This is a genomic window from Kribbella qitaiheensis, from assembly GCF_042657745.1.
Lineage (GTDB): Bacteria > Actinomycetota > Actinomycetes > Propionibacteriales > Kribbellaceae > Kribbella > Kribbella qitaiheensis.
This window is the reverse complement of record NZ_JBHSKE010000007.1, coordinates 55,391-163,570: the sequence shown is the minus strand read 5'-3', so window position 1 is coordinate 163,570 and position 108,180 is coordinate 55,391. Positions and strand designations below refer to the sequence as shown.

119 protein-coding genes (2 of these 119 only partly in view) are annotated in these 108,180 nt (G+C 67.8%); 66 read left to right on the top strand and 53 right to left on the bottom strand.

All coding sequences use genetic code 11. The annotated features are described in order from the left end of the window. Positions 1-265, bottom strand: partial view of a hypothetical protein gene (locus ACFPJ1_RS08575; RefSeq protein ID WP_380102703.1) — the start only. It extends 737 nt beyond the left edge of the window; the window shows 265 of its 1,002 coding nt (coding positions 1-265); it begins with the start codon at positions 263-265; its stop codon lies beyond the left edge, outside the window. Between the two features lie 308 nt (positions 266-573). On the opposite strand from ACFPJ1_RS08575, the gene ACFPJ1_RS08570 reads away from it, so the two are divergent. The 3 genes from ACFPJ1_RS08570 to ACFPJ1_RS08560 all read left to right on the top strand — a co-directional run bounded on the left by ACFPJ1_RS08570 (position 574) and on the right by ACFPJ1_RS08560 (position 3,158). Further along, a complete protein-coding gene (locus tag ACFPJ1_RS08570) occupies positions 574-1,821 on the top strand; it encodes an MFS transporter (RefSeq protein ID WP_380102701.1) in 1,248 nt (415 codons plus the stop codon). After that, positions 1,818-2,294 carry a winged helix-turn-helix transcriptional regulator gene (locus ACFPJ1_RS08565; RefSeq protein WP_380102699.1) on the top strand — a complete coding sequence of 159 codons (477 nt, stop codon included), beginning with the start codon at positions 1,818-1,820 and terminating at the stop codon, positions 2,292-2,294. Before ACFPJ1_RS08570 ends, ACFPJ1_RS08565 begins: the two co-directional genes overlap by 4 nt. A gap of 99 nt (positions 2,295-2,393) precedes the next feature. Next, on the top strand, positions 2,394-3,158 hold the full coding sequence (locus ACFPJ1_RS08560) for an ANTAR domain-containing protein (RefSeq protein ID WP_380102697.1): 765 nt from the start codon (positions 2,394-2,396) through the stop codon (positions 3,156-3,158). A 33-nt stretch (positions 3,159-3,191) separates the two neighbouring features. On the opposite strand, the gene ACFPJ1_RS08555 is transcribed toward ACFPJ1_RS08560, so the two are convergent. Then, positions 3,192-3,794, bottom strand: a complete 603-nt coding sequence (locus ACFPJ1_RS08555) for a GNAT family N-acetyltransferase (RefSeq protein ID WP_380102695.1) — start codon at positions 3,792-3,794, stop codon at positions 3,192-3,194. 254 nt (positions 3,795-4,048) lie between these two features. Between ACFPJ1_RS08555 and ACFPJ1_RS08550 the strand changes: the two genes are divergently transcribed. From ACFPJ1_RS08550 to ACFPJ1_RS08505, 10 genes are all read left to right on the top strand, one after another. Next, the gene (locus ACFPJ1_RS08550) at positions 4,049-4,396 is read left to right on the top strand and encodes a hypothetical protein (RefSeq protein ID WP_380102693.1); all 348 of its coding nucleotides are present in this window, start codon (positions 4,049-4,051) and stop codon (positions 4,394-4,396) included. Positions 4,397-4,597: 201 nt separating this feature from the next. Beyond that, positions 4,598-5,962 carry a mycothione reductase gene (locus tag ACFPJ1_RS08545; RefSeq protein ID WP_380102691.1) on the top strand — a complete coding sequence of 455 codons (1,365 nt, stop codon included), beginning with the start codon at positions 4,598-4,600 and terminating at the stop codon, positions 5,960-5,962. A 358-nt stretch (positions 5,963-6,320) separates the two neighbouring features. After that, complete coding sequence (locus tag ACFPJ1_RS08540; RefSeq protein WP_380102689.1) at positions 6,321-7,058, top strand: hypothetical protein; 738 nt, start codon at positions 6,321-6,323, stop codon at positions 7,056-7,058. Between the two features lies 1 nt (position 7,059). Beyond that, positions 7,060-7,482 (top strand): phage holin family protein, encoded by a 423-nt coding sequence (locus tag ACFPJ1_RS08535; RefSeq protein ID WP_380102687.1) that lies wholly within the window; start codon positions 7,060-7,062, stop codon positions 7,480-7,482. Beyond that, positions 7,461-8,123: a DUF3618 domain-containing protein gene (locus tag ACFPJ1_RS08530; RefSeq protein ID WP_380102685.1), complete on the top strand. Its 663-nt coding sequence runs from the start codon at positions 7,461-7,463 to the stop codon at positions 8,121-8,123. Before ACFPJ1_RS08535 ends, ACFPJ1_RS08530 begins: the two co-directional genes overlap by 22 nt. Continuing rightward, a complete protein-coding gene (locus ACFPJ1_RS08525; protein ID WP_380102683.1) occupies positions 8,123-9,073 on the top strand; it encodes a YihY/virulence factor BrkB family protein in 951 nt (316 codons plus the stop codon). Before ACFPJ1_RS08530 ends, ACFPJ1_RS08525 begins: the two co-directional genes overlap by 1 nt. A gap of 165 nt (positions 9,074-9,238) precedes the next feature. Next, positions 9,239-9,802: a sigma-70 family RNA polymerase sigma factor gene (locus ACFPJ1_RS08520; protein WP_380102680.1), complete on the top strand. Its 564-nt coding sequence runs from the start codon at positions 9,239-9,241 to the stop codon at positions 9,800-9,802. A gap of 171 nt (positions 9,803-9,973) precedes the next feature. After that, positions 9,974-10,189 carry a hypothetical protein gene (locus ACFPJ1_RS08515; RefSeq protein ID WP_380102678.1) on the top strand — a complete coding sequence of 72 codons (216 nt, stop codon included), beginning with the start codon at positions 9,974-9,976 and terminating at the stop codon, positions 10,187-10,189. After that, entirely contained in the window at positions 10,189-10,923 is a 735-nt protein-coding gene (locus tag ACFPJ1_RS08510; RefSeq protein ID WP_380102676.1) for a YoaK family protein, read from the top strand. Before ACFPJ1_RS08515 ends, ACFPJ1_RS08510 begins: the two co-directional genes overlap by 1 nt. 127 nt (positions 10,924-11,050) lie before the next feature. Beyond that, the gene (locus tag ACFPJ1_RS08505; protein ID WP_380102674.1) at positions 11,051-13,060 is read left to right on the top strand and encodes a sensor histidine kinase; all 2,010 of its coding nucleotides are present in this window, start codon (positions 11,051-11,053) and stop codon (positions 13,058-13,060) included. Here ACFPJ1_RS08505 and ACFPJ1_RS08500 read toward each other — a convergent pair. Continuing rightward, positions 13,010-14,494, bottom strand: a complete 1,485-nt coding sequence (locus ACFPJ1_RS08500; protein WP_380102671.1) for an MFS transporter — start codon at positions 14,492-14,494, stop codon at positions 13,010-13,012. The two genes, ACFPJ1_RS08505 and ACFPJ1_RS08500, sit on opposite strands and share 51 nt — an antisense overlap. A 180-nt stretch (positions 14,495-14,674) precedes the next feature. On the opposite strand from ACFPJ1_RS08500, the gene ACFPJ1_RS08495 reads away from it, so the two are divergent. Further along, the gene (locus tag ACFPJ1_RS08495; protein ID WP_380102669.1) at positions 14,675-15,376 is read left to right on the top strand and encodes a response regulator; all 702 of its coding nucleotides are present in this window, start codon (positions 14,675-14,677) and stop codon (positions 15,374-15,376) included. A gap of 15 nt (positions 15,377-15,391) precedes the next feature. Here ACFPJ1_RS08495 and ACFPJ1_RS08490 read toward each other — a convergent pair whose 3' ends face one another. Next, entirely contained in the window at positions 15,392-15,760 is a 369-nt protein-coding gene (locus ACFPJ1_RS08490; RefSeq protein WP_380102667.1) for a response regulator, read from the bottom strand. Between the two features lie 275 nt (positions 15,761-16,035). On the opposite strand from ACFPJ1_RS08490, the gene ACFPJ1_RS08485 reads away from it, so the two are divergent. After that, positions 16,036-16,296 carry a WhiB family transcriptional regulator gene (locus ACFPJ1_RS08485; protein WP_380102665.1) on the top strand — a complete coding sequence of 87 codons (261 nt, stop codon included), beginning with the start codon at positions 16,036-16,038 and terminating at the stop codon, positions 16,294-16,296. A 40-nt stretch (positions 16,297-16,336) separates the two neighbouring features. Here the strand turns inward: ACFPJ1_RS08485 and ACFPJ1_RS08480 are convergent, their stop codons facing one another. Continuing rightward, on the bottom strand, positions 16,337-16,834 hold the full coding sequence (locus ACFPJ1_RS08480; RefSeq protein WP_380102663.1) for an aldehyde dehydrogenase family protein: 498 nt from the start codon (positions 16,832-16,834) through the stop codon (positions 16,337-16,339). A gap of 219 nt (positions 16,835-17,053) precedes the next feature. On the opposite strand from ACFPJ1_RS08480, the gene ACFPJ1_RS08475 reads away from it, so the two are divergent. Genes ACFPJ1_RS08475 through ACFPJ1_RS08465 form a run of 3 tightly spaced genes read left to right on the top strand, consistent with a single transcriptional unit; the run spans position 17,054 to position 20,228 of the window. Then, complete coding sequence (locus ACFPJ1_RS08475; RefSeq protein WP_380102661.1) at positions 17,054-18,166, top strand: sugar ABC transporter substrate-binding protein; 1,113 nt, start codon at positions 17,054-17,056, stop codon at positions 18,164-18,166. Beyond that, positions 18,163-18,948, top strand: a complete 786-nt coding sequence (locus tag ACFPJ1_RS08470) for an ATP-binding cassette domain-containing protein (protein ID WP_380102659.1) — start codon at positions 18,163-18,165, stop codon at positions 18,946-18,948. Before ACFPJ1_RS08475 ends, ACFPJ1_RS08470 begins: the two co-directional genes overlap by 4 nt. Continuing rightward, on the top strand, positions 18,945-20,228 hold the full coding sequence (locus ACFPJ1_RS08465; protein WP_380102657.1) for a sugar ABC transporter permease: 1,284 nt from the start codon (positions 18,945-18,947) through the stop codon (positions 20,226-20,228). Before ACFPJ1_RS08470 ends, ACFPJ1_RS08465 begins: the two co-directional genes overlap by 4 nt. 10 nt (positions 20,229-20,238) lie before the next feature. On the opposite strand, the gene ACFPJ1_RS08460 is transcribed toward ACFPJ1_RS08465, so the two are convergent. From ACFPJ1_RS08460 to ACFPJ1_RS08445, 4 genes are all read right to left on the bottom strand, one after another. After that, positions 20,239-21,630: a CHASE3 domain-containing protein gene (locus ACFPJ1_RS08460; RefSeq protein ID WP_380102655.1), complete on the bottom strand. Its 1,392-nt coding sequence runs from the start codon at positions 21,628-21,630 to the stop codon at positions 20,239-20,241. A gap of 46 nt (positions 21,631-21,676) precedes the next feature. Further along, entirely contained in the window at positions 21,677-22,048 is a 372-nt protein-coding gene (locus ACFPJ1_RS08455) for a response regulator transcription factor (RefSeq protein WP_380102653.1), read from the bottom strand. Positions 22,049-22,112: 64 nt separating this feature from the next. After that, complete coding sequence (locus ACFPJ1_RS08450; RefSeq protein ID WP_380102651.1) at positions 22,113-22,670, bottom strand: signal peptidase II; 558 nt, start codon at positions 22,668-22,670, stop codon at positions 22,113-22,115. A 35-nt stretch (positions 22,671-22,705) separates the two neighbouring features. Then, positions 22,706-23,692: a serine/threonine-protein kinase gene (locus ACFPJ1_RS08445; protein ID WP_380102649.1), complete on the bottom strand. Its 987-nt coding sequence runs from the start codon at positions 23,690-23,692 to the stop codon at positions 22,706-22,708. 180 nt (positions 23,693-23,872) lie between these two features. Between ACFPJ1_RS08445 and ACFPJ1_RS08440 the strand changes: the two genes are divergently transcribed. The 7 genes from ACFPJ1_RS08440 (at position 23,873) to ACFPJ1_RS08410 (ending at position 29,680) form a co-directional block, all read left to right on the top strand. Beyond that, positions 23,873-24,430 (top strand): hypothetical protein, encoded by a 558-nt coding sequence (locus ACFPJ1_RS08440; protein WP_380102647.1) that lies wholly within the window; start codon positions 23,873-23,875, stop codon positions 24,428-24,430. 83 nt (positions 24,431-24,513) lie between these two features. Beyond that, entirely contained in the window at positions 24,514-25,056 is a 543-nt protein-coding gene (locus ACFPJ1_RS08435; protein ID WP_380102645.1) for a sigma-70 family RNA polymerase sigma factor, read from the top strand. A 160-nt stretch (positions 25,057-25,216) separates the two neighbouring features. Beyond that, a complete protein-coding gene (locus ACFPJ1_RS08430) occupies positions 25,217-26,101 on the top strand; it encodes a helix-turn-helix transcriptional regulator (protein ID WP_380102643.1) in 885 nt (294 codons plus the stop codon). Positions 26,102-26,209: 108 nt separating this feature from the next. Then, positions 26,210-27,316, top strand: a complete 1,107-nt coding sequence (locus ACFPJ1_RS08425) for a TIGR03118 family protein (protein WP_380102641.1) — start codon at positions 26,210-26,212, stop codon at positions 27,314-27,316. A gap of 69 nt (positions 27,317-27,385) precedes the next feature. Then, positions 27,386-28,822: a GMC family oxidoreductase gene (locus ACFPJ1_RS08420; RefSeq protein ID WP_380102639.1), complete on the top strand. Its 1,437-nt coding sequence runs from the start codon at positions 27,386-27,388 to the stop codon at positions 28,820-28,822. Next, positions 28,819-29,010 (top strand): hypothetical protein, encoded by a 192-nt coding sequence (locus ACFPJ1_RS08415; protein WP_380102637.1) that lies wholly within the window; start codon positions 28,819-28,821, stop codon positions 29,008-29,010. Before ACFPJ1_RS08420 ends, ACFPJ1_RS08415 begins: the two co-directional genes overlap by 4 nt. Before the next feature lies 1 nt (position 29,011). Then, positions 29,012-29,680, top strand: coding sequence for a CatB-related O-acetyltransferase (locus ACFPJ1_RS08410; protein WP_380102635.1), 669 nt, complete (start codon positions 29,012-29,014; stop codon positions 29,678-29,680). A gap of 130 nt (positions 29,681-29,810) precedes the next feature. Here ACFPJ1_RS08410 and ACFPJ1_RS08405 read toward each other — a convergent pair whose 3' ends face one another. The 3 genes from ACFPJ1_RS08405 to ACFPJ1_RS08395 form a co-directional block, all read right to left on the bottom strand. After that, positions 29,811-31,295, bottom strand: coding sequence for an alkaline phosphatase family protein (locus tag ACFPJ1_RS08405; RefSeq protein WP_380102633.1), 1,485 nt, complete (start codon positions 31,293-31,295; stop codon positions 29,811-29,813). A 201-nt stretch (positions 31,296-31,496) separates the two neighbouring features. Then, positions 31,497-32,168 carry a hypothetical protein gene (locus ACFPJ1_RS08400; protein ID WP_380102631.1) on the bottom strand — a complete coding sequence of 224 codons (672 nt, stop codon included), beginning with the start codon at positions 32,166-32,168 and terminating at the stop codon, positions 31,497-31,499. Positions 32,169-32,333: 165 nt separating this feature from the next. After that, the gene (locus tag ACFPJ1_RS08395; protein WP_380102629.1) at positions 32,334-32,525 is read right to left on the bottom strand and encodes a hypothetical protein; all 192 of its coding nucleotides are present in this window, start codon (positions 32,523-32,525) and stop codon (positions 32,334-32,336) included. Between the two features lie 230 nt (positions 32,526-32,755). On the opposite strand from ACFPJ1_RS08395, the gene rox reads away from it, so the two are divergent. Then, a complete protein-coding gene (gene rox / locus ACFPJ1_RS08390) occupies positions 32,756-34,183 on the top strand; it encodes a rifampin monooxygenase (RefSeq protein WP_380102627.1) in 1,428 nt (475 codons plus the stop codon). On the opposite strand, the gene ACFPJ1_RS08385 is transcribed toward rox, so the two are convergent. The 3 genes from ACFPJ1_RS08385 to ACFPJ1_RS08375 form a co-directional block, all read right to left on the bottom strand. Then, complete coding sequence (locus tag ACFPJ1_RS08385; RefSeq protein ID WP_380102625.1) at positions 34,151-35,404, bottom strand: MFS transporter; 1,254 nt, start codon at positions 35,402-35,404, stop codon at positions 34,151-34,153. The two genes, rox and ACFPJ1_RS08385, sit on opposite strands and share 33 nt — an antisense overlap. Next, entirely contained in the window at positions 35,401-36,666 is a 1,266-nt protein-coding gene (locus tag ACFPJ1_RS08380) for an ATP-grasp domain-containing protein (RefSeq protein WP_380102623.1), read from the bottom strand. Before ACFPJ1_RS08380 ends, ACFPJ1_RS08385 begins: the two co-directional genes overlap by 4 nt. A gap of 189 nt (positions 36,667-36,855) precedes the next feature. Next, positions 36,856-37,569 carry an alpha/beta fold hydrolase gene (locus ACFPJ1_RS08375; protein ID WP_380102621.1) on the bottom strand — a complete coding sequence of 238 codons (714 nt, stop codon included), beginning with the start codon at positions 37,567-37,569 and terminating at the stop codon, positions 36,856-36,858. A gap of 177 nt (positions 37,570-37,746) precedes the next feature. Here ACFPJ1_RS08375 and ACFPJ1_RS08370 point away from each other — a divergent pair, with 177 nt between their 5' ends. Then, positions 37,747-38,454 carry an alpha/beta fold hydrolase gene (locus ACFPJ1_RS08370; protein WP_380102619.1) on the top strand — a complete coding sequence of 236 codons (708 nt, stop codon included), beginning with the start codon at positions 37,747-37,749 and terminating at the stop codon, positions 38,452-38,454. Positions 38,455-38,593: 139 nt separating this feature from the next. On the opposite strand, the gene ACFPJ1_RS08365 is transcribed toward ACFPJ1_RS08370, so the two are convergent. Further along, positions 38,594-39,343 (bottom strand): DUF899 family protein, encoded by a 750-nt coding sequence (locus tag ACFPJ1_RS08365; RefSeq protein WP_380102617.1) that lies wholly within the window; start codon positions 39,341-39,343, stop codon positions 38,594-38,596. 155 nt (positions 39,344-39,498) lie between these two features. Between ACFPJ1_RS08365 and ACFPJ1_RS08360 the strand changes: the two genes are divergently transcribed. From ACFPJ1_RS08360 to ACFPJ1_RS08335, 6 genes are all read left to right on the top strand, one after another. Further along, the gene (locus tag ACFPJ1_RS08360; protein ID WP_380102615.1) at positions 39,499-40,422 is read left to right on the top strand and encodes an RNA polymerase subunit sigma-70; all 924 of its coding nucleotides are present in this window, start codon (positions 39,499-39,501) and stop codon (positions 40,420-40,422) included. Positions 40,423-40,746: 324 nt separating this feature from the next. Then, the gene (locus ACFPJ1_RS08355; RefSeq protein ID WP_380102613.1) at positions 40,747-41,310 is read left to right on the top strand and encodes a hypothetical protein; all 564 of its coding nucleotides are present in this window, start codon (positions 40,747-40,749) and stop codon (positions 41,308-41,310) included. Positions 41,311-41,472: 162 nt separating this feature from the next. Then, entirely contained in the window at positions 41,473-41,850 is a 378-nt protein-coding gene (locus ACFPJ1_RS08350) for a YciI family protein (RefSeq protein WP_380102611.1), read from the top strand. 95 nt (positions 41,851-41,945) lie between these two features. Further along, complete coding sequence (locus ACFPJ1_RS08345) at positions 41,946-42,386, top strand: MarR family winged helix-turn-helix transcriptional regulator (protein WP_380102609.1); 441 nt, start codon at positions 41,946-41,948, stop codon at positions 42,384-42,386. A 26-nt stretch (positions 42,387-42,412) separates the two neighbouring features. Next, positions 42,413-42,892, top strand: coding sequence for a universal stress protein (locus ACFPJ1_RS08340; RefSeq protein ID WP_380102607.1), 480 nt, complete (start codon positions 42,413-42,415; stop codon positions 42,890-42,892). A gap of 17 nt (positions 42,893-42,909) precedes the next feature. Further along, complete coding sequence (locus ACFPJ1_RS08335; RefSeq protein ID WP_380102605.1) at positions 42,910-44,649, top strand: MFS transporter; 1,740 nt, start codon at positions 42,910-42,912, stop codon at positions 44,647-44,649. 89 nt (positions 44,650-44,738) lie between these two features. Here ACFPJ1_RS08335 and ACFPJ1_RS08330 read toward each other — a convergent pair whose 3' ends face one another. The 3 genes from ACFPJ1_RS08330 to ACFPJ1_RS08320 are packed head-to-tail and all read right to left on the bottom strand — an operon-like array spanning position 44,739 to position 46,518. Next, positions 44,739-45,611, bottom strand: a complete 873-nt coding sequence (locus ACFPJ1_RS08330) for an enoyl-CoA hydratase/isomerase family protein (protein WP_380102603.1) — start codon at positions 45,609-45,611, stop codon at positions 44,739-44,741. Between the two features lie 38 nt (positions 45,612-45,649). Beyond that, positions 45,650-46,300, bottom strand: a complete 651-nt coding sequence (locus ACFPJ1_RS08325) for a 3-hydroxyacyl-CoA dehydrogenase (RefSeq protein ID WP_380102928.1) — start codon at positions 46,298-46,300, stop codon at positions 45,650-45,652. Next, positions 46,249-46,518, bottom strand: coding sequence for a 3-hydroxyacyl-CoA dehydrogenase NAD-binding domain-containing protein (locus ACFPJ1_RS08320; protein WP_380102926.1), 270 nt, complete (start codon positions 46,516-46,518; stop codon positions 46,249-46,251). The genes ACFPJ1_RS08325 and ACFPJ1_RS08320 overlap by 52 nt, the downstream gene beginning before the upstream one ends. Before the next feature lie 235 nt (positions 46,519-46,753). Here ACFPJ1_RS08320 and ACFPJ1_RS08315 point away from each other — a divergent pair, with 235 nt between their 5' ends. The 3 genes from ACFPJ1_RS08315 (at position 46,754) to ACFPJ1_RS08305 (ending at position 48,817) form a co-directional block, all read left to right on the top strand. Next, entirely contained in the window at positions 46,754-47,362 is a 609-nt protein-coding gene (locus ACFPJ1_RS08315) for a DJ-1/PfpI family protein (protein ID WP_380102601.1), read from the top strand. Between the two features lie 178 nt (positions 47,363-47,540). Further along, positions 47,541-48,014, top strand: coding sequence for a hypothetical protein (locus ACFPJ1_RS08310; RefSeq protein WP_380102599.1), 474 nt, complete (start codon positions 47,541-47,543; stop codon positions 48,012-48,014). A gap of 5 nt (positions 48,015-48,019) precedes the next feature. Beyond that, positions 48,020-48,817: an alpha/beta fold hydrolase gene (locus ACFPJ1_RS08305; protein ID WP_380102597.1), complete on the top strand. Its 798-nt coding sequence runs from the start codon at positions 48,020-48,022 to the stop codon at positions 48,815-48,817. 54 nt (positions 48,818-48,871) lie between these two features. Here ACFPJ1_RS08305 and ACFPJ1_RS08300 read toward each other — a convergent pair whose 3' ends face one another. The 4 genes from ACFPJ1_RS08300 to ACFPJ1_RS08285 all read right to left on the bottom strand — a co-directional run bounded on the left by ACFPJ1_RS08300 (position 48,872) and on the right by ACFPJ1_RS08285 (position 53,558). After that, positions 48,872-49,264, bottom strand: coding sequence for a VOC family protein (locus ACFPJ1_RS08300; RefSeq protein ID WP_380102595.1), 393 nt, complete (start codon positions 49,262-49,264; stop codon positions 48,872-48,874). A gap of 34 nt (positions 49,265-49,298) precedes the next feature. Next, complete coding sequence (locus tag ACFPJ1_RS08295) at positions 49,299-49,664, bottom strand: VOC family protein (protein WP_380102593.1); 366 nt, start codon at positions 49,662-49,664, stop codon at positions 49,299-49,301. Between the two features lie 83 nt (positions 49,665-49,747). Next, entirely contained in the window at positions 49,748-52,474 is a 2,727-nt protein-coding gene (locus tag ACFPJ1_RS08290; protein WP_380102591.1) for an ATP-binding protein, read from the bottom strand. Positions 52,475-52,637: 163 nt separating this feature from the next. Further along, positions 52,638-53,558 carry an NADP-dependent oxidoreductase gene (locus tag ACFPJ1_RS08285; protein WP_380102589.1) on the bottom strand — a complete coding sequence of 307 codons (921 nt, stop codon included), beginning with the start codon at positions 53,556-53,558 and terminating at the stop codon, positions 52,638-52,640. A gap of 176 nt (positions 53,559-53,734) precedes the next feature. On the opposite strand from ACFPJ1_RS08285, the gene ACFPJ1_RS08280 reads away from it, so the two are divergent. Both ACFPJ1_RS08280 and ACFPJ1_RS08275 read left to right on the top strand, forming a co-directional pair. Then, a complete protein-coding gene (locus ACFPJ1_RS08280; protein ID WP_380102587.1) occupies positions 53,735-54,361 on the top strand; it encodes an HD domain-containing protein in 627 nt (208 codons plus the stop codon). A 141-nt stretch (positions 54,362-54,502) separates the two neighbouring features. After that, complete coding sequence (locus tag ACFPJ1_RS08275; protein ID WP_380102585.1) at positions 54,503-55,087, top strand: dihydrofolate reductase family protein; 585 nt, start codon at positions 54,503-54,505, stop codon at positions 55,085-55,087. Between the two features lie 15 nt (positions 55,088-55,102). On the opposite strand, the gene ACFPJ1_RS08270 is transcribed toward ACFPJ1_RS08275, so the two are convergent. The 3 genes from ACFPJ1_RS08270 to ACFPJ1_RS08260 all read right to left on the bottom strand — a co-directional run bounded on the left by ACFPJ1_RS08270 (position 55,103) and on the right by ACFPJ1_RS08260 (position 58,331). Then, a complete protein-coding gene (locus tag ACFPJ1_RS08270) occupies positions 55,103-56,353 on the bottom strand; it encodes an MFS transporter (RefSeq protein WP_380102582.1) in 1,251 nt (416 codons plus the stop codon). Between the two features lie 107 nt (positions 56,354-56,460). Then, positions 56,461-57,180: a response regulator gene (locus tag ACFPJ1_RS08265; RefSeq protein WP_380102580.1), complete on the bottom strand. Its 720-nt coding sequence runs from the start codon at positions 57,178-57,180 to the stop codon at positions 56,461-56,463. Continuing rightward, positions 57,177-58,331, bottom strand: coding sequence for a sensor histidine kinase (locus ACFPJ1_RS08260; protein ID WP_380102578.1), 1,155 nt, complete (start codon positions 58,329-58,331; stop codon positions 57,177-57,179). Before ACFPJ1_RS08260 ends, ACFPJ1_RS08265 begins: the two co-directional genes overlap by 4 nt. A 170-nt stretch (positions 58,332-58,501) precedes the next feature. Here ACFPJ1_RS08260 and ACFPJ1_RS08255 point away from each other — a divergent pair, with 170 nt between their 5' ends. After that, positions 58,502-59,185, top strand: coding sequence for a hypothetical protein (locus tag ACFPJ1_RS08255; protein ID WP_380102576.1), 684 nt, complete (start codon positions 58,502-58,504; stop codon positions 59,183-59,185). A 273-nt stretch (positions 59,186-59,458) separates the two neighbouring features. After that, complete coding sequence (locus tag ACFPJ1_RS08250) at positions 59,459-60,853, top strand: sensor histidine kinase (protein WP_380102574.1); 1,395 nt, start codon at positions 59,459-59,461, stop codon at positions 60,851-60,853. Here ACFPJ1_RS08250 and ACFPJ1_RS08245 read toward each other — a convergent pair. The 3 genes from ACFPJ1_RS08245 to ACFPJ1_RS08235 form a co-directional block, all read right to left on the bottom strand. Further along, positions 60,816-61,511 carry a phosphatase PAP2 family protein gene (locus tag ACFPJ1_RS08245; protein ID WP_380102572.1) on the bottom strand — a complete coding sequence of 232 codons (696 nt, stop codon included), beginning with the start codon at positions 61,509-61,511 and terminating at the stop codon, positions 60,816-60,818. The two genes, ACFPJ1_RS08250 and ACFPJ1_RS08245, sit on opposite strands and share 38 nt — an antisense overlap. Then, the gene (locus ACFPJ1_RS08240; protein ID WP_380102570.1) at positions 61,512-62,189 is read right to left on the bottom strand and encodes a response regulator transcription factor; all 678 of its coding nucleotides are present in this window, start codon (positions 62,187-62,189) and stop codon (positions 61,512-61,514) included. Between the two features lie 61 nt (positions 62,190-62,250). Next, positions 62,251-63,060, bottom strand: coding sequence for a PIG-L deacetylase family protein (locus tag ACFPJ1_RS08235; RefSeq protein ID WP_380102568.1), 810 nt, complete (start codon positions 63,058-63,060; stop codon positions 62,251-62,253). Between the two features lie 110 nt (positions 63,061-63,170). Between ACFPJ1_RS08235 and ACFPJ1_RS08230 the strand changes: the two genes are divergently transcribed. The 6 genes from ACFPJ1_RS08230 to ACFPJ1_RS08205 all read left to right on the top strand — a co-directional run bounded on the left by ACFPJ1_RS08230 (position 63,171) and on the right by ACFPJ1_RS08205 (position 71,741). Further along, positions 63,171-64,175, top strand: coding sequence for a lysylphosphatidylglycerol synthase domain-containing protein (locus tag ACFPJ1_RS08230; RefSeq protein WP_380102566.1), 1,005 nt, complete (start codon positions 63,171-63,173; stop codon positions 64,173-64,175). After that, on the top strand, positions 64,172-65,275 hold the full coding sequence (locus tag ACFPJ1_RS08225) for a glycosyltransferase family 4 protein (protein ID WP_380102564.1): 1,104 nt from the start codon (positions 64,172-64,174) through the stop codon (positions 65,273-65,275). Before ACFPJ1_RS08230 ends, ACFPJ1_RS08225 begins: the two co-directional genes overlap by 4 nt. Further along, complete coding sequence (locus ACFPJ1_RS08220; RefSeq protein ID WP_380102562.1) at positions 65,272-65,871, top strand: DedA family protein; 600 nt, start codon at positions 65,272-65,274, stop codon at positions 65,869-65,871. The genes ACFPJ1_RS08225 and ACFPJ1_RS08220 overlap by 4 nt, the downstream gene beginning before the upstream one ends. Continuing rightward, positions 65,868-67,241, top strand: coding sequence for an FAD-binding protein (locus ACFPJ1_RS08215; RefSeq protein WP_380102560.1), 1,374 nt, complete (start codon positions 65,868-65,870; stop codon positions 67,239-67,241). Before ACFPJ1_RS08220 ends, ACFPJ1_RS08215 begins: the two co-directional genes overlap by 4 nt. 301 nt (positions 67,242-67,542) lie before the next feature. Continuing rightward, positions 67,543-68,454: an EamA family transporter gene (locus tag ACFPJ1_RS08210; RefSeq protein ID WP_380102558.1), complete on the top strand. Its 912-nt coding sequence runs from the start codon at positions 67,543-67,545 to the stop codon at positions 68,452-68,454. A 185-nt stretch (positions 68,455-68,639) separates the two neighbouring features. Further along, entirely contained in the window at positions 68,640-71,741 is a 3,102-nt protein-coding gene (locus ACFPJ1_RS08205) for a tyrosinase family protein (protein ID WP_380102556.1), read from the top strand. Between the two features lie 17 nt (positions 71,742-71,758). On the opposite strand, the gene ACFPJ1_RS08200 is transcribed toward ACFPJ1_RS08205, so the two are convergent. After that, a complete protein-coding gene (locus ACFPJ1_RS08200) occupies positions 71,759-73,066 on the bottom strand; it encodes a sensor histidine kinase (RefSeq protein WP_380102554.1) in 1,308 nt (435 codons plus the stop codon). A 12-nt stretch (positions 73,067-73,078) separates the two neighbouring features. Continuing rightward, positions 73,079-73,756 carry a response regulator transcription factor gene (locus ACFPJ1_RS08195; RefSeq protein WP_380102552.1) on the bottom strand — a complete coding sequence of 226 codons (678 nt, stop codon included), beginning with the start codon at positions 73,754-73,756 and terminating at the stop codon, positions 73,079-73,081. Positions 73,757-73,855: 99 nt separating this feature from the next. Here ACFPJ1_RS08195 and ACFPJ1_RS08190 point away from each other — a divergent pair, with 99 nt between their 5' ends. The 3 genes from ACFPJ1_RS08190 to ACFPJ1_RS08180 are packed head-to-tail and all read left to right on the top strand — an operon-like array spanning position 73,856 to position 75,860. Next, positions 73,856-74,587, top strand: a complete 732-nt coding sequence (locus tag ACFPJ1_RS08190; protein ID WP_380102550.1) for an ABC transporter ATP-binding protein — start codon at positions 73,856-73,858, stop codon at positions 74,585-74,587. Further along, on the top strand, positions 74,584-75,384 hold the full coding sequence (locus ACFPJ1_RS08185; protein WP_380102548.1) for an ABC transporter permease: 801 nt from the start codon (positions 74,584-74,586) through the stop codon (positions 75,382-75,384). Before ACFPJ1_RS08190 ends, ACFPJ1_RS08185 begins: the two co-directional genes overlap by 4 nt. Next, positions 75,381-75,860, top strand: a complete 480-nt coding sequence (locus ACFPJ1_RS08180) for a hypothetical protein (RefSeq protein ID WP_380102546.1) — start codon at positions 75,381-75,383, stop codon at positions 75,858-75,860. The genes ACFPJ1_RS08185 and ACFPJ1_RS08180 overlap by 4 nt, the downstream gene beginning before the upstream one ends. Positions 75,861-76,070: 210 nt before the next feature. Here ACFPJ1_RS08180 and ACFPJ1_RS08175 read toward each other — a convergent pair whose 3' ends face one another. The 6 genes from ACFPJ1_RS08175 to ACFPJ1_RS08150 form a co-directional block, all read right to left on the bottom strand. Continuing rightward, positions 76,071-76,976: a GTP-binding protein LepA gene (locus ACFPJ1_RS08175; protein ID WP_380102544.1), complete on the bottom strand. Its 906-nt coding sequence runs from the start codon at positions 76,974-76,976 to the stop codon at positions 76,071-76,073. Positions 76,977-77,132: 156 nt separating this feature from the next. Beyond that, positions 77,133-77,900 (bottom strand): nucleotidyltransferase domain-containing protein, encoded by a 768-nt coding sequence (locus ACFPJ1_RS08170; RefSeq protein WP_380102542.1) that lies wholly within the window; start codon positions 77,898-77,900, stop codon positions 77,133-77,135. A 121-nt stretch (positions 77,901-78,021) separates the two neighbouring features. After that, on the bottom strand, positions 78,022-78,741 hold the full coding sequence (locus ACFPJ1_RS08165; protein WP_380102540.1) for an alpha/beta hydrolase: 720 nt from the start codon (positions 78,739-78,741) through the stop codon (positions 78,022-78,024). Positions 78,742-79,077: 336 nt separating this feature from the next. Further along, a complete protein-coding gene (locus tag ACFPJ1_RS08160; protein WP_380102537.1) occupies positions 79,078-79,368 on the bottom strand; it encodes a hypothetical protein in 291 nt (96 codons plus the stop codon). A gap of 104 nt (positions 79,369-79,472) precedes the next feature. Further along, positions 79,473-80,036 carry a cysteine dioxygenase gene (locus ACFPJ1_RS08155; protein ID WP_380102534.1) on the bottom strand — a complete coding sequence of 188 codons (564 nt, stop codon included), beginning with the start codon at positions 80,034-80,036 and terminating at the stop codon, positions 79,473-79,475. Positions 80,037-80,243: 207 nt separating this feature from the next. Next, positions 80,244-80,930, bottom strand: a complete 687-nt coding sequence (locus tag ACFPJ1_RS08150) for a hypothetical protein (protein ID WP_380102532.1) — start codon at positions 80,928-80,930, stop codon at positions 80,244-80,246. A 132-nt stretch (positions 80,931-81,062) separates the two neighbouring features. On the opposite strand from ACFPJ1_RS08150, the gene ACFPJ1_RS08145 reads away from it, so the two are divergent. Continuing rightward, the gene (locus ACFPJ1_RS08145) at positions 81,063-81,332 is read left to right on the top strand and encodes a hypothetical protein (RefSeq protein ID WP_380102530.1); all 270 of its coding nucleotides are present in this window, start codon (positions 81,063-81,065) and stop codon (positions 81,330-81,332) included. Positions 81,333-81,343: 11 nt separating this feature from the next. On the opposite strand, the gene ACFPJ1_RS08140 is transcribed toward ACFPJ1_RS08145, so the two are convergent. Both ACFPJ1_RS08140 and ACFPJ1_RS08135 read right to left on the bottom strand, forming a co-directional pair. Further along, positions 81,344-81,535, bottom strand: a complete 192-nt coding sequence (locus ACFPJ1_RS08140; protein WP_380102528.1) for a hypothetical protein — start codon at positions 81,533-81,535, stop codon at positions 81,344-81,346. 56 nt (positions 81,536-81,591) lie between these two features. Continuing rightward, positions 81,592-81,783, bottom strand: coding sequence for a hypothetical protein (locus ACFPJ1_RS08135; RefSeq protein WP_380102526.1), 192 nt, complete (start codon positions 81,781-81,783; stop codon positions 81,592-81,594). Between the two features lie 172 nt (positions 81,784-81,955). Between ACFPJ1_RS08135 and ACFPJ1_RS08130 the strand changes: the two genes are divergently transcribed. From ACFPJ1_RS08130 to ACFPJ1_RS08115, 4 genes are all read left to right on the top strand, one after another. Continuing rightward, positions 81,956-83,125 carry a sensor histidine kinase gene (locus tag ACFPJ1_RS08130; protein ID WP_380102524.1) on the top strand — a complete coding sequence of 390 codons (1,170 nt, stop codon included), beginning with the start codon at positions 81,956-81,958 and terminating at the stop codon, positions 83,123-83,125. Beyond that, positions 83,122-83,790 carry a response regulator gene (locus ACFPJ1_RS08125; RefSeq protein WP_380102522.1) on the top strand — a complete coding sequence of 223 codons (669 nt, stop codon included), beginning with the start codon at positions 83,122-83,124 and terminating at the stop codon, positions 83,788-83,790. Before ACFPJ1_RS08130 ends, ACFPJ1_RS08125 begins: the two co-directional genes overlap by 4 nt. 219 nt (positions 83,791-84,009) lie before the next feature. Then, on the top strand, positions 84,010-84,927 hold the full coding sequence (locus ACFPJ1_RS08120; protein ID WP_380102520.1) for an ABC transporter ATP-binding protein: 918 nt from the start codon (positions 84,010-84,012) through the stop codon (positions 84,925-84,927). Next, positions 84,924-85,721, top strand: coding sequence for an ABC transporter permease (locus ACFPJ1_RS08115; protein WP_380102518.1), 798 nt, complete (start codon positions 84,924-84,926; stop codon positions 85,719-85,721). The genes ACFPJ1_RS08120 and ACFPJ1_RS08115 overlap by 4 nt, the downstream gene beginning before the upstream one ends. A gap of 250 nt (positions 85,722-85,971) precedes the next feature. Here ACFPJ1_RS08115 and ACFPJ1_RS08110 read toward each other — a convergent pair whose 3' ends face one another. Together ACFPJ1_RS08110 and ACFPJ1_RS08105 are read right to left on the bottom strand one after the other, a co-directional pair. Next, positions 85,972-86,760, bottom strand: coding sequence for an XdhC family protein (locus tag ACFPJ1_RS08110; protein WP_380102516.1), 789 nt, complete (start codon positions 86,758-86,760; stop codon positions 85,972-85,974). Next, positions 86,757-87,071 carry an XdhC family protein gene (locus ACFPJ1_RS08105; protein ID WP_380102514.1) on the bottom strand — a complete coding sequence of 105 codons (315 nt, stop codon included), beginning with the start codon at positions 87,069-87,071 and terminating at the stop codon, positions 86,757-86,759. Before ACFPJ1_RS08105 ends, ACFPJ1_RS08110 begins: the two co-directional genes overlap by 4 nt. 171 nt (positions 87,072-87,242) lie before the next feature. Here ACFPJ1_RS08105 and ACFPJ1_RS08100 point away from each other — a divergent pair, with 171 nt between their 5' ends. Genes ACFPJ1_RS08100 through ACFPJ1_RS08065 form a run of 8 tightly spaced genes read left to right on the top strand, consistent with a single transcriptional unit; the run spans position 87,243 to position 95,343 of the window. Then, positions 87,243-88,136: an FAD binding domain-containing protein gene (locus ACFPJ1_RS08100; protein WP_380102512.1), complete on the top strand. Its 894-nt coding sequence runs from the start codon at positions 87,243-87,245 to the stop codon at positions 88,134-88,136. 2 nt (positions 88,137-88,138) lie between these two features. After that, positions 88,139-88,696 carry a (2Fe-2S)-binding protein gene (locus ACFPJ1_RS08095; RefSeq protein WP_380102510.1) on the top strand — a complete coding sequence of 186 codons (558 nt, stop codon included), beginning with the start codon at positions 88,139-88,141 and terminating at the stop codon, positions 88,694-88,696. Beyond that, on the top strand, positions 88,693-91,086 hold the full coding sequence (locus tag ACFPJ1_RS08090) for an aerobic carbon-monoxide dehydrogenase large subunit (protein ID WP_380102508.1): 2,394 nt from the start codon (positions 88,693-88,695) through the stop codon (positions 91,084-91,086). Before ACFPJ1_RS08095 ends, ACFPJ1_RS08090 begins: the two co-directional genes overlap by 4 nt. 7 nt (positions 91,087-91,093) lie before the next feature. After that, positions 91,094-91,981: an XdhC family protein gene (locus tag ACFPJ1_RS08085; protein WP_380102506.1), complete on the top strand. Its 888-nt coding sequence runs from the start codon at positions 91,094-91,096 to the stop codon at positions 91,979-91,981. A gap of 6 nt (positions 91,982-91,987) precedes the next feature. Then, positions 91,988-92,575, top strand: a complete 588-nt coding sequence (locus ACFPJ1_RS08080; RefSeq protein WP_380102504.1) for a nucleotidyltransferase family protein — start codon at positions 91,988-91,990, stop codon at positions 92,573-92,575. Further along, positions 92,572-93,462, top strand: coding sequence for an AAA family ATPase (locus ACFPJ1_RS08075; RefSeq protein WP_380102501.1), 891 nt, complete (start codon positions 92,572-92,574; stop codon positions 93,460-93,462). Before ACFPJ1_RS08080 ends, ACFPJ1_RS08075 begins: the two co-directional genes overlap by 4 nt. Further along, positions 93,459-94,163 (top strand): SRPBCC family protein, encoded by a 705-nt coding sequence (locus ACFPJ1_RS08070; protein ID WP_380102499.1) that lies wholly within the window; start codon positions 93,459-93,461, stop codon positions 94,161-94,163. Before ACFPJ1_RS08075 ends, ACFPJ1_RS08070 begins: the two co-directional genes overlap by 4 nt. 40 nt (positions 94,164-94,203) lie before the next feature. Beyond that, positions 94,204-95,343 carry a vWA domain-containing protein gene (locus ACFPJ1_RS08065; RefSeq protein ID WP_380102497.1) on the top strand — a complete coding sequence of 380 codons (1,140 nt, stop codon included), beginning with the start codon at positions 94,204-94,206 and terminating at the stop codon, positions 95,341-95,343. Here the strand turns inward: ACFPJ1_RS08065 and ACFPJ1_RS08060 are convergent. From ACFPJ1_RS08060 to ACFPJ1_RS08030, 7 genes are all read right to left on the bottom strand, one after another. After that, positions 95,327-96,325, bottom strand: coding sequence for a LysR family transcriptional regulator (locus tag ACFPJ1_RS08060; protein ID WP_380102494.1), 999 nt, complete (start codon positions 96,323-96,325; stop codon positions 95,327-95,329). The two genes, ACFPJ1_RS08065 and ACFPJ1_RS08060, sit on opposite strands and share 17 nt — an antisense overlap. A gap of 611 nt (positions 96,326-96,936) precedes the next feature. Then, on the bottom strand, positions 96,937-97,158 hold the full coding sequence (locus tag ACFPJ1_RS08055; RefSeq protein ID WP_380102492.1) for a hypothetical protein: 222 nt from the start codon (positions 97,156-97,158) through the stop codon (positions 96,937-96,939). Continuing rightward, positions 97,155-97,334: a hypothetical protein gene (locus ACFPJ1_RS08050; RefSeq protein WP_380102490.1), complete on the bottom strand. Its 180-nt coding sequence runs from the start codon at positions 97,332-97,334 to the stop codon at positions 97,155-97,157. Before ACFPJ1_RS08050 ends, ACFPJ1_RS08055 begins: the two co-directional genes overlap by 4 nt. 18 nt (positions 97,335-97,352) lie before the next feature. Beyond that, positions 97,353-98,108 carry a hypothetical protein gene (locus ACFPJ1_RS08045; RefSeq protein ID WP_380102488.1) on the bottom strand — a complete coding sequence of 252 codons (756 nt, stop codon included), beginning with the start codon at positions 98,106-98,108 and terminating at the stop codon, positions 97,353-97,355. Positions 98,109-98,473: 365 nt separating this feature from the next. Beyond that, positions 98,474-98,677, bottom strand: coding sequence for an ANTAR domain-containing protein (locus tag ACFPJ1_RS08040; RefSeq protein ID WP_380102486.1), 204 nt, complete (start codon positions 98,675-98,677; stop codon positions 98,474-98,476). A gap of 13 nt (positions 98,678-98,690) precedes the next feature. Beyond that, positions 98,691-98,987 (bottom strand): hypothetical protein, encoded by a 297-nt coding sequence (locus tag ACFPJ1_RS08035; RefSeq protein ID WP_380102484.1) that lies wholly within the window; start codon positions 98,985-98,987, stop codon positions 98,691-98,693. A gap of 347 nt (positions 98,988-99,334) precedes the next feature. Then, entirely contained in the window at positions 99,335-100,831 is a 1,497-nt protein-coding gene (locus tag ACFPJ1_RS08030) for a hypothetical protein (RefSeq protein WP_380102482.1), read from the bottom strand. 70 nt (positions 100,832-100,901) lie between these two features. Here ACFPJ1_RS08030 and ACFPJ1_RS08025 point away from each other — a divergent pair, with 70 nt between their 5' ends. Then, entirely contained in the window at positions 100,902-101,090 is a 189-nt protein-coding gene (locus ACFPJ1_RS08025) for a hypothetical protein (protein WP_380102480.1), read from the top strand. A gap of 412 nt (positions 101,091-101,502) precedes the next feature. Here ACFPJ1_RS08025 and ACFPJ1_RS08020 read toward each other — a convergent pair whose 3' ends face one another. Next, a complete protein-coding gene (locus tag ACFPJ1_RS08020; protein WP_380102478.1) occupies positions 101,503-102,438 on the bottom strand; it encodes an alkylmercury lyase family protein in 936 nt (311 codons plus the stop codon). Continuing rightward, positions 102,435-102,842, bottom strand: coding sequence for a MerR family transcriptional regulator (locus tag ACFPJ1_RS08015; protein WP_380102477.1), 408 nt, complete (start codon positions 102,840-102,842; stop codon positions 102,435-102,437). Before ACFPJ1_RS08015 ends, ACFPJ1_RS08020 begins: the two co-directional genes overlap by 4 nt. Positions 102,843-103,016: 174 nt before the next feature. On the opposite strand from ACFPJ1_RS08015, the gene ACFPJ1_RS08010 reads away from it, so the two are divergent. Next, positions 103,017-103,538, top strand: coding sequence for a hypothetical protein (locus ACFPJ1_RS08010; RefSeq protein WP_380102475.1), 522 nt, complete (start codon positions 103,017-103,019; stop codon positions 103,536-103,538). 49 nt (positions 103,539-103,587) lie between these two features. Here ACFPJ1_RS08010 and ACFPJ1_RS08005 read toward each other — a convergent pair whose 3' ends face one another. Continuing rightward, complete coding sequence (locus ACFPJ1_RS08005) at positions 103,588-104,343, bottom strand: GbsR/MarR family transcriptional regulator (RefSeq protein ID WP_380102473.1); 756 nt, start codon at positions 104,341-104,343, stop codon at positions 103,588-103,590. A gap of 224 nt (positions 104,344-104,567) precedes the next feature. Here ACFPJ1_RS08005 and ACFPJ1_RS08000 point away from each other — a divergent pair, with 224 nt between their 5' ends. After that, the gene (locus tag ACFPJ1_RS08000) at positions 104,568-105,239 is read left to right on the top strand and encodes a DUF4097 family beta strand repeat-containing protein (protein WP_380102471.1); all 672 of its coding nucleotides are present in this window, start codon (positions 104,568-104,570) and stop codon (positions 105,237-105,239) included. Between the two features lie 92 nt (positions 105,240-105,331). On the opposite strand, the gene ACFPJ1_RS07995 is transcribed toward ACFPJ1_RS08000, so the two are convergent. Then, complete coding sequence (locus ACFPJ1_RS07995) at positions 105,332-106,969, bottom strand: alpha/beta fold hydrolase (RefSeq protein ID WP_380102469.1); 1,638 nt, start codon at positions 106,967-106,969, stop codon at positions 105,332-105,334. Between the two features lie 112 nt (positions 106,970-107,081). After that, the gene (locus tag ACFPJ1_RS07990; RefSeq protein ID WP_380102467.1) at positions 107,082-107,321 is read right to left on the bottom strand and encodes a hypothetical protein; all 240 of its coding nucleotides are present in this window, start codon (positions 107,319-107,321) and stop codon (positions 107,082-107,084) included. Between the two features lie 227 nt (positions 107,322-107,548). On the opposite strand from ACFPJ1_RS07990, the gene ACFPJ1_RS07985 reads away from it, so the two are divergent. Further along, positions 107,549-108,180: the 5' portion of a lysylphosphatidylglycerol synthase transmembrane domain-containing protein gene (locus tag ACFPJ1_RS07985; protein ID WP_380102465.1), read on the top strand. The gene runs 403 nt beyond the window's last position; 632 of the gene's 1,035 nt are visible here — the first part of the coding sequence; its start codon is at positions 107,549-107,551; its stop codon lies off the right edge, out of view.

Genomic DNA, 108,180 nt, shown 5'->3' with positions numbered 1-108,180 from the left:
CGTTGGCGGCCGCAGTACCGGCGGCGGTGAGGGTGACCGCGACTGCGAGGGCGGCGACGAGAGGACGGCGCCACAGCGCGGGGGATCGGCGAGGCACCGCTCGGCCTGACGGTGCTGCTGTGTCGCCCGATGCGTCGTGCTCGCGTGCCACGGCGAGCGTACTGAGGCACTGCTCGCAGCCGGCGACGTGCTCGCGGTCGGAGTCGGCGACCCCGGCCGGCTCGTCGACCAGTCGGCGGAGCACACCTTCCGTCGGATGACGCATGAACCCTCAACTCCAATCGCGGGACGACCTCGTGGACTGGGCACTGGCCCCGATGCCGCCGAGCGACGGCCGAGCGACCCCAGCCCCCTTGGATCGAAGATCACTCATAATCGATCGAATGTCAATCGATACCCATCGACTTGGTCCAGCCTTCCTCCAGGCGGCCGGCGGCCTGGCTCGAAGGGGCGGCGACCGTCGTGAGCAGGGTCACACGGAGACCTGGATTGCATTGAGCTACTCAGATGTTCTGGATTGCATCGAGCAACCCAGGAGGCCGGCCTGTACGGCCCCCGGAACGGAATCACCGCATGACGATCGCCGAACTGTCCGCCATCGCGACGCGTCGCACGCCCCGCACTCTGAGCCGCCGGGCCAGCTTCTGGACGGCGGCCGCCGTCGCCGGCCTCAGCCTGTGGACGAGCGCAGCCCCCACTACTACCTATCCGCTGTACGCGCGGACCTGGCATCTGACGCCGACGGCGACGACCGCGATCTTCGCTGTCTACCCGATCGTCCTGGTCGTGTTCCTGCTGGTCTTCGGTCAGCTGTCCGACTACATCGGCCGCCGCGCGACGATGCTGTACGGCGTGGGCGCCCTGCTGGCCGGCGTCCTCCTGTTCGCGATCGCGCCCTCCGTGGGCTGGGTGTACGCCGGGCGCGCGCTGATGGGCGCGGGCGTCGGTCTGGCGCTCACCGCGGCGACGGCCGCGGCGGTCGAGTTCAGCGCCCGCGGCAAGGCGGCGCGGGCCTCGTCCACCACGACCGCCGCGACGGCAGCCGGACTGGCGCTGGCGACGATCGTCGGCGGCGGCCTGATCGAGTACGCGCCGGCACCGCGGCACCTGGACTTCTGGGTCCTGCTGGGCGTGATCGCGGCTGTGGTCCCGTTCCTCTGGATGATGCCGCGACACACCAAGGACGAGTCCCAGGGTCCCTGGCGGCCGCGCCCGATCAGGGTCCCGAAGGGCATCCGTCTCCTGTACGCCGCGTCCGCGCTCGCGGTGACCACGTCGTACGCGTTCGGCTCGGTCTTCCTGGCGCTCGGCGCCGAACTCGGACGTGACCTGATCGGCTCGACGAACATCTTCGTGATCGGTCTGGTGCTCGCGATCCTCTCGGCGATGGGTGGCCTGACCGCGATCGCCACCCGGAGCGTCCCGGCAGGCCGCCAGGTCCAGATCGGCACCGGCACCGTGCTGGCGGCTCTCGCAATGCTGGAGGTGTCGGCCACGGCCCACTCGCTGCCGCTGTTCATCGTCACCAGCCTGCTCGGCGGCGTCAGCTACGGTTTGCTCTTCTCCGGCGGACTCGGCCTCATCACGACGCACGCCCCGGCTCACCATCGCGGTGGCACCGTCGCCGCTGTCTACCTGGTGGCGTACATCGGCCAAGGCGCGGTCGCGCTCACACTCGGACTGATCGCTACGGCGTCCGGCCTGAGCACCGCGTTGCTGCTGGGGCTGCTGGCGATCGGAGTACTCGCGCTCCTCACCTTCGCGGTGGCGCGGCTACTCGCAGTACGGGGCAGCGGTAGCGTGGTGGAGGAGGTTCGATGAGCACTGGTACCGACACCCGGCCGACCTGCTCGATCGCTCGCGCGCTGGAACTGGTCGGCGATCGGTGGGCCCTGCTGATCCTGCGCGAGGCGCACCGCGGTACCACCCGGTTCGCCGACTTCCGCGACGTGCTCGGCATCGCGCCGAACATCCTCGCGAACCGGCTTGCCGCGCTGGTGGAGGCAGGGGTGCTGGAGAAGCGCGAGTACCGGGCCGAGGGTGAGCGCACCCGCTCGTCGTACCACCTCACACCGGCCGGCGCGGACCTGAAGATCGTGCTCGCGGCCCTGCAGCAGTGGGGCGATGTGTACGTGCCGCGCGACGAGGGCCCGACAGTACTGCGGCGCAACACCGGGACCGGCGGACTCGTCACGGTCGGCTTCCTCGACGAGAACGGCGAGCCGGTACCGGCCGAGGACGTCGCGTTCGACCCCGTCCCCGGCGGCCCCGCCGACCGCCGCATCTGGCGCTGACCCACGCTCCGGTTTGGAGCCGGGGTACGGGGGGTATTTGCGGCCCGTCCATCGAGGTCTGGTCTGGTTCGGCCGGAGAGGGAGCAAGAGGTAGCCGGGATGACTCAGGACATCATGGAGCTAAGCCGGGAGTTGGCGGAGGTCACCCGGCTGATCGACGGCGACGATGTCCCGGCCACCCTCGACCGGTTCGTCCAGCGGGTGGTCCGGATGGTGCCGGCCTGCGACGAAGCGGCGATCGCTGTGCTGTCCGAGGCTAGGCCCGAGCTGATCAGCAGCCATCGCATCGCGGCGGATCCACTCGTGGAGGAGTCCCGCAGCGAGCTCGCCAAGGAGTTGTTGCGCCATGGCGGCCCCCTGCATGACGTGCTCACCTACGCGGAGCCCCACCACCTCAGCGATGCGGCTGCTGATCCGCGCTGGCCGAGCTTCTCTGCCGCGATGGTGAAGGCCGGAATCTGTAGTTGCTTGTTGTTGCCCCTCCCCTCGAGCCGAGGGTCAGCCGGCGCGTTCGCCCTCTTCTCCTCCGAAGTCGGCGCCTTCGAGGACACGACGTACGACGTCGTCCTGCTGTTCACGTTGCATGCCGGGGTGGCTTTCGACAATGCTCAGCTGTTCCATCACGCGAAGGCCCTGGTCGGGCAGTTGCAGACGGCGCTGGAGACCCGGGAGCTGATCGGCCAGGCCACAGGTCTGTTGATGCACAAGTACGGCCTCGGGCCGGAGGTCGCCTTCCAGGTACTGAAGCGCGGCTCGCAGAACGCCAATGTCAAGATCCGGGAAGTGGCCGCGCAGTTCATCGCGGCCCAGGAGCGGGGAGGCCTGCCCGAAGCGCTCAGCAAGTACGGCCTGGCACTCCACTGAGTGGCTCCGCCGTGCTTGGCAGCCCGGGGCGGGTCAAGCCGGGTCGACGGTGCGGGTGACGACCCAGCGGTGCGGGGAGATCGGTCGCGTCCGGGTGAAGCCGTGGTTCTCGAAGGCGGCCATCGGTCCGGTGTGGAGGAACGATCCCGAGACCGCGCGGTCGTCGGTCTCCTCGGGGTAGCCCTCGACTGTGCCGCCGCCGTGGCGGGCGATCTCGGCCAGCGCTCCGCCGAGTGCGGCAGCCGCGACCCCGCTGCGGCGCAGGCCTTTGCCGGTGAAGAAGCACGTGATGCGCCAGTCCGGCAGGGTGGTGAGACTCTTCTCGTACAGGCGCCGGCTCTTGACCTCCGGCAACTCCTCGGGGGATCCGAACTGGCACCAGCCCAGACATTCGTCGCCGGCCAGCACCAGCGCGTTGTGCGTGCGGCCCTCGGCGACGCGCTGCTCCTTCTCCGCCCGGTTCTCCGCTGCGGTGCGCCCCTTGCCCAGCTTGACGTGGAAGCCCATGCACCAGCAGCCGCCCCACACACCGTTGTTCGCCTCGACCAACCGGGCGAACGCGGGCCAGGTCTCCACGTCCAGGGGCCGAACGACGAGCTCGGCGGTCGTCTTGTCTGTCGCTTTCGAGTCGCTCACGAACACCTCCTGAGCACGCCTGCTGTGCCCTGGGTCGACAGTGGAGATCATGCCACGCTCTCTTGCCGTGGCGAGCGTCTGACCGATCAGCTGCGCATGATCACGGGTACCAGGCGCGTAGGTGCGCCTCGGCCACGGACGGTTCGAGCCTGGCGGCATTGTGGGTTGTGGCAGCACCATGGCTACAGTCGAAGCCCAGTCCGGGTATCGAATGCCCAGACCGGGTCCGAGCTGGACGGCAGGGAGTGGGAGCGGTGAGCCAGAGCGGTGGTGACCCAGCGGAGCGGCCAGGCGAGATTGTGCTCTCCACCGCCGGGGAAACCGTGACGGTGACTGTGGCGGGAACCATCGACGTCCGGCTGGTGGTGGCGCTGCGCAAGGTGCTCCACGAGGCCAGCAGTCTGGCGCCGGACACGTTGCGGCTGCATCTGCTGGTCTCTGTCGACGGCGCCGAACTACTCGCGCGGGTCGTTCGCGAGACGCAGAGCCGCTTCCAGGCCAGTTGGCGCCGCTTCCTGGTCGCGGCATCCGATCCCGCGGTCGTCAGGTTGCTGGCAGGCGCGAGGATCGACGCGGAGTGCAAGCCAGGCCTGTCCATGTGATCTGCGCCGATCCCGGCGTGATTTCTACCCGTCTGGAGCTCGAATCGCAGCCCATCCGGAGTAACAATGGTCTTGTGGTCGACTGCGCGTGAGTAGAGCCACTCCCCCCCAGGCTCCCCGCGTGGCCGGCCACCTTGCGATGTCGGGTCGCCCGATGTCGTCGCAATGATCGTTGCCATCGACATTCCTAGACTGCTGAGCATGCGGCATCACGATATGGTGGTCATCGGGGCAGGTTCGGGGAACATGGTCGTCGACGACTCGTTCGCCGGTCTGGATGTGGCGATCGTGGAGGAAGACGCCTTCGGTGGCACCTGTCTGAACGTGGGCTGCATCCCGTCGAAGATGCTGGCGTACCCGGCCGAGGTCGCCGAGGTCGTTCGTGGGGCAGGGGCATTCGGCGTCGATGCCACCTTGCGCGGGATGCGCTGGACCGACGTACGGGATCGGGTGTTCGACCGGGTCGACGCCGAGTCAGCGGAGGGGCGCGCGGGTCGGGAGGACAGCGATTTCGTCACCGTGTACTCCGGGCACGCGCGCTTCATCGGCCCTCGCAGCCTGCAGATCGAGCTGGGCGCGGAGTCGGTCGCGGTGGAGGCCGATCAGATCGTGATCGCGGCCGGCGGGCGGCCGATGGTCCCACCGCCGGTGCTGGAATCGGGGCTGCCGTTCGAGACGTCGGACTCGATCATGCGGATCGATGCTCCGCCGCGTCGGTTGGCCGTGCTGGGTGGCGGCTACATCGCCGCGGAGTTGGCCGAGGTGTTCGCCGCGGCCGGGAGCGAGGTGGTCATCATCGAGCAGGCCGAGCAGTTGCTGGGTCCGCAGGACGAGAGCATCGCCGGAGAGTTCACCGAGTTGGCCCGGCATCGGTTCGAGCTGCACCTGGGGCGCGAACTCACCCGGCTCGAAGGCGTCGCCGGGGCGCTTCGGCTGGTGCTGGATGACGGGACCACCCTCGCGGCGGACACGCTGTTGGTCGCGGTCGGCCGGACCCCGAACAGCGACCGGCTCGACCTTGGCGCCGCGGACATCAGCACGTACGACGACGGGCGCATCGTGGTCGACGAATACCAGCGGACGGATGTCGAGGGTGTCTTCGCGCTGGGCGACATCTGCGCGCCGTACCAGCTGAAGCACGTCGCGAACCGGCAGGCCGAGGTGGTGGCGCACAACCTGCTGCACCCCGACGACCTGATCGCGACGGACCTCGACGTCGTACCGGCGGCCGTCTTCACCAACCCGCAGATCGCGGCCGTCGGCGCCACCGAGCAGGAGTGCCGCGAGGACGGCCGTGACTACGTCGTCGGCACCACCCGGTACGCCGATCTCGCGTACGGGTGGGCGATGGAGGATGGCACCGGGTTCTGCAAAGTCCTGGCTGAGCAGGGGAGCGGCAGGTTGCTCGGGGCACATCTGATGGGTCCGCAAGCGGCGACGTTGATCCAGCCGCTGGTGCTCGCGATGACGCTCGGGATCGACGCGCGAACGCTCGCCAAGCGGCCTTACTGGATTCATCCCGCGCTCACCGAGGTGGTCAGCAACGCCCTCCTCGCACTCGACTGACCCGCACAGCACCCGGTACCCGGACCGATTCCGGCTGACGCGGAACTTGTGCAGCGGGCGAAACTCCTTGCGGTACTGGGTTTCCGGCTGTTCGGACCGGCGAAGAAATGTGTTCGTGTGGCCGGTTTCGGGCTGGGTACCGGCAGCTCAGTTCGGCAGTGGTACGGAAGAGTGCCATTCGCGACGTCAGGTTGCGAGGTAAGAGCTATGCGCTCTTTCCCTGACGAACTTCCCGCTCATCGACTCCGCGAGTAGCGGCAACGTTCGCGAGCAGCTCGCGAACCCTCGTCACCCGGGCGACGGCACCCATGATCGATGGCTACCGAGTCCCGTCAACCCTTCTGGAAGGAACCCTCAGATGACATCCACGACGAATCACAGGGATACCGGCAGTCCACCCGGACCGCAGCACAGCGCTGGGAACGGTGTGACCGGTACGGCCCGGGAAGAAGCCGGGCAGCTGAAGGAGACGTCTGCAGATGCGGCTCGTCAGGTCGCCGGAACCGTGAAGGAGAAGGCCTCCGACGTGACGTCGGACGTTCGTCTGCAGACCCAGCGACTGGCTGGTCAGACGCGCGACCAGTTGGTGGAGCAGGCGAGTCAGCAGAAGGATCGGGCCACGCAGAGCCTGCGCTCGGTGGGCGACGAGTTGCGGGGGATGGCCGAGCACGGTGAGTCCGGCTTGGGCGCCCAGTTGGCGCAGCACGGTGCGAAGTTCACCGACCAGGCCGCCGACTACCTGCAGCAGCACGAGCCGGGAGATCTTCTGGACGAGGTTCGCGGCTACGCCCGGCGCAAGCCGGGCACGTTCCTGTTGGTTGCAGTTGCTGCGGGCGTCGTGGCGGGCCGCCTAACGCGTGCACTGGCCGCAGGCGGCACCGAGGCGCCGAGCGGTACCACGAACGGACGTAGTACGGCTGGGGAGTCGGTCGCCTATCCGGTCTCCGACGAGTACCTCGTGCCGCCGCCGTCGTCACTGGACGCGCCGGGCTCGACCGCGCCGCCGATGCCCCCGCAGATGCCCACGCCGGTGGCGCCGGATCCCAACCCGGGAACGCCGGTGACGCCGACGTTCGGGCCTGGATCGGAGCGCTGAGATGGCGATCGACGGATCGCTACCTGGTAGCAGACCGGACCAGCTGTCGATGGACGAGTCGGTCGGTCAACTGGTGTCCAAGCTGACCACCGACCTGGGGGAGCTGACCCGCCAAGAGCTGGCGTTGGCGAAGGCCGAGCTCCAGACGGAAGCGAAGAAGGCCGGCAAGGGCGCGGGCATGCTCGGCGGTGCCGCACTCGCCGGCTGGATGGTGGCTCTGTTCCTCTCGTTCACGGTGATGTGGGCGCTGGACGAAGCCATGGACCTCATCTGGGCAGCACTCATCGTCGCCGCCATCTGGGCGATCGTCGCGGCCGTGCTCGCGATGACGGGGCGCAAGGAGCTCCAGGACGTCAACCCCAAACCCGACCAGACGGTCGAATCACTCAAGGAGGATGCGAAATGGCTGACCCGGAAGAGCTGAAGCGGGACATCGAGGAGACCAGGCGGAACGTCGGCCGTGACGTGGATGCCCTGACGGAGAAGGTCAGCCCGAGCCGCGTCGTCGGCCGGCGGGTCGATCGGGCCCGAGGCGGTGTCCACCGGCTGAAGGATCGCGTGATGGGTTCCGCGGAGTCCGTGGGTAGCTCGGTCACCGACACGGCGGGCTCGTCGAAGACCTCGGTGCAGGACACGGCCGGGTCGGCGATGTCGTCGGTACAGGACGCGGGCAGCAAGGTCGGCGAGGCTGTCAGTTCAGCACCCGACGTCGCTCGCGCCCGAACCCGCGGTACGCCGCTCGCGGCCGGGCTGATCGCCTTTGCCGCGGGCTGGATCGCGGCCGCGGCCCTTCCCGCGTCGACCCGGGAGCGTGACCTCGCGCAGGAGACCAAGGACAAGGCGATGGATGCCGCCGGTCCGGTGAAGGAGCAGGCGACCCAGGTGATGCAGGAGGTCAAGGACAACCTCCAGGAGCCGGCGATGGAAGCCGTCGACCACGTCAAGCAGTCGGCCTCCCACGCGGCCACCGAGGTGGGCGACGAAGGCCGGTCGGCGGCGCACCAGGTCGTCGATGAGACCAGGAGCTCGGCGGACAACGTCCGGCAGGCGGGTTCGTCCAGCTGATGAGCGGGGAGCGGCGGCACGCGGTACCGGGAGTGGATGCGGACAAGCCGACGGAGATTCCGGCGTCGGGCTGGTGGCAAGTCACCAGGCGGGCCTGGTCGGAGGCTAAGGCCGACCAGGTCCCGCTCCTGGCGGCCGGCGTCGCGTTCTTCGGTTTCGTGTCGTTGTTCCCCGCCATCGTCGCGGCGGTGCTGACCTACGGCCTGGTCGCGGATCCGGCTCAGATCCGCAGCCAGGCCCAGGACCTGACCGAGGCCATGCCGGCCTCGGGGCGCGACCTGCTGCTCCAGCAGCTCGACGCCCTGACGTCGGCGCCGCGGCAGAGCTTGGGGATCGGCGTGGCCATCGCCGTGCTGGCCGCGCTCTGGAGCGCGTCCGGCGGCGTCGGGTATCTGCTGACCGCGGTGAACCTGGCGTACGACGAAGAGGAGACGCGTGGGTTCGTCGGTCGGAAGGGGCTCGCGCTCGGGATGACTCTCGGAGCGATCGTCTTCGTCCTGCTCGCGATCGGCCTGTTCGCGGCGGGCGCGGCGATCGGCGGCGACCTGCCGACGCCGCTCCGGATCCTTCTCGAGGCCCTCCGACTGGTCCTCGCGGTGGTCCTGATCACGGTGGCGCTCGCGGTCGTCTACCGACTCGGGCCCGATCGGAACGCGCCGCGGATGCGCTGGGTGTCCATCGGCGCGGTTGTCGCCACGATCATCTGGCTCATCGCTTCGATCGGGTTCTCCCTCTACGTCGAGACGTTCGGCAACTACGCCAAGACCTACGGCAGCCTGGCCGCCGTGGTGGTCCTGATGCTGTGGCTCTGGCTGACCGCGTACGCCGTACTGCTCGGCGCCGAGGTCAACGCGGAGGCCGAGCAGCAGACCGCGCGCGACACCACCAAGGGCGAGCCCCGTCCCCTCGGCCAACGGAACGCCGTGAAGGCCGACTCCATCCCCGACTGAGTTGTTCCCGAAACTCGGCGTCACGTCCCGCGCCGCCCTCCGGGACGCCCTGGCCGAGCATCCGGCTGACCCTGCTAGCAGGTAGGCCGGAATTCCGGTCAGCGGGACTGCGCACTGGGGGCTTGCCTCGACGACAGCGCCGCCCCTCCCGGCGATGCTCGTGCAGTGAGATCATCCTGCAGCCCCGAAGACCTCAAGGGCCGCTTCGAAGTCGAGGCGGTGCCGCTCCGTCCGCGCCTGTACGTCGCGGCGCTGCGACTGACGGGCAATCGCGCCGACGCGGAGGATCTGCTGCAGGAGACGTACCTCCGCGCGTACCGCGGCTTCCACCGCTTCCAGCCCGGCACGAATGTAGCCGGCTGGATGTACCGGATCCTCCGGAACACCTTCATCCAGGGGTATCGCAAGCGTCAGCGCGAACTGCCGACCGTTCCTGAGGACTGGGACCGGAAGACCAACGGCGCCGTGCGCAACTTCGAGGCGTCCGCCGAAGCCGCCGTGATCGACTCGATCCCCGACGGGCGGCTGCAGGAGGCGCTGTCGGCGCTGCCCGAACGGTACCGGCGGGTGGTCCTCCTCTTCGACGTCGACGGCTATGCCTACAAGGAGATCGCCGACATCGTCGGCATCCCCCTCGGGACTGTGATGTCGCGGCTGCATCGTGGCCGGAAGGCGCTCAGGGAGCGGATCGCGCCCCCAGCGGCAGACGGTCAACCCCTTGCCGCCTGAGAGCCGTCGGCGCGCCGTGCGGTACCTGCCAGCCGGTACGGCGAATTCCGGCTCTCGTGACGTGAGGAAGACCGCTGACGGGGGCGATAGCCGGTCGATTCGCAGGCAGCCTGAAGAGAACAGAAGCCCGGTCATCCTGGACGCGGGCGAGGCGTGAGGAGGCTGAGCGGTATGGAGCGCGCAGATTGGCTGGACGGTGCTTTCACTTCAACTGAGGCCCGATTCCTCATGGTCACGGCGATCACGCACCACCAGATCAGCTCGCCGAACTGGGGCGAGCGCGAGGTCCTGAAGTTGCACGCCGAGCTCGCGGAGATCGAGCTTGCCGCCCTGCGGCTGGTCGCCGCCCTCGGAGTGATGGCCGGGCCGAGCCAGCCGGCAACCTGATGCCTGGCATCCTTCGTGAAGCCTGGCGTACCGCGGTGCCGGACATGGCCGACCGGCACGGGCCGCTACCGCCGCTGATGCTGCTGCTCACCGTGGTGACCGGACTGATCGACGCCTTCAGCTATCTGGTTCTCGGCCATGTCTTCGTCGCCAACATGACCGGCAACGTGGTGTTCGCCGGCTTCGCGATCGCGGGAGCCGGCGGCTTCGCGCTCGCCCCGAATGTGGTGGCGCTGGTCGCGTTCGCCGCAGGTGCATTCCTCAGCGCTCGAGTCATCCGCACCGTCTGGTCGCACCGCGCGCGCGTCCTCCACCTGGCTCTTGGTCTGCAGATCCTCCTGGTCGCCATCGCCTTCCTGGTCGCCGAGGTGTCCGGGTCTCCGGTGGAAGCCGGCACCCGCTATACGCTGCTCACCCTGCTCGGACTCGGTATGGGCGTGCAGAATGCAGCAGCCCGGGCACTGGCGGTGCCCGATCTCACCACAACTGTGCTGACCCTCACCATCACCGGTACTGCGGCCGACAGCCGGCTGGCAGGCGGTGCCGGGTCGAGAGCCGGGCGGCGTCTGCTGTCGATCGCGGCCATGTTCGTGGGCGGCCTCATCGGCGCGCTGCTCGTCCGGAACGCCCGGGTGTCGCTGCCCCTCCTCCTCGCCGCTGTGCTGCTCGCCGCTGCCTACGCGATCACCAAGCGGCTCACCCGATCCAGTGCTCCTTGGACTCTGCCGCTGTGAGCTCCGCCTGCAGGCCCGCACTGCTGGACGGCTAGAAGCGCTGGCGGCACAATCGACGTAGTTTCAGCAGCCGGGACGACGTCAGCGGCAACCGAGGCCGTCGGCGCTCGGCGAGGGAAGCGATCAGATGGCCCGGAGCCGGGCGAGCTCGCCCATCGTTCGCTGGTCGGGCAGGCTGCTCGTCAGCGTGGCGATGGTCGCTGCGGTGACCGGCCTCGTCGCGCTCCTCAAGCCGCACGTCCCCACGCTGAGTCTGTTGGTGCTCTACCTGCTCGCTGTGCTGCCGGTTGCTGTCTTCTGGGGTGTGCGGCTGGCGGCGGTCACCTCGGTCGTCAGCATCGCGGTCTTCGCGTTCCTCCTGCCGCCGACCGGCTCGATCCTGCTCACCGACTCCCGCAACGCGGTGGCGCTGGGAGTCTTCCTGGTGACGGCGGTCGTCGTCTCGGAGCTGGCGGCGCGCTCCCGGCGCTCGGCGGTCGAGTCGGCACGCTTGACCAACGAGCAGTCGGCGCTGCGGCGGGTCGCGACACTGGTCGCACAGTCGGTCCCCTCCTCAGCGGTCTTCGAGGCAGTCACCCGCGAGGTCGGCTTGCTCTCCGGCGCCGATCTCGCCCGGATGGAGCGCTACGAACCGGACGGAACCGTCACCGGAGTCGCCGGGTGGAGCCGGGGGGAAGGTCAGCTGGCCGTCGGGACGCAGTTCGACCTCGCCGGGCTGAGTGTTGCCCGCGACGTACGGCGGACCGGGGGTCCGGTCCGGCTCGAGAGTTTCGCCGGCGCGACCGGGACGATCGCCGTCGAGGCGCGTGCGCTGGGGATCCGCGCGTCGGTCGGTTGCCCCATCGTGGTGGCCGGACGGTTGTGGGGGGTGATCGCCGCCTCGACCAAGAACGATGCTCCGTTCCCCCCGAACACGGAGTTGCAGATCGCGAGCTTCACCGAGCTCGTCGCCACTGCCGTCGAGAACGCCGAGTCCCGTGCCGAGCTTCGCCGCCTGGCCGACGAGCAGGCCGCCCTGCGACGGGTGGCGACCCTCGTCGCCGGCGGAGCCGCACCGGATCTCGTGTTCGCCGCGGTCGCCCAGGAGCTCGGTCAGCTGACCAGCGCCGACGTCACCGGCATCTACCGGTTCGAGTCCGATGGCACGGCGACCACGATGGGCAAGCACGGCTTGTCCGAGGACCAGCTGCCCGTCGGCGCACGGCGGATGTTGGAGGAGCCCGCGGCGATCGCGTCGGTCCAGGCGACGGGCGAGCCCGCGCGGTACGACGTGGACGACGATATGCTCCACAGCTTCCCCGAGTTCCTCCGTGAGTGGCGCGTCAGGTCGGTGGTCGCCAGTCCGATCATCGTCGAGGGCCGCTGCTGGGGTGGGATCAGCGTCGCGTCGCGGCAGGGTCCCTTCCCCGCCGCCACGGGCCGACGGCTGGTCGAGTTCACCGAGATCGCCGCTACCGCGATAGCGAACACGGAGAGCCGTGCACAGCTCGTGGCGTCCCGTGGGCGGGTGGTCGCCGCCGGAGACGAGATGCGGCGCAGGCTGGAGCGGGACCTGCATGACGGAGCGCAACAACGGCTGGTGTCGCTGGCGCTCGAACTCCGCTTCGCCGGGGAAACCGTGCCCCCCGAACTGCCGGCGCTTCGGACCGTCTTCGCTCAGGCGGCCGAGGACCTCACCGAGGTGCTGGACGAACTGCGCGAGATCTCCCGTGGCCTGCACCCTGCGATCCTGGCCGAGGGTGGCCTCGGCCCCGCGATGCGGACACTGGCCCGCCGCTCGCCCGTCGAGGTGGACCTGAAGGTCGAGACCGAGTCCCGGTATCCGGCGCCGGTGGAGGTGGCGACGTACTACGTCGTCTCCGAGGCGCTCACCAACACGAGCAAGCACGCCGCCGCATCACGTGCGGAGGTCATCCTCGAGGAGCGAGCCGACAACCTGTGGCTGCGCATCCGCGACGACGGCGTCGGCGGCGCGGAACCGCAAGGCGGTTCGGGCCTCGTCGGTCTGCACGACAGGGTCGAGGCTCTCGGCGGCTCGATCGACGTCGTCAGCCCCGTCGGCCACGGCACGGTGATCGAGGTCCGTCTACCCATCGAGCGGCCGGTGCCGGATCAGGTCGATGGTGGCTATCAGTAGGGCTACGAGCATGAGGGCGGTCGCGGACAGCAGCGCGTCGGACACTGCCGCCGGATAGTCATGGGCCGAGCTCATGAGCACCCGGTAGAAGATCGTGGCCAGTACTGCGGTACCGATCGCCCCGCCGATCCGTTGGGCGGTCTGCAGCGCGCCGCCGGCCGCGCCGGCCATCCGTACGGGCACGTACTGCAAGGTGAGCGTGATGTTGGGCGAGGTGACCAGCCCGCCACCGAGTCCGGCGACGAGCAGGGGCCCGGCGACCACCAACGCCGCGTCATCACCTCCGACATGCCGCAGCAGCAGTGCCGTGGCCACCAGCCCCGCGACTGTCGCGATCAGGCCCAGCACGGTCAGTACGCGACCGAACCTCGAGACCAGGCGGCCGGCGATCGCCGCGGAACCCGCGACCCCGATCGCAAACGGGGTCACTGCCAGGCCGGAACGCAGCGGTGAGTAGCCGAGCCCGTCCTGGTAGAACAGCGCGAGCACCAGCCAGATGCCGGTGAAGCCGATGAAGTAGACCAGGCCGATGATCGTGCCGGCGGCAAAGCCGGAGGTGTGCGCCAGCCGGGGGTCGAGCACTGGCTCCCCGCCACGGCGTGCGGTTCGGAGCTCCCACCAGCCGAAGGTGGCGAGCAACAGCACGGCCACTACGAGCAGCCACCAGTCCTGGCCCAGACCGCTCCTCTCCGCGTTCACCGCGGGGAGCAGCAGACAAAGCACTCCACCGCCGAGCAGGAGGGAGCCGATCAGGTCCAGGTGGGTGTCGCGGCGGCCGGCTGTCGAACTGTTCGGTATCAGCCGTGCGGCGAGCACCAGGGTGACCAGCCCGATCGGCACGTTGACGTAGAACACCCAGCGCCAGGCGTCGGGCCCGCCGATCAGGGTGATGATCAGACCGCCGACCACGGGGCCGGTTGCGGTGGCCAGTCCGATCGTGGCGCCGAGGATGCCGAACGCCTTGCCCCGTTCGGCTCCCTGGAAGAGTTCCTGGATCAAGCCGGAGTTCTGCGGCACCAGCATGCCGCCGGCGATGCCTTGCAGCAGCCGCGCGGCGATCAGCAGGCCGATGGTCGGGGCCGCACCGGTCAGCGCGCTGGCGACGACGAATGCTGTCAGGGCGATCAGGAACATCCGGCGACGGCCCAGAATGTCGCCGAGCCGGCCGGCCGGTACCAGCGCCAGCCCGAAGGTGAGCGCATAGCCGGAGACCACCCACTGCGCGGTGCCGGCCGACACGCCGAGGCCTCGCTCGATGGACGGCAGGGCCACGTTCACGATGCTGACATCCAGCAGCGCCATGAAAGCGGCGAGCTGGCTGACTCCCAGCGTCCGCCAGCGCCGCGGATAGCCGGCCAGGTCTGATGGTGGGCCCGACTCGGCCGATCCGGCCGGCCGCGCGGAACCCCGTCGGCCCTGGTTTGTTGTGGTCACCTGGCGTGCTCCCTACGTCGCGCGGCCGCTCAGCCGGAGTACTGGTCGACCCGGCCGCGACGTGTTCTGTCCACTTGCAACGGTCCCGTTCCGGTGGCCGGTTTTCGTCGTGGCCAGCCACCATCCGGGATTCCTGCTGCCTGGAATGCAGCCGGCCTGACGTCGGCGATAGCCTGTGGCATGGCGACTCAGCCGTCCGACCACAGCGCCGAGAGCTCCGACAGCGGTGCGCCCAGGGCTCGGGTCCTCCTCGCGGAGGACGACGTGCTGCTTCGGGAGGGGCTCGCCAGCCTGCTCGAGCGGTCGGGATTCGAGGTCGTGGGGCAGACCGGCGACAGTGCGTGGATCCTTCCACTGGTCCGCGAGCTGACACCGGATCTGGTCATGGTCGACATCAGGATGCCGCCGACGAACACGACCGAGGGACTGGACGCCGCCCGGGAGATCCGCACGGAGTTTCCGGCGACCGGCATCCTGGTGCTGTCGGCTCACGCCGAGGTCGAGCACGCGATGGAACTGCTGGCCACCGGTCAGCGGATCGGCTATCTGCTGAAGAGCCGTGTGACGGACGTCGGCGAGTTCATCGAGACGCTGGAGCGGATCGTCAAGGGTGGTTCGGTGATGGATCCCGCGCTGGTCCAGGAACTGGTGAGCGCCCGCCGGCGCAACGACCCGCTCGCGGAGCTCAGTCCGCGGGAGCGCGAAGTACTGGCGCTGATGGCAGAGGGAAAGTCCAACGCCGGCATCGCGCGTCGGCTCTGGGTGACCGAGGGCACCGTTGAGAAGCACGTGCGGCACATCCTCGCCAAGCTGAGCCTCCCGGAGACCGACGACGATCATCGCCGGGTGCTCGCGGTAGTGACCTTCCTCGAGAGCCGCTGACGGAACGAGGCGCCGTCACGCCGACGAGCCGAGCAGGTCACGGACGGCACCGGCGGACAGCCTGGTCTTGGGGAGGAAGCCGGCGGCCGGGCTCGCCGCGATCAGCTCGGCGTAGTCCTCCTCGGCGTGGGTGGAGATCAGGATCACCGTCGACGGGGCCAGGCCGGCCTCGCGGGTCAGCCGCCGTACGACGTCGAAGCCGCTCTGCTCGCCGAGGTTGATGTCGACCAGCGTGACGTCCGGCCCGGCCTCCGCGGCGTACCGGATCGCATCGGCACCATTCGTCGCCACGGCCACGACCAGGAGACCCTCGCGCTCCAGCAGACCGCGCGCGGCCGCCAGGAAGCGAGGGCTGTCATCGACGATCATGCAACGCAGCGCCATGACTACAGCGTGGGACGCGTCCGACCTCCGGGCATTCCTGCTACCGGGATCATCGCCCGCCGGCCGACCGAGTTTCCCGCTGTCGGGTAGCAGCCGTTCTAGCTGGCGGCAAGCTCCTGGGGAGACCGGCTGGGCGGCTGTTGCAGCTAGCAGGTAGTCGCGGGTACCTGCTGGCGCTCCGTGGGAACGGGCGCTGGCCGCGATGGCACCGAATCCTTCCGAGGCGACGCTGAGAGCTGAGGTCAGGGATACCAGGTCCTGGAGGTGTGGGCGCGATGGATTGGCTGTTCCGGGGTGCGTGTACGGACGAGGACCCTGAGCTGTTCTTCCCGATCGGTACCAGTTCACCCGCGCTGCGGCAGATCGAGATCGCCAAGGAAGTGTGCCGCCGCTGTGACGTGGTCGAAGCCTGCCTCGAGTGGGCGCTGCGAAGCGGCCAGGACGCCGGAGTCTGGGGCGGCAGGTCCGAGACCGAGCGCCGGCTGCTGCGACGCAGGATGTCCCGCTCATTGACCCGGCGGAGTCACGGCCCCTGACCTGAACCGTCAGACGACCAGGGCCCGCCAGGCGAACGAGCTAGCGGATGGCGATGGCGACACTCTTCACGCGCGGCGCGGCCGCCCTCCTTGCCCACGCCGCTGATGCCGATCCCGCCGAAGGGTCGGTGCACGGCCAGGTTCGGGCTCCGTTGATCAGCACCTCCCCGGCCTCCAGCTCGGCCGCGATCCGGTTCGCCCGGGTCAGATCCTTGGTCTGGATGTAGGACTCGGCCGCCAACGCCGCGAGGCCCGATCCGGATCGAGCCGGGCGCCCGTTCTCCGCAGTACCCACCCGAACGATCTCGTCGCCGTGCTGCTCCATCAGCTCGGCCAGCTTCAACAGCAGTTCCAGCCGGCGGGTGGGGGCCGTGCGCCGCCACCCGTCGAACGCCGCATGTGCATGCTCGACGGCATCGTCAACCCCGGCGGCGTCCGCCAGCGGGACCGTCGCGTCGACCTCGCCGGTCACTCGACCTTCGTGCTCGTGTCCCCGCCGTTGCGATGAGAGATCTCCCGAAGCTCTGACATTGCGCACTTCCCCTTCCGATCGGCGACGGACTGAGTTGACGTCTTGGACCTACTTTACAAACTTGGCAGAATCTGTCAACCACGATTCCAAGGGTGCGGGTGCACCGAACAGCGATGGGAGCCGGCGTTGCAGTTTCCGGGTACTGCGGGATCCCCGCTAGTGGGTAGGGAGAATGGACGCCTGCCAGGATGATCCGCGGCCCGGATCGGCCGAGTCTTGGGCACTATGAAGGCTAACTTGCACCTACTCCGTACGGCCTTGGCGCTGACGGGAGTTGCCGCCGCGATGGCCGGCCTGACCGCCTGTGGCAACAACAACTCCTCGTCCTCCTCGGGCAGCAGCGCCCCGCCGGCGAACACGAAAGTCGGCATCCTGCTGCCCGACACGGCGACCTCGCCGCGCTGGGTCTCGGCCGACCCCAGCGAACTCCGCAAGCAGTGCGCGGCGAACAAGCTCACCTGCTACATCGACAACGCCAACGGCAGCGCGACCACCCAGCAGTCCCAGGCGCAGGCCCTCATCAATGCCGGTGTCGGCGTCCTGCTGGTCGTGAACCTGGACTCGGGCTCCGGCAAGGCGATCGAGTCGCTCGCCCAGCAGCACAACGTCGTCACGATCGACTACGACCGGCTGACCGCCGGCGGCAGCGCGTCGTACTACGTGTCCTACGACAACGTGAAGGTCGGCGAGGACCAGGGCACGGCGCTGACCCAGGCCCCGGAGGTGAAGGGCAAGCCCGCGGTCAACTACGTCGAGATCGACGGCGCGCCGACCGACAACAACGCGCTCCAGTTCGCGCAGGGCTACAACTCCGTGCTCTCGAAGCAGCCCGGCTGGACGAAGCTCGCCGACCAAACCGGCAACTGGGACGCCGCCACCGCGCAGACCGTGTTCACCACGATGCTGGGCCAGCACCCGAACATCAACGCAGTGATGGTTGCCAACGACACCATGGCGCAGTCAGTGATCAACGTGCTCAAGGCCCAGGGCCTCGCGGGCAAGGTCGCCGTCTCCGGGCAGGACGCCACCGCCGGTGGACTCGACAACGTCATGGCCGGTACGCAGGCCTTCACCATCTACAAGCCGGTCGCCGGTGAGGCGGACGTGGCCGTCAAGCTGGCCGCGCAGATCCTGTCGGGTCAGAAGCCGACCGCGCCGACGACGGTCAAGGACCCGACGACCGGCCGCGAGGTCCCGGCGTACCTGGCCGACCCGACCGTCATCACCAAGGCGAACGTCGCCCTACCCGTGACCGATGGCTACGTGACCGCCAAGGCTGTCTGCCCCACCGCCGCGCTCGTGCAGCTGTGCTCGGCCAACGGAATCAAGATGCCATGACCTCCGATCCCACCCTGGAACTGCGGGGCGTCGACAAGTCGTTCGGTCCGGTCCACGTGTTGTCGTCGGTGAACTTCACCGCGAACGCCGGGGAGGTGACCGCCCTGGTCGGAGACAACGGGGCTGGGAAGTCGACCCTGGTCAAATGCATCGGCGGCATCCATCAGATCGACGCGGGGGAGATGATCTTCGACGGCACCCCCCGCGCCGTCGCCGGACCACGGGAAGCCGCACTGCTCGGGGTCGAGATCGTCTACCAGGACCTCGCGCTGGCCGACAACCTGGACATCGTCCAGAACATGTTCCTCGGCCGCGAGGAGGTCACCCGGCTGCGCACACTCAACGAGAACTCGATGGAGAAGCTGGCGCGACACGCGCTGGACACGCTGTCCGTCCGCACCGTCCGATCGGTACGCCAGCGCGTGGCGAGCCTGTCCGGCGGCCAGCGCCAGACCGTGGCGATCGCCAAGTCGGTGCTCTGGCAGTCGAAGATCGTCATCCTGGACGAGCCGACCGCGGCACTCGGCGTCGTCCAGACCGAGCAGGTTCTCGAGCTGGTCCGCCGGCTGGCCGAGCAGGGAGTCGCCGTGATCCTGGTGTCGCACAACATGAATGACGTGATGAAGGTGTCCGACTCGATCGGCGTACTCTACCTGGGCCGGATGGCGGACCAGGTCAGACGCAAGGACGTGACCCAGACGCAGGTGGTCGAGCTGATGACGTCGGGCCGCTCGGGTGACCTTGGACTGTCGCCCGAAGAATCGACCGGAGCCGCGGTATGAGCGCGCAGACCGACGACCTCGTCAAGCAGGACCAGCCTGGGCCGGACGCGCCGAGCGAGGGACTGGGCGCGCTGGGCGCCTACATCAAGGACTATTTCGGCCGCGTGCGCGGCGGCGAGCTCGGCTCCATCCCCGCTCTGGTCGGCCTTGTCGTCATCACCGCCGTCTTCTCCCTGGTGCATCAGGGCTTCCTGAGCGCCTACAACCTCGAGGCGCTGGTGATCCAGGCGGCGCCGATCATCGTGATGGCGATGGGCCTGGTCTTCGTGCTGCTGCTCGGAGAGATCGACCTGTCCGCCGGCACGACCGGTGGGCTGTGCTCGGCCATCACCGCTGTGCTGATTCTGCGGCACGGGGCGTCGTGGTGGCTGGCGCTGATCGTCGGTCTGGTCGTCGGCCTGCTCATCGGCTTCGGCATGGGCTGGCTGCGCGCCCGGATCGGCATCCCGTCGTTCGTCATCACGCTGGCGACCTTCCTGGCGTTCCAGGGCGTCACCCTGATCCTCATCGGCGGCCAGGGGTCGGTGATCCTTCCCGACAACTCGCCGCTGATCAAGCTGGAGAACAGCTTCGTGCCGCTCTGGCTCGGGTGGGTCCTGCTGGTGCTGTTCGTGGTCGGATACGCCGCGATCAAGATCAACGACGCGCTCGGGCGCCGGCGTTCCGGACTCTCCCGGCCGCCATTCACCGTGATCGCGGCGAAGGTCGCCGTACTGGCCGTCCTCGGCGCGGTGTTCACGTACGAGATGGGGGTCAACCGCAACCTGTCCACCAACGCGTTCTTCAACAACAAGGCGCAGGGCATGCCGTGGGTCGTCGTGCTGCTGGTGATCCTGTTCGCGGTGTGGAACTTCGTCCTCACCCGCACGCGGTACGGACGGCACGTGTATGCCGTCGGCGGTAACGACGAGGCGTCGCGGCGCGCGGGCGTTGTCGTGTCCCGGATCCGGATCTCGGTGTTCGTGATCTGCTCCGGCATGGCGGCCGTCTCCGGCATCATCGCGGCCTCGTTGCTGCAGTCGGTTCAGTCGAACGCCGGCGCGGGCAACACCCTGTTGCTGGCCGTCGGTGCGGCGGTCATCGGCGGCACCTCACTGTTCGGTGGGCACGGCCGGATCATCGACGCCGTTCTCGGCGGCTTGGTCGTGGCGGTCATCATCAACGGCATGAGCGACCTGATCCAGGGCGCGAACTCGGCCGGCTACGAGTGGGTCGTCACCGGCGCCGTACTACTGATCGCCGCGGGCTTCGACGCGGTCGTACGCCGCTCGCGGGCGTGAGCGGCGACGATCATGCCGAACGCAGCTGGTCGTCATGAGGGTCGAGCGGAAGGCCGACGAGCAGCGTGGTCCCCACGCCGACCGGGCTGGTTACCGAGATCGTGCCATCGAGCGCCTCGACTCGGTCCACCAACCCGGTCAGGCCTGACCCGCGATCGGGCGCCGCACCGCCAGAGCCGTTGTCGCGTACTGACACACACAGGCGACCCTCGCTGACCCGGGCGTCGATCCACACCGCCGACGCGCCGGCGTGCTTGGCGGTGTTGGCAAGCGCCTCGGACACGACGTAGTACGCGCAGACCTCGACCGGCCCGGCCAGCCTGGCCGGTACATCCACGGCCACCTCCGCCGGGATCGGACTGCGGCGAGCCAGCGCCTTGAGGGCGGGACCGAGGCCGCCCTCGGTGAGGATCGCCGGGTGGATGCCCCGGGACAGCTCTCGCAGCTCGTCGAGCGCGGTGGTGAGCTCGTCCGCGGCGTTGGCGAGTTGGGCGCGTACCTCTGGCTGCTCAGGCGGCACAACCGCCTCGCCCGCCCGGAGTTGGAGCGCAAGCGACACGAGCCGTTGCTGGGTGCCGTCGTGCAGGTCGCGCTCGATGCGCTGGCGGGCCCGATCGGCGGCCGCGACGATCCGGACCCGCGACCTGGCCAGCTCCCGTAGTCCTTGTTCGACTGCCGCGGCCATGGTGTTGAAGCTGCGTTGCAGTACTCCGATCTCGCCCACGCCACGGTCGGGCACCCGGGCGCCCAGATCGCCGGCGGCGAGTCGCCCGGCCATGGCGGCGGTACGGCGTACCGGACGGAGGATTCTCCAGTTCAGGTACCAGGTGAAGAGCGCCACCAGCAGGACCGAGCCGGTCAGGCCCGCGGCCGCAGCGACGATCGCGCGGCGGGCCACGTCGTCCGCCTTGTCCTGCCGGGCAATGGCCAGTTGATCCTCGACCGCGAGCAGCTGATCGAATTGTGTTCGCATCGCGGCGACCCGGCGCTCGTCCTCCTCGGTCGCCGCGACGACGTCGACCGACGTCCTGTCCTGCTGGGCGGCGGCGATCAGGGGTTCGGAGTAGTCCTTCAGGTAGGAGGCACCGGCCTGGGCGAGATTCTCAGCCCGGCTGTGCTGCTCGGCATTGCCCGCGACGAGTCGCTCCAGCGTGGTGGCCTGCTGTGGGAACGCCGTACGCGCCTGCAGCCACGGCTGCAGGTACTGGTCAGAGCCGGTGAGCAGGAACCCGCGCTGGCCGGTCTCCAGGTCGACGACAAGCCGCTCCAGCCGGTTGGCGGCCACCAGCACGTCTTCGGACTGCTGCGCCCGGTGCTCCATCTCCCGCAGGTCAGCCACCGACGAGAGCAGTACGGCGAACGTGGCGCCGATGGTGACGGCGAGCAGGCCGCTCGCGATCATGGTGCGAAGGGTCAGGCCACCCCTCTTCCGGTCGTGCTCAGATTCCTCAGGGTCCGCTGACACCATCGAGCTTCCCTCGGATGGCGGCGCCGGACAAGGCCGTCTTCGGAAGGAACCCGATCGCCGGGCTGGCGGCGATCAGGTCGGCGTAATCCTCCTCGGAGTGGATGGAGATCAGGATGATCGGAGCCGGAGCCCCGCCGGCCTGCTCCGCCAGGCGCCTGGCCAGCCTCAACCCGCTCTCGCCGCCGAGGTCGATGTCGACCAGCGTCACGTCCGGCCGCAGTTCGGCCGCGAGGCTCAGCGCCTGCGCACCGGTCGACGCCGTACCGACCACTGAGATGCCGTCACGTTCCAGCACCGTCCGCGCGACCTCGAGGAAGCGGGTGCTGTCGTCGACGATCAGGCAGCGAAGCATGCCGTCAGCCTTTCAAGGCGGTACGCCGTCCGCATTCCGGCTAGCAGGCACTTGTGACGATCGGTCAGGTCGACCGCACCGGAGTCCGAGCACGACCTGCCTGGGTGTTCGACGTCTCACGCTCCGCACGGAGTCGGCCGTACGCCTCCCGTCCCCGCAGATAGCCGGTCGATGAGATGAGCAGGAGCGTCGCACCGACGATGAAGACGTCCGCGAGGTTGTAGCGGTAGTGGCCGAAAGCAATGAAGTCGACCGCGCCGCGAACGCTACCGGGAGCAGTCCAGAGGTGCAGGCCCAACCGGTCGAGCTGGTTGCTGCCCCATCCGCCGATCAGCAGAGCGGCGGAGACGAGTACGACGGCCGGACGGCGGCGGCGGACCAGTACGCAGTACGCGGTGGCCAGCACCCCCGGGCCGAGCAGGTCGAGGAATGCGCCTCCGAGTGGGTCCGCGTACCAGCGGCCGACCACCTGTCCGGCGATCATGTCGCTCCCGGGATTGATGATCGGCCTGGGAACATGTCGCCAGCCCCACCACTTGGTCGCCTGGTCGATCAGTACCACCATCATCAGCAAGGCCATCACGATCCACCGCTGTCTGGACTCGTTCCTGGGTTTCAACACACTCACAACCGTGCCGCCCAGGCTCGTGCCCGACCTCAATGCCAGCGGCCATCCTGTGTACCGGGTGGCTGGAATTCCGGGCGCTGGAGTTCGAGCAGGGCGGCACGTGCCGCGTCCGCGGTGAGCCGGTCCGCGGGCTCCTTGGCGAGCAGCCCGGAGATGACCGGCCCCAGCCGGCCGGCGCGCGGCGACGGCCGCGGCGGGTCCTCGGCAACGGCGGTCAGCGTCGCGAAGACGTCGGTCTTGGCGAAAGGAGCTCTGCCCTCGAGGACGGCATACAGCGTCGCGCCGAGCGAGAAGAGGTCGGACGCCGGCGCGGGCTGGTCGCCACGCAGCTGCTCGGGTGAGATGAAAGCGGGGCTGCCTTCGAGCACTTGGCGGGGGAAGTCGAGTTCCGCGTCCTTCAGGCAGGCGATGCCGAAGTCGGTCAGCACCACCCGGCCGTCATCACACAGCTGCACGTTGGCGGGTTTGACATCGCGGTGGACGATACCCGCTTGGTGTACGGCCGTCAGCGCGTCGAGCAGCCGTAGCGCGAGGTCGATCACCCGGTCTATCGACTGCGGTCCCTCGCTCGCGACCGTCTCTGCGAGCGTCCGGCCCGACAGCGGCTCCATCACGATCCAGGGGAGGCTGTCCTCTCGCACGACGTCATGGATTCTGACCACTCCGCGATGGTTGACCTGCGCGGCCGCGCGGGCCTCGTAGAGCGCGCGCGCCCGGGCCGCCCTGGTGGCATCCTCCGACTCTGCGTCGGTCGCGAGGTATTGCTTGAGAGCGACCGGTCGGCGCAACAGCTCGTCCTCCGCCAGCCAGACCCTGCCCATGCCGCCGCGCCCCAGGAGTGACCGGAGCCTGAATCGCCCTGCGATGAGTCGTCCGGACGGGTTCGCCGCCTCTCCGGACCGGCCGGAGGTCCTGACGGCCGGCGCGACCGGAATCGTGCTCTCCGTCAGGTTGGCAAGACGATGCGCCTGGCTGACACCAGAGATCCGACCGGGATGTTCAGCGAGCGCCTTCATACCGCTAACCCTTCGCGCACCGAGGCATCGTGTCGTCCCGGCGGCCGCCCATCGTCGGTACCTGCTGGCAGGAACTCGCAGTGGGTGTCAGCCGCAATCCTGCTCCGATTCCTGAACGCGGCCGTCCGAACGGACGTATGAAGGGTATCGAAAGGTCAACAGCTCAAGGAGAAACTTCGCATGAAGCGCATCGCCTTGGTGATCGGTACGGCTGTGGTCGGACTGTCCACCCTGACAGCCTGCGGAGGTGGCGCCAGTGCCACGCCGGCCCCCCAGAACACTCCCGCGCAAAGCACTCCCGCGCAAAGCACTCCCAGCCAGTCCACGCCGGCCACCGGCGCGGCCAAGCTGTCCACAGCCACCGTCGGGAACTTCGGCAAGATCGTTGTCGACGGCACCGGTCGCACGCTGTACGTCTATGACCTGGACACCGCGAACCCCTCGAAATCGAACTGCGACGGCTCGTGTGCGACGTTGTGGCCACCGCTGCCGGCGGGCGCCGGTACGCCCCAGGTGAGCGGAATCGCCGCCTCGCTGGTGGGCACCGTGACACGTTCGGACGGTTCCAAGCAGGTGACTCTCGCCGGGTCGCCGCTCTACTACTACGCCAACGACGCCAAGGCCGGTGACGCGAACGGCCAAGCCGTCGGCGGGACCTGGTGGGTCATCGGTGCGAACGGCAAGAAGATCACCACCCAGGCATCTTCGATGAACTCTTCGGGCAACTCCGGCTCCTGATTCGACCCCGTGCGGCTGAGCAGGCTGCCTTGGGATCGCCGATGAAACGATCAAGCGCGGCAACCGACGCCCGGAGACCAGCGGTGGTTGAACCGGCCCGCCGCCCGGACCGGGCCGAGGCGCTGGTCCGCCGGCTCTACGCGGAGCACGGACCCAGCGTGCTGAATTACGCCACCCGGCTGACGGGCGATCGTAGCGCGGCCGAGGACGTCGTACAGGAAACTCTGTTCCGGGCCTGGAAACATGCTGACCGCCTGGTCAAGGGCAACGGCTCCGTCCGAGGCTGGCTACTGACTGTGGCGCGGAACATCGTCGCCGATCGGGCCCGGGCGCGAGCCATCCGCCCGGCGGAGGTCGCGGAGCTGGATGAACGCAGCTCCGTCGACGCGGACCACTCCGAGTTGGTGGTGAACACGATGTTGGTCATCGACGCGCTGGACCAGGTGTCCGCCGAACACCGCGAGGTCCTGGTGGAGCTGTACTACCAGGGCCGTTCCGTCACCGAAGCCGCGCGCCAACTCGGCGTACCGCCCGGCACGGTGAAATCCAGGTCGCACTACGCCCTGCGCGCCCTCCGCGCCGCGATCGGTGGACGCGAAGGGATGTTCGGACCCGAGGCAGCCTGATGATCGCCATGGGAGGTAGAGGGTGCTGACCACTATGTCAGCGGCCGGTGCGAGGGAAGCGCTGAGGAGACTGAGCCGAAGCGGCCTCGATCCGCAGAGTTACCTGAACGAGGTGTCGGCCATCATTCGTCGCACGGTTCCCCACGACGTGTCCGGGTGGATGACCTTGGATCCGGACACGCTGCTGTCCAGTGGCACGCTCATGGGCCAGAAGTCGCCCGACCTCGATCGAGCCTTGTGGCGCAACGAATTGCTGCAGGACGGCGAGGTGCACAAGCTGGCTGAGCTCGCGCTGCGGCCGTCGCCCGTCGCCGCGTTGAGCGAGCTCGATGCCGCGACCACGGAGGAGAGTCCACGGGTTCAGCAGATCCTTCGCCCGGCCGGGATCGGCGACGGACTGCGGGTCATGTTGCGCGCCGGCGGATCGACCTGGGGTCACGGCGCGATCTACCGGGAGCTCGGTGCTCGCGACTTCGACTCCCGCGAGCGGACGTTCCTGGCGGCGATCGCCGATGACATCGCCGAGGGCTTGCGGCGTAGCCTGTGCCGCCGACCAGAACCCGGCGCCGCGGTACTCGTCCCGGGGGTAGTGGCCTTCGACGCGCAGGGCCGGGTCGTCTCGGAAACCGCCGAGGCGAGCCGGGTGATGGCGCTGATGCCGGGTGATGCCGGCTCGAGCCTTTATGCCGTAGCGATCGGGGCCGGCCTACGCAACCGCGCATCGGCACGCGTGCGCCTGACCGACGGCCGCTGGCTGCTGGCCCAGGGCGGGCGAATGCATGGCGCCCCGAACGACGCTGCGTGGGTGGCGGTCACGCTGGTGCAGGCCCCGCGATCGGACCTCACGTCGCTGCTGCTCCGCCTGCACACACTCAGCGCACGTCAGCGCGAGGTGGCCGAACTGCTCATCAGCGGCCCTCGAACCGACGAGATCGCCGCGCGGCTTCACATCTCGCACCACACTCTGCACGACCACGTCAAAGCGATCTTCGCCAAGCTCGGAGTCCAGGGCCGCGCCGAGCTGATGGCACTGGTCTCGGACTGATTCTGCGGGTGGTTCCCCCAGTCGGGGGATTCACCGAGCCGGCCCAACGATTGAGAATTCAATCAACCGGCAACTATCTGGCCGGCAACCCGAAGGAGAAACAGCACGATGTTCGCAAAGCGTCTACCCGCAGTGGTTCTCGCCGCCGCTGCCATGACCTCGGCCGCGATGGTCGCGACCGGACCCGCCATCGCCGCGCCGTACCAGCACTCCCACCAAGCGATGCCGGTCCACGGTGTCACCCAGACGAACCTGGTGTCCGACCAGCCGGGGAAGGCCAAACTCACCGACCCCAATCTGGTGAACCCCTGGGGCATGTCTCGGGGCCCGGACACGCCCGTTTGGGTATCGGACACCAACAAGGGCGTCGCGACGTTGTACTCCGGCGCGGTCAAGGGGACTCCGGTCGTGGCCGCACCGGCGGGCAAGCAACTGGTCGTCAAGGTGCCCGGGGGCCCAGTCACCGGCCAGACCTTCAACAGCGCGTCGTCCGGCTTCGTTGTGCCGGGCACCAAAGCGACGGCCAACTTCCTCTTCGCCACCGTCGGCGGAACCATCGCCGCCTGGAACGGCGCGGCCGGTACTCAGGCCGTAACGGTCGCCACCACTCCCGGAGCCATCTACACCGGCCTCACCGAGGTCTCGAGCCCGTTCGGTCCGCTCCTGCTGGCCGCCAACTTCCACAACAACAGCATCGACGTCTTCAACTCCTCGTTCCACAAGATCAACGTGGGAAGCATGTTCCGTGACCGGTCCCTGCCGCGCGGCTACGCACCCTTCAACGTCCAGGTCCTCCGCAACTCTGTCTACGTCACCTTCGCCAAGCAGGACGCCGACAAGCAGGACACCGCGGACGGCGCTGGTCGCGGCTTCGTCGACCGGTTCACGACCATCGGGACGCATGAGCAGCGGGTCGCCTCGGCCGGCGCCCTGAACTCGCCGTGGGGGCTCGAGATCGCGCCACCGAAGTTCGGCAAGTTCTCCAACGACCTGCTCGTCGGCAACTTCGGCGACGGGACGATCCACGCCTACAACCCGCACACCGGCCGGTTCCTGGGCACTCTCACCGACACCAGGGGTCACGTGATCAAGATCGAGCGGCTGTGGAGCCTGCTGACCGGTGACGCTGTCGCCGGTGGGCCGAACGCGGTCTGGTTCAGCTCCGGGCCTGACAACGAGCAGCACGGCCTGCTGGGCATCCTGACCGCCCGCTGACCAACCCGCTGGTCCCCCGCGGTGAGGGCTGCCCGGGGGACCAGCGACCCGGAACCATGAGGAGTTGCAATGCCGAGTTACGAGTACGTGGTGGTGGGCGGTGGTACTGCGGGCTGCGTGCTGGCGGCGCGTTTGTCGGAGTACGGCGTACGGGTGTTGCTGCTCGAGGCGGGTAGCGCGCGTCCGCTGGAGTCGATGGCGATCCCGCCGGCCTGGCCCAGCCTGATGGGATCCACGGCCGACTGGGCTGATCAGACCGTGCCGCAGCGCGTGACCGGTGCGTGCGTGCCCTGGCCGCGCGGCCGCGGGCTGGGCGGGTCCTCGTCCATCAAGCGAAGCGAACACACCGAAGGTCGCGATCCTGCGCTGCGCGGCACTGGTGGTCCGCTCATGCCTTGGCCTGCTGTCCAGCGGCATCCCATCGCAGAAGCCGGTCTGGAGGCAGCGGGACAAGCCGGTCATCCCATCGCGCGGGACATCAGCGGCGGCCTGGAGGAGGGCTTCGGATTCTGCGACCTGAGCATCGTTGACGGCAGGCGCCAGAGCGCGGCGGATGCCTATCTCACCCCGGTCCTGAGCCGGCCGAACCTGGATGTGGTCACCGACGCGCTGGTACATCGGGTGCTGCTGGACGGCGATCGGTGCACAGGCGTGGAGTATCACGTAGGCGCAGAGACGTTCGTCGCTCGCTGTACGGCGGAGGTCGTACTCGCGGCGGGCACCATCGGTACGCCGCAACTGCTGATGCTGTCCGGGATCGGGCCGGCGGATCACCTGAAAGACCTCGGTATCGAGGTCGTCGAGGACCTGCCCGGCGTCGGCGCGAACCTGCACGACCATCCGATGTGCGGTGTGGTCTACCAATCCGCGCAGCCGGTGCCGCCCGGGGTCAACAACCACGGCGAGGTCCAGGGCCTGCTGAGCACTGGTATCGGCGGGCACGGCCCAGATGTCCAGCTCATGTTCGTGGACGTTCCGCTGCGCGCGGACTCGTTGCCAGGCCCCGACTTCGGTCACGGCTACACCATCGCGGTTTCGCTGATGGCGCCGTACAGTCGCGGTTCCCTCCGCCTGGCCGGCAACAGGCCTGACGCACACCCGGTGATTGATCCCGCGTACTACACCGACCCTCGTGACATCGACATCGTGGCGGCGGGACTGCGCATCGCGCGCGAGATCGGCGCCGCGCCGGCCCTGGCCCCGTGGTGCGGCGGGGAAGCGCTGCCGGGACCGGAGGTGCGAGCGAAGGGAGACCTGCGGAGCTACATCAGGACCAACCTCCGAAGCTACTCGCACTACGCCGGAACCTGCGCCATCGGGACCGTGGTCGACACCAGCCTCCAAGTCAACGGAGTCAGCAACCTGAGGGTCGCCGACGCGTCGGTGATGCCCGCACCGATCTCCGCCAACACCAACGCGACTGTCTACGCGATTGCTGAGCGAGCAGCGCAACTCATCCGTTCGCAACCAGCGACGGATGGTCTACAAGGGAGCCGAACAACATGAGGAAACGTCTGTGGGTCGTCGTCGGTGCCGTGGTGGCACTGCTGGGACTTCTCTTCACCCTGCAGGGCGCCGACGTCATCGGCGGCAGCGCGATGAGTGGCACCACCTTCTGGGCGGTGGCCGGTCCGATCATCATCGTGATCGGACTGGTGATGGCCGCGGCAGGAGCCAGGAGAAGGGGCCGGTGAGATGACCACGGTCCCTGACCCGGCGAGAATCCGCTGGCCGGCGATGATCGACGACCAGGCAGGGAACATGGTCTTCCTGAAGCCGTTGGTCACCTCGGCGAAGATCGAGGTCGGAGAGTTCACCTACTACAACGACACGGACGATCCGACTCTCTTCGGGACCAGGAACGTGCTCTACACAGCCGGTCCCGAGAAGCTGATCATCGGCAGGTTCTGCGCCGTTGCCATGGGCGCCAAATTCCTGCTGTCGTCCGCGAACCACCCGATGATGGGGTCGACAGCCTTTCCGTTCTTCATCTTCGGTGGAACCTGGTTCGAGAAGACCGCGGAGATTCTCCCCAGGATCCGCAGCCGCGGCAACACTGTCATCGGCAACGACGTATGGATCGGCCGCGACGCCGTCGTCATGCCCGGCGTTACCATCGGCGACGGCGCGATCATCGCGGTGGGAGCGATGGTCGTCGCGGATGTCGCCCCCTACACCACGGTCGGAGGCAATCCAGCGCGGCCTTTGAAGAAGCGGTACTCCGACGAGGACATCGACCGGTTGCTGCGCATCGCCTGGTGGAACTGGCCCGTCGACGTCATCACCGAACACGTCCGTACCATCTGGACAGGCACGCCCGCCGAACTCGAGCAGGCAGCCAAGAGCGCGGGCCTGATGACCTGACAGCAACAGTCCGTTGACAGAGGCAAGCACCTCGGCGGCCAGTAGGGCGGACTCCCGGCGGGTTGTGCCTCCCGGCATGGCAGCCGGGAGGCAGCAACAGGTCAATCTCGGCGTGGGCGGCGGGGTCAGCTCAGCCGACGTGCCGTCGGTGGCCCGGCTCCTGGCGGGGGACGCTCTGATCGCTGCCCGGGATGGTGGGCAGCGGCAGTTGCGAAGCCTCGTACTGCGCCAGGTTGTACTGTCCGGTGGTTTCAGGCAGGGACGGCGCGTGCTTAGCATCGCCGAACCGGAACGCGCCGGTCAGGTCGCTGACCGTCTCGCGGCGCCAGTCGCTGATGTTGGTCTCCTTCACGCCGGTGATCCGTTCCAGCAAGCGCAGCTGCGAGGTGTGGTCGGAGGTCTCGGAGAAGACGTAGCCGCCGGTCGTCCACGGCGAGACGATGATGCACGGCACCCGGAAGCCCAACCCGATGGGCAGGCCGCCGCCGACCTCGCCGGTGTTGGACGTCTTGAACACGAACTCGTCGGGCGTGCCGGGCTTGGGAAGAGGCGGCCGCACGTGGTCGAACATGCCGTCGTTCTCGTCGTAGGACAGGATGAAGACCGTCTTGGCCCAGACCTCGGGGTTGGCCGCGATGGCGTCGATCTTGCCGGCGACGAAGGTCGCACCGGCGGCGGGCAGCGCGGCCGGGTGCTCATCGAAGCCGGACGGCGGGAGGATCCAGCTCACCGTGGGCAGCTGGTCGTTCATCGCGTCGTACTCGAACTGACCCAGTGGCTGGGTGGCGACGCCGTTGTCGTAGATCGGGTCGCCCGGCTGGGCGCTGCCGAACGCCTTCCACTTGCTGATCGCCGCGGCGCCGGTGAGACCTCCCGGCTGACGGTAGATCTTCCAGCTGACGCCCGCCTTCTGCAGTCGCTCGGGGTACGTCGTCCAGCTGAACTGGTTCGCCGGGCCGCCGGTGGTCAGCGATGGTCCGCCGGCCAGGCCGTTCGGGTCCAGGGTGCCTGACATCCACATGTGCCGGTTCGGGCCGGTCGGCCCGAGGACCGAGCAGTGGTAGCCGTCCAGGACGGTGAACGCGTCGGCGAGGGCGAACTGGAAGGGGATGTCCTCGCGGGTGAAGTACCCCATCGTGTACTGGCCGTCGATGGGGCCGTCGGCAGCCATGTGCGCCGGTACCCAGTTGTCCATCTTCCCGTCGTTCAAAGCCTGGTGCTGTACCGCCCATGCGTGGCTCATCGACGGGATCGCCTGAGCCGCGGTGATCTTCGTGTTGAGCCGGTAGGGCAGCAGGTAGCCGTCCGGGTTGGACGGGTCGGGCTGGTAGAAGACGTTCCTGCCGTTGGGCAACCGCTGCGCGTGAGGGTCATCGAAACCCCGCACACCGGACAGGGTCCCGTAGTAGTGATCGAAGCTGCGGTTCTCCTGCATAAGCATGACGACGTGCTTGATGTCCTTCAGCCCGCCGTGCTTCGGGGGCGGCGAGGCAAGAGCCGTGCGTACGTTGGGAGGCAGCGCGAGCGATGCCGCAGCCAGGCTGGCCGCTGCTGCGCCGGAGCCGAGCAGCCGGCGGCGGCTCATGCCGGTGGGCGCGTCGGGGGAGTCGTTCATCGGGGGCCTCACTTCCACGTGCTGATGCGCCGACCATTCGGCGCTTTGCCACCTTGGGACCCCGATGTAGCCCGCCGCCGATTCTTCGATGACCACCGAACGAACGCCCGGCGACCAGCAATCGGCGACGACAAGCCCGCAGATTCGGCAGGGTGGCCCAGGCCGCAGCACCCGTTTCGTGAGTTGGGGGCGTGCCTGTTCTCAGTTGGGTGAGGTTGTGGCGATGCCGGCGGCGTCGACCCATTCGTGGGCCGCGCCTTTGATGACCAGGTATTTGATGATGTCTTTTCCGTCGGTCAGTACTGCGACCGCGCGCCAGCCGATTTCGTCGGCTCCAGCCAGCGCCGTATGGCGCACAGAGAAGGCTTCTGGCAGCGTCACCAGTTGGGTCGAGGGTGTCGCCGTTGCCGTCGGAGCTGCGGCGGATACCTGGGCCGTTTGGATCATCGCCTCGGCTATCCGGGCGCGGGCCTCGATCGTTGCCACCGCGGCGATCGACCGGCCGCGGACGTCGGAGCCCAGCAGGTACGCGATTCCGAGCACGGCGGCCGCGGTGACGATGCCGGCCGCCAAGAGGACGGCCCGCTGGGTGTCGGGTTGCTGGCCGTCCCACCAGACCGCAACCCGCCCCCAGGCCACGGCGACACCTGCGGCCAGGCCTGTCGCCCACCACTTGCTGGCGGCGGTTGCACCGGCCTCGATCAGCGCGACGCTCGCCGGCGGCCCCTTGAAGGTGGCGCCGAAACTGTCTGCCTGCTTGTTGTCCTCTGCCGTCCCGAGAAGGTTCACCCCGCGCAGGAGCGCGGCGGTCGGATCCAGAATGTCCTGGCCGGTGGCCGAGACGGCCTTCGCCGGGATCTGCACGTCACCCATCATTTCCCCCTGCTCATGAAGCCGGCCGACGGGCGCTCCACCCGCGAAACACCGTCCGGCAGAGTCTCAATATGAGCCACAAACCACCCGCTGCCAAGACCGACGAAACCGGTTACTCGGCGTCGGTCTCGAGGTTGTGGATCAGCGCCGGACCTTCGGCCAGTGCTACATCAACACACCGGACCCGGCCAGCACCGGCAGGATCACCCAGCGGACGGCCGTCTCGAGAGCCGGGCTGAGGTCGCCCGGCAGGTACACGTAGGCGACCAGTGCCACCCCGGCCACCAGATGGGCCAGGCGCTGCCGATCACGGATCTTCTTCCCACCGCCGGTCCGGCGGGCTGTGGTGGCGGTCATACACCCTCCACAGCGGACATAAGTAGAGGCAAGGAGGTTACTCACTCCTTGCCACATCCAAGATATAGCGCACCTGGGGGCTTGCGGCAAGACCCGGGTCATGCAGCAGAATCTCCAGCCGAAGCCAGAACCTGCGGAAAAGCAGGGATTCGCGAAGGCGCCGGTGTGCGCGCCGCCGGTCTGCGCGGAGCAGCTGGCCGTAATACAACCTTGTCGAATCGGGGGTTTTCATGATTGACGTGATCGTTGCCGGTGGCGGACCGACCGGCATGATGCTGGCGAGCGAGTTGCGGCTGCACGGCGTACACGTGCTTGTGGTGGAGAAGGACGCGGAGCCGACCGAGGTTGTCCGCTCGCTCGGCCTGCACGCGCGCAGCGTAGAGGTGATGGACCAGCGCGGTATGCTGGAGCGATTCCTTGCCCTCGGCAAGCAGTACCCGGTCGGTGGCTTCTTCGCCGGTATTCCCAAACCGTCGCCGGAGCGACTGGACACCGCACATCCGTACACCCTGGGCATCCCACAGACCACCACCGACCGCCTGCTGACCGAGCACGCGATCGAGGTCGGCGTCGAGCTCCGGCGCGGCTGCGAGCTGGTCGGGCTGAGCCAGGACGAGGACGGGGTGACCGTCGAACTGGCCGACGGTACGGAGCTGCGCTCGCGCTACCTCGTCGGCTGTGACGGCGGCCGCAGTACGGTGCGCAAGCTGCTCGGCATCGCCTTCCCCGGCGAGCCAGCCAGGGTCGAGGCACTCCTGGGCGAGATGACGCTGACCGCGTCGCTGGAGACCATCACCGAGGTGAATACCGAGGTCCGCAAGACCCAGCTGATGTTCGGCGCCGGGCCGCTGGGCGACGGGGTGTATCGCGTCGTCGTACCGGCCGCCGGGCTGGCCGAGAACCCCCGAGTCCCACCGACCTTCGAGGAGTTCAAGCGGCAGCTGCAGGTGACCGCCGGCACCGACCTCGGCGCGCACTCACCGCGTTGGCTCTCCCGCTTCGGCGACGCGACTCGGCTGGCCGAGCGCTACCGGGCCGGCCGGGTGCTGCTGGCCGGCGACGCCGCCCACATCCACCCGCCGACCGGCGGGCAGGGGCTCAACCTCGGCATCCAGGATTCGTTCAACCTGGGCTGGAAACTGGCCGCCGAGCTCAACGGCTGGGCACCGGAAGGGCTGCTGGACAGCTACCACACCGAACGGCGCCCGGTGGCCGCCGACGTGCTGGACCTCACCCGCGCTCAGATGACGCTGATGTCCCTCGAGCCGGGTCCGCAGGCAGTGCGCCGCCTGGTGTCGGAACTGATGGACTTCGAGGACGCGAACCGGTACCTGACCGAGAAGATCATCGCGATCGGGATCCGCTACGACTTCGGCGAGGGGCATGAACTGCTCGGCCGGCGACTGCGGGATGTCGAACTGAAGCGGGGACGCCTCTACGAGCTGATGCACGAAGGCCGCGGGCTGCTGCTCGACCAGACCGGCGGGCTCTCGGTGGCGGGCTGGGCGGATCGGGTCGACCACGTCGTCGACGTCAGCGAAGAACTGGACCTGCCCGCGGCACTGCTGCGCCCCGACGGCCACGTGGCATGGGTCGGCGAAGACCAGGAGGATCTCCTCAGCCACCTACCGAAGTGGTTCGGCGCCGCCGCGAGCTAAGCCCGCCGCGCGGCGGCGCGGCAGACAGAGTTGCGCGGCCAGCAGCCCGGCCGCGCCGACGAGGGCCCACAGCGCCCACGGGCCGATCGCGTACACGGCGCCGCCGATGAGCGGTCCGGCGCCTGTACCGATCGTGTACGCCGCGCCGTACAACCCCTGGTAGCGCCCGGCCATCCGCGGCGGAGTCAGACCTCCCAGGTAGGCCATGGCGACAGAGCTGGACATCATCTCGCCGAGCGTCCAGATCAGCACCGTCGCCGACAGCAGGACCATGCCGTTCATGAACCCGGTCAGCGCGAGACCGGCACCGATCAGCAGGTTGCCGATAGCAAGTACGTACTCCGGCCGGTACCGCGAGACCGCCCCGGTGGTCGGCAGCTCCAGCACCAGCACCACCAGACCGTTGAGCCCGATCAGGAGACCGAAGTCGCGCGCGCTCAGACCCACCTCACTGACGTGCAGGGGCAGGCCGACGGTGGACTGGATGTAGACGAACTCGCCGACCGCGGTCATCAGCAGGAATCGCACCAGGGCGCGGTCGGCGAGCGCCTGCCGGTACCCGACCGTCCGGTCCGCCTGCATGTCCGCGTCGTCCTGGTCGGTCCGCGGCTGGGGCGCATCCCGCAGCAGCACCGCCACGACCACGCCGAACAGCAGGCACGCGGCGGCATTGCCCAGGAAGAGCGCCACATAGGAGGTGCTGGCCAGCACACCGCCGATGACGCCGCCCAGGGCACCGCCGATGTTCAACGCGAACCGGAACACCGCGAAGGCGGCGAGCCGTTGCTGGTTGGTCGTCACGGAGTCGAGCAGCACCGCGGCCGCGGCCGGCCGGTAGATCTGCGACGTCACGCCGATGAGACCGACCACCGCGACGAGGATCGGGAACGATCCGAGGGACGGCACGATCGCCGTCAGCCCGGCGGTGGGTACAGCCGACGCCACGATGGTCCATCGCCGGCCGATCTTGTCAGCGAGGTAGCCACCGACGGCGTTGCCGAGCACGTTGCCCAGACCGGACGCGCCCAGCACCAACCCCGCGGCACCGGCGGAATAGCCGCGCCCGGTCAGGTAGAGCACGATGAACACGGGCAGGAAGTTGCCGACCCGGTTGACCAGGATGCCGAGGCTGACGATCCATACCCGGCCGGGCAGGCTCCGCAAGGCGTCGCGGAATCGCGGCTCGTCGACGCCTGACCGGTCCGGCGGCGCGGTGCTCACGAGACGGGTTCGGTGCGCACGTGGATCGCCGCGGCCAGCCGCCTGCCGTTGGCGATCGCTTCGGCGGCCGTGGCGCCGCGGGCGATGACATGACCGACCTTGTCCTCGTTCCAGGTCAGCGGCGGTACGAAGTCACCCGGCTCCACGTCCACCTGGACGTCGACGTACGCCGGGTCCGCGCGTACGGCGTCGACGCCGGTCACCTGGACGACCCGTCCGGGCTCCGGCGTGAGGAACCGGACGGCCGCTCCGCTCCGAGGCTCGGGCGACTTGGTCAGCGACTCCACCACGCCGAACCTGGCGCCCAGTGCGTAGCGCTCCATGTCGACGCCGTACGCGATCTCGGCCAGTTCGTTGATCCGGTCACCGCCGACGCGGTTGTGCGACTCGACGATCCGCGGGCCGCGCGACGTCAGCTTGACCTCGGTGTGCCCTGGGCCGTTGCGCAGCCCCACCGCGTCGAGGAAGTCTGCCACCAACCGTTTGACCTCGTGCAGCGTCTCGGCCGAGCAGCGGCTGGGCTGCGAATGTCCGATCTCGACGAAACCGCCGTCGCCAATCTCCTTGTCGGTCACCGCGACGACCACATGCCGGCCGTCGAAGCTCAGGGTCTCCACGCTGATCTCCGGGCCGTCCAGGAACTCCTCCATGAGGAACTCGTCGAAGGAATCGGCATCGGACAGGTCGCCGATCGCCCAATGCCCGTCGTCGAGGGACCGGTACCGTTCGGCAACGACCTCCACGTCGGCTCGGTCGCGGACGCGGAAGACCCCCAGGCTGCCCGATTCGCGGATCGGCTTGACGATGATCGGGAGCCCATGCGCCTCAACGAACTCCCGAACGTCCTGTGCCGAACGGCCGACCGCGGAGGCCACCGGGCTGATGCCCTTCGCGGCCAGGTGCCGGCGCATCCGCCACTTGTCCAGCAGCAGTTCCACGGTGGCGACGGACTCGCCGCCGAGGCCGAGCGCCTCGTTGACCCGCGCCGTCGGCATCAGCCCGAGCTCGGACAGCGACACGGCCGCCTGGAACGGGTACGCCTCGTGCAACGCCCGGACCAGCGGCAGGAGCCGGTCGACGTCGCCGTAGTCGAGCAGCAGCGCCTGATCGACGTACGGCCAGTGGCCGCGGTCATACGCGTCCGGGAACTGGGCGTGAACCACGTCCAGGCCGAGCTCCCGGGCCTTGCGCACATGCTTGACCTTGCCGCCGATGACCAGGACGCGAGGCCGTGCGGTGGCGACCGAGTCGGTCGTGAACATCTGGTGCTCCTCGTGTCTGCCGGCTCCCTGCTGACACGCCGAATCTGCTCGTCTGAGGTGGACCCGCACATCGGAATTCGTCCCTATCCCTGGCCTGAGGGGGTCCCTAGGGAGTCGGGAACGGCGTCAGCTCATTCCCCAGCCGAGCCCGTCGGGCGGATCGGTCCCGGCGAGCGATGTGGATCGTTGCTATGAGCCCCATCCATGGCGCTGCAGCCAGTCGGCCACCAGGTCTGTCGCGGGGCTTGCAGGATCGCCGAGACCGCAGCGGCCGTGGTCAAGGCCGGCGAACTCGGCGACCTCGATCCCGAGACCGCGAAGGATGTACTGGTCCTTGAGCGACACGCGCTGCGCACCCAGAGTGCCCCAGTACATCAACTTCGGTATTGCCATCTGGCGAAGCTCGGCGTGCCAGTCGTAGCTATGGAACCAGTTCCAGAACGTTCGGCTGCCGACCGGGATGCGACGCTCCCGGTTCATCCGGGCGAGCCACGCGTCGGACAAGCCACGCAGTACGTTGAACCCACCGCACACCATCAGGCGAGCCCGGGGGGTTGCTTGAGCGGTCGCGCAGGCCATTGCGCCACCCTGCGAGAAGCCCCACACCGCGAACTCGGGAATGTCTTCCTGGTCGCAGATCGAGAGGATCTGCTCGTGGATGCCGACTGCCGGGTAGGGGTCCGGGCGGTCGCTTCGGCCGAACCCGAGCGGCTCGATCTGCACCATCGTGTACTGGTCCGCGAGCCGCTCGAACGGTACGTAGGAGCCGCGGTCCTTCTTGGGTAACACCACCGCCGGGCCGCTCCCGGTCACCGCGTACCGGAGCTGGTGACCAGTAAACGGCGCAGTCTTCCAGCGCACCGCGTTCACGACACCTCCGGCGGCCGTCGGGAGAACACTCATGCCAGTTGCCCAGATGCTAGGTGGGAACAGCGGAGCGGCTCTCCCTGGGGCCCTACGGTCTGTCGCCATTCAGGTCGCATCGGTAACTCAGTCATATGACGTAAGCGCTGGTGGAGGTCGCGAATCTACCTTCGAGCCACCGGAAACGTCCGGTCCATTGAAGGGAGAAAAGCGACCATGAGCACTACAGCACCCGTACGGAACGTCGTTCTCGTGCACGGAGGCTTCGTCGACGGTTCGGGCTGGCAGGGTGTGTACGACCTGCTCGTCGAGGACGGGTACCAAGTCAGCATCGTGCAGAACCCGACCCTCTCGCTGGAGGACGACGTAACCGTCACCTCTCGAGTCCTCGACCTCCAGGACGGTCCTACCGTCCTGGTCGGGCACTCCTACGGTGGTGCGGTCATCACCGAGGCCGGCACGCACGAGAAGGTGACCGCGCTGGCATACATCGCCGGCTTCGCTCCGGACAAGGGTGAGTCGGTCAACACGCTCATCGCCGACCCGCCGCCGGGTGCGCCCGTCCCGCCGATCCTGCCTCCGCAGGACGGCTTCCTGTTCCTGGACCGCGCCAAGTTCGCCGACTCGTTCGCCGCTGACCTGCCGCCCAAGCTGTCCGCGTTCATGGCCGACGCCCAGGTGCCCTGGGGAGTCGATGCCCTGAGCGAGGCGATCACCGAGCCGGCCTGGCGGGTGAAGCCGAGCTGGTACCTGGTGGCCACCGAAGACCGGATGATCCCTCCGCCAGCGCAGCGCGCCATGTCGGAGCGGTCGGGCGCGACGGTCGTCGAGGCCGCCGGCAGCCACGCGATCTACGTGTCGAACCCGCAGGTGGTCGCCGATCTCATCAAGCAGGCCGCCCAAGCGGCGGGTAGCCGGCAGTAGGACCCTGAGGTCGAGGCTGGGCAGTCCTCGATCTGCGGGCGCCCAGTCCTCCACGTTCGAAGGAATACACCATGAAACAGCTCTTGAGGCGGAGGATCGCCTCCAGACCCAAGCGTCTGGCGGCCCTGGCGTATGCAGCTCACCCGCAGCAGTGTTTGCCTGGTGCGCTGGGGGATTCGTCGAGGGGTGCGGCGCCCGGCCTGGTCCACTGCGGGACGGGGCGACCGTCTTTCGTCCACCAGGTGTACGTCCGATCCTGCGGCCAACCCTCCGGCGAGTCCTCCCAGGCTTCCTGCCGGCCGTAGACCGTCAGATCGAGCAGGTGGGCTTGCACCATGGTCGTTTCGACGCCGCGAGCGATCGTCTCGTTGGTGAGGAACACACGGTCGCTGTCGCGCAGGTAGCAGGCGATGTAGCCCGGTTCGTCGATGAGCCCGGCCCCGACACCGTGATCTTCGACCCCGAGCATCGAGTACCACGGCAGCGTGTAGCCCATGAATTCGCGGAACGGCGCGATTTCCTCCCACGGTCCCTCGCAGAAGACCGCGAAGGACACCCCGCGATGGTTCAGGTAGCTGACGTCGTGCACGTCGAAGATGCTCGCGGTGCAGCCCTCGCACTGGCCTTCGATCCCCGCGCCCAGATGCCACATGTGCTTGTACGCGATGAGTTGGTCGCGGCCGTCGAAGACGTCCAGGAACGGTACCGGTCCGTTCGGGCCGATCAATGTGGCCGACGCGTCCACCTCGGTGATCGGTAGCCGGCGCCGGGCCGCCGCGATCGCGTCGCCCTCACGGGTGTGGGCCTTCTCCCGGACGAGGAGGGCCCGGCGTTCACGGCTCCAGGTCTCACGGTCGACGATCGGCGGTGATGCGGTCGCTCCAGTCATTGGGTTTCTCCTCGTCGGTCTGGGCGGTGCAGGCTCGTTTGGTGTTATGAATATCGACGAGCGACCCGGCGAATCGTCATCGCACTTTCTTCGCGACGGTCTCCGGTACGGCGTTGGTACGGTGGCGACCACCATGATCCGGAGGACCTGAGCGCATGAGGAGCACCGCGGACGAGGTGTGGTTCCGGGAGGCGTTCGAGGAGCACCGGCACCCGTTGCATGCGCACTGCTACCGACTCGCCGGGAACGTCGCCGACGCAGACGACCTGGTCCAGGAGACCTTCCTGCGCGGGTGGCGCTCCCGGACGCAGTACGAGGGGAGGGCCTCGATGCGGACCTGGCTCTACCGGATCGCCACCAATGTCTACCTCGATCACCGCAAGGCGGCGGCGCGACGGACCGTACCGGTCGGCGACCCGATGGAGTGGTGCACCGATATCGGCCCCTATCCCGACTCGCTGCTGGGCGAGGATCCGCCATCAGATCTGGTGGCACGGGAGACGGTCGAACTCGCCCTGATCGCCGCGCTGATGTATCTGCCGCCACGGCAGCGCGCGGCGTTCGTCCTGCGTGACGTCTCCGGCTGGACACCGGCTGAGATCGCCGACGCTCTCGGCCTCGCGGTACCTGCGGTGAACAGTCTGATCCAGCGTGCCCGGAAGACCCTCCGTCACTATGCGCCGGGCGATTCCCGAGCGTGGCGCAGGCCGGTACTGACCAGCGAGGACGAGGAAATCCTGCGTCGCTATGCGGCGGCTACCGATCCCGCGAGTGTCCGGGAGTTGCTGGCCGACGACGTGCGCATCACCATGCCGCCGGACCCACCAGTCGTCGGGAGCGATGCGGCGGCCGAGTTCCTGGCTAGACCTCTGGATTGGCGCACCTTCCCGTCCGCTGCCAACGGACGGCCTGCCCTGATCTGCTATCTCCGTCACCCTGGCAGCGACCAGTACGACGCAATGGTCGTCGACGTCCTCACGATCGAGAACGGCAAGATCGTGGAGAGCAACGCCTTCGTCGGAGCCCACCACGTCGCCGCGTTCGGCATGCCCGCAACCATCGAACAGCACAAAGCTTGATCCTTGAAGCGGGCCCCCACTCGTGCTCGGGAGACGGTGCTGGCGACCCTTGTTGCGGTGCCGGTGGCGGCGTAGCGTCAACTGGCGAGGGTTCCGCCGGTAGCTCGGCCGCCTGCGGAGCCTCGTCGGCGGGGGGAGCGGGGCATGGTTTTGCGTCGAGTTATCGGTGTTGGCGTCGCGGTGATTGCTCTTGCGGCGTTGTTCGGATGTGACGGCGATGACGGAGACGGCACCGGCGGAGGAAGCACGGGGTCAGGTACGAGAAGGACCGCATTGCCGCCCAGCACAGATGTCACTGGTGCGCCGCCAGTACTCGACCCTGCGGTGCAGTCTCTCAAGGACATCCTGCTGCTCACACCCGAGGCCGTTGCCGCCGACATCAACCTGTACGGCAACGCAGGCGTCAAGCCGGCCGACGTCGAGGCGCAAGCCCGCGCCCTCTGCGAGTCGGGGTTCCGGCCGTTCGCCACCATGACGTGGTTTACGTTCAGGGTGCCGGAGAAGAACCTGCTGATGCTCGGCCCGGTGCATCGACTGCTGGACCTGGCGAGTACCCCGCGCATCTGCTCCCGGGGAGCATCGGCGACGGAGCGGCAACAGTACAGCCGCGCGCTCTATTCGTACCTGACGGCGGCTGAGGTGCGGCTGCCGGATCGGCTGATCGCAACGGACACCGTGCGACAGAACGTCTGCGGCTTCCTGCAGAACGAGGCTGGTGGTCAGGTAGTCGAAACTGTGCTGGGGTCGATCGTGGAGACCTTGTCCCGCCACCGTGTCGACCCCGAGGACTTTCTGCCCTTTGCCGTGGAGATCGCCGCCCAGAGTTGCGACGCCTGGCTCCCCCTGATGAAGCAAGTCCTCGCCGAGTACTTCACCCCCAGTGAATAGCTCGGCGGCACCAGCCCGCCCGGGACCGTCTTGAAATTAGTCTCTGGGATGGTGTCGTATCAGAGCGCTGCCGTTCGTGGAGTTGGTGAGCGGCGGCTGTCCTGGCTGCCGTAGCCGAGGAGCCACCAGTCGGCCCTCGTCCTGCCTGAGAAGGAGACGACAGTGGCGGAGTATCTGATCACTTTCAACGACGAGTGGGTGCCGGACTTCACGCTGGAGGAGGTGCGCGAGAAGGCCACCTCTGTCAGGCCCGTGATCGAGGAGATGAAGGCCGCGGGCGTCTTCGTCTTCAGCAACGGGGGTCTCGACGCCTCGACCACGGTGTGCAGCGTCACGGCGCAAGACGGAGAGCCGGTCTTCACTGACGGGCCGTACGTCGAGACCAAGGAGCACCTGGGCGGCTTCGCTGTGGTCGACGTCGCGGATGACGATGCCGCGCGGTACTGGGCCGGCCGGATCGCCGTCGCGCTTGATTGGCCGCAAGAGGTGCACCGGTTCCCCCGTTCCGTCGGGACCCTCGAAATCGACACCATCGCCTGAACGGGAGGGAGTGAGATGCGCGGACCTCTCTGCCAGAGCGGTCCGCACAGCGGTTTCCATTACCGCATCTATATAGGCCCGCCTATACTTGTGGCGTGGCCGAACACAGCGCCGTCATCGGCGAGACACTCTTCGCGCTGGCCGGCGTCGCGATCCGGCGCCGGGACCGCAGCCTTGGTCTGACCGCCGCCTCGACGCTGGTCACCCTCGAGCGCAGCGGCCCGCGGCGGTTGACGGATCTGGCCGCCTGCGAGGAAGTGACCCAGCCGTCGATGACGGCTCTGGTGACTCAACTGGAAGGGCTCGGCCTCGCCGAACGCCGCCGCGACCCCGCCGATGCCCGGGTTGTGCTGGTCGCCATCACGCGGGCCGGGCGGCAACACCTTCGCGCGATGCGCCGCGCCGGCGCGGCGGTGCTCACGGGGTTGATCGACAAGCTCGACGAACGGGAAGCCGAAGCTCTCGCTGCGGCGCTGCCGGCGTTGCTGCGCCTGACCGAGCTTGCCGCCGAAAGTCAGGACAGCCAGACAGGCTGACCATTCGTTGCCAATGAGGTGATCGCATGACCCAAGACACCGCCGCAGAGCGGACACCGAATCCCGCGGGCCCGGCCGACCCTGCACCCGTCATCGTCGCCGGAGTGGACGGTTCGCGGACCAGTTGGGACGCGTTCTCCTGGGCAGCGGGGGCAACCATCCGCTCCCAGGGCAAACTCATCGTGGTCTATGTGATGCCCTTCACCGACCCGGCGGCCGTTTACGGCGCGCCCTACGACTACGTCGGCGCCGAGGACCTCCGAGAAGAGCTCGCCAGCGAGCTCAGGGACGAGGCGGAGCGCCGCGCCCGCGACCTCGGCATCTCGATCAGCTTCATCAGCAACTACGGCGACGCCACCCAGACGCTGACTGACATCGCGCGCACCCTCCACGCCACTGTCCTCGTGGTCGGCAGGTCCGCGAAGATGTGGCACCATCTCGCCGGCTCCCTCAGCCACCGGATCACCTGCCGCAAGGACGCACCCGTCGTCGTGGTCGTGCCTTGATCGTGGCGAAGAGTCAAGTGAGTTCCCGCGCCAAGTCGAAGTCCCGCTTCGCGGTCGAGGGTGATGACCGGCGGTACAAGTGGGTGGCTTTGTCCAACACGACGCTCGGCACGTTGATGGCGACCATCAACTCGTCGATCGTGATCATCTCGCTGCCGGACATCTTCCGCGGCATCCGGCTCGACCCGCTGCGCCCGGGCAACGTCAGCTACCTGTTGTGGGTGCTGATGAGCTATCTGGTGGTGACCGCTGTTCTGGTCGTGACGCTGGGCAGGCTCGGCGACCTCTATGGCCGGGTGAAGATCTACAACCTGGGCTTCGCAGTGTTCACCCTCGGGTCGGTGGCGCTGGTGTTCGATCCGCTGACGCAAGGCGGCGGAGCATTGTGGCTGATCATCTGGCGGGTCGTGCAAGGCGTCGGCGCGGCGATGCTGTTCGCCAACTCGACGGCGATTCTGACCGACGCGTTTCCCGTGGAGCGCCGGGGCTTTGCCCTGGGGATCAACCAGGTTGCCGCCATCGGCGGCTCGTTCATCGGGCTGATTGTCGGCGGCCTGTTGGCTCCCGTCGACTGGCGCCTGGTGTTCTTCGTGTCCGTCCCGTTCGGCCTGCTCGGCACGGTGTGGTCCTACCGCAGCTTGCGGGAGACCAGCGCCCGTTCGGCGGTGACGCGGATCGACTGGTGGGGCAACGGGTTGTTCGCGGTCGGCCTGACCGCGCTTCTGGTCGCGATCACCTATGGAATCCAGCCCTATGGCGGGCACGACATGGGTTGGACCAATCCGTGGGTGCTGACCGGGCTGGTCGGCGGCGTCGCCCTGCTGGTCGTGTTCTGCCTGGTCGAGGCGTCCGTGGACGATCCGATGTTCGACATGTCGCTGTTCCGGATCAGGGCGTTCTCCGCGGGCAACCTTGCCGGCCTGCTGGCCTCGGTCAGCCGCGGCGGACTGCAGTTCATGCTGATCATCTGGTTGCAGGGCATCTGGCTGCCCCTGCACGGATTCAGCTTCTCGAGCACCCCACTGTGGGCGGGTATCTATCTGCTGCCGCTGACCGTGGCGTTCCTTTTCGCGGGGCCGCTGTCGGGCTACTACTCCGACCGGTTCGGCGCGCGAACCTTCGCGACCGGCGGACTGGTGCTGGTCGCGGTGAGCCTCCTCGGTCTGATGCTGCTGCCGACCGACTTCAACGACTGGGCATTCGCTGGTCTGCTGGTGCTCAACGGCATCGGCTCGGGACTGTTCTCGGCGCCGAACACCAGCGCGATCATGAGCAGCGTCCCGGCCAACCGGCGCGGCGCCGCATCAGGAATGCGCGGCACCTTCTTCAACTCGGGTACGTCGCTGTCGATCGGGGTCTTCTTCACCCTGATGATCGTCGGGCTGGCGCAGACCTTGCCCGGCGCGCTTACGAACGGCCTGCAGGCTCACGGTGTGTCGCCGGCTGTCGCGGCCGGCATCGCGAACCAACCGCCGGTCGGCAGCCTGTTCGCCGCATTCCTCGGCTACAACCCACTCGGGACGACGCTAGGCGCGCTGCCCGCCTCAGCCACCAGAGGCGCCGATCTGGGCACGTTGACCAGCAAGGAGTTCTTCCCACAGCTCATCTCGGGTCCCTTCCACCATGGCTTGGTCATCGTACTCATGCTCGCGATACTGATGTCGCTGATCGGTGCCGCCGCATCGCTCTTCCGTGGCCCCCGCTACATCCACGCGGAATCGGTTGCCAGCGTCGATGTACCCCGACCGCGGTCCTGATGCATGCTATAGGCAACATCCTCGAGCGTATGGAGGCAACCACATCCGCGAAGCCTTCGAAGCAGCAAACCAACCTCCGCCCGCGCCCATCAGTTGTCGGGTAGATCGCCGAGCATCCGGGCGAGGTCCATTTCCGCGTCTCGGGTCTGGAGACCACGCTCAAAGGCACTTCGGATGCGCGCCTGCGCCTCTGGGTCGCGCACGCCAGCTGCGAAAGTGTCGGAGTCGCGACGGAAGTCCTCGGCCGGGGCGAGCGCTATCGCATTGACACGGTCCTTGACCGCGACGTGACCCGGGCTGGGAAAGCCGGCGATCCGATGAGCGAGCGCGCGGACGAAGTTGTCGATCTCGCCGGCAGGCAGGGCCCGGTTGATCCAGCCGTACTGTTGGGCAAGCTCCGCGTCGTAGTCGTCCGCGCTCAACATGACCTCGAGCGCTCGGGCGCGGCCCATGAGGCGAACGAGGTGTTGAGTGGCTCCTCCGCCGGGGAGTAGGCCGAACGCCGGCTCGAACTGACCGAAGATCGCCGACTCGCGCGCGGCGAACCGCATGTCACAGGCCAGCACGAATTCGCTACCGGCACCGCGTACTCGTCCCTCTATTTGCGCAATGGTCACCACGCGGCTGGCGCTCAGGTAGTGGAACAGGAGTGCGATGGACGGCTCCCCGACCAGCTTCGCCGCTTCCGCTCGGTACTCCGCGATCCGGGTGAGGTCCACATGAGAGATGAAATAGTCGGGGTCCCTGCTCTTGAACACGAGTACCTGGATGGTGTCGTCGGCCTCGGCTCGTTGGATGAGGGAGACCAGATCACGGACCAGCTCAGGGTCCAGGAGATTCATGGGAGGGTTCCAGATTTCCGCGAACAGGACCGCCCCTCCTTCACGTACGGTGAGCGTTTCGTAGGGTCCGGGGTCATTTTCGGCAGGCATTCGCCTTCGCTCCTTGGGTTCGGACTCCATGGGTTCGGACTCCTCGTGTTCGGGCGCGGATCTCTCGATCACGCGGCCCCGGTGTCGTATTTGTAGAAGCCTTCGCCGGTGGCTCGGCCCAGCTTGCCCTGGTCGATGTAGTGCTCCTTGAGGTAGAGGGCGTTCGCCCGGGATTCCTCGTCGCCGGCCGCGTCGATGTTGTAGGCGGTGATGAGCCCGATGACGTCGAGGGCCTGGAACGGGCCGTGCGGCGCTCCCGTCGCGGTGCGCCAGGCCCGGTCCACCGTCTCGGGGTCCGCGACGCCCTTGACGACGAGGGCCTGGGCGGCCTGGAGGAACGGGACCTGGAGCGAGTTCACGACATAGCCGGGCTGCTCCTTGCGGAGCTCGATGGGCACCATGCCGATCCGGCGCGCGAAGTCGACCACGGCATCGTAGACGTCCGGATCCGTGTCGGCGTGGCCCATGATCTCAGCGGTGTTGTGGACCCAGATCACGTTGGCGAAGTGGAGCGCGAGGAAGCGGTCGGGCCGGCCCGTCGCGTCTGCCAGCGCGCTGGGCAGCAGGGTCGAGCTGTTGGTGACGAAGATGGCCTTCTCCGGCGCGAGCGGCCCCAACTTCGTGTAGAGCTCGCGCTTGATGTCTAGGCGCTCGGGCGCCGATTCGATTACGAGGTCCGCGTCGCGGACCGCGTCATCGAGCCTCGACGAATACGTGATCCTCGCAGGGCCGCTTGGGCAGGGCCGTCGGACGCCCCGTCGACCTCCTTCTCGTAGCGGGCCGCGAGGTCGGCGAACCCGTGCCTGGCCTTCTCGACGATCTCGTCGCTGATGTCGTATGCCGTGACGTCGAAGCCGGAGTACGCGGTCTGGTACGCGATCTGCGAACCGAGTACGCCGGTTCCGAGCACCGTGACCTTGTCGATGCGCTTCGTCATGTGGGTTGTCCTCCCTCTCAGATGGGATGCACTCCCATCGGTTGTGGTTGATAGAACGACCATCGCTCCGACGGCGACACTTCGCGCCCGTGGTAGTCCCCAGTCCAGCCCCTGGGACCGCCAGGGTCGCGATCATGACTATCCTTTCCGACGAGCTTGGCCCGGTGTCCCCGAGAGGTCAGCGGGCGGGCGGGCCGGCGAGTGCGGTCCTCAGGTCGGAACTTAGGGAGTTGTGATGCAGGTCGCGGTGGTCACCTTCGACGGGTTCAACGAACTCGACAGCTTCATCGCCTCCGCGCTGATCAACCGGTGCCGGAAGGACGGTCTGGAGGCCTTCATCACGACGCCGACCCCGGTGGTCGCCTCCATGAACGGCGTCGAGGTGACCGGGCAGCGCCCGATGGAGTTCGTGACCGAAGCCGACGTCGTGCTGATCGGTAGCGGGGTGAAGGCGCGAGAGGTGGTCGCCGACGACCGGATGATCTCCAGGTTGCCGCTCGACCCGTCGCGACAGTTGATCGGTGCGCAGTGCTCCGGCGCGCTGGTGCTGGCGCGGCTCGGTCTGCTGGATGGCATGCCAGCCTGCACCGACCTGAAGAGCCGACCCTTTGTCGAAGCCTGCGACGTCACCGTGCTGGACGCGCCCTTCCACGCCGAGGGAAACATCGCGACGGCGGGCGGTTGCCTGGCATCACAGTATCTCGCCACCTGGGTGATCACTCGAATGCTCGGGGAGGATGCCGCGCGCGACGTCATCGGCTACGTCGCCCCGGTCGGCGAACAGCAGGAGACTGTTGAGCGCGCCCTGCGTGCGGTTCACGCAGGCGACGCCGTACTGCGCTGACGCCCTCGTTGTCCCGCCCGAGAGTGCTACCGGGCGCCCAGGGCGTGACGACCCTGGTGTGAAGGCCGGGGTCGAGAGCCCGCGCTAGGAGATAGACCAGTGTCTTCCACTGGGGTGACGCGTCAACCACTGACTAACAGTGGTAGCAGCGGAACCCCTTCAAGGATTGGAAGACGCCATGACCACGATTCACCTCACCGAGGTGACCACCTCGACGCCCGAGCAGTTCGTTGCCGGGCTCACGGACTTCGGGCCCGGCCGCTCGAAGCTCTTCGCCAACAGCCACGACGATGACCTGAAGGTGCACGACCAGGGACCTGGGTACGCCGACGTCACCGAGGGCTCGGGCGGTGTCTGGGAACGCCTGCGCTACGACTGGTCCGACCCGAACCACATCGTCCTCACGACTACCGACTCCAGTGTCTGGGGCGGCGATTCCGGTTACACCTACACCCTCAAGCGGCGGTCCGACGGTGCGACCGAGATCGATGTCGTCATCGTGCGCGACGGCAAGAACGTCAAGGGCCACCTGCTCGCGTTCGTCTTCGCCTTCTTCGGCAAGCGCGTCCTGGGCACGGCCTTCGACAACTCCGTCCGGGCGATCGAAGCCCGCAACATTCCAGCCGTCGCGACGAACCAGGTAGAGGTGTGAGAACCATGACAAAGCTGATGCTGAAGAGTAGAAACCTTCTCCTCGCGGTGCTGGGTGCCAGCCTGCTGCTGGCCGGCGCGACCACTGCGCAGGCCGCCACGTCCGGACAAGCCACGGAGAAGCCGACGATCGTCCTGCTGCACGGGGCGTACGCCGATGGCTCCAGTTGGTCCGGCGTGACCAGCCGGCTCCAGAGTGACGGCTACAACGTCGTGGCTCCCGCCGTGCCACTGCGGGGGATCGCGTCCGACACGTCGTACCTCAGCGGCGTACTCGCGAACATCTCCGGACCGAAGGTGCTGGTCGGTCACTCGTACGGCGGCGCCCTGGTCAGCGAGTTGGCCGGCACGGCCGGGGTGAAGTCGCTGGTCTACGTGGCCGCGTTCATCCCTCAGGCGGGTGAGACGCTGGGCGCGCTGAACTCGCAGTTCCCTGGCAGTGAGCTCGGCGACATCACCACCGTGATCAGCTACCCAGGCGGGGTGGACCTCGCGCTGAATCCGGCGACAGCCGGCCCGGTCCTCGGCGCGGACATCCCGGCCCGTCAGGGGGCAGTCTTCCTCGCCGCCCAGCGGCCGGTGGCGGCGTCGGCCTTCTCCGAGCCGGTCGAGAAGAGTGCTCCTGCGGCACTCCCGAAGTACGCCGTCATCCCCACCGGGGACAAGGCGATCGCCCCCGCCGCCGAGCGGTTCATGGCCACCCGGGCGGGCGCGACGAAGGTGGAGATCGAAGGCGCTTCCCACCTGGTCGCAGTGTCGCAGCCCGCGGCCGTGACCAAGGTGATCGAGCGAGCCGCCCGCTGAACATCTCGGAGAACGAGCCGGCCGGAGCATCATGCTCCGGCCGGCTGCTGTGTGTCAGGCCGGCTCGGAGACGAAGAGCTCGATCGCGATGTTGTCCGGATCCTTGAGGTTGAGGTGCAGTCCGAACGGACTCACCTCGATCTCCGAGCAGGTCACGCCGTCGGCGACAAGGCCGACGTGCCAGGCCTCCAGCTCCGATCGCGACGGGACCTGGAAGGCGAAGTGGTCCAGCCCGATCCGGACGGGGTCGAAGCTCTGGTCCGTCGTACCGGGATGGCCGCACAGCGCGATCATCACGCCTGGGCGGGCGACGATGATCAACCTTTCGGTGTCACCCGTGGACGAGAACATCGTCTCGGTGCCGAGCACCCGGTTGTAGAAAACGGCACTACGCTCCGGATCGGTGACCGTGAGCGAGACATGTGAGAAGGCGTCGAGCGCTGGCATCCCCACCCCCTTCAAGGTGATGCCACAGTAATCCTCAGCGCACAGGTACGTCGTCGACGAGCAGCCAGGTGTTGCCGTCAGGATCGGTGAAGGTCAGGCAAGCGAATCCGGCTGGGCAGTGGGAGACGGGGCTCGGTGCCACGCCACGTGCGCGCAGGTCAGCGACGGCCGCCCCGAGATCGTTCACCCTCAGCACGCATACGGCCGAGCCGGGCTCGGCCGAGCTGATGCCGGTGCCGATGATGATCGAGCACTGGGAGCCCGGCGGGGTCAGTTGGACGACCCGGACGTCGCCTTCGGCCTGGTCGAGATCCAGGCGAAAACCCAGAGCACGGTAGAAGTGCCTGGCTCGGTCGACGTCGGACACGGGTACGGCGACGGCCTTGAGCTTGATGTCCACGGGTCTACTCCTCTGACGCTTCCTCCTTCGATCGTCGTCGTCGGCCGACGTCGTCGCGTCCGTGGAATACCCCAGTGTGTGACTCAGGCGGAGCGGGCAAGCGCGCCGCGAAGCTGCCGGCGTGAGGTGATGCCGAGTTTGGAGAACGTCTTGTGCAGGTGCCACTCCACGGTGCGTGGGCTGACGTACAGCTGTGCCGCGATCTCGGCGTTCGTCAGCCCGTCGCGGGCCAGCCCGGCGATCTGCGCCTCCTGCGCGGTGAGATCGTTGAGCGTCTCGGGCGAACGTTTGCGGACCGTCTCGCCAGTGGCCAGTAGTTCGTGGCGGGCACGCTCGGCAAAGGCCCCGAGTCCCATCTCGCCGAGCTGTTCGTGGGCTGTCCGCAACTCCTCGCGGGCATCCACGCGTCGTCCCTCGCGCCGCAGCCACTCGCCGTACAGGAGATGGGTGCGGGCCGCCTCGACGCGGAGCCCGGTCCGGCTGAGGTGCTCGATCGACCGGCGGTACGCGTCCTCGTCCGCGCCGAGCAGGGCCCGGACCCGCGCTTCGATGCCGTGGCCCCACTCGGTCGGCGTGGCCGCGGTGCGTTCGGTCAGCCAGCCGAGTGCGGTCTCGACGAGCTTGGTGTCGCCGGTCCGGGACGCCGCCTCGGCCAGCTCGCCGACGACCAGGACGCCGTACCCGACGATGTCCTGGTCGAACACCTGCCGCGCAGCGTCCCGTGCGACGTCGTAGCGGCCGAGACCGTTGTGCAGAACGGATTTCGCGTACGTCGCGAAGGCCGCCATCCGGCCCTGGTTGTGTTCGGCTGCCTCGCTGGTGGTGACGTCGATCAGCTCGTTCGCCACCACCTCGTTGCCCCGCAAGGCCTCGAGGAGCAGCCCGCCGTACCTGACCCGGGGGTTGCCGGTCGCGGCCGCGATCTGGCGCTCCTCCTCGACGAGGCCCGCCACCGCGGTCAGGTCGCCGGTGAGGCACTCGAGGTTGGCGCGGAAGTTGAGCGCGAACTGCAGTTGAACGAGCGCACCGGTCTGTCGAGCCATCCGATCCTGCTGGCGGGCGAGTTCGAAAGCGGTGTCGAAGTCCCACAGTTCGATCGCGACGATGCCGCTGGCCCGGTTGCCGGCGAGCCAGAGCCAACTGCCGACGTCGTCGGCGCTGATGTCCGTCTCCCGGGCCTGGGCGAGTGCCTTGGTCAGGTGCGGTGCCGCGGCTGAGTACCCGCGGGTGAAGCGCAGTGCGAGCGCCTGAAGCAGGAGGTCAGCCGGTGGGTCTGAGTCGGCTGGGGGCGGGGTCGCAGCTGCGGCCGCGGCCAAGATCCCTGGCGCCCCGGGTCCGCTGGCCCACATCGCGGCTGACATCGCCTCCAGATAGGTCACCCGGGCCCGAGCCGGGTCGTGCGGATCGAGCTGCCTGGCAGCACTGAGCAGCAAGCGAGCAGCGTCGCGTGCGCGGCCTTGGTCGAAGGCGATCTGTCCACGCAGCCGCTCGACCTCGGCGCGCCGGAGCGCGTCCGGTGGGCCGGCCGCCACCCCGCTGAGCAGGTCCAGGGCCGTGTCCAACGCGCCGGATCCACGCCTGGCCGTCGCCGCGGCCAGCGCTCGCGCGGCCCGGCGGTCCGGCTCGGGCGTCAGCTCAGCAGAGCGTTCGAGGAAGTCGGAGGCCGCGCTGAGGCCGCCGCAGCCCAGCGCTCTTCGCGCCGATCTCTCGAGTTCTGCGGCGATGTCTTCGTCCGGCAGGGCCGTCGCCTGGGCGCGGTGCCACGCACGCCGGTCCGGAGAGGTGTCCGGATCTGTCACGTCCGCCAGTGCCTGGTGCACGGCTTGCCGGTCCTGGAGGGAGGCCATCCGGTACGCCCCTGACCGCACCAGTGGATGCCGAAACCGGACGTGCTGACCGAAGGTGATCAGTCCCGACTCGATCGCGCCCGCGGCCGGGTCGGCGCCGAGCCCCAAGCGCTCGGCCGCTCGCCAGAGCAGAGTGGGGTCACCCAGCGGCTCCGCTGCCGCCGTGAGCAGGAGCAGCCGGGTGTCGGTTGGCAACGCTTCGAGACGTCGCACGAAGCCCTCTTCGATCCGGCTGGACAGCGTCCCCGCGGTATCGGCGTCCGCGAGCTCCGTCACGCTCCATGCCCGCGGCAGCTCGACCAGGGCCAGCGGATTGCCGCGTGTCTCGGCGACGATGCGGTCCCGGACGCGCGGATCGACGGGACCCGGGAGCACCGAGTCCAGCAGCGCCCGGGCATCGGCGTCGTCCAAGCCACGGATCTCCAGTTCGGGCAGCCCGGCCAGCTCTTCTGCCTCGCCATGCCGCACGGCGAAGATCATCACCACCGACTCGGCCGCGAGGCGCCGGGCGACGAACGCGAGGACCTGAGCGGACACCTGGTCAAGCCACTGGGCGTCGTCGACGATGCACAGTACCGGGTCGTGACCGGCCGCCTCTGACAGCAGATTCAGGACCGCCAGCCCGACCAGAAAGCGGTCCGGGACCGGTCCGCTCTGGAGTCCGAACGCAGTACCCAGCGCCTCGTGCTGCGGACGCGGAAGACGGTCGAGCCGGTCCAGGAACGGTTGGCACAGCTGATGTAGTCCGGAGAAGGCGAGCGCCATTTCGGACTCGATCCCGACAGCCCGAGCGACCTGGAACGACTGGCTGCGCCCCACCAGCGAGTCCAGCAGCGCCGACTTGCCGACTCCGGCCTCACCACAGAGCACCAGTACCTCGCTCTGGCCCGTCCGTGCGGCGTTGAGCAACCCGTTCAGCACGGCGGTTTCCCGTCGCCGACCGCGCAGTTCACGATCTGCCATGCCCACCCCGCCGTCGCCCGGGATACCCGACTGCCCACCAGCCCGGACCTGATCGGTAGACGCCGCAACGAGGTCAGATTTGCATCAGCCACCGCCCCGGCGCAATGCCGACGCTCAGGTCAGCGGGTGGCGGCGCGGCAGGCGTACTGGCTGTGGTCGGCCGTCAGTCCGCGGTGACCTTGATGATCGTTCTGCCGCGGGTGGACCCGTCGGGGGTGAAGGCGGCGGGGGCGTCGGCCAGGGGACGGACGGTGTTGACGAGCGGTGTGAGCCGGCCGGCGTGGAGGCGGGTGACCAGCTGGGTCAGTTGTTCGCGGTTGGGCTCGACGACGAAGAAGATGGCTTGGCCGGCGCGTGGGTGGATGGTGGGTGGACCGGCGATGGTGACGAGGGTGCCGCCGGGGCGTACCAGCGCGGTGGAGCGGTCGCGGATCTCGCCGCCGATCACATCGAGTACTACGTCGACCTCGCCGGCGTCCTCCAGGTGTTCGCCGTCCAGGTTGAGGAACCTGTGGACGCCTAGATCGCCGGCCAGGTCCTGGTCAGAAGCTCGGCCGGTGCCGATGATGTGGGCTCCCGCCTCTTGGGCCAGTTGTGCGGCGACGGAGCCTACGGCACCGCCGATTCCGTGGATGAGGAGGGTTTGGCCTGTTTTCAGGTGGGCGTGGTCGAACAGGGCCTGCCAAGCCGTCAGGCCGGAGATCGGTAGAGCGGCCGCCGCGACGTGGTCGACGTCGGCGGGGAGCGGGGCCAGGTTGCGGGCCTCCACGGCCGCGTACTCCGCGAGCGAACCGTTGCGGGTCCAGTCAGCCAGTCCGAAGACTCGCTGACCGACCGTGAGACCAGTCGTGCCGTAGCCGAGCTCGACGACTACACCCGATAGTTCGTGGCCAGGGACACTGGGGGTACGGTCGCGGCCGGCGCGGTCGGTCCACGTCCCTGGCCAGTCCAGCTCGCCGCGGGTGAAGCCGGCGGCGTGGACTTGCACGATGACGTCGTTCTCGGCGGCGTGGGGATAGGGCAGCTCGGTCAGGGTCAGTCCGCCGGCGCCGGCCTCGCGGTCCCGGACAGTGATGGCACGCATGAGGGTCCTTGCGGTAGTCGTTGTACTGGTTCGACTTCGACAGTACGCACTCGCCCTCCGCCGTCGATGGGCCACTTGGAGGCGTAGGTGATGGGCCGCTTCTGCCGTGAGTGGCCCATGATCGTGCCATCGGAATGGACCAGCAGCGGGGGCCTTCCGCGCCGTACCGTCGAAGCATGATCACTCTGGACGACCTCGCGATTCCTGACACGGCCGCCTCATCGGCGGCCTTGGACGTGGCCTCCGCCTACCAGTCCTCCGCCTTGCTGAACCACTCGCGCCGCGTCTACGTGTGGGCGGCCGGCTACGGCAGGCAGCAGGGCATCCGGTACGACGCCGAGCTGCTGTTCGTGGCTGCGATGTTCCACGACATCAGCCTGGTACCGGAGTTCGACAGTCACACCGTCTCCTTCGAGGAGGCCAGCGGCCATGTCGCCCGGGTGTTCGCCGCAGGTGCAGGCTGGCCGAGCGAGCGCCGCGAACGCCTCGGCGAAGTCATCGTCAGGCACATGTGGCCCGACGTGGACATCGCCGACGATCCCGAAGGCCACCTGCTGTCGCGGGCAGCGGCGGTGGACATCGTGGGGAAGAACCTCGACGACTTCAGCCCAATATTCCGGGCCGAAGTACTCCAGCAGTACCCGCGGCTCGGGCTCGCTGACGAGTTCCTCGCCTGCTTCCAGACGCAGGCTGAGCGGAAGACCGGCAGTTCCGCCGCACGCGCAGTACAGTCCGGCCTAGGCTCCAGGATGGCCGCCAACCCTCTCGACGCCGCCTCCGAGCACACGCCGTACGGAAAATAGGGGCAGCGCTCAACGGCGGTCCGGCGTACCGGAAAGTCCTCGAACGAAGTCCGGGGGGCTGTGTCGGATCGGGGTCGATGTGTTCGTAGCAGGAGTGAGCGGCGGCCCACGAGGGCGGCCCACGTACTCGAGGAGAGCATCATGACCGCTACCTACACCTTCGACATCTTTTCCAGCCTCGACGGCTTCGGCTCCTACAACAGCAGCGGCGACTGGGGCGGCTACTGGGGCAAGCAAGGCCCCGAGCTGCTCGACCGCCGCCTCGCCTTGTACGGCGAGGAGCAGCGGATGGTCTTCGGGGCCAACACGTACCGGGCATTCGTGCAGTTGCTGGCCTCGAGCACAGAGGGGTCCGAGGTGCGTGACCCGTGGGTTACCCGGATGAGAGACCTGCCGGCAACGGTGGTGTCGACCACACTCGAAGGACCCCTCGACTGGCCGGACGCGACCCTCGTGAGCGGCGACGCCGTCGACCTTGTCGCCCGTCTCAAGGAGGAGTCTGAGGTGCCGTTGCGCTCGCACGGCAGCCTGTCGCTGAACCGGGCGCTGATGGCCGCCGGACTGGTCGACCGCGTCCAGGTGACGATCTTCCCTGTGATCACCGGTCAGACCGGAGTGGAGCCGATCTTCCAGGGTGTGGCCGACTTCGACCTCGAGTTGATCGAGAGCCGGACGCTCGACGGCCACACCCAAGAGCTGATCTACCGGCCAACCCTGCATGTCTGAGTCCCCGCAATCCCTTCAATTCTTTGTGGAGAGGCGTAGCAGCAGTGGCGAGGCGAGGAGGACGCCGGCGGCTACTACGATGGCGAAGGTGAGGAGGATGACCTTGAAGGTCACGTACTGCAGCGCGATCCCAGCGCCGACGACGGGGACCGAGAGGCCGAGATAGCCCACGACGAAGAAGAGGGCCAAGGCAGCGGCGCGGTCGTTGGGCGGTGCGGTCGAGATGACCACCGACAGGGCGCTTCGGAAGATGCTGCCGGTCCCGACGCCCGCCAGGGCCGCGCCGGTCAGGAAGAACGCCAAGCTCGGCGGGTGCACCCACGCCGCGGTCACGATCACGGCCAGCCCGACAATCAGTACGGGAATGCCGAGGGCGAGCAGGCGGCGCAGTGGCCAGGTCGCGGTCGAGACCTGGGTGAGGGCTCCGACGCCGAAGGCGATGAAGACGGTCAGGCCGGCCAGTGCGGGCGACGAGCGGTGTAGCGGCCCGGACAGGAACGCGGAGGCCAATCCAGCGAAGACGCCGTAGACGGTGAACACCAGGAAGTCGCCGGTGAGCGCCGCATTGAACTGGGCCGGCGCTGCTGCAGGAATGGCCAGCCGTTGCGGGCGGTAGCGGGGCCAGGGTGTGGGCAGTGGCCTGACCTCAGGAGACAGCCAGGTGGCGACTAGTGCGAGCACCAAGAGCGCCGCGAAGATGAGGTAGATCAGCCGCGGGAGGTTGGGAACGTACGTCGCGAGCAGACCGGCTGCCAGGGGTCCGACTGCTAGGCCACCAACGTTCGCGACCGTGGAAACTATCTGCGCTCGCCGCGTCGCAACACCGTCCGGGCCTGAGTCCAGGTCGGTCAGGTAGGCGCCGGCGGTAGCGGTGGCCGCCCCCAGGGCCAGACCGGTGAGCACTCGTCCGACGAACAGGGCGGGAAGCGAGGTGGACGTGGCGAAGATCAGTGCAGCCACCAGACCCGTCAGCAGAGCGGGGATGAGCACGGTCCGTCGCCCGTACCAGTCCGACACATGGCCCACGAGGAGCAGGCTTGCCACGATCCCGGCGGCGAACACGGCGTAAACGACGGTGATCGTGATCGACGACAGATGGTCCTGTCGCCTGTAGAGGCCGTACAGAGGGCTCGGTGCGGTTGAGAACGCGGTCAGGATCGCCATGCTCACAGCGATCGCCCAGAACCCGGTCGCCCGACTCAGTCGTCCGCGCCTCGCCTCCCCGGTCACAGGCGCGCGCTCGATGTAGACAGTTGAATTGGTCATGCAACCGATGCTCGCCGCCGAGGACCTCGGTCGCGCCCGTACCCACCACCTGCCGAACCACTAGTAGCGCAGTCGGCGCTCGAGACTGAGCGGCAGCCGATCGTCTTTCATCGGGTGGGGCGGCTGGTGCGGCTGATGAGTCCTGTCTCGTAGGCGTAGATGACGGCTTGCACTCGGTCGCGTAGGCCGAGCTTCATCAACACGCGCCCGACGTGTGTCTTGACCGTCGTCTCCGAGACGTAGAGCTTGGTCGCGATCTCGGAGTTCGTCAGCCCGCGCGCTAGAAGTCGCAGCGTCTCGTGCTCACGTGCGGTGAGCGCGTCGAGCCGAGCGCGGGCCGCCGTGTCAACCGATCTCGGTGTCTGGAGGAATGACTCGATCAGCCTGCGGGTCACGGACGGTGCGAGCAGGGATTCGCCCGAGTGCACGGCGCGTATTCCCGTGACCAGCAGTTCGGGCTGCACGTCTTTCAGCAGGAATCCGCTCGCACCGGCCTGCAGGGCCTCGAAGACGTATTCGTCCATGTCGAACGTGGTCAGCATGACGACCCGCGCGTGGGCGGCGCGGTCGGCCCGTAGCCGGCGCGTGGCCTCGATTCCGCCCATGCCGGGCATTCGTACGTCCATCAGCACTACGTCGGGCCGCACCCGCGCGGCCAGTTCCAGCGCCTGAACGCCATTCGCGGCCTCGCCTGCAACGGTGATGTCCGGCTCGATCTCGAGGATCATTCGGAATCCGGCCCGCACCAGCGCCTGATCGTCGACGATGAGTACGCCGATGGGGCTGGCGGGCTTGGATCCTGCTGCGGGAGACGTGGGCTGGCTCATGTCGGCTCCAACGGCAACGAGGCGACGAGCTCGAAGCCACCCTCCGGCCGCGTCCGCGTCGCGAGTGAGCCGCCGTAGACCGCGACCCGCTCGCGCATGCCGAGGAGGCCGTTGCTGGGCTTGATCAGCTGGGCCTGACCTGGCTTTGGTGTCTGGCCGTCGTCCCGAACGGCCAGCTGGAGCCGGTCCGGGCCGTAGTCGATCACCACCTCCGCCCGGCGCGGGCTCCGGGCATGGCGGAACGTGTTGGTGAGGCCCTCCTGAACGAGCCGGTACGCCGTGAGGTCCAGGCCCTGTGCGAGGCTGCGAGCCGTCCCAGTCACCGTGAGCTCGACCGGCAGACCGGCGGCGCGGAACTTCCCGACCAGCTGGTCGAGCTGGTCCAGTCCGGGTGGCGGCTCGCGCTCCTCGGCTGCCGAGGCGTCGCCCTCCTGACGTAGCACACCCACCATCCGTCGCATCTCCGCGAGTGCTTCCCGTCCGACGGCCTCAACGGTTTCCAGCGCCTCGCGCTCGGCCACCTGCTGGTCGGTCAGCCGGCGCCGCACCGCCGAGGCCTGAACGGTCATGACGGTGACGCTGTGGCCGATGACATCGTGCAGTTCGCGCGCGATCCGGTTGCGTTCCTCGACCACGGCCCGGTACGTGAAGTGCTCGCGAGTCACCCGCCGCTGCTCGCGGTAGAGCATTGTCGTCCGCACCAGCGCCCCGACCAGCCAGCCGATGACCCACGGCGCGAGCCAGACGATTGCGTCGAGGCGGTCGGAGAGGTCGTGGTTCATGGGGTCGAAGGCTGCCCAGCCGGCCCACAGGACAACGCCCAGCCCGAGCCCGAGCGCGGCCCGTGCCGGCTCGACGTATCGCCCGACACTGTAGATCGCGATCAGCGGGGCGAGCGCAACGCCGTATCCCTCGGGCGAGCCGTACACGGCGAACTCCGCGATGTACACCGCCACTATTGCCACGAGGACGGCAAGAGGGTGCACCCGACGACCTACCAGAAGGAGCGCCGTCACTGCATACAGGAGTGACTGCGCCCAGAGCGGCCCCTGCCGGTGGGTGGCCCCGATGCCCCACCACGCCTCAAGCTGCCCGAGCAGGCAGACCACCGTCGCCACAGCGATGTCGAAGGCCCAATTTCGGCGGCTCACGATTGAGACGGTACGCCCGAGGCGGTGCCTTTGCGTCCTACCTGCGGAGGACTCGAGGATCCTGCTCCGGTCCACCGGGAGTCCTGCGCACGCACGACGACTGCGAGCGTCCCTGGTCCGTACGTTCGCCAGTGAGGTCGGGCGAACCGGCCAACAGAGGGAGGACGAACATGCACCACACAGCAACCAACATCACTCCGACCCTGGCGCGCCGGATCAGCCTCTCCGCCTGGACGATGGCGGCCTTCGGCACGGTCGCCGGTGAGTTGCACGCGCTGGCCCGGATCAACAGCCACCCCGACGACCTCGCGTATCCGCTCACCCGTGCCTGGGCCGTGCCCGCGATGGACGCGGTGCGGCCACTGCTCGATTGGTCAGACCCGTACTTCGTCTACTGGACCTACGGCAAGATCTGGCTGCCGGTCTGCCTCGCGTTCGCCGCCGCGGCGTACCTGGTCTACCGGCACCGCCAGCCAAAGGGCGCCGAGAAGTGGGCCTGGCGGGTCCAACTCGCGGCCTACGCGATCCTGACGCTTTCAGTGGCCGGCGACTACTACACGCCGTGGACCGACCAGTTCTTCGGAGCCGGACTGGTGGCCTTCGCGCTCATCGCGCTTGGCGGCGCCGTGCTGGGAATCATGCTGGTCCGCAGCGGCTTTCGGCCGCGAACGACGGCCTGGCTGCTGATCGTGTTCCTGCCGTTCTTCTTCGCGATCACGGAGGTGACGTCAATGGGCAACGCGCTGCTGCCGCTCATGTGGGGCTGGGCGCTGGCCGCCCACCAGGTCGTCGGTGTCGAGGAGCGCCAACCGCATCCGGTGTCCGCGTCAACGAGGATGCCGCCGCACGGCTGATGCGGTTCCGGCCATGTTGGTCACGCTCGTCGCGTACCTTCCGATCAGGATCGCAGTCCAGGCCCTGCGCGCCCATTACTTGGCACCCCAGGACGTGACCTATGCGTTCGGCACCAGCCTGACCACTCCCTTGGCCTCAACCTGGAGGCGAGTCTGCGGCAACTGAGCTGAGTGCGGCCAAGGGCGGATCGTGTGGTTCCACTGGTTGCCGGTGGCACTATGACGGGAGGGCGCTTCACGTGGCTCGGTAGCGGCAGAAGGAAGGTGTGTCCGATGAGAATGCCGGCGTTCATTCGCAGGTCCGGGGTGAGGGCACGCTCGACCGCAGCCGCGTTGCTGGTGGTCGCCGCAGCACTGGCGGTCGGTGCGGCGATCCTGTTGCTGCTGTTGCAGCGAACCCTGATCACGAGCGTCGCCGACCAGGCTGAGTCGCGTGCCTTCGACGTGGCGAACCAGGTGCAGGAGGAGGGCGAGAGCGGGCTGGATCGGGAGCTGGTCGAGAACACGCGCGTGTCGCAGCTGATCCAGGTGGTGAACGCGCAGAACCAGGTGGTGGCGAGCTCGTCACCCCGCGGCGCCGGTGCGCCACTGACCGATGCCAGACCGGACTCCGGGCAGACCGTGCGCGACGAGGTCGGCGAGATGCCGTTGCTCGACGACGACAACCCCTACCTGATCGTTGCTCGTGGCACCGAGTTCCAGGGTGCGCGGTACACGGTCGTCGTGGCGTCGTCGGTGGAGACCCAGCGGGACACCGTGACCACAGTGACGACGTACCTGCTGGTCGGCTTCCCGGTGTTGCTCGCGCTCGTGGGCGTCGCGACCTGGATGCTCGTCGGCAGGGCACTACGACCAGTCGAACGGATCAGGTCGAGGGTGCATGGGATCGGCGTCGAGCAACTCGCGGACCGGGTGCCGGTGCCGGCCAGCGACGACGAGATCGCCAAGCTGGCGGTGACCATGAACGAGATGCTCGACCGGTTGCAGGCTGGGCAGGAGACGCAGCGACGCTTCGTCGCGGATGCGAGCCACGAGCTCCGATCGCCGATCGCCAGCCTGATGGCGGCCCTGGACGTGATCGTCGCGGACGAATCCGGCCAGGCCGCGCCCGAGCTGCACCAGGTGATGCAGGCGGAGACCGAGCGGATGCGGCGGCTCGTCGAGGATCTCCTCCTGCTCGCCAAGGCAGACGACACCGGACTGCAGATCCAGCGAACCGACGTCGATCTCGATGATCTGGTCGACGTCGAACTCCGCCGCCTGCGTACTGCGGGTGGGCCGTCCGTGGAGGGCGTCGTACCGGCCGTCCGGGTCACGGGCGACGCGGCCAAGCTCAGTCAGGTGATCCGCAACCTCGCCGACAACGCCGTACTGGCGGCTCACGGAAAAGTGCGGTTCACGCTGGCCCAAGAGGGCGGAACCGCGACTGTGACGGTGGAAGACGATGGGGACGGCATCCCGGAGCAGGAGCGTTCCCGCGTTTTCGAGCGGTTCGTCCGGTTGGACGCGAGCCGCGACCGTGGCAGCGGTGGCTCTGGACTCGGCTTGGCGATCGTCGACGAGGTTGTCCGAGGTCACGGCGGCACCGTCGAGATCAGTGAGTCGGCGCTGGGCGGCGCGCGCTTCGTGGTCAAGCTTCCTGTTGCTGCTCCGGCTGGTGTCGGCTGAAGTAGGCCACCAGCGAGACCAGCGCCAGCCAGGTGACGGCCACCGTCCATCCGGCAAGCACATCGGTCGCCCAGTGATAGCCGAGGTAGACGCGGCTCAGGCCGATGCCCAGGCTCATGAGGACGGCAGCGACAGCCAGTGCGGCTCTCGCACCAGAGGAGCGCACTCCTACCCACAACAGTCCTGCCAACGTGACGAAGAAGACCGTCGAGTTCAACGTATGGCCGGAGGGAAAGGCGAAGCTGTTGTCGACCGGACCGAGCACGAAGGTGATGCCCGGCCGCTTTCGTTCGACGAGAGCCTTCACGCCATAGGTGAGTCCCGCCGAGCCGGCCATGGCGAACAGCAGCAACGCAGGCGCTCGCAGGCCGCGCGTCCAGCGCCACAGGAGCAGGGCTGCCATGAGCATGAGAGCCACCAGCACGGGTACGTCGCCGATAAAGGTGAATGCTCGAGCCAGAGCCGTCAGCACAGGAGTCCGGCTGGCTACCGCATCCGCGGTGAACTCGGGGTCGAAAGCGGCGAGGCCGTCTGATTCGGTCGCTGCGTCGGCCAGACCGATCACCCCGATGGTCCCGGCCACCGCGACCGCTGCGCTCACCACCGGTACGGCGTACCGGCGGATGCTCAGCTTCGTTTCTTCTTGCGTCGTGGTCATTCAGCCGCCATCGCTGTCGAGCCGGTACCCCATGCCGCGAACCGTTTCGATCGCGTGCCGGCCGAAGGGGGCGTCGAGTTTCAGCCGGAGGTAGCGGATGTAGACCTCGACCACGTTCGGGTCGCCGTCGAAGGCCGGGTCCCAGACGTTTTCCAGGATCTCCATCTTGTTGACCGTGTCGCCGCGATGCCGCATCAGGAACTCCAGCAGGCCGTACTCCCGTGGAGTCAGTGCCACCTCCTGTCCGGCGCGCTCGACCCGGCGCCGGGCCGGGTCGAGCGTCAGGTCGCCGGCCACGAGCACGACCGGACGCTCGGGTCCACCGCGGCGGATCAAGGCCCTGAGCCGGGCGACCAGGACGAGGAAACTGAACGGCTTGGTCAAGTAGTCGTCGGCGCCCAGGTCGAACGCGTCGGTCTGGTCGTATTCGCCGTCCTTCGCGGTGAGCATCAGTACCGGTGTCCAGACTCCACGCTCGCGGAGCTGTTCGAGCACCTTGTAGCCGTTCAGCTTGGGCAGCATGATGTCGAGCACGATCACGTCGTAGCTGTTCTCGGTCGCCGCCCAGACGGCGTCCTCGCCGTTGTCGACGAGCTCGACCACGAATCCGGCATCGGTGAGCCCTCGCCGCACCGTCTCGGCCAGCCGCACCTCGTCCTCCACCATCAGCACCCGCATGTAGCCAGTCTGTCCCCCGTTCGCTGAGAATCCGCTGAGTGACCCCGGAGGGCGGACGGAGTCAGCGTTGTCTGAGCGACGCGAAGAGGTCGTCGTCGAGTCTGTGGGGGGAGCGGCCGCGCTCGACGAACCACTCGTGGCCGAGGAATCGGCGGAAGAGCCAGGGTGGGAGTTTGAGGAGCAGGGCAAGGGTTCTGGCGCTGTCGGACTCGGAGCTTGCCTGACTGGCGTGGGCTTCGAGTGCGCGGCGCTTGGCGTCGGCGTACGCGCGGACGTCGACGCGGTGGGTGAGGTGCTCGCGAGCCGTGTAGGCGTCGGCGAAGTCGGCGGCGTGGATGGCGGGCAGGACGCCGGGCAGGGCTTCGACCAGCCGGATCAGACGGCGGATCATGGTGCGGTCGATCGTTGCCTCCAGCACCAAGGGAGTGGCGGCCAGGCGGGCGGCATAGATGCCGACCGTGTGGACCTGCTTGTGATCGGGGTGACCGTAACCGCCCGCTGGATCGTAGATGGTGAGAGCGTCGGCCTTCTCCTCGACGAGCAGCTCGGCCAGTGGCGCCGCCGCCTCCATCACGGGTAGGGCACTGAAGGCACCGGGTGCCGGGGCGGATGTCCGGGACCAGCCGGAGTCCCGGAAACCGAAGCGCACAACGCGTGCGCACCCGAGAGCATCGGCGGATCGGTCGAGCTCGTCACGCCGATGGGCCGCGAGGTTCGACCGGTACTGCGTTGACGCTGCGCCCGCTTCACCGTCCGTCGCCACGGCGAGAACAACGCGGTGCCCCTCGGCGGCGGCGCGGGCGAGAGTGCCGCCCGTCAGCAATGCCTCATCGTCCGGATGCGCGTGGAAAGACACCAAGGTGTAGGGCATCCAACCACGATGGCACGTCGATTCCACCGGGCCGAACTGCTCTCAGGGCCCTCTCAGCGGCCTCCTTCCACGATGAGCCGGTACAGGCCGAACGCGGAACAGGATCTCGGATGAGGACAGCTGGCAGAACCCGGCGCACGATCACCTCGGTGCTGACCAGCGCCTTCACCGTGGCTCTGGTCGCATTGCTACCACGAGCCGTCGGTACCAGTTGGGTGACAGTCGGCGCACTCCTCGGTCGCCTCTCGCCGCCCGCCATCGTCGGACTGGCGGTGGTCTGGATCGCCGGCCTGTGGGCACATTCGTTCGTGCTGGCCGCCTCGCTGCCTGGACTGACCAAACGCCGCGGTCTGACCCTCAGCCTCACCGGTAGCGCGGTCGCGAACGTCTTGCCCTTGGGTGGAGCCGCAGGTACCGGCCTCAACTTCGCGATGACCCGCCGCTGGGGCTTCAGCTCGGCCGCGTTCGGTGGCTTCCTGGCGGTCACCACTCTCGTCAATGTCGTAGCAAAACTTGGCGTTGTCGCTGTGGCCCTGGCCCTCGCCCCCATCGCCCACACGGCCACGGCACTGCCCGTAGGTCGCACCGGCATGCTGCTGGCTCCGGTCGTGGTCGCCCTGGTCGCTGTCGTCTGGTTCCTGGCCAGCGCGAATTCCGCGACCGCGGCAGGTCGCGGCCTTGACCGTGTCGTCGGTGTGATCAGGAAACAACCGGGGTTGGAACGATCCCTGCCCGTGTTGCGGCAGTCGGTCCTGCGGGTGTTCCGGGGCGGGTGGTTGCCGATGACCGGGGGAATGGTCGCCTACCTGGTGCTGCAGCTTGCCCTTCTCTGGTTGTGCTTTCAGTTGCTCGGGACCTCGCTCAGCCCACCCGTGCTGATCACCGGGCTGGCCGTCGAGCGGTTGCTGACGCTCATCCCGATCACGCCGGGCGGCGCGGGTGTCGTCGAGGTCGGAACCACCGCGGCGCTGGTGGCCCTGGGGGGTCAGCCGGCCGCCGTGACCGCGGGGATGGTGTTGTTCCGCGGTTTCACCTATCTGCTGGAGATCCCGGTCGGGGGAGTAACTCTCGGGCTCTGGCTGCTGGCGAATCGCAAGCGGGCAGTCGCGGCGTGAGGATCGCGCTCGTCAGCGACGTCTATCTGCCGCGGTTTGGCGGGATCGAGCTGCACGTGCACGATCTCGCGGTCCAACTCCGCCGGGCGGGTCACGCCGTCACCGTCTTCACCGCCACCTCCTCGCCGTCCCAGGTCAACGATGTCCCTGTACTGCGCCTGCCGTCCATCGCGGGCATCCCTACCTCCAGCGAGGCGCTCCGCAGCGAACTCCGGTCCGGCGAGTACGACGTAGTCCACGCGCACATATCGTTCGTCTCCCCGCTCGCCTGGCGCGCGTCCCGGATCGCAGCCGGTCTCGATCTCCCCGCGATCGTGACGCTCCACTCCCTGCCGGCATCCGACGATGTGCTCCTCCCGTGGCTACTCGCCCGAGTCGACCGCGACTTCGGACCTCGGGTGCGGTGGACCGCCGTCAGCGAGGTGGTGGCGCGAAGCCTGCGCAAGGCCTTGCCGCACCGGGCGGTCGCAGTACTGCACAACGGCATCGATCCCGCGCCCTGGCAGCAACCTCCGCGGCTCGACCATCCATTGACCATCGTGAGCACGATGCGCCTGACACAGCGGAAGCGTCCCGGCGCCCTCCTCGAGACTCTGCAGGACATTCGCCGGAGACTGCCGGGCGACCTCCCACTGCGGGGTGTGGTGGTCGGCAGCGGTCCCCAGGCATCCGCGATGGTCAGAGCGACCAGGCGTCTTGGCCTCGACTGGGTCGAGCTGCCCGGTCGCCTGACTCGCTTCGAGATACAGCAGCTCTACGCCTCCGCAGACATCTACCTGGCTCCGGCTGAACTCGAGTCCTTCGGCGTGGCAGCGCTTGAAGCCCGTTGCGCCGGGTTGGCCGTCGTCGCGATGGCGTCAGGCGGCGTCGGCGAGTTCGTCCGTGACGGAGTCGAGGGCTTCCTGGTGGACAACCACCAGGAGATGGCCCGGGTCGCCTCCGAGCTGCTGACCGACCGTCCGCTGCTCCGGAAACTGCAGTCCCACAACAGATTCACCGACCCCGCCATGATCTGGCCGACCGTGATCAACCAGCACGTGGACCTCTACAACGCCTCTCAGCCTGCTCTCAGCACCGACTACCTACCGTCGGGGACATGATGAATCTGCTCGACCCGCAGAGCCTGCTGTCCCAGCTGGGCCCGTGGGCGGTACTGCTGGTGATGTTCGCCGAGACCGGTCTGCTGATCGGGTTCTTCCTGCCCGGTGACTCGCTGCTGTTCACCGCCGGTCTGTTGACCACCACCGGCATTCATCTGTCCTTGCCGCTCACTCTGGTTTTCGCGCCCTTGGGAGCGGTGATGGGGGCCCAGGTCGGCTACCTGATCGGCCGCAAGCTCGGTCCGTCCATCGTGGAACGACCGCGGCTGAAGCGCGCGGCGGAACGGGCCAGGGAGCACCTGGAGTCCTACGGCGTGGGCAGGGCCGTGGTGCTCGCCCGCTTCATCCCCGGCGTCCGCACGGTGATGAACCCGGTGGCCGGGGCCCTGCGGATCGATGCCACGGTCTTCACCCGCTGGCAGGTCGCCGGTGGCGTCGTCTGGACGATCGGACTCGTGCTCGCCGGACACCTGCTCGGCTCGCAGATCCCCGGTGTCGACAAGTATCTGCTGCCGATCATCGCCGTGATCATCGTGGTCTCGCTCGTGCCAGTGGGACTGGAGTTCCTCCGGCAACGCTCCCGGCCCGTCGCATGACCCCCGACGATCCAACCGTCGCACTGTCTGGCTGGGGCCGATCGTCTCGCCGCCGGAGTATCGTCCGCCGGCCCGCCAGCGATGAGGAGCTGATCGAGGTAGTCAGATCCGGCGGCCAGCTGACTGTTCGCGGCGCCGGGCGCAGTTGCGGTGACGCAGCGCTGCCCGAGCAGGGGATCGCGCTGGACCTGACCCCTCGCAATCGGGTGCTGTCGTTCGACCAGCGCAACGGCGTGATCGTGGTCGAGGCCGGAGCCGTACTCGCTGACCTGATGGACCAGGTGCTCCCGCTGGGCTGGTCGCTCCCCGTCCTGCCGGGCACCGCACGCATCACGGTGGGCGGCGCCCTCGCCAGCGACGTACACGGGAAGAACCACCCAGGCGCCGGCTCATTCGGGCAGCACGTGCTCTGGCTGGCCCTGCTGGATGCGGACGGCAAGACCACCGAACTGTCGGCCGGCCACGACCCTGATGGCTTCTGGGCCACCCTCGGCGGCATGGGACTCACCGGCGTGATCCTGCGAGCAGGAATCCAGCTCCAGCCCGTCGAGACAGGCTGGGCGGTGCAGCGCCGCCGAAGGACCCGCTCGCTCGACGAAACGATAGACGTACTGCGTGAGCTGGCCACGCAGCAGGAGGGTGATCCCAACCTGCATGTGGTCGCCTGGCTCGATACCCACACGCCCGGGCCGAGGCTCGGCCGGGGAGTAGTGGACGAGGCGCACCCGGCCCGGGTCGCCGATCTGCCACCAGCAGTCCAACTACAGCCCGATCGGCGGCGATTCGTCACAGGCCGAGCCATCCGGTCACTACCCGGACCCGGAGTGGTCTTCCGGCCCACGATCGCAGCGGCCTCGGCCGCGAGGTGGCATTTCGCCGGCGCGCGCAACCAACGCCTGCTTCCTCTGATGTCCGCGCTGTGCCCGCTGGATCGCCTTGACGCCTGGCCCGCCGCCTTCGGACGCCGCGGCCTGATCCAGTACCAATTCGCCATCCCCAGTGAGGCGACTGCCGTACTGCGACGCGTGCTCGCCTTCCTGGTCGGTAGCCGGCTGTCACCGGCTCTCACCACGCTGAAGAACCTCGGATTCGGCACACCCGGTCCGCTGTCCTTCCCCATCCACGGCTGGACCCTGGCGGCCGACCTGCCTGCACGCTGGGTGCAGAACGACAGCAAATTGCACTCGATCGACGCGATGGTCGCCGACGCCGGCGGTCGCGTCTACCTCGCCAAGGACTCGACATTGGACCCCGCTCTCCTCCCGGATATGTATCCGCGGCTCAAGACCTGGCAGCGGACGCGGGACCGCCTCGACCCGGACCGGCGTTTCACCTCCGCCCTCGCCGAGCGACTGAACCTCCTGCCATGACCAGTACCGCTCTGCTGGTCAGTACCTCGGCGACGACGTGTTCCGCCAGCTACTCACCGTGTCCTTCGAGCCTTTCCTGACCGGTCTGTTCCGCTACGGCTTCCTCGTCTCCAGCGGCCGCGGCGAACTCTCCCGGGCGGCGCTGGTCGGGGCCGGGCTGTACCTGGCCTAGCCGGTGTGGGCCAGTACCTTCGGTTCGGAAGCCTGCGTGGCGGTTCAGGTGCCTGCTAGGACAGCTGAGAGGCCCGTCTGGTTTCGCTTCTGCATGGTGCTGCCAGGTGGCTCTTTCGAGAATGGACGTATGCCGAAGTCAGCATCGCGAGATCGCAGTACGGCCTCGACGTCGAGCGTCGCGCGTCGGCTGCCGCCGCATGCCTACTTCGTTGTCAGTGCCGTCTTTCACTATCTGGGACCGGCGTTCGCGGTTCTGCTGTTCGCCCGTATTGACGTGCTCGGCGTCGCGTGGTTGCGCATCGCGACGGCCGCTGCTGTGTTCGCAGTTTGGCGCCGGCCGTGGCGTCTGTGGCGGCGCCTCGGTTGGGCCACCCGCCGGCTGCTGGTCGGCTGGGCGGTCGTGCTGGCGGTCATGAACAGCGTGTTCTACCTCGCCTTGGACCGGCTGCCGCTGGGTACAGTCGCCGCGATCGAGTTCTTGCCTGTCATCGTTCTGGCTGCTCTGGCGACCCGAACCCGCCGGAACGTGACCGCCTTGGTGTGTGCGGTCGCCGGGGTCTACCTGGTCAGCGACGTACAACTGGTCGACGAGCCACTGGGGCTCGCCTTCGCCGCCGCCAACGCTGTGCTGTTCGCCTTGTACATCGTGCTTGGGCATCGCGTAGCGCGGAGTGATCAGGTATCCGGGATCGACGGCCTGGGGTTGTCGATGCTGATCGCTGCCGTCGTTGCCCTGCCGATCGGTATCGCGGATGCGGCGCCCGCTTTCGCGGACCCGGTTGCACTGGTGGCGGCTGTCGGCGTTGGAGTCTGCTCGTCGGTCATCCCCTATGTGAGTGACCAGCTGGCGATGGCCCGGCTGCCGCGTGCCACCTACGCCCTGATGGTGTCGCTGCTTCCAGCTACCGCGACCGTCATCGGCGTCGTGGTTCTGACTCAGATTCCCAACGCCAAGGAGGTCCTCGGCGTGGTACTCGTTGTCGCCGGCGTCGCGATCCACGGCGAACGCGCCACGTCGCTGACGGACTCGTCGCCGTGATGGCCGAGAACCAGGACGGAACCCGGATTCGTGGCTATTGACACGCCATGACCCGAATGTTGCGCTGGTCCTGGTGGTAGAGGGGGCTGCGGAACGTTCGACCTCGCAGATGTCTCGTCCAAGGCGCAGGCGGCCGTCGGCTTCTGCGCGTCGAGGGCTGCTGCTGATCACAGGGGGACTGAGTTGTGTATTTCCGCAGGAATGTCAGGAAGCTGATCGAGGAGTACAACGCCGCCGCGCCGGCCGACAAGCCGGCCACCGAACTGATGCGGTTCCGCAACGCCGTGGTGGCGCTGAAAGCGGCGCCCAGCCAGCTTGCGCCGCCACACACCCAGGCGAATCGGTACGACGACTATGTCTATGTCCACCAGCAGTCGATGGCCGGACATCCGAGCGGTGACCCGGGGCCGCACCCCGGCCACCGCGGACCGATGTTCTTCCCGTGGCACCGCGAGTTCCTCCGGCGCTTCGAACAGGACCTGCGGACCGTCTCGGGCGACCCGACCATCTGCCTGCCCTACTGGAACTGGAGCGTCGACAAGGTGCCGGCCGACAGCGGCTACCCGTTCTTCACCGAGTTCCTCGGCGGCGACGGGACCGGCCCGGGCGCTGTAGTCGCCGACGGCGTCTTCGCAAAAGCCAACGGATGGAATCTGGCGATCGCGGACGCGTACGACAACAATCCCCAGCACGTCGCGAACTTGTCCTCCCTCCAGCGCCAGCTCGGCGTCGGGGCGGCTGTCCTGCCGGTCGAAGCCGCGGTGAGCGGCGCTCTGGCCGAGACCACCTACGACGCCAAGCCATGGAACCGAACCACGCCGGGCAGTGACAGCTTCCGGAATCTGGTCGAGGGCTGGGTCGGGCCGCAGCCGGGATCCAACACTCACAATCGGGTGCACGTCTGGGTCGGCGGATCCATGCTCCCCGGCACCTCGCCGAATGACCCGGTGTTCTTCCTCAATCACGCCAAGGAAGACGAGCTCTGGGCGGTCTGGATGCAGAAATACCCAGCCGAAGCGCGTTACCTACCGCTCGACACCGAGTCACTACCCGCCGGGCACACCCACCTCAAGCGGCTGAGCGACCACCTGGACAGCCTCGCCGAGTACTTCGGCGGCGCCACCCTGGACCGGCCGATCGACCTGCTGGACCACAAGTCGATCACCTGGTACGACACCGACCTGCCGGACATCGTGCTGGAGTCAGGCCCGGCGGTCGGGTTCACCGACGTACCGGCAGGGCTCACAGTCGGTCGCAAGATCCGGTTCCGGGTTCGCAGCTGCCGGCCGGTGTACTTCAGCCTGACAGCGTCACCGACCGGCAACTTCAGCGTCGTCGGCGGCCCCGACTTCCTGGTAGTTCCCCAGCCGGCCAACGACTTCGAGACGCTCGAGGTGGAGGTGCGCTTCCACGCGGTCGGTGCGAATGTGCAGGTGGCTGCGGTCGACCTGCAGGCGGTCGTCATCGACGATGAGGGCTACTACGCGGCGAGTCCCGGCGATGCGTTCGTGGTCGGCACGTTCCACGTCGAGCTGGTGGCCAGCAGCATCGTCACCACCAGCAGTTCGATCGCGCTGGTGCTGGACCGCTCCGGCAGCATGGCTGATGTCGTGACCGGCGGCCGCACCAAGAACGTGCTGCTGAAGAGCGCGACAGGCGTGCTGCACAGTCTGATGCACGACGACGACGAGATCGGTATCGCCCGGTTCGACCACGTCGCGGACGCGATCCTGACGATGTCACCGAAGGCCGCCGGGCTGGGCACTGTGCTGACTGGACCCGATCTGGATCCGCGCGGCGCGACCAGCATCGGGGCAGGCCTCCTGGTCGGCAGTGCGCTGGTCAACGGTGCCGGTGCGAGCCACCCGAACAAGGCAGTGCTGGTTCTGACCGATGGCAACGAGAACACTGCCCCGCTGGTGAGCTCGCTGCCTCCCGGCACGGTCAACCAGACGACCTTCGCCATCGGGTTCGGCTTGCCCGGCCAGGTGAGTGCTCCGGTGCTCAGCCAACTCTCCGGCAACAGCGGCGGATACCTGCTGATCACTGGCGCGATGAACAGTTCCGCCGAGCGCTTCACGCTCGCCAAGTACTTCATCCAGATCCTCAAGGACGCCACGCTGAACCAGACCGTGGTCGATCCAGCGGGCCAGTTGCTGTGGAACCAGAGCGCGCAGACCAACTCGTTCTCGCTGACCGAGGCTGACCTGTCGGTCGACATCGTGGCGCTGTGTCCAGTGCCGCAGTTGCTGGACTTCACCCTCACCACACCGAGCGGCGCCGTGATCACTCGTGACAGCTCAGCCGTCGAACCGAACGTCAGCTACGTGGTGGATCCAGACGTGGCCTACTTCCGGCTGTTGTTGCCCGCGCTGACCGCCGGACCCGCTGGATCCCACCGAGGCAGCTGGGAGGCGACCTTGCGGCTGCGTGACCCGCGGGAGGTCCTGGAGGAACTCGAGGAAGAGGGCGACGACCTGGCCATCCAGGCGTTCCTGCGCGCGCTGCGTGAATGGGCGGATCAGCCCGTGCCGTACAACCTGTCGGTTCACACCTACTCGAACCTCCGCCTGGATGCAGCGCTGCTGCAGAAGAGCTTCGTTCCAGGTGCCGATGCCGCGATCGTGGCATCGCTGAGGGAGTACGACCTGCCACTGACCGCAGCGGCAAAGGTCTGGGTCGAGGTCCGGATGCCCGACGGTTCGACGGCGAAACTGGAGCTGGCCGAGGTCGGGGAGGGCAGGTACGCGTTGGACTATCAACTGAGGCTCGCCGGTCAGTACCAGTTCCTGCTGCGTGCCGTCGGCCGTAGTCCCAGCAACGGGACGTTCTCCCGGGAAAAGGTGCTGACCGCCGGCGTCTGGGAGGGCGGTGACAAGCCGCGGAAGCCGGCGCTCGACGGCGAGGATGGGGACGGCCAGGAGGACTTCGGCGGGTTGCGTGACCTCGTGGGCAAGCTGCCCGGATCGGCTGCCGTTCGGGAGCGCTTGAGCCGCGCCGGGTTTGATCTCAAGGCCTTGCGCGACGCACTCGCGGCGGCGGCGCCCGGCCAGCCGACCACCGAACCCGAGCCGGATGAGGTCTCCGTCGACGACCCGGAGGAAAGGCGGGAGCTGGTAGCGGAGCTGACCGAGCAGGCGCGGGCGGCGATCCCCGAGCTGAGCACGCCGGTCGTACGCCGGCCGAGGCTGCCTGGCGTCCCGGGGAATCTGTTCGTCGACGATCCCGAGCCGATCGAACCGATCGAACCGCCGGAACCGGACCACGACCACGATCACGACCACTGAGGCCGGGCACGCTGTCGTCAGGGCAGCGGCTTGAGCCTTGTGGCCGCGCTAGGCAGCCGGATCTCGAACACGGCTCCGCCGGAGGGGTGGTCGCGGGCTTGGACGGTGCCGCCGTGGAGGCGGACGACTTCGGTGACGATGGCCAGGCCGAGGCCGCTTCCGCCGTCTTCCCGGTCGCGGGCTGTGGTGAGGCGGACGAATCGCTCGAAGATCCGTTCGCGGTCGGCGACGGGGATGCCGGGTCCGTCGTCGGAGATCGTGAGAACCGCCTGGTCGGCAGTTTCGGCCAGGGTGAAGGTGATCCGGTGGCGGGCGTAGCGGGCGGCGTTGTCGCCGAGGTTGCGGATCATCCGGCGTAGCGAGTTCTCGTCGCCGAGGATCTGACCCGCGGAGACCGCCGAGGTGTCGACGGTGAGGGTCGTGGTCGTGCGCAACCGACGGGCCTCGGCCAGGACGAGGTCGTCGAGATCGACGGGAGAGCTCGGCAGGGAGAAGTCCTGTTCGTCGGCGCGAGCGAGGAGCAGCAGGTCGTCGACGAGGCACTGGATCCGGAGGTCTTCGGCGAGCACGGTGCCGGCCAGTTCTTCCAGCGAGGATCGGTCCGGGTGTGCGAGCGCGACCTCGGTGTGCTGGCGGATGGACGCGATGGGGGAGCGGAGTTCGTGTGAAGCGTCGGAGACGAACCGTCGTTGGCTGTCCCGCGACTGTTGCAGCCGGTCGAGCATCCGGTTCATCGTCGCGGCCAGTCTGCCGATCTCGTCCCGGCTGTGGACCGCCGGCACCCGGCGGTGCAACTCTGCGGCGGAGATCTCGTCTACCTCGCGCCGGATCGCCGACACCGGTGCGAGCATCCGGCCGGTCACGATCCACGTCACGCCCCCGACGACGGCGAGCATCACCGGCAGCCCGATCAACAGGACCCGCCGTACGAACCGGGTGGAATCCAGGACGTCGACCAGTGGCCGACCCACGATCACCTGTACCCCGTCCGCCTGCGGCATCGAGGCGGCAGCGAAGACGAAGTCCTCTGAGTAGCCGAGTGGCTCCACCGCCACGCATCGGGTGCCTGGATCCGCGAGCCGCTGCGTTCCCGATGCGCCCACAACCGCCCCGGATCGGTCGACCAGTTGCACCAACTCGGTGCCGGAGGCCCGCACTTCCTGCGGTGCGGCAAGGCTCAGTTGGGCTGCACGCTCGCGGGTATCCGCACAGACCTGGTCGGTCAGCACCGACCCGAGCAGTGCGACCAGAATCAGGGCACCGGCCACCAGCGCCAGCCCGACAACGAGGACCGCGGCAAGAGTCACTCGGACTCGCACCGTCATTGCCATCGCCCCCTATCCGCCATCGGCCGCCAGTCGGTACCCCGAGCCTCGCAATGTCGCGATGGACGATCGCCCGAATGGCCGGTCGACCTTGTTGCGGAGGCGCCGTACGTAGACCTCGACGATGTTGGGATCGCCCTCGAAGTCGTAGTCCCAGACGTGTTCGAGGATCGTCCGCTTCGACACCGTCACGCCCTGGCGGCGGATCAGGAATTCCAGCACCGACAGCTCGCGCGTGGTCAGGTCCAGCTCGGCCTCGCCTCGCCAGGCCCGCCTGCCTGCCGGGTCAACCCGCAGATCGCCGGCCTCGAGGATGACCGGCCGCGCGACAGCGCCTCGGCGTACCAGGGCTCGCAGTCTGGCGACCAGTACGGCGTACGAGAAGGGCTTGGTGAGGTAGTCGTCCGCGCCGGTGTCGAGTGCCTTGACCTGGTCGGTGTCCGCGTCTCGTGCCGTCAGCATCAGGATCGGGGTCCAGATGCGCTCGGTCCGCAGCGTGGAGCAGACCTCGAACCCGTCGATCTCCGGCAGCATCACATCCAGCAGCAGGACGTCGTAGCTGTGCTCGCGGGCCAGCCAGAGTCCGTCGGTGCCGGTGAGCGCCACGTCGACGGCGAAGCCCTCCGCCTCGAGGCCGTTGCGCAGACCGGCGGCGAGCCGCAGTTCGTCCTCGACCACGAGCGCCCGCATCCCGTACCTCCTCTGCGGCGATCCTGACCCATTCTCGCTGAACGCGGGCTGAACCCGGCGTTCAGCCGGGGTTCAGGACCGTCGTCCTACCGTCGAGCCATGCCCACACTCGAAGTCGTCGGCCTGAGCAGACGGTACGGCCCGCGCAGCGCCGTAGAGGGCCTGAGCTTCGTGGCCGAGCAGGGTGACATCGTCGGTTTGCTCGGGCCCAACGGCGCGGGGAAGACGACCACGATCCGGCTGCTCACCACGATCCTCCGGCCGACGGCCGGCTCGTTCACTGTGGCGGGGATTCCCGACCGGGAGCCGGCGAGGATCCGGGCGCGCATCGGTGTGCTTCCCGAGAGCGCCGGCTATCCCGGGCGCCAGAGCGGCCGGGCGTACCTGGTGTACGCCGCGAGGTTGTTCGGCCGGAGCCGAGCCGAGTCCGCGATGGTCGCCCAACGCCTGCTGGACGAGGTCGGTCTCGGCGATCGGGCCGGCTCCCTGATCTCGACCTACAGCCGCGGGATGAAACAGAGACTGGGTATCGCACGCGCCTTGATCAACGACCCCGCCGTCGTGTTCCTCGATGAGCCGACGCTCGGGTTGGACCCCGCCGGCCAGCGCGAAGTCCTCAGCACGGTCGCTCTGATCGCCGGGGAACGTGGCGCCACCGTGGTCTTGTCCACGCACACTCTGGCGGAGGTCGAGCAGGTGTGCAGCACTCTGCTGATCCTGGATCGCGGCAGGCTTCGCGCGGCCGGTACGGTCTCCGAGGTCAAAGCGGCGGTCGGTGCGGCGAGCCTCAACGATGCGTTCCTCAGCCTCACCGAGGGGAGCGACCGATGAAGGTCGACGAGCCCCGTACGCTGGGCAGCCGCTGGCTGGTGGTCGCCGAACAGGAGTGCCGAGACCTCTGGATCGGGGGACGTGGTCCGCTGCTCGTGTTCGCGTACAGCCTGCTGCTCAGCGCGATGACCTACCTGGCGGCCACGAACCGCGCAATGAACTTCCTCGAGCAGCGAGAAGCCGTCAACCTCGCCGTGCAGGTGGCTCTGTCGGTCGGAGTGCTGCTCACGCTGGTGGTCAGTGCGGACGCGATCAGCGGTGAACGCGAACGCGGCACCTTCGAAGCGCTGCTCCTCACACCGGTCTCGCGGCGGGGGATCGTGGCCGGAAAGCTGGTCGCGGCCACAACTTTGTGGCTGGCCTGTTTGGTCGTCGCGATTCCGTACCTGTGGGTGCTCGGACGCGGTGTCGCAGCGACGTGGCAAGCCGTAGTACTGGCTCTGTGCGTCGGGACGCTGGTGGCATTGGGCCTGGCCGGCCTGGGGTTGTTGATCAGCGCCCTCACGAACTCGAACAAGACCAGCCTGGCGGTCAGTCTGTTGCTGTTGCTGGTGCTGTTCGCCCCGACGCAGATCCCAGCGTTGCCGAGAACAGGCTTCGGGGAACTGCTGGTCCGCATCAACCCGATCGGGTCGGCATTGCACTACGTCTCCCAGGTCCTGGTCGGTCGTCGAACCTGGACGCACGACCTCACCTATCTAGTCGCGCCAGCCGTCCTCGCCGTGCTGGTCTGCGCCCTGCTGATCGTGATCGGCCCTCGCATCGTCAAGCTGACCGCAGGAGTGAGCACCGAATGATCCCGCTCAATCTGATCGCTACCGTCCTGCTCGCGGTCTCACCCGCATCACCAGCGCCCGTCATCACGATGAACCAGACCAGCCTGACCGCCGTGACGGGCCAGACGCTGTCGCTGGAATCGGTCGTCACTGGGGAGTTGAAGGAGCCGGCGATCGCGCACCTCAACGTCGCCAGCCTCGACGGCGTGTACGTCGACCTCGAGGACTGGACGACGGAGGTCACCAAGCCGGTCCCCCCGGGCGCGGAGACGCAACTCGACTGGGAGGTCCAGGCCGTCAACCCTGGTCGCTTCGCCCTCTACATCGTCCTGATTCCCCAGAACGGCGCGCTGGTCGCCGGGCCGCCAGTTCACCTGACCGTCGCGTCCCGCGCGACCCTGGACACTGCCGGCGCCCTCCCGGTCGCGCTCGCCGTCCCGACCCTCCTCGGCCTGACGGTTCTAGCCGGCCGCCTCCGCCCATTCCGCCGAACCTGAGCGGTCCGTGCTGGAGGACCCAGCCTGAGACGGTCAGGCGTCGCGCAACCGCAGTACTGCCCGATGGTCGCAGTCATCTTGACCGCACCGCAGAGACGGTGATCGAGCTCGTTCGCACGTACTACGCGGCGACCGCGGATGCCGGCCCGGCGAACACTCTCACGGCTGATCAGGCCACGGCGGCCAAAGAGCCCTGAGAGCGACCGGTGTTCAGATCTCGAGTCCGGCGGTGCGAGCGGTGGACAAGGCAATCGCATCCTGGAGCGCCGTCAGGAGGTAGTCAGGCACCTGCAACCCTTGCTGCTGGGCCCACAGGAGTTCACGTTCCACCAGGCTCACCTGCCTGGCGATCTCCAGCAGGTCGCGGTCGAAGTCGAGTGCACGGGCGACGTCGCCGAAGTCCGCAAGTTGCCGGCGGCTGTTGACGCCGACGAGCGAGAAGGATCTGCGGCGCAGGGTCCGGGCGAGATGGAGTTGCCAGTCACTCAACCCCTCCTCGTACACGAGTGCCTCGGCAGACAAACGGTAGAACGCGAAATGTCCAGGCTCCTGCCGTTTGATCGGTGCGATGACCGTCTCCGCGATGGCATGCTCACCCATCCCTCGCAGTCCTTCGAACAGGCGCGAGTACGCGACCACGGCCGACCGTTCGGTCGCGGCACCGGTCAGGTAGTAGAGCAGCCGGATGACGCCGAGCATGCCGGGTAGGTGGGAGAGCACTCCGACCACCCGCATCCGTGCGCTCAGCCCGAGATCGGTCTCTGCCGACGTCATCCCGAAACCTCGCTGGACCGCGTCCAGGAGGATGCCGTGCTGCAGTTCCTGCGGCGACCACACATCCTCGTAGAAGAACCGGTCGGTGTCGGTGGCGTGGGGCATGAGTGCACGCAACTCGAGCACGTTTCGCTCGACCTCGACCTCGACCCGGCTCAGATAGTTGAACACCCCGCCGTACCGTCGGCGCACGAGATCGGCGTTCTTGATCGTCAGATCGGCGGCATCGAGGGCGAGCGGCGGGTGTTCCTCGGCGAATCTCTCGACGAACCGGCGGAGTCCGTCCTGCGACAACCGTTTGGGTACGGCGCTCTGCTCCGTTCGCTCATGTACTTGGGTCATGGTCTCCTCTCCTTCATCGTGCAGCTCCCAACGCGCGTTGCCGGCTACAACGAAGTACGGCTGCTGGACCTGGCCGAGCTCGTTGCCCAGAGCAACTGACACTTTGGATCGAGGACACGGAGCCTTATCGGGGAGGTGCAGGCGAGGGGCTCGTACCTATGGCACCGGGAACGCTTGCTCAAGCACTCTTGTCGTTTCGTCGATGGCAGTTGTCAGAGCTTCTGGGGAGGGCGTCAAACCGCTGACGATGTGGTCGAGGTCTCGAAGTCCGGCTTCATCCAGCAAGGTTTTCTCGTTCGTCGCCCAGCTGCGTCGGGCGGCCATGATCGCGTGGGCTGCCTGACAGCCGGCGGTGGCTATTGCCCCGGCGGACTCGGTGAGGTGCCCGTGTTCGGCATGGGCAGTTCGGGCGTAGGCAAGAGTGTGTCGGGCGTCGCCCCACCAGCGTTTCGATGCCTGCCGCTGCAGGGCTTGGGGGTAGTCGGGCTGCGGGAGGGTGCCGCGGAGGACCTGGTTGATGGCCAGTTCGGCAACGACGATGTAGCTCGGGATGCCGGCCAGGTGGAACAGCAGCCTCCCGATATGGAAGCGGCCCTCGCGAGCTTCTGCGAGCTGGTGTTCAACAGCGTCCAGGTCGCGATAGTGCACGTCGATGTGCCGGTCGTCGGCTTGCAGCCAGGCGCCGCCGTTGAACACTCCGCCGCCCCAGCCGCCGATCTCGGAGACTTCCCCGGGCCATCCAAGTGCCCGTACGTCTTGTGGAGAGAACGCTCCGCGGTAGTAGACCGCGAAGTCCCAGTCGCTGTCGGGACCGTGTGTTCCGGTTGCGCGCGAGCCTCCCAGCGCGACGGCATGGACGTGCGGCAGCGTTGCGAGTCGCTGTGTGACATTGGCGAGGAAGGCTTCGTCGTCGCGCGCCTGCATGGCCGGAGCTTAAGCTGCTGCTCATCAGGCGCAGCCGGATTTGCCGTACAGGTCAGCGCCTCGGTCGAATCGCCCAGGTCGGACGGGGTGTCACGCGTCCTTCGTCTTCGACCGCGCTGTTTCAGCGGCCGAACGCCCACGCAACCATCAGCGGGAACTCGCCTGCCCAAAATGGGTCGCCGTGATTGCCGGCCCGCTCCGTCATCACGACGTCCGCGCCGGCATCGCGCAGCGCGTCCGCCCACCGGGTGGCGTTCTCGAGGAAGAACGGCTCCAGTGTGCCGGCGACGAGGTAGGTGCGCGGTAGCGGGCTCGGCATCACAGCAGGCGGTCGGTAGCCCGCACCCGGCGAGGCGGAGAAGACCGCACCGTAGATGTCCGAATGCCGAAGCCCCATGGCGATAGAGAGCTCTCCGCTCGCCGACACGCCGCACACCGCGGTGCGTTCGGCGGGCAGCGCGACGCCGAAGCGCGACCGCACCCATCGGCGGACGTCCTCGACGAAGAAACTCTCGTGGGCCGCGAACCGTTCCTCGTCGAATGGCGGTGAGTATTCATGGATGCGCACCATCTCGTCCTCATCGTCCGTCCGGTAGGCACCAACGATCATCGTGGGCGGTACGTCGGCCGCCTCGAGGTACCCGCCCCACTGCGAGATCAGCTGACCGTCACCGGCGAACACGACTGCCTCGGGCGGATCCGGGGGCACGTACACCGTGACCTGCCGTCCACCGTCGTACTCAAAGGTCTCGGTGACGAGCTCCCCTGCTATCGGGTCGGCCCGCGCCGGTTCCTGCGCTGCTTCGGGACCGTTCGCGCCGACGGCTGCTTGGTCGTCCATGACTCGCACCTCGATCTCTCAGCGGTTTCAGGAGCGACGCCGGCCGCGTCCGTGGGGCGTGAAGCTGACCGGTTCTTCGTTACCGACCCAGTCGCCGTCGCCGAGTCGACGAAGGCTGCTCTTGAGGTCGGCAGACGTGCCAAGCCCGATCGTAGGCCCGCCCGGTCGTCTCCTGCCCGCTTCGTCGCGTGCTACACGGCACTCGCATTCGCAGTGATCACACTGGCTGGTCTGGCACGGCCAGCAGCAACTCTGTCAGCCGTGGCAGGGTCCCGACGCCAAGCGCCGCGGTGCGGCCGTGGGCGGCAAGCGAGGCGCCACGGCCGCCCGCCAGGATCAGCTTGGCGCTCCGCCTTCTGAGTAGCCGGCGGCCGCCAGCAGGCGGCGCAGCCCGACCACGGCCTCGATCTCCGTGTCCTTGTGTGCCGGAATATCGAAGAACCCGGTCTCGGAGCCGACCGTGACCTCGACCTTGCCGTCGTGGCGGCGCTCCACGGTGCCTATGGCCTCCAGCAACGACACCACATCGTGCCACTCGATGTTGTGGCTGGCGGGGTGCTGGAAGATCTGGCGCAAGGTGGTGCGGTGGTGGCTGGTGAGGTGCTCAGGTCCTGGGTTCGACGTCATCGCGGCTCCTCAGTGGTCAATGGTTAGCCTACGCCTGCAGCACTTGCGCGCGGCGAACGTAGGACCCGGTCTCTCGTACTGCGCGAGCGGGTAAGGGCTCGGCATCAGTCGAGGGGCCGGAGTTCGTCGGCGTACGAGACGGAGACCCGGCGCAGTACGCCGTCATTGGCGGAGTACTGGCCCATCCGCCACAGCGGCGGGCTGTACGCGTGCACGGTGACGCTGCCCTTGTCCAGGCCGGTCAGGCGGTGGATATGGTCCGGGCCGAAGCCGTACACGTCTCCGGCCGTCACCTCGGTCTCGATCGAGTCGATCCCGATCGCCAGGTTGTGCTCGACCAACCTGCCGCGGGCTACCGCGACGGCGCCGGAGGAGACGTCGTGGTCGTGCCAGCCGGTGTCGTTGACCGGGGTCCAGCAGATCAGCCAGACGTCGATGTTCGCGTCGCGGTGCAGCGAGGCGAAGACGCGCTCGTCGTCGCTGTAGGCGACCTTGTCCTCCCACAGGTGCGGCTGGGCGGCGATCGAGGCCGCGAGCTCGGCGAGCTCGGTGGGGTTCAGGTCTCGACCGGGAAGGGTCCTCAGCGACAGACAGTCGTTGAGCTCCACGAGCCGGCCGGCCTGGCGCGCGGGAACGACGGGTAGGTCGGAAACGGGCTGAGCAGTCACTGCAATCCCCTCTCGGAGTCGTCACACGCCAGCGATGCCTCGGGCGAGGGGAAAGGTGACGGGGCAACTCGGCGCGGGCCGCGTCGTCGAGCCGGAGAGTCCATCTCAGATCCTCAGTCTTGGCGTTCGGACGCCTCCACTATCTCGACCACCTGCACGCCCGCGAATCCGAGAAACAACTGATCCGCCGCGGATTGTCTGCGGGTGTCAAGCCCCCGGAGACGGGAAGTGTGCGTCGATGGAGGGTCTGGCGAAGGTTCGCCTGGCGGCCTCGATCGTGGCCGCGAGGTACGCCAGGCCGCTGATCGTGCCGACGATGGCGACCACGGTCGGCCCCGCCCCGGCAGCGTTCGAGATCAGTGCCCCGAGCGTGCCCGCGACCATCGTGTTGACGATGTTCACGAACATCGTCGTGCTGCCCAGGCGGTGGCTCACGGCTGGGCGGGTTCCCAGGGTGTAGGTCCTCATCACTCCGGCCTGGTCGTCGTGCCACGACGTGACGAAGTAGTCCGCCAGCGTCGGATCCATCTCGAGATAGGCAGCGCGCAGCCGGTTCATCCCGATGACGAGCATCGTGTCGTCCACGCTCGCGTTGTGCACCCGGACGGCGGTCAGTGTCCCAAGCACCAGCACCGCCGAGCTCAGGCCGATCGAGAGGACCTTGAAGGCGGTGCCGAACCCCGACGCCTGCGTCACCAGAGCGATCACCACTAGCGACGCGGAGGCGACCGTGAGGTGGATGGAGATCCGGCTCATCACCTCCGACCAGACTGTGCCTCGGGTTCCGAGCAGGCTCCAGTGCTCGGTAGCGAGCAGAGTCGCCCGGACTGCCTGCGGCACGGCGGCCGGCGCGGGGGTCGGTTCCACCGGAGGTTGGCTCCCGGATGACGACATGGTCTCTCCTCGGGACTCGGACGGACCGGTTCGGACGTCTTGTCAGTATGAGCCGGTCTCGCGGTTGAACCTTGGGAGCGAAACTCCCCGTGCAGGCGGGTGACTTCGGCAGCCGGGCTAGTCTCTCCCTTTATGGGTGACGACGGCGTGCACGAGTTGCATGTGACCGGGTTCGACGTCGAGGCGGGAGTGCGTTACGCCGGGCTTGGCGGCAACGTTGGCCCCGGTGTGCCGTTGGTGGCCTTGGAGATCGAGGGGCGGCCAAGGCCGGATGCCCGCGACGAGTCGCTGTGGCTCCGCCTCACCGTTGACATAGCCCGCGCGCTCGCCGCGGAGCTCATCCAGGAGGCGGACCACGCTGAGCAGTTGGCGCGCAGGCACGGTGACGCCTCACAGAACTAGCATCGATGCGATCACCAAGCGAAGGTGCGACGGATGGCCCAGATCCGCGAGGTACGGCGGGGCTGCGACATGGACGACTGGGCGCGAGCCGCGCGTCGGATCTCGCGGGCGGTACGACGCGCTTGGGCGTCCCGGATCCGCTCGTCGATCTGCTGCAGGGCGATCTGGGCGGCGAGTTCGGGGTCGGTGATCATCGAGTACATGAGTTCCTCCTTCGTGGTCGATGCCGGCTGGGGCCGACACCACGACGCTCGTTCGGTCAGTGGTGAGGCTGGGGCTGAGCTGGATCACGGCTGAGGGTCATCAGTGCCGCCAGTTGGCTCTGCGTGGGCGGTGGAACGTCGCTGAGGTCGCCGGCGTAGTAGCCGTTGTGCGGGTGGATCCAACCGGTCCAGGTCCCCGACTCTTCTTCGATGATCAACGATGCCGCCATGTCGTCCACTTCCGTCATTTCCTGGGGCTGAGGATGGTCCTCAGCGGTCCTTGTGGTGTTCACGACGCTATGGGCGTGCACCCGCCGAGCGCGTCGTCGGAAGGCCTTGTTCGCGCCGGCACCAAGCGACGAGTGGCAGTCCTACCTTGGTAGGACGCAAGCAACGATCGTGTTGTCGTACGTTGATCAGGTGAGCCGAGCGCGACTGTTCTTCTCGAAGTACGGTCTCGACCTCCTGATCGTGATTGCGGCGGTCGAGAGCGCGATCAGTACGGCGTTGCGCGACGACCCGGGCCACCCGACGGGCCCGATGCTGTGGTTCGAGGTGTTCGCGGTCGCGGCGGTCGTTCTCACCCTGCTCTGGCGACGCCGTTTCCCTTTCGCCGCACCGGCGGTCACCTGGCTGTTCAGTGCGGCGCTTTCCTTCGTGGACGGCCTGCTCATCGTGGACAAGGCCGGGCTCTTCGTCGCCGGAATGGGTGCTGCCCTGCTGCTCGGCAACCTGCGCCACGACACGGAGGCACGGGTCGGCCTGGCGATCGTGCTCGGCGGCGCGGCGATCGTCATCTACAACGAACCGGATCACACCAGAGGGGATCTCATCTTCACGCCGGTCCTGTTCGGGATCGGCTGGCTCGTCGGCTTCGCGCTCCGGGAGCGAGCCGAGCAGACCGAGGCCGCCGAGGAGCGCGCGGCTCGGGCCGAGAGAGAGCGGGAGGCGGCGGCTCGCGTTGCGGTGGCTGAGGAACGCGGGCGGATCGCACGCGAACTCCATGATGTCGTCGCGCACGCCGTCAGCGTGATGGTCCTCCAGGTGGGGGCTGTGCGCCACCGGATGCCCGAGACCGACACGGAGGATCGGGAGACCCTCAAGAGCGTCGAGCAGGCCGGACGCACGGCACTCGCGGAGATGCGCGCCCTTCTCAACGCGATGCGACACGACGGCGACGAGCTCGAGCTCCTGCCGCACCCTGGACTGGATAACCTCGACTCACTGGTGGACGACGTACGAGCTGCCGGGCTGCCCGTTCGGCTCCAGGTCCGCGGTGAGCCGTTCGCGCTGCCGCCAGGCCTCGACCTCTCCGCCTACCGCATCCTGCAGGAGGGGCTCACCAACGCCCTCAAGCACGCCCAGGCGAGCCAGGCGGAGGTCGACGTGCGCTACTCCGCCACGGAGCTTCGGCTCGAAGTACGTGACGACGGCCCCGGCGGCCCTTCCACCGACGCCGGTCTTGGCCACGGACTGGTCGGCATCCGCGAGCGCGTCAGGATCTTCGGTGGGGACATGACTGCGGGCACCTCCCATGCCGGCGGCTTCGTACTCCGTGCGCGGCTCCCGTTGAACGGCGGTGCCAGATGACCATCCGTGTCCTCGTGGTGGACGACCAGTCGATGGTGCGGGCGGGGTTCCGGCTGCTGCTCGCCGACGAACCCGACATGGAGGTCGTGGCGGAAGGGAGCAACGGTCTCGAGGCGGTGGCCCAGGCAGCCCGTTTCCACCCGAACGTCATCTTGATGGACATCCGCATGCCGGAGCTCGACGGGCTCGAGGCGGCCCGGCGGATCCTGGCGGCCGATGCGTCTGCGCGGATCCTGATTCTCACCACCTTCGATCTCGATGACTACGTCTACCAAGCGCTGCGAGCCGGCGCGAGCGGCTTCGTCCTCAAGGACGACCCGCCCGAGCAGCTGATCGCCGCTGTGCGAACCGTTGCGGGCGGAGACGCGCTCCTTTCGCCGGCCATCACCAAACGGGTGATCCAGCACTTCACCCGCCTCCACCGCGAGGCTCCGCCGAAGGCGGTGGACGCCTTGACCAGCCGGGAGATGGACGTGTTCCGCCTGATCACGCGGGGTCTGTCCAACGCCGAGATCGGCCAGGAGCTCTTCATCAGCGACACGACGGTCAAGACGCACGTCACGCGTCTGCTGCAAAAGCTCGACCTGCGCGACCGCGCACAGGCGATCGTCCTCGCCTACCAGACAGGCCTCTTCGACGCGTCCGAGACGCGGCCCCAGGAGTGACCCGACGGCTCATGCTGATCCTGCTCTCCCGGATCCGCACGCGCGTCAGTCCTACCTGAGTAGGACCCACAGCTCATCGGGTGGTCGGACTCGAGCGCGACCTCGTGACGACGCGCTGACGCCGCAGCGTTCCTAGCGTTGAAGCATGCAGTCAACCACGCCAAGGAGCAATGCCATGAACCACCAAGAGCGGGCATGGACTCGAGGGGACGCTCGGCCATGATCACCATCGACTCACTGTCCAAGAAGTACGGCGCCAGCACGGTCGTCGACGACATCAGTTTCGTTGCGCCTGCGGGCCGGGTGACCGGTTTCCTGGGTCCGAACGGGGCCGGCAAGTCCACCTCGATGCGCATGATGGTCGGCCTCACCGCACCCACCTCGGGAAATGCCACCATCTCCGGTCGCAGGTTTGCAGACCTTCCCAACCCAGGCCGTGAGGTCGGCGTGATGCTCGACGCTTCCGCCCAGCATGCGGGCCGCACCGGCCGCGAGATCCTCACCATCGCCCAGCGGATGATGGGGCTCCCCGGCCGTCGGGTCGCCGAGATGCTCGAGCTGGTCAGCCTCACCGAAACCGAGGCGAACCGACGGGTCGGCAACTACTCGCTCGGGATGCGCCAGCGACTCGGCATCGCCACCGCCCTGATCGGCGACCCGGCCGTGCTCATCCTCGATGAACCGGCCAACGGGCTCGACCCGGCCGGCATCCGCTGGATGAGGGACCTGCTCCGCGACTACGCGGACCAGGGAGGAACCGTCCTGCTGTCCTCGCACCTGCTGCACGAGATAGAGGTCATCGCCGATGACATCGTGATGATCGGCAAGGGCAGGATCGTCTGCCAGGGCTCCAAGACGCAGCTCCTGCAGGCTGCGGGCACCATCGCTCGTGCCGCAGACCTGTACGCCCTGAAGCAGGCACTCGACACGTCCGGTCTCCACACCACCGTCTCGGATGACGGGGCTCTGCGCATCGACGCGGACCCGCCGCGGGTCGGACGCGTGGCGCAGGAGGCGGGTGTGGCGCTCATCGAGCTGCGCACCGCCGACGGCGGACTGGAGGAGATGTTCCTTCAGCTCACCGCCGACACCCAACGAGAAAAGGCCCGCACTCAACGAGAAAGGAAAGTCGCATGACCGCCACCGTCGTCGCCCCCGTCCGTGAGCAGCGTGCCGACGTCTACCCGGTGCCCCTCTCGCGAGTCGTCAACGTCGAGCTGCGCAAGATGTTCGACACCCGTTCCGGCTTCTGGCTGATGGCGAGCATCGTCATCACCGCCCTTCTGACCACGATCGGGACGATCGCCTTCGCCCCCGACGCGGACCTCACCTATTACACCTTCGCCAAGGCGATCGGATTCCCGATGACGGTCGTGCTGCCCATCATCGCCATCTTGTCGATCACCGGCGAGTGGAGCCAACGCAGCGGTCTGACGACGTTCACGCTGGTCCCGCACCGAAACCGGGTCATCGCAGCCAAGGCAGTCTCGTCGGTCGCCGTGGCCATCGCCTCGATGCTGTTCGCCTTCGCGATCGGAGCGATCGGCAACCTGGTGGGAACCGCGATCACCGGGACGGACACGGTGTGGGACGTGTCGCTCGCCGAGGGCGTCAACATCGTGCTGGGCAGCCTGCTCTGCCTGCTGACCGGCACCATGCTGGGCATGTTGATCCGCAGCTCGGCGGCGGCACTGGTGGCGTACTTCGTCTACTCGCTCCTGCTGCCCACCGTCGCCGGCATCCTGGCCTCCAGCCAGGACTGGTTCCGGGACCTGCAGCCATGGGTGGATCTCAACTACGCCCAGGCCGCCTTGTTCGAGGGCACCCTTACCGCTGAGCAGTGGGCCAACGTCGCGGTCACAGCGTCAACATGGCTCGTCCTGCCCGCCATCCTCGGACTACGGATGGTCATGAAATCAGAAGTCAAGTAGACCCCGCGCTGTTCCTACTTCGACCCCCCAACGTTGCCACCGCCTCAGAGGCCCTGTTGCTCGACCGAGCGACAGGGCCTCTGGCCTGCCCTCTCCTCAAACAGCGACGAGACGATGGTCTGGCTTCTCTGCGCGGCGGACTTCCTGGTCAGGCCCTGGTGGCGACCTGAGGATTCCAGTCCCCATGCCGGCCGCGGAGATGAGTCCCGCGCGGCGTCGGACATGGTGGCTCGTCGAGTCAGCAGGCTTGTTAGTGGTGGATGGGGGTTTCGACGAGGCTCAGGGGTCGGATCTGGTCGAGGCCGGCCCGGGTGGCGATGATCTCGGCGCAGATGGAGACAGCCGTCTCCTCCGGGGTACGGGCGCCGAGGTCCAGGCCGATCGGGGCGTGCAGGCGGGTCAAGGCATCGTCGGTGACACCTTCCGCGCGGAGTCGTTCGAGCCGGTCGCGGTGCGTGCTGCGGCTGCCCATCACCCCGAGGTAGCCGACCTCGGTGTCCAGGGCGGCGACGATTGCCGGGACATCGAATTTGGCATCATGGGTGAGGACACAGATCGAGTCCCGGCTGGTGAGGTCCGGGCCGATCCGGGCCAGCAGGCGTTGGGGCCAGTCGACGATGACCTCGTCGGCCGCTGGGAAACGGTTCCGGGTGGCGAAGATCGGCCGGGCATCGCAGACCGTGACGGAGTACTTCAGTAGCTTGGCGGCGTTCGTGAGCGCGGCGGCGAAGTCGACAGCGCCGAAGATGATCATTCGGGGCGGAGCGGCGAAGGACTCGATGAAGACGGTGACTTCGTCGTGCTCTGGCTCGCCTCGGGCTCCATAGTGACGGATCGCGCTGGCTCCGGCCGCCAGGGCGCCGCGAGCGTCGCGACTGACAGCGTGGTCGAGAAGGGGATCACCCAAGCTCCCGACGCATTCGCCGCGAACGGGTACGAGTAGCTTTTTGCCCGCTCCGGGTCCTTCGACGACAGTGGCCAGCGCGATCGGTTGCTCGGCTCTCAGCGCCACCGCCAGTTCGTCGTACAAGGTTGTCACCAGTCGAGTGGCTCGACGAAGACGCGAATAGTGCCACCGCAGGTCAGTCCGACCGAGAACGCCTCGCTGTCGGAGTAACCGAAGGTGTGGACCGATCGCTCTCCGGTCTGGAAGATCTCCTCGGCCGCTGTGACCAGTGCACCCTCGATGCAGCCGCCGGAGACCGAGCCGGTCACCTCCAGCCGGTCATTGATCGCCATTGCCGCGCCGGGCCCGCGCGGACCCGAGCCATCCACGTCGACAACCCGGGCGATGACGACTGCGCAGCCCGCCGCGCGCCAACGGTCGATGTCGTCCAGCAGGTCTCGCATGCGAGCCTCCTCCCGCGGTCGACCGTAGCCGCATCGGGCCACTCGCCGGGGTCTTCCGCGATCAGTTGGCGTCCGCTCCGCCTGCGCACCTAAGCGTTGTCTTAGGTGGCCGTTGACACATCGATGTTGCAAGCGGTGCGATCAGCACACATCCTCCTGAAGGAGCCCCATATGCAGGTTCCAGCACCCTTTGAGTACGAACGTGCGACGAGTGTCGATCAGGCCATCGGATTGCTGGAACGGTTGGGGAGTACGGCTCGGCTGGTCGCCGGCGGCCACAGCCTGCTGCCGATGATGAAGCTCCGGCTGGCCAACTTCGAGTACCTGATCGACATCAACGACCTCCACGGCGAGCTCGGGTACGTCAGGGTGGAGCCCGGTCAGGTCAGGGTCGGGGCGCTGACCCGGCACCGCGAGTTGCTCGAGTCGGCGGAGCTGGCGGAGGCCTTCCCGATCTTTCGCGACGCGGAGAAGGTGATCGCCGACCCGGTGGTCCGCAACCGCGGCACCATCGGTGGCTCTCTGTGCCAGGCAGACCCGTCCGAAGACCTCTCAGCGGTCTGTACGACGCTCGACGCGAGCTGCGTGATTCGCGGCCCGGCGGGGGAACGGGTCGTGACCATGGACGAGTTCTACCGGGGGCCGTACGAGACCGCCGTGGGGGAGGACGAGATCTTGATCGAGATCCGTCTGCCGATTCGCCCGGGTGGATCCAGCGCCTATCACAAGGTCGAGCGCCGCGCCGGTGACTGGGCAGTGGTATCGGCAGGTGCGGCGGTGTGGCTCGAGGACGGCGTCATCAGCGATGCCCGCGTCGGGCTGGCCGCGGTCGGGCCGAACACGACCGGCATCCCCGCGATCTCGGAGGCGCTTCGAGGCAGTCCTCCGTCGGAGGAGCTCTACCGCCGCGCAGGAGAGATCGCCGCCGCGAGCTGCGACCCGGTGACGGACATGCGCGGCAGCGCGGAGTACAAGCGGCATCTGGCCGATGAGCTGACCCGGCGGGCGCTGCGGACCGCGGTCGACCGGATCAACAGTGGTCCCCGATCTCTGGAGGAGAGCTGATCATGCAGGTCACGATGACCGTGAACGGCGAGGAAGTGGCCGCCGAGATCGAGGGCCGGACGCTGCTGGTGCACTTCCTCCGCGACCAGCTCCGGCTGACCGGGACACACTGGGGCTGCGACACCAGCAACTGTGGGACCTGTGTGGTCTGGATGGACGACGAGCCGGTGAAGTCGTGCACCGTGCTCGCTGCGATGGCCGGCGGGCACGAGGTCCGCACCATCGAGGGCCTTGAAACCGAGGACGGGCTCGACCCGGTCCAGGAGGGGTTCATGCAATGCCACGGGCTACAGTGCGGATTCTGTACCCCGGGCATGATGATGACGGCCCGCGCACTGCTGGACCGCAATCCCGATCCAGGCGAGCAGGAGATCCGCGAGGCGATCTCGGGGCAGATCTGCCGCTGTACCGGCTACGCCACGATCGTCCGATCCGTTCGCTGGGCCGCTACCCACCCGAACGGTGCCGACCAGAGCCAGCCTGAGGCAGAGCCGGCCGAGCTGGAGCTTCCCGACCCGGCGACCGAGGCCGTGCCCGAACGTGCAGGGAGCATCACATGACCACGCTGGATGCCCGTCCGGTGGACAAGTTCGACGACAACGATCAGAAGCCGATCGGCCACGGACGGATGCTGCGCAAGGAGGATCCGCGCTTCATCCGCGGGCTGGGCAAGTACTGCGACGACATCCAACTGCCCGGCATGCTGCATCTGGCGATCCTGCGGTCGCCGGTGGCGCACGCCCGGATCGTCAGTGTCGACGTCAGTGCCGCCCAGGCTCACCCGAAGGTGAAGGCAGTGATCACTGGCGCCGACCTTGCAGAGAAGGGCCTGGCGTGGATGCCGACCCTGTCCAACGACGTCCAGGCGGTACTGGCCACAGACAAGGTCCGCTTCCAGGGCCAGGAGGTCGCCTTCGTCGTTGCCGAGGACCGGTACGCCGCCCGCGACGCGCTCGAGCTGATCGACGTCGAGTACGACATCCTCGACCCGGTCGTCGACGCCCGTACGGCGTTGTCTCCGGACGCCGCGGTGATCCGTGACGACCTGGAGGGCAAGACCGACAACCATTGCTTCGACTGGGAGACCGGTGACGAGGCGGCCACCGAGGCGGTGTTCGCCAAGGCCGATGTGGTGGTGAAACAAGACATCGTCTACCCCCGCGTGCATCCCGCGCCGATGGAGACCTGTGGATGTGTCGCGGACTACGAACGAGTCGACGGCAAGCTGACACTGTGGACCACCAGCCAGGCTCCGCACGCCCACCGGACGGTCTACGCGCTCGTCTCGGGACTTCCGGAGCACAAGATCCGGGTGATCGCGCCGGACCTCGGCGGCGGCTTCGGCAACAAGGTGCCGATCTACCCCGGCTACGTGTGCGCGATCGTCGCGTCGCTGGTTCTCGGCAAGCCGGTCAAGTGGATGGAGGACCGGTCGGAGAACCTGGTCAGCACCGGCTTCGCCCGCGACTACATCATGCAGGGTGAGATCGCCGCGACGAAGGACGGGAAGATCCTTGCCATCCGCACCAATGTGCTCGCCGACCACGGGGCGTTCAACGGCACCGCGGCCCCGGTGAAGTACCCGGCGGGCTTCTTCGGGGTCTTCACCGGTAGCTACGACCTGGAAGCGGCGTACTGCAAGATGACCGCGGTCTATACCAACAAGGCACCCGGCGGTGTCGCTTATGCCTGCTCCTTCCGGATCACCGAGGCGGTCTACCTGGTTGAGCGAGTAGTCGACTGCCTGGCCTATGAGCTGAAGATGGACCCGGCCGAGCTCCGGCTGAAGAACTTCATCAGACCCGAGCAGTTCCCGTACAAGAGCAAGACCGGCTGGGTCTACGACTCAGGCGACTACGCGACGACGATGCGGTTGTCGATGCAGATGGCCGGGTACGACGAGTTGCGGCGTGAGCAGGCCGAGAAGCGTGCGCGGGGCGAGTTGATGGGAATCGGCGTCGCCTTCTTCACCGAGGCGGTCGGCGCGGGGCCACGCAAGGACATGGACATCCTCGGGCTCGGCATGGCCGACGGCTGCGAGTTGCGGGTCCACCCGACAGGCAAGGCGGTAGTCCGGCTGTCGGTGAAGACGCAGGGACAGGGCCATGAGACGACGTTCGCGCAGATCGTCGCCGAGGAGATCGGCATCCCGCCGGCCGATATCGAGGTCGTCCACGGCGACACCGACAACACACCCTTCGGGCTGGGAACCTACGGCAGCCGATCGACGCCGGTGTCAGGAGCGGCCGCGGCGCTGGTCGCGCGCAAAGTGAGGGACAAGGCGAGAATCATTGCCTCCGGCATGCTCGAGGTCTCGGTGGCCGACCTGGAGTGGGTCAAGGGCTCCTTCCACGTCAAAGGTGACCCGACGAGCGCGGTGACGATCCAGGACATCGCGATGCGAGCACACGGCGCTGGAGACCTGCCGGACGGAATCGAAGGTGGGCTCGAGGCTCAGATCTGCTACAACCCGGAGAACCTCACCTATCCCTATGGCGCCTACATCTGCGTGGTCGACGTCGATCCCGGGACGGCCGAGGTGAAGGTCCGCCGGTTCATCGCAGTGGATGACTGCGGGACCCGGATCAACCCGATGATCATCGAGGGGCAGGTCCACGGCGGCCTCACCGACGGGGTCGGGATGGCGTTGATGGAGATGATCGCGTTCGACGAGGAAGGCAACTGTCTGGGCGGATCGCTGATGGACTACCTGATCCCGACAGCCCTGGAGGTGCCGGACTGGGAAACGGGGTTCACTGTGACCCCTTCACCACACCACCCGATCGGTGCCAAGGGCATCGGAGAGTCGGCGACGGTGGGGTCGCCGCCGGCCGTGGTGAACGCGGTTGTGGATGCGCTGAAGCCGTACGGCATCCGGCACGCCGACATGCCGCTGACCCCGTCCCGCGTCTGGGACGCCATGCAAGGCCACCCGACCCCACCGGTGTGAGCCAGCGATGACTCAGCGAATGGCGAGCAGGGTGGCCGAGCTGACCGGAGCCCGGGTGCCTTTCGTTCATGCGGTGGTCGTCCGGGCCGAGAGCCCGACCTCGGCCCGGCCGGGTGACGACGCGGTAGTGCTCGCGGACGGCTCGATCGAGGGCTTCGTCGGCGGCGTCTGCACGGAGAGCTCGGTCCGGTCAGCCGCTCTCACGGCTCTGACCGACCGACAGGCGGTGCTGCTCCGGATCCTGCCGGACGATGTAACCGGATTCCCGGATGTCCCCGGGGCCAGAGTCGTCACCAATCCCTGTCTGAGCGGAGGTTCGGTGGAGATCTTCCTACGTCCCGAGATCCCGGCAGCACTGGTGGGAGTCGTGGGGGACACACCGATCGCCGAAGCGATCGCTACGGTCGGGGCGGCGGCGGGGTTCGCGATCGACCGGTTGGACGGCAAGCCCCCGGCCCCAGGAACCACGGCTGTCGTCATTGCCGGCCTCGGGCGCGACGAACTCGGTCCGATGCGAGCAGCGCTGGACGCCGGGGTCGGCTATGTAGGCTTGGTTGCCAGCGGCAAGAGAGGGCAGGCTGTACTGGCCGAACTCGGCCTCTCCGATGAGGAGCGGTCTAGGGTCCGTACTCCGGTCGGCCTCGAGGTGGGCGCCGAGACGGCCGGGGAGATCGCCCTGTCTGTCCTGGCCGAACTGGTCCGAGCGATCCGGGTGGACAACCTGCACCCGACGGCCGAGGTAGCTGTTGTCGCGCCTGTCCAGGTGATCGATCCGGTCTGCGGCATGACCGTGGTGGTTACCCCACAGACTCCCCACCTGGTGGTCGATGGTGTCGACTACTGGTTCTGTGGAACCGGGTGCCGGGACGCTTACGCAGTACAGGTCGCGGGTTGAGACGCGGTGTTCGTCACAGGCCTGGTTCTCGCCGCGGGTGGCTCGCGACGCTTGGGCGAACCCAAGCAACTGCTGCCGTACGGCGGCAGCACTCTGCTGGATTCGGTCCTCCGAACCGCTCGGGAATGCGACTTCGACCAGTTGATCGTCACGCTGGGCGGAGCCGCCGGCCAGGTTCGTGACCAGGTGGACCTGAGCGGCGCCGAGGTTGTGGAGAACACCGCGTTCGGTACAGGTTGCTCGTCGTCCATCGTGACGGCTCTGGCGGTAGTGGATCCGCGATCGGACGGGATCGTGTTGATGCTCGGCGATCAGCCGGGAGTCACCGATGCCACCGTCCTATCACTGGTGGGGCGGGCCGCTGGAACCGCTATTGCCGTCAGCCGGTACGACGATGGGCGCGGGCATCCGTTCTGGTTCGGGCGGGAGGTGTTCGGTGACCTGGCCGGGCTCCATGGGGACAAGGGAGTGTGGAAGCTGATCGAGTCCGGCCGCTATCCGGTCACCGAAGTACGGGCCTCGGGCAACATTCCGCTAGACGTCGACGATTGGGACGACTACCGGGCTCTGCTGGCGCAGGGGGCGCAGACATGACTGAACTCGCTGGTGGGCCGTTCGCCGACCCCGAGGAGGTGATCAGCCGCCTCGACGCGGTCGATCATCTGGTCGACGAGGGGACCGCGACCGCCCTGTTTCTGGCATCGACGCTTGGACAGCCGTTGCTGCTCGAGGGCGAACCTGGCGTCGGCAAGACCGCATCGGCGATCGCGCTGGCAGCAGCTGTCGAGGCACCACTGATCCGGCTGCAGTGCTACGAGGGCCTGACAGCGGGGGAGGCCCTCTACGAGTGGAACTACCAGCGCCAGTTGCTGGCAATCCGGCTGGCCGAGTCTCGTCACGAGAAGCTCGCGGACGCGGATCTGTTCACCGAGCAGTTCCTGTCCGAACGGCCGATCCTGCGCGCCGTCCGCGCATCGGGTCCGGTCCCGCCCGTCCTGCTGGTGGACGAGATCGACCGCGCTGACGACGAGTTCGAGGCGTTGTTACTCGAGTTCCTCGGGGAGGCGTCGGTGACGATTCCCGAGCTCGGCACATTCACCGCGGCGCGCCGGCCGTACGTCGTACTGACGTCGAACCGGAGCCGCGAGCTGCATGATGCGCTGCGACGGCGCTGCCTCTACCACTGGATCGAGTTCCCGGAGCCCGCAAGGGCAGTCAGGATTGTCCGCCGCCGGGTACCGACGGCGAACCAGGCGCTGATCGCGAGTGCGACCGAGTTCGTCGGCCGGGCCCGCCGACTGGACCTCGACAAGGCGCCAGGACTGGCCGAGACCATCGACTGGGTTTCAGCGCTCACGGTGCTGGGCGCTTCGTCGCTCGGCCGCGCGGACGGCCTGCGCACGTTGGGCGCGATCGCCAAGACGCCCGACGACCGGGACGCGATCGCCGAACTGTTCGAACCGATCGAAGGGGTCCGATGAAGATCACCGACGAGTTCACCGTCAGCGTGCCGGTTGAGCAGGCCTGGCAAGTACTGACCGATCTGGAGGGCATCGCCCCGTGTATGCCCGGGGCGCAGCTGACCGGGTTCGACGGCGAGACCTATCAGGGCAAGGTGCGAGTCAAGCTCGGTCCGGTGATCAGCGACTTCTCCGGCACCGCCCGGTTCGCCGAGAAGGACGACCAGGCGTACCGCGCGGTGATCGATGCCCGCGGCAAGGACTCTCGCGGCGCCGGGAACGCGTCCGCGCTGATCACCGCCGGGTTGCGCGCTGACGGCGACAAGACGGTGGTCAGCATCGACACCGACCTGAAGATCTCCGGCAAGGTCGCACAGTTCGGTAGCGGCATGATCAAGCAGGTGTCGGAGAAACTCCTCGGCCAATTCGTCGACTGCCTGGAAGCCAAGCTCGCAGCAGATGATCCTGGCCGGACCGGCCAAGAACCAACCGCCGCCGCCACTGGGCAAGCACCTCCTGTTGTGACGCCACCGGCTGAGACGTCGCCATCGCCGACAACCGCGGCGCAGGGTGCTGCGAGTGGTGGCGTGAGGAATACAGAAGAGCCTGCCGCGCTTGATCTGATGCAGGTCGCCGGGGGCTCGGTGGCGAAACGTCTGGTGCCCGTGCTGCTCGGCGTCGTCGTTGTGGTGGCGGTGATCGTCTATCTCGTCGCCCGCTGAAGCTGCCCTGCTCCGCGCGATAGACCGCGCGGCTTTCGCCGTGGCCTTTTCCCAGCGGCTTCGTGGCGCAGGCATCGCGGTCGATCTGACCGCCACCGAGACCTTCAGCCGTTCTCTGGCGCTACTGCCGCCGATCGACCGGGGACGGCTCTACTGGCTGAGCCGGATCACCTTGGTGCGCGACGAGCGCGACCTCTCGGCGTACGACGCTGTCTTCGCCGCCGTGTTCGCCGACGCGATTCTCGCGGTGGATCCACAGGCCCGAAGGCAGCCGCGCAGTACTGCCGGCGGTGCGAGCGATATCAACGTGAAGGTCCCGGCGACTGGTTCCGCTGAGCAAGATGGAGCTGGATTGCCATGGGTTACCTTGCCTGCGGTGACCGGGTCGGCCGCGGAGACCGACCTGGCACTCGGTATCCCTGAGCGCCTCCCGAGCCGCTTGACCGGTCTGCTCGACACTCCCTTCGACGAACTCGACGCTGCCGAGCTTGCGGCGGTCGGCGCCTGGCTGGAGGAAGCACGAAACCACTGGCCGACCCGGCGCAGCCGCCGCCTGGTACGTCGTACGTCGGGGCGCAGGATCGACCTACGAGCCACTCTGGCCCGGGCACGGCGTACCGGGTGGGAGCCGTCCGAGCTGGTCCGCAAGGGGCAGCTGGACAAGCCGCGGCGGCTGGTGATGGTCTGTGACGTCAGCCAGTCCATGCAGGCTTTCACCCGGACCTATCTGCATCTGATGCGTGCCGCGACGGTGTCGGCCGACGCCGAGGTGTTCGCGTTCGCCACCACGCTGACCAGGCTCACGGCGGTGCTGGCCCACCACGACGTGTCGATCGCCATGCAGCAGGCGACGACTCTGGTCGCGGACCGATTCGGCGGGACCCGGATTGCCGCAAACCTGCGGACATTGCTGCGGTCGCGGCATGGAACGGCAGTGCGGGGAGCCGTCGTCATCATCGCTTCGGACGGGTGGGATTCCGATGATCCGGAACAACTCCGTCGAGTGATGGCGAGGTTGTACCGGCGCGCCTATCGGGTGATCTGGATGAACCCCCGCGCGGCGGCTCCCGGCTACCAGCCGCTGGCCGGTGGCATGGCCGCAGCCCGGCCGTACTGCGATGAACTGTTGCCGGGGCACACCCTGCGTGCATTGGACGACGTGGTCAGCTCCACAAGGTGACGTGGATCGACGGGCGGAAGTGGCCGACATTCACGCCCGAGCCACGGAGCATTGCCTGCGTAGCTCGGGGGGTAGTGATGAAACGGGTCAGCTCCGCGGCAGCGGGGACGAGAGCATGGCTCGGCAGCGTCATCGCGTTCCACACGCCGCCTGCGGTCAGACCGCGCCCCGTGAGAATCGTCAATCTGCCCCCGGCCACATCACTGGCCGCCGCGGAAGAGAGCGTCACGGCAATTCCGCCATCGCGTTTGGCCTCGTCGATCGCCGCGGCATGACTCTGGAAGATCTGTTGCCGGCTTTCCGGGATCTGGAGCCGTCGGAGCATCGCTGTCACCACACCGTCGGTGACCGCGGACGGGCCGAGCAACCAAGTCTGTTCGCGGAGCTGAGCCGGCCGTGCTGGAACTGCCGAAACGGGATGGTTGAGCCCGGCAACCGCCACGATCCGGTAGTTCAGGAAAGCGACCCGCCGGATCGAGTCAGGCAGCCCGCTGGGCACTGGGCCGAGCGCAACATCGACCACGCGATCCGACAGCAGAGCGGCGAACTCGCGTGGGTGGTGCACGCTGAGCTCGACATCAAGATCGTTGGCACGGCCTGCGAACAGCTCGATCAAGCCGGGCGCCGCATGCTCCGCGAAGAGGGTGGAAGCAGCCAGCCGCATCATCCTCCGACCGCGGCCCGCCTGGCTGACCTCCAAGATGGTGCGGTCCTGCAGCCCCAATAGCTCTGCGGCGCGGCTGGCCAGACGAAGGCCACCTGGTGTGAACGCGAGGCCGGAGGCGGTGCGGGTGAAGAGCTTGTCGCCGAGTTCCTTGCGCAGCTGACCTACGTGCAGTGAGACCGCCGCCTCGGTGACGTGGAGCTCTGCGGCAGCCGCCTTCACCGACCCGAGCCGGACGACCGCCGAGAAGGCACGAAGCTGAGTAGGAGTCACAGTGCCGTCATCGTAGAGCCGCGCCGCCCCGTTGGTTCGCGACACGAATTCACCTCCGCAGATGCGGGGGAATAGCGTGCAGTTCGCCGCATCTGCGAGTGCAGTACCGAGTGCCTGATTTCAGCCGGAACTGAGAGCCAGACCCACCTGAGCGAGCTGATCAGCGACAACGCGATCTGCCGCGATGACGCCGGCACCGAGCATCAGGTCGAGTGGACTGAGGTTCAGGCACCAAATCTCTGGTCGACCAACCGACAAGTGCCGCACGTCATCGGAATCCGGGCGGCTCGCGTCGTGCTGGTCGACCGCTCACCGCGCCGGCGGTCTTCATGCCCGGCAAAATGTTGCCAGAGGCCCCTGTACGGCGTGGTTTCGTCGCCGTCTCCAGTCCGCTCGTTCAGTGGTCCAGCGCTCGCAGAGCGTCGATGCTTTCGTCGATCAACCGCGCCGACGGACCGAGCCGTGCCCCGATTCCGTTGGGCACGGCTTTGGCGTCGACGTGGGCAGTGGTCCGGGTTGGCGTGCGCGCAACGTCCGCTGGTGGGTCGCCGAACGATACCGGTGACAGCAGAACCGTTCCCTCCACAGTCAGGAGTCGCACTCCGAACAGCCTGGCGACCAGCGAGGTGTGTACTACGGCGCCGCCGGCCAGGGTGCTAGTTCCGGCTGGTCTCGTCCAGATAGCTGTCGAGCCCGTTGCTCTCCCGTCGGGAAGCAGGCTTACCGCGTTTACCAGGCTTAGCGCGTTCTCGGCGCGCCTCGTCGAGCCGCTGCGACGCCCTCTGGACCGATTCGACAATCTGTACATAGCGTTCACGTCCCGCCTTGGCTCCCAGCACGTACCCCACGCCGAACACCGCGAGACTGCGCAGCTTCATTTCTTGTCCTTCTGCCGTCGCGAGGAGACCACCGCGCTCGCGGCGCTCATGCCGATCGCCGCCGCGGCGGCGGCAACGCCGTTACGGACAGCACCACGGCGCATCGCGTTCGTAGCGCCGGTCGCAACCGGCTCGACCAACTTCTCCCACCGGCTTCTCCTGTGCAACAGTCCCATGATCGTCTCCACTCCCGGCTATCGCCGCTTGGATCGGGTCGAGCGTTTGAGGGCGGTCACCAGTTCGGTCTTGTTCATCGCCGACCTGCCCTTGACGTCCTCGGCCGTGGCTAGGTTCAGCAGGTCCGTCCTGGTCATCTCGCTGAAGTCGACGGCGCTCTGAGTCCGTCCGTTGCGCTTGCGCTTGACGCTCACACTGGCCCTGGCACTGGCACTGGCACGAGATCGGACCTTTTCGGCCTCGGCCACCCGTTCGTCGGCGCTGCGGGCCTCGCGATCGGCGTTCGCGGCGAGCTGCGCGGCCTGTCGATGTGCCTCCTCGGCGGCTGCTTTCGTCGCCTCGGTGGCCTCGTCGGCCAGCCGCCTGGCCTCCGCGAGGCTCGCCGTCGCCTCGGCCATCGTCTGCTTGGCCTTCGACTGCGCCGCCTCAGCCTCCTCGCGTGCCTTCGTGACCCGGTCGTCCGCCTCGGCCTTGGCCTGTTGCACCACGCGGTCGGCGTCGGTCTGCGCCGAGGCGCGAGCCCGCTCTACCCGCGCATCGGCCTCACGGCGGGCTTCGGCGACCTTCTCGCTGACCTCCTGAGCCTGCTCCCGCTCGACCTCACGCACGTACTCCCGGCACCGCTCGGCGACCTGACGCGCCTCGTCGCTGCGCGCCTTCGCCTCCTCGGCCTCGTGTACTGCCGCTTCCTCCGCCTGTTGGGCCTCGTCGGACGCGGCTCTGGCTCGTTGGAGCCTCAGCTCGATCGAGTCGCCCACTGGCAGCACATCCATGACAGATGCTCCTGCGTGGCGAGCCATGTCAACCAGACCACCTCCCGCCGCCTGGGTCGCGCTGCCAGCTGCGTCCTTCGTCGCTTCCAACGGCGTCAAAGCCTTCGACAGCAGCCAACTCGTATTCCGGGGTAAGTCCTTTACCCCTGTGCCCCAGGCCTTCACGAGCCTGCCCGCTGCGCCTGTTCCGGCCATGTCCCTGCCTCCCTGATTCTGATCATGCATCTCACGACCACATACCAGGCCCCCAGCCAATCCGCCGGTACCCGGCGACCGGCGACACAAACCGGCGGTAGCGATAGCCGCCTGACGTGGTCGCTGTCGATCGGCGATGAGTCGGCTGGACGGCTCACATCGTTGGCAGGTCAGCGCGAATCGTCTTGAGGTCGTGTTCCGACTGTGTTGACGAGTTCTTGGGCGATCTTGTTGAGCCTGACGTTGCGGTGCTGGGACAGCCGGGTGAGGAACGCGAAGGATCTTGCATCACTGAGCTGGTAGCGCTCCATCACGATGCCGATGGCCTGGCCGATCGTCCGGCGGGTCTTCAGCGCCTCCTGAAGGTTGTGCACTTCGCGGGCATACTCAATCGCGATTGCCGCCTGATGGGCGAACAGCGGGCCGAGCGTGCACAGCCGCGTCGTAGCAGGGTCCTTCGCGGAACTCGTACTGCGCGGCGTCGAGATCCCAGAGGAGATCGGCGGTCGGTGCGAATGTCTCCAGCTTGCCGTCGCCGTGCAGCACCGTGATGCTGGCGTACTCCACGTCGGGCAACACTTCGACGGCCGCTGCGGTGATCCGACCGAGCGTATGGTCGAGATCACCAGGAGTCAGCGATTCGACCAGCCTGCGCGCTGTAACGACCAAGCGTTCGTCGTTCATACCCGCCGAGTGCCCACGAGCGGCTCGCCGCATCCGGCGACGGATGGCGCACCAAGCTCAGCATCGTCGCGCAACGTGCGTCCGACACCTGCGATCTGCGTACTGACCGTGACGAATGTTCTCCGGAAAGTAGGGAACCGTGGCCCTCAAGGGCGCCGGCTGGCCAATGAGTTGGGTCGACACCCGAGGTTTCCGGTGTTAAGCAGCCAGCACCGGAAGCCGCTTGAGTCAAGATGAGCTGTAGCCCGGCATCACCTGACCAACGAGCCAACTAGACCGGCGATGCGCCCGGCGAGTCACGCCGGGATGGAGTCGGCCTTCACGACATCCCGTCGTGCCTGTGTCGCCTAAACGGTGGCGCTGACTGTGCCGGGCCAGGAGAACAAGGTCGACACCACGAACGTGCCCTCGGTCACGTGGTGGGAGACCTGGAATTCGAGGTGGACGAAGCCGACATCGTCGGGCGTGAACACATGGGTGCTGTAGCTGCGGTCGCTCCCGACGCGGCGGTCCACCCCAGCACGCCAGTCCGTCGCAGCGGCGGCGGGGAAGCCCCACTCGGCCGCATACTCGGCGATGAGCCGCTGGGTGGCATCGGCGTCGAGGCCGGCCGCCGGTGGCTGCACCATCAGCCGGTCCGGATCGCTCACAGCTGTCGAACTCAGCATCACCGCCTCCGCCGCCTGCGTGCGGTACACCCGCCCGCCTGGCAGTAGCACGCTGATACCAAATGGCCGGCGGTTGGGATTCATCCAGACCCGGCTGTCCGAGTCCGTGTCGAACCCGGCCGAGTCACGGCTAGGTGGGCTCGTCAGATCGATCGTCCGATCCTCGGTCAAGGCCTCCGTCAGCGGCTTCGTCGGTGGGATCGCCGAGACGCCTCCAGCTCCTCCCGCGCTGACGTCCACGTCCCACCGGGTGACAGCACCCGCGATGAGGCGACCGGCGCGGTCGAGGAGCCGCCGGCCGATCGCGCGCTCGGACACCGGGGTGCCGGCCAGCTTGCGTGCCTCCTCCGCGTGCTCCCGGATGAACGTGAGGTACCTCGGCAGCGTGTCGTCCTCGATCAGCTTCCAGCGGTTCGCGAACACGGCGATGTTCCCGTTGGCCAACGGTGTCCGCACGCTGATCACGGCCCGCGGCAGGCGCGCGACCAGCGCGAACGGGAACCGCTCAGGGAAGGAGTGGACACCGGGTATCGATGGTGCACCGACGAGGGTCAGCAGATACGTGAACAGCATCCCCTCCGGCCGATCGTGCCGCAGCATCTGGAGGTAGAAACGGTCGATGATGTCGAACTGCTCGCGGAACAGCAGGGTGCGGTTGCCGCGATCGATCAGCGTCGCATCGTTCGTCGTCCGGCCGCGGTCGATGTCCCGCCAGGCCTCGAGGGTGGCGACATCGATGATGCGCAGCTGGTAGAGCTCCTGGATCTTGGGTAGACCGCCGGCGACGTACGCCTCGTGCATCGTCGCCTGGTCCTCGAAGATCTTTCTCTGCATCCGGAGGAATGTCGTCGCATAGAAATCCAGATCGGCGACGCTGTGGTCGGTGAAGTGTCTCAGCGGCCGCCCGAACACAGCCATGGCCAGCTTGCGGGCGGTGTCCGGTAGAAAACCGAGATCCTTGAATCCGGCGTAGAACGACGGCCCGATCAGGCTCGCCATCCCAGCCCACTCGAGGTGCGAGTGCTCGCGGAACAGTTTGCCGTAGTAGTCATAGACAGCCTCGACCGTCCGCCGGTTCGCGGCGAAGCCACGGGCGGGCCGCCACGTCGCTCGATCGATCCCCGCGCTCGTGAGCGCGCGATCGAGCCAGGCCTCCTTCACCACATGGGCTTCCACAGACAGATCGTCCTCCCCACCCGCAGACCTGTGAAGGGACCAGCCCCGTCGGCGTTAGAGACTCGTGAGAATGGCACCGCCGCGGGCAAGCAACGGCTACATTGCGCCGGTGCGCATAGGAGTGACGCTCTGGATCATCGCCCTGATCCTCACTGTCACAGGTCTGGTTTCAGCTCTGCGCTATCGAGTTGTCATCGGCGCCGTCCTCATTGTCACGGGCCTCGCACTCGGCCTCTTGAGTGGCGATCATCTGGGCTGACCACTGGTCTGGTGGAGTTCGCTGGCGGTTGGCGCGCTGCGTTGCAGCGGCCTCGGCCGATCTGTCGCGGCGCGCCCGGGTGGGCGGATGATAGCGGTATGACCGCTGCTGAGGAGACGTTTCAGCCGACAGCGCCGGTGTGTTGGTGTTGCGGTGGCGAGTTCGATGAGCGTGACCTGGTGCGGCTGGGGACGCACCCTGAGGTCGGCGTTTGTCTGGGGTGTGCCCGCTATCTGCAGCGGAGGGCTGCCGAGCGTGAGGACGAGTTCCGGACCTCGCCAGGCGCGAGGCTGCGGGCCGGGGTGCGTCGAGCGCGGGAGTGGGTGATCAGTCGCGGTTGGCATCGCCTGCCAGTTGTGGGGAGGGTGCTGCAGCGGATCGATCGGTACCTGCCTTAGCCGGCCGATCCTGGTCAGTCTGCGAGTAGGGGCTGGAACAGGCGGGTTCCGAGGTCCTCGGCCTGGGTCTGGGTGAGGATCTGGCCGGGAATTCCTGGGTGGCTTCTGGTCCAGGTTTCGGCGGTGGCCTGGTCGGTGAAGAAGTTGAGGTAGTCGCAGCAGCAGTCAGCCGAGGGCCCACCGCCGGGGTCAGCACCGATGAACACCACCGCCGCTGGGGGCTCCCAATCGGCGTGCCCGCTTGTTGTGGTGACTGTGATCGGTTGGCCGGTGGTCACATCGACGGATTCGATCCGGGTGTCGCGGTCGAGCATGGCGGCGATGCCGAGCGCGTCGATCGCGCACATCGCGTAGGCGTCGACCTGATCGCCGATCCGTAGCCGGTGCCGGGTCGGTGTGGTGGAGAACGGGTAGGCGACCGCGATCCGCCCGTCCGGGGCCAGCCGGATCGCGTCGACCTCGTGCAAAGCCTTCAGCACCTCACCCGTACTCCGCTCACCCCTGGCCGCGGCTGGATCGAGGTCGACGGCCGCGGGTGGATGACCTGTGGTGGCGAAGGACCGCAGGATCGCCTGGTGCACGGCCTTCTCGACCGGATCCAGCGGCAGGGCGCGGGTCCGCCAGGCGCTCAGTACTTCACCGGGTGTCGCCGGGCGGCTGGCCGCGGTGAGTGCGTCGCGCAGTTGCTCGACTGACGGCGCGGGAACGATGCGGCCAGTCTCGTCGCGGTAGAGACGGCACGACACCCCGCACTCGCAGTCTCCTCCCGTGGTGAACGGGTCCACTCCGTCGATCAGCAGGGTCGGGGAGCCCGCCATACCGAGGCGTTCGGCGTCGGTGTCGTTGTCGATGACGCGGGTGGTGACCGGCAGGTCGGTGACTTCGGTGAGCCGTTCCAGCATCGGTGGCAGGTTCGGGCAGTCCGGGACGTGCAGGACTTCGAGTTTCATCGGGTCGCCTTCGGGCGGTGGTCGATCGCCTCCAGCAGCGCGCAGCTGCGGTCGGCGCGGGGCAGCTCGCAGGTCGCGACCAGGTCGGTGAGCGAGTCGTGCATGCGCTGCAGGTCGCGGATCCGCCGTTCGAGGTCGGCGCGGCGGTGCTCGGCCAGTGCACGGGCGGCGTCGCAGCTGTCCGGTCCACCGGTGTCCAGGTGCAGCAGTTCCTCGACCTCGTCGAGGGTGAAGCCGAGTTCCTGGGCGCGTTTGATGAATCGCAGCCGCTCCAGCGTCGCGGCCGGGTAGTCGCGGTAGCCGCCCGGCGTTCGGGGCGGCTCCGTGAGCAGGCCGCGCCGCTCGTAGTACCGCAGCGTCTCGGTGTTCACACCGGCCTGGCCGGCCAGCTCACTGGTTCGCATACCCCCATCCTCAACCCCGGACCCGACTACAGAGTCAAGTCGGATTACTCGAGCTGTCGAGCGCGGCGGCTAGCAGCCAGGCCAGCGGGCGCCGCGACCTCGAGAATGCGCCGCCGGAAGAACTCGCTGGAGGCCGGATCGCAGTGACAGACGGGGCTTCGGGAGGATGAGCGCATGAACGAGGACGAGAGCTTCCTGGCAGAGCAGGCGCATCTCACGGAAACCGACGCCGAACGCATCCGGCAGGAAGTTGAGGACGCCGCCTCCGACCCGGCGGCCCAGGTGGAATGGATCCGTCAGTCCAACCTGATCTACGGCGGACTGGCGGCCGCCGGCCTGGTGGTGGTGCAGCCGTTCCTGACCGAGACCTCGCTCGACCCGTCTGCGCTGGTGTGCGTCATCGCGTTCGCGGTCTCGATCCCGTTGCTCGCCGCGCTCCTGGTGTTGAATCGGCAGGAGGAGTTTCGGCACCGGGCGAGCAAATCACCGCTCGTCGGGGTGGCCAAGGCGGTCGCACAAGGCTCGGCGTTTGTCGGCATCACGGCGGCCTTCTGGCACATCTCCATGGTTGCGGGGATTGTGTTCGTGGCCGTGGGGTTCTTCGCGGTGGGAGTGCACTCCTCGGGATACGTGCGACTGGAGTACGACTCGAAGTTCCGCTCGAGATTCCGTCCCCGCAAGGAACCCGAGGCGTAACCGACGCGATTCGGCACCGCCGATGTCGTTGTGGGCGGCGACTCGGGCTCTATCCGCGGTCTGAACTCGGGTTGGCAGTGCCGCCTGAGCTCGCTTCGGGTTTCGTGTGGAGGACTTCGCGGACCTGCTCCGCGGCGCGGAGCATGCTCTCGCTCATGAACTCGCTGAACCGGGCGATGTTCTCCAGGCGGGCGGCGGCCGGGCTGTCGCGGCCGAGGACGCTGACACCCTGCCGTGCGATCTCGGCGACCTGGGCGGTACCGCGGGCGCTGGCGATCGTCGACTGGTACCAGACGTCGTCGTCGACGAAGTAGCGCTCGCGCCGGCGTTCGTCGCGTTCCCGGCGGATGAGGCCCTGATCTTCGAGGAACGCGATGGCCTTGGAGACGGACGCCGGACTGACCTGGAGGTGCTGGACGAGTTCGGATGCGGTGACGCTGCCCGCGTCGGCGACGAAGAGGCAGGTCAGCACCCGAGCCGTCATCTTGGGCAGGCCCTGTTGCATCAGGAGGGTGGTGAACGCCTCCTCGTACTCACGCACGGCCTCGTCGTCGCGCCCGAAGCCCTGCGCAAGTGCGCCCTGCTCTCGGGGCGGAGTGCGCTTGCGCCGGTGGGTGCGGCGTTCGGTGGCGCGGTGGGCCAAGTCGGCGCGGTAGGCGGTGGGGCCACCGTTGCGCATCACCTCACGTGTGATCGTCGAGGTGGGGCGGTCGAGACGTCGGGCGATCTCCGCGTAGGCGAGGCCGTCGGCCAGTCCCAGCGCGATCTGCTGACGTTCCTGCTGGGTGAGTCTGCCTCCGGACACCGCGATCTCCCTTCGTGCTCTTCTGGTGCCGCCAGCGTAGCGTTCGCTCACTATCCAATGCAACGGCGAGAGTCTGGACCATTGCGTTAGATCTACACTCGTTGCAACGAAAACTGAGCTCTGACCTGCATAAATGCCTGTCTTACGCAAAGATGTACTTGCGGGATTCTCGAACGCAACGTAGCGTTTTCGATATCAGAAACCACTCGCATGAGGAGAGCATGATGCAGAAGTTCGAAACCCCCGCCGCCGTCTCCGCCGTCCTGGACATCGCCGCCGGGCGCATCCAGGTCATCGCCGCCGACCGGGCCGACACCACCGTCGAGGTCCGGCCCGCCAACGCCTCCAAGGGCCGCGACGTGAAGGCCGCCGAGCAGACCAAGGTCGAATTCGGCGACGGAGTCCTGCGGATCACGGGCCCGGCGGAGAAGAACCAGATTTTCGGGCAGTCCGGATCGATCGAGGTGACTGTCCAACTGCCCGCTGGCTCAAGCATCGAGGCGAAGGCGACCGCCGCAGAGTTCCGGGGCGTCGGACGGCTCGGCGACATCGCCTTTGAGGGCGCGCATGGTGCGGTCAAGATCGACGAGGCCGCCGGCATCCGCGTGACCGCCTACGCCGGTGACGTCACGGTCGGCCGCCTTACCGGTTCCGCAGAGATCAGCACCCAGAAGGGTGACATTCACATCACCGAGGCCGCCTCCGGCACGGTCGTGCTGCGCACCCAGATGGGCGATGTGACGGTCGGCGCGGCCCACGGCGTTTCCGCCTCCCTGGACGCCGGCGCCGGCAGCGGCCGGATCCACAACACGCTGAACAACACCGAAGGCGCCACGGCCGGCCTGACCATCCAGGCGACCACCGGCCTCGGCGACATCACCGCCCGCAGCCTGTAGAGAGGTCGCGGTCGCCCGGGCACGGGTCGCCGTACCGGGGTCAGGTTGTTGCCTGGTGCCACTCGCGGGCCAGGAGGCCGTAGATGACGAGGTCACGTCGTTCGCCGGGAAAGGCGGCTGCTTCGCAGCAGGATGCCCTCCTGCGTGAACCCCAGCCGCTCTGCCACGCTCCGACTACGGGTGTTGTCGATAGTGGTCCGCAACCCGACGCGCAGCAGCCCGAGCGTCCCGAACGCGTGATCAAGCAAGGCCGTGAGGGTCCGGGTGACCAGTCCACGTCCAACGAAGCCGGCGTCGAGCCAATAACCCACCTCGGCCGACCGGGCCCGGGGGTCGATCTCCAACTGGGCCCAACCGACCAGGCGCCAGCGGTCCTCCGACTTCACCGCGATGGACAGTGGCAGCAACTCTCCTTCCTGCCACGCCTGACCGGCCTCTTGCAGGTTCGCACGAGTCACCTCCAGCACCGGCGGTTCCTGGAACGCGTCCGGGAACCATTGTGCGAGGCGTTGGTAGTTGGCCTCCACCAACGCGAAATGGGCCTCCGTGATGGCGGCTGTCCGCAGGACGAGGGCGGCATCGTCGCCCAACGACCAGGTGAACAGCGCATCGATACCGGTAGACATATCCGCTCCCAGCCAGTTGCCATGAACGAACGACCCTAACGAGACTTCATCGCGAGGCCAACACCGGGCGCGAACGTCATTGAAGTTGCTGAAGGCAAGGATCCAGAGTTGCCCGAAAGGACGGTGATCTCCACTGCTCCTCAACCGTCGCCGCTGATGTAGCCACGGACGGCGGTGTTGTAGACCTCGAGACTTCGACGGGGTCAGACGACTGCGCATTCCACCCGGAGTCCGGGACAAGGACGCCAAGCTCGACCGCATCGAGCCCAGCCGAAGGATTACCTCCTTCAGGCGCCGGTCGCGGCGGGCCAGCCGGCGTGCTCCACGGCCCAGGCCAGGACATCGTCGGCGACCTCCTCCCACCCACCCCTTCTGCGCGGGCAGCAGGTGCGCCATGCCTTCGTATTCCTTGACCTCGGTGATGGTGTTCGACGACTTGTAGTGCTTGGCGTTGGACCGCTGCACGCTCGGCGGCATGAGGTGGTCCTCGCTGCCGGAGACGAACAGCAGCGGCGCCCGGTGGTCGTTGTGGTAGTCGACGTGGACGTCCTGCGGGCCGGGCTCGAAGTTCGCCAGCACGCTGTTCCAGAGGATCCGCCCGGATGCCGGGACGTGGTACCGCTGGTAGAGCTCGAGGGACTCTTCCTCGGTGAATGTGTTGGCGAATGTGTACTTCCACTGCTCGGGCGTCAGGCCGACGGCCTTGTGCCGGTTCGCCGGGTTCTTCAGCACCGGGAACGTCGACTTGATCTGGGACAGCGGGGTGACGAGCACGCCCTCGGTCGGCGCGGAGTTGAGCGCCACGCCCGCGACGCCGAATCCGCGATCCAGCAGGACCTGCGTGAACGCACCGCCCGCGGAGTGGCCCATGATGATCGGCGCCTCGTCGAGGGTGCGGACCACCGACTCCAGGTGCGAGATGATCGCCGGGGCCGTCACCTCCTCGATCGGCGTCGGGTCGGCGTTGAGTGCCTCGACCTCCACCTCGAACCCCGGGTAGGCGGGCGCGATGACGTGGTAGCCGGCCCGCTGGTAGCGGTCGATCCAGTGTTCCCAGCTGCGCGGCGTCACCCAGAAGCCGTGGACGAGAACGATGGTCTTCATGAGGGGCGTCCTTTCCGCCGAGGTATTCGATCTGCTGAGTTACACCTATTCGACAGAACAGCTCAGCGAGATGTGACAGGAAGACGTGCTGGTACCCGCGCCGGTTCAGCGGTCATTGCGGCTTCCCGTTTTCGGCCCAGCGTTGGAAGAGGTCGGTCTGCGCCTGTGGCCAGGAGCCGTCGCAGGGCATGGTGCCTTCTCGGAGGCGGGCGAGGATGGCCTCGGCATGCCGGCTGACGTCGTCGTATGACCAGAGGTCGAAGTGCCTCAGCATCGATTGGCGGTCGATTTCGCGGAACAAGGGCTTGATGTCCGTCTCGAAGCCAGTCGGATCGTTGCGATCGTTGGCCATCACTCCTCCTGGCGTCGAACGGCGTCGTGATCAGCGGTAGACCACAGCCTAAGCCCGGATTTACGGATGGTTGGTGCTTCAAGCGGCAGCGAACCGCAGCGGGGGCGTTCCGGCCAGACTTCGGCGCCGTCATCGATACCGACGACCGCGCGACACTTATGCTCGATGGCACGGATATGGCCGGGCCTACCTCCGTATCGGGTGGGCGGACCGACGGGCGGAGAGCCATGCAGCGGTGGGACAGGACGCTCGTACGACGGTGGGGTGGACGCGCGGTCGGTCTGGCGATGACCGGGATCGGCCTGTACGTCGTCGCGCCGAGCCTGCTCTCCATTTTCGGCTCTTGGCCGAGGCTGCGAGATGTCCAGCCGTGGTGGTTCCTGGTCCTGGTGGCGCTGGAAGCGTGCAGCCTGGCGTCGCTGTGGTGGCTGACCCGCCTGGCGCTTGCCCCCGCTGATCAGGCAGTCGGCGTGCCCCTGCCTCGCTGGGGCGCTGTGGCCTCGGCGCAACTGGCCGGCAACGCGGCCAGCAAAGTTGTACCGGGAGGCCCGGCCGCCGGCGGTGTCGTCCAGGCGCGTGTGCTGATCCAGGCCGGCCAACCCGCACCGGTGGTGGCCTCGACCCTCGCCGCGGTCGGGCTGTTGACGACCGCGGTCCTCATGCTGCTTCCCATCATCACCGTGCCGGCTCTCATCATCGGTCCGCCGCCTGCTCGGCAGCTCCAACTCGGCCTCCTGGTCTCGCTGATCATCGCCGTGATCATCGTGGGTGTTGGGGTGACCGCACTCACCTGGACCGGCTTCGTCGTCGCCGCAGGGCGTTTCAGCGGACACCTCGGACACCTCGTCAAGCGGACCAT

What these genes read in the sequence shown, in the direction of transcription:
- ACFPJ1_RS08570 (WP_380102701.1), top strand. Translation starts at nt 574, where the DNA reads ATGACGATCGCCGAACTGTCCGCCATCGCGACGCGTCGCACGCCCCGC.
- ACFPJ1_RS08565 (WP_380102699.1), top strand. Translation starts at nt 1,818, where the DNA reads ATGAGCACTGGTACCGACACCCGGCCGACCTGCTCGATCGCTCGCGCG.
- ACFPJ1_RS08560 (WP_380102697.1), top strand. Translation starts at nt 2,394, where the DNA reads ATGACTCAGGACATCATGGAGCTAAGCCGGGAGTTGGCGGAGGTCACC.
- ACFPJ1_RS08545 (WP_380102691.1), top strand. Translation starts at nt 4,598, where the DNA reads ATGCGGCATCACGATATGGTGGTCATCGGGGCAGGTTCGGGGAACATG.
- ACFPJ1_RS08540 (WP_380102689.1), top strand. Translation starts at nt 6,321, where the DNA reads ATGACATCCACGACGAATCACAGGGATACCGGCAGTCCACCCGGACCG.
- ACFPJ1_RS08535 (WP_380102687.1), top strand. Translation starts at nt 7,060, where the DNA reads ATGGCGATCGACGGATCGCTACCTGGTAGCAGACCGGACCAGCTGTCG.
- ACFPJ1_RS08530 (WP_380102685.1), top strand. Translation starts at nt 7,461, where the DNA reads ATGGCTGACCCGGAAGAGCTGAAGCGGGACATCGAGGAGACCAGGCGG.
- ACFPJ1_RS08525 (WP_380102683.1), top strand. Translation starts at nt 8,123, where the DNA reads ATGAGCGGGGAGCGGCGGCACGCGGTACCGGGAGTGGATGCGGACAAG.
- ACFPJ1_RS08515 (WP_380102678.1), top strand. Translation starts at nt 9,974, where the DNA reads ATGGAGCGCGCAGATTGGCTGGACGGTGCTTTCACTTCAACTGAGGCC.
- ACFPJ1_RS08510 (WP_380102676.1), top strand. Translation starts at nt 10,189, where the DNA reads ATGCCTGGCATCCTTCGTGAAGCCTGGCGTACCGCGGTGCCGGACATG.
- ACFPJ1_RS08505 (WP_380102674.1), top strand. Translation starts at nt 11,051, where the DNA reads ATGGCCCGGAGCCGGGCGAGCTCGCCCATCGTTCGCTGGTCGGGCAGG.
- ACFPJ1_RS08495 (WP_380102669.1), top strand. Translation starts at nt 14,675, where the DNA reads ATGGCGACTCAGCCGTCCGACCACAGCGCCGAGAGCTCCGACAGCGGT.
- ACFPJ1_RS08490 (WP_380102667.1), bottom strand. Translation starts at nt 15,760, where the DNA reads ATGGCGCTGCGTTGCATGATCGTCGATGACAGCCCTCGCTTCCTGGCG.
- ACFPJ1_RS08485 (WP_380102665.1), top strand. Translation starts at nt 16,036, where the DNA reads ATGGATTGGCTGTTCCGGGGTGCGTGTACGGACGAGGACCCTGAGCTG.
- ACFPJ1_RS08475 (WP_380102661.1), top strand. Translation starts at nt 17,054, where the DNA reads ATGAAGGCTAACTTGCACCTACTCCGTACGGCCTTGGCGCTGACGGGA.
- ACFPJ1_RS08470 (WP_380102659.1), top strand. Translation starts at nt 18,163, where the DNA reads ATGACCTCCGATCCCACCCTGGAACTGCGGGGCGTCGACAAGTCGTTC.
- ACFPJ1_RS08465 (WP_380102657.1), top strand. Translation starts at nt 18,945, where the DNA reads ATGAGCGCGCAGACCGACGACCTCGTCAAGCAGGACCAGCCTGGGCCG.
- ACFPJ1_RS08460 (WP_380102655.1), bottom strand. Translation starts at nt 21,630, where the DNA reads ATGATCGCGAGCGGCCTGCTCGCCGTCACCATCGGCGCCACGTTCGCC.
- ACFPJ1_RS08455 (WP_380102653.1), bottom strand. Translation starts at nt 22,048, where the DNA reads ATGCTTCGCTGCCTGATCGTCGACGACAGCACCCGCTTCCTCGAGGTC.
- ACFPJ1_RS08445 (WP_380102649.1), bottom strand. Translation starts at nt 23,692, where the DNA reads ATGAAGGCGCTCGCTGAACATCCCGGTCGGATCTCTGGTGTCAGCCAG.
- ACFPJ1_RS08440 (WP_380102647.1), top strand. Translation starts at nt 23,873, where the DNA reads ATGAAGCGCATCGCCTTGGTGATCGGTACGGCTGTGGTCGGACTGTCC.
- ACFPJ1_RS08430 (WP_380102643.1), top strand. Translation starts at nt 25,217, where the DNA reads ATGACCTTGGATCCGGACACGCTGCTGTCCAGTGGCACGCTCATGGGC.
- ACFPJ1_RS08425 (WP_380102641.1), top strand. Translation starts at nt 26,210, where the DNA reads ATGTTCGCAAAGCGTCTACCCGCAGTGGTTCTCGCCGCCGCTGCCATG.
- ACFPJ1_RS08420 (WP_380102639.1), top strand. Translation starts at nt 27,386, where the DNA reads ATGCCGAGTTACGAGTACGTGGTGGTGGGCGGTGGTACTGCGGGCTGC.
- ACFPJ1_RS08415 (WP_380102637.1), top strand. Translation starts at nt 28,819, where the DNA reads ATGAGGAAACGTCTGTGGGTCGTCGTCGGTGCCGTGGTGGCACTGCTG.
- ACFPJ1_RS08410 (WP_380102635.1), top strand. Translation starts at nt 29,012, where the DNA reads ATGACCACGGTCCCTGACCCGGCGAGAATCCGCTGGCCGGCGATGATC.
- ACFPJ1_RS08405 (WP_380102633.1), bottom strand. Translation starts at nt 31,295, where the DNA reads ATGAACGACTCCCCCGACGCGCCCACCGGCATGAGCCGCCGCCGGCTG.
- ACFPJ1_RS08400 (WP_380102631.1), bottom strand. Translation starts at nt 32,168, where the DNA reads ATGGGTGACGTGCAGATCCCGGCGAAGGCCGTCTCGGCCACCGGCCAG.
- ACFPJ1_RS08395 (WP_380102629.1), bottom strand. Translation starts at nt 32,525, where the DNA reads ATGACCGCCACCACAGCCCGCCGGACCGGCGGTGGGAAGAAGATCCGT.
- rox (WP_380102627.1), top strand. Translation starts at nt 32,756, where the DNA reads ATGATTGACGTGATCGTTGCCGGTGGCGGACCGACCGGCATGATGCTG.
- ACFPJ1_RS08380 (WP_380102623.1), bottom strand. Translation starts at nt 36,666, where the DNA reads ATGTTCACGACCGACTCGGTCGCCACCGCACGGCCTCGCGTCCTGGTC.
- ACFPJ1_RS08375 (WP_380102621.1), bottom strand. Translation starts at nt 37,569, where the DNA reads ATGAGTGTTCTCCCGACGGCCGCCGGAGGTGTCGTGAACGCGGTGCGC.
- ACFPJ1_RS08370 (WP_380102619.1), top strand. Translation starts at nt 37,747, where the DNA reads ATGAGCACTACAGCACCCGTACGGAACGTCGTTCTCGTGCACGGAGGC.
- ACFPJ1_RS08365 (WP_380102617.1), bottom strand. Translation starts at nt 39,343, where the DNA reads ATGACTGGAGCGACCGCATCACCGCCGATCGTCGACCGTGAGACCTGG.
- ACFPJ1_RS08360 (WP_380102615.1), top strand. Translation starts at nt 39,499, where the DNA reads ATGAGGAGCACCGCGGACGAGGTGTGGTTCCGGGAGGCGTTCGAGGAG.
- ACFPJ1_RS08340 (WP_380102607.1), top strand. Translation starts at nt 42,413, where the DNA reads ATGACCCAAGACACCGCCGCAGAGCGGACACCGAATCCCGCGGGCCCG.
- ACFPJ1_RS08330 (WP_380102603.1), bottom strand. Translation starts at nt 45,611, where the DNA reads ATGGAGTCCGAACCCAAGGAGCGAAGGCGAATGCCTGCCGAAAATGAC.
- ACFPJ1_RS08320 (WP_380102926.1), bottom strand. Translation starts at nt 46,518, where the DNA reads ATGACGAAGCGCATCGACAAGGTCACGGTGCTCGGAACCGGCGTACTC.
- ACFPJ1_RS08315 (WP_380102601.1), top strand. Translation starts at nt 46,754, where the DNA reads ATGCAGGTCGCGGTGGTCACCTTCGACGGGTTCAACGAACTCGACAGC.
- ACFPJ1_RS08310 (WP_380102599.1), top strand. Translation starts at nt 47,541, where the DNA reads ATGACCACGATTCACCTCACCGAGGTGACCACCTCGACGCCCGAGCAG.
- ACFPJ1_RS08305 (WP_380102597.1), top strand. Translation starts at nt 48,020, where the DNA reads ATGACAAAGCTGATGCTGAAGAGTAGAAACCTTCTCCTCGCGGTGCTG.
- ACFPJ1_RS08300 (WP_380102595.1), bottom strand. Translation starts at nt 49,264, where the DNA reads ATGCCAGCGCTCGACGCCTTCTCACATGTCTCGCTCACGGTCACCGAT.
- ACFPJ1_RS08290 (WP_380102591.1), bottom strand. Translation starts at nt 52,474, where the DNA reads ATGGCAGATCGTGAACTGCGCGGTCGGCGACGGGAAACCGCCGTGCTG.
- ACFPJ1_RS08285 (WP_380102589.1), bottom strand. Translation starts at nt 53,558, where the DNA reads ATGCGTGCCATCACTGTCCGGGACCGCGAGGCCGGCGCCGGCGGACTG.
- ACFPJ1_RS08280 (WP_380102587.1), top strand. Translation starts at nt 53,735, where the DNA reads ATGATCACTCTGGACGACCTCGCGATTCCTGACACGGCCGCCTCATCG.
- ACFPJ1_RS08275 (WP_380102585.1), top strand. Translation starts at nt 54,503, where the DNA reads ATGACCGCTACCTACACCTTCGACATCTTTTCCAGCCTCGACGGCTTC.
- ACFPJ1_RS08270 (WP_380102582.1), bottom strand. Translation starts at nt 56,353, where the DNA reads ATGACCAATTCAACTGTCTACATCGAGCGCGCGCCTGTGACCGGGGAG.
- ACFPJ1_RS08265 (WP_380102580.1), bottom strand. Translation starts at nt 57,180, where the DNA reads ATGAGCCAGCCCACGTCTCCCGCAGCAGGATCCAAGCCCGCCAGCCCC.
- ACFPJ1_RS08255 (WP_380102576.1), top strand. Translation starts at nt 58,502, where the DNA reads ATGCACCACACAGCAACCAACATCACTCCGACCCTGGCGCGCCGGATC.
- ACFPJ1_RS08250 (WP_380102574.1), top strand. Translation starts at nt 59,459, where the DNA reads ATGAGAATGCCGGCGTTCATTCGCAGGTCCGGGGTGAGGGCACGCTCG.
- ACFPJ1_RS08245 (WP_380102572.1), bottom strand. Translation starts at nt 61,511, where the DNA reads ATGACCACGACGCAAGAAGAAACGAAGCTGAGCATCCGCCGGTACGCC.
- ACFPJ1_RS08240 (WP_380102570.1), bottom strand. Translation starts at nt 62,189, where the DNA reads ATGCGGGTGCTGATGGTGGAGGACGAGGTGCGGCTGGCCGAGACGGTG.
- ACFPJ1_RS08235 (WP_380102568.1), bottom strand. Translation starts at nt 63,060, where the DNA reads ATGCCCTACACCTTGGTGTCTTTCCACGCGCATCCGGACGATGAGGCA.
- ACFPJ1_RS08230 (WP_380102566.1), top strand. Translation starts at nt 63,171, where the DNA reads ATGAGGACAGCTGGCAGAACCCGGCGCACGATCACCTCGGTGCTGACC.
- ACFPJ1_RS08220 (WP_380102562.1), top strand. Translation starts at nt 65,272, where the DNA reads ATGATGAATCTGCTCGACCCGCAGAGCCTGCTGTCCCAGCTGGGCCCG.
- ACFPJ1_RS08215 (WP_380102560.1), top strand. Translation starts at nt 65,868, where the DNA reads ATGACCCCCGACGATCCAACCGTCGCACTGTCTGGCTGGGGCCGATCG.
- ACFPJ1_RS08210 (WP_380102558.1), top strand. Translation starts at nt 67,543, where the DNA reads ATGCCGAAGTCAGCATCGCGAGATCGCAGTACGGCCTCGACGTCGAGC.
- ACFPJ1_RS08200 (WP_380102554.1), bottom strand. Translation starts at nt 73,066, where the DNA reads ATGACGGTGCGAGTCCGAGTGACTCTTGCCGCGGTCCTCGTTGTCGGG.
- ACFPJ1_RS08195 (WP_380102552.1), bottom strand. Translation starts at nt 73,756, where the DNA reads ATGCGGGCGCTCGTGGTCGAGGACGAACTGCGGCTCGCCGCCGGTCTG.
- ACFPJ1_RS08190 (WP_380102550.1), top strand. Translation starts at nt 73,856, where the DNA reads ATGCCCACACTCGAAGTCGTCGGCCTGAGCAGACGGTACGGCCCGCGC.
- ACFPJ1_RS08185 (WP_380102548.1), top strand. Translation starts at nt 74,584, where the DNA reads ATGAAGGTCGACGAGCCCCGTACGCTGGGCAGCCGCTGGCTGGTGGTC.
- ACFPJ1_RS08180 (WP_380102546.1), top strand. Translation starts at nt 75,381, where the DNA reads ATGATCCCGCTCAATCTGATCGCTACCGTCCTGCTCGCGGTCTCACCC.
- ACFPJ1_RS08175 (WP_380102544.1), bottom strand. Translation starts at nt 76,976, where the DNA reads ATGACCCAAGTACATGAGCGAACGGAGCAGAGCGCCGTACCCAAACGG.
- ACFPJ1_RS08170 (WP_380102542.1), bottom strand. Translation starts at nt 77,900, where the DNA reads ATGCAGGCGCGCGACGACGAAGCCTTCCTCGCCAATGTCACACAGCGA.
- ACFPJ1_RS08165 (WP_380102540.1), bottom strand. Translation starts at nt 78,741, where the DNA reads ATGGACGACCAAGCAGCCGTCGGCGCGAACGGTCCCGAAGCAGCGCAG.
- ACFPJ1_RS08160 (WP_380102537.1), bottom strand. Translation starts at nt 79,368, where the DNA reads ATGACGTCGAACCCAGGACCTGAGCACCTCACCAGCCACCACCGCACC.
- ACFPJ1_RS08150 (WP_380102532.1), bottom strand. Translation starts at nt 80,930, where the DNA reads ATGTCGTCATCCGGGAGCCAACCTCCGGTGGAACCGACCCCCGCGCCG.
- ACFPJ1_RS08145 (WP_380102530.1), top strand. Translation starts at nt 81,063, where the DNA reads ATGGGTGACGACGGCGTGCACGAGTTGCATGTGACCGGGTTCGACGTC.
- ACFPJ1_RS08140 (WP_380102528.1), bottom strand. Translation starts at nt 81,535, where the DNA reads ATGTACTCGATGATCACCGACCCCGAACTCGCCGCCCAGATCGCCCTG.
- ACFPJ1_RS08135 (WP_380102526.1), bottom strand. Translation starts at nt 81,783, where the DNA reads ATGACGGAAGTGGACGACATGGCGGCATCGTTGATCATCGAAGAAGAG.
- ACFPJ1_RS08125 (WP_380102522.1), top strand. Translation starts at nt 83,122, where the DNA reads ATGACCATCCGTGTCCTCGTGGTGGACGACCAGTCGATGGTGCGGGCG.
- ACFPJ1_RS08120 (WP_380102520.1), top strand. Translation starts at nt 84,010, where the DNA reads ATGATCACCATCGACTCACTGTCCAAGAAGTACGGCGCCAGCACGGTC.
- ACFPJ1_RS08115 (WP_380102518.1), top strand. Translation starts at nt 84,924, where the DNA reads ATGACCGCCACCGTCGTCGCCCCCGTCCGTGAGCAGCGTGCCGACGTC.
- ACFPJ1_RS08105 (WP_380102514.1), bottom strand. Translation starts at nt 87,071, where the DNA reads ATGCGAGACCTGCTGGACGACATCGACCGTTGGCGCGCGGCGGGCTGC.
- ACFPJ1_RS08100 (WP_380102512.1), top strand. Translation starts at nt 87,243, where the DNA reads ATGCAGGTTCCAGCACCCTTTGAGTACGAACGTGCGACGAGTGTCGAT.
- ACFPJ1_RS08095 (WP_380102510.1), top strand. Translation starts at nt 88,139, where the DNA reads ATGCAGGTCACGATGACCGTGAACGGCGAGGAAGTGGCCGCCGAGATC.
- ACFPJ1_RS08090 (WP_380102508.1), top strand. Translation starts at nt 88,693, where the DNA reads ATGACCACGCTGGATGCCCGTCCGGTGGACAAGTTCGACGACAACGAT.
- ACFPJ1_RS08085 (WP_380102506.1), top strand. Translation starts at nt 91,094, where the DNA reads ATGACTCAGCGAATGGCGAGCAGGGTGGCCGAGCTGACCGGAGCCCGG.
- ACFPJ1_RS08075 (WP_380102501.1), top strand. Translation starts at nt 92,572, where the DNA reads ATGACTGAACTCGCTGGTGGGCCGTTCGCCGACCCCGAGGAGGTGATC.
- ACFPJ1_RS08070 (WP_380102499.1), top strand. Translation starts at nt 93,459, where the DNA reads ATGAAGATCACCGACGAGTTCACCGTCAGCGTGCCGGTTGAGCAGGCC.
- ACFPJ1_RS08055 (WP_380102492.1), bottom strand. Translation starts at nt 97,158, where the DNA reads ATGAAGCTGCGCAGTCTCGCGGTGTTCGGCGTGGGGTACGTGCTGGGA.
- ACFPJ1_RS08050 (WP_380102490.1), bottom strand. Translation starts at nt 97,334, where the DNA reads ATGGGACTGTTGCACAGGAGAAGCCGGTGGGAGAAGTTGGTCGAGCCG.
- ACFPJ1_RS08045 (WP_380102488.1), bottom strand. Translation starts at nt 98,108, where the DNA reads ATGGATGTGCTGCCAGTGGGCGACTCGATCGAGCTGAGGCTCCAACGA.
- ACFPJ1_RS08035 (WP_380102484.1), bottom strand. Translation starts at nt 98,987, where the DNA reads ATGAACGACGAACGCTTGGTCGTTACAGCGCGCAGGCTGGTCGAATCG.
- ACFPJ1_RS08025 (WP_380102480.1), top strand. Translation starts at nt 100,902, where the DNA reads ATGGCACCGCCGCGGGCAAGCAACGGCTACATTGCGCCGGTGCGCATA.
- ACFPJ1_RS08020 (WP_380102478.1), bottom strand. Translation starts at nt 102,438, where the DNA reads ATGAAACTCGAAGTCCTGCACGTCCCGGACTGCCCGAACCTGCCACCG.
- ACFPJ1_RS08015 (WP_380102477.1), bottom strand. Translation starts at nt 102,842, where the DNA reads ATGCGAACCAGTGAGCTGGCCGGCCAGGCCGGTGTGAACACCGAGACG.
- ACFPJ1_RS08010 (WP_380102475.1), top strand. Translation starts at nt 103,017, where the DNA reads ATGAACGAGGACGAGAGCTTCCTGGCAGAGCAGGCGCATCTCACGGAA.
- ACFPJ1_RS08000 (WP_380102471.1), top strand. Translation starts at nt 104,568, where the DNA reads ATGCAGAAGTTCGAAACCCCCGCCGCCGTCTCCGCCGTCCTGGACATC.
- ACFPJ1_RS07995 (WP_380102469.1), bottom strand. Translation starts at nt 106,969, where the DNA reads ATGAAGACCATCGTTCTCGTCCACGGCTTCTGGGTGACGCCGCGCAGC.
- ACFPJ1_RS07990 (WP_380102467.1), bottom strand. Translation starts at nt 107,321, where the DNA reads ATGGCCAACGATCGCAACGATCCGACTGGCTTCGAGACGGACATCAAG.